The 112209-nt window shown below is 60.3% G+C and carries 109 protein-coding genes and 2 pseudogenes (2 of these 111 only partly in view); 55 read left to right on the top strand and 56 right to left on the bottom strand.

The annotated features are described in order from the left end of the window. The 4 genes from paoC to AC0J41_RS15370 form a co-directional block, all read right to left on the bottom strand. Positions 1–1721 carry the 5' portion of an aldehyde oxidoreductase molybdenum-binding subunit PaoC gene (paoC, locus tag AC0J41_RS15385; protein ID WP_473012920.1) on the bottom strand. Its footprint begins 478 nt before the window's first position, so only the first 1721 of its 2199 coding nucleotides appear in the window; it begins with the start codon at positions 1719–1721; its stop codon lies off the left edge, out of view. Beyond that, positions 1718–2674 carry an FAD binding domain-containing protein gene (locus tag AC0J41_RS15380; RefSeq protein WP_473012919.1) on the bottom strand — a complete coding sequence of 319 codons (957 nt, stop codon included), beginning with the start codon at positions 2672–2674 and terminating at the stop codon, positions 1718–1720. The genes paoC and AC0J41_RS15380 overlap by 4 nt, the downstream gene beginning before the upstream one ends. Continuing rightward, a complete protein-coding gene (gene paoA, locus AC0J41_RS15375) occupies positions 2671–3294 on the bottom strand; it encodes an aldehyde dehydrogenase iron-sulfur subunit PaoA (protein WP_473012918.1) in 624 nt (207 codons plus the stop codon). The genes AC0J41_RS15380 and paoA overlap by 4 nt, the downstream gene beginning before the upstream one ends. A gap of 435 nt (positions 3295–3729) precedes the next feature. Then, on the bottom strand, positions 3730–5484 hold the full coding sequence (locus AC0J41_RS15370; RefSeq protein ID WP_473016009.1) for an L-lactate permease: 1755 nt from the start codon (positions 5482–5484) through the stop codon (positions 3730–3732). A gap of 242 nt (positions 5485–5726) precedes the next feature. Between AC0J41_RS15370 and AC0J41_RS15365 the strand changes: the two genes are divergently transcribed. After that, a complete protein-coding gene (locus AC0J41_RS15365; protein WP_473012917.1) occupies positions 5727–5933 on the top strand; it encodes a hypothetical protein in 207 nt (68 codons plus the stop codon). Between the two features lie 45 nt (positions 5934–5978). Here the strand turns inward: AC0J41_RS15365 and AC0J41_RS15360 are convergent, their stop codons facing one another. Beyond that, a complete protein-coding gene (locus tag AC0J41_RS15360) occupies positions 5979–6251 on the bottom strand; it encodes a hypothetical protein (protein ID WP_473012916.1) in 273 nt (90 codons plus the stop codon). A 245-nt stretch (positions 6252–6496) separates the two neighbouring features. Between AC0J41_RS15360 and AC0J41_RS15355 the strand changes: the two genes are divergently transcribed. Next, positions 6497–7576, top strand: coding sequence for a hypothetical protein (locus AC0J41_RS15355; protein WP_473012915.1), 1080 nt, complete (start codon positions 6497–6499; stop codon positions 7574–7576). A gap of 2 nt (positions 7577–7578) precedes the next feature. Then, positions 7579–7932: a DUF1428 domain-containing protein gene (locus tag AC0J41_RS15350; RefSeq protein WP_473012914.1), complete on the top strand. Its 354-nt coding sequence runs from the start codon at positions 7579–7581 to the stop codon at positions 7930–7932. A gap of 116 nt (positions 7933–8048) precedes the next feature. Here AC0J41_RS15350 and AC0J41_RS15345 read toward each other — a convergent pair whose 3' ends face one another. Beyond that, on the bottom strand, positions 8049–8243 hold the full coding sequence (locus AC0J41_RS15345; protein ID WP_025111308.1) for a hypothetical protein: 195 nt from the start codon (positions 8241–8243) through the stop codon (positions 8049–8051). A gap of 105 nt (positions 8244–8348) precedes the next feature. Between AC0J41_RS15345 and thpR the strand changes: the two genes are divergently transcribed. After that, on the top strand, positions 8349–8888 hold the full coding sequence (gene thpR / locus AC0J41_RS15340) for an RNA 2',3'-cyclic phosphodiesterase (RefSeq protein WP_473012913.1): 540 nt from the start codon (positions 8349–8351) through the stop codon (positions 8886–8888). A gap of 243 nt (positions 8889–9131) precedes the next feature. On the opposite strand, the gene AC0J41_RS15335 is transcribed toward thpR, so the two are convergent. The 5 genes from AC0J41_RS15335 to AC0J41_RS15315 form a co-directional block, all read right to left on the bottom strand. After that, positions 9132–10229, bottom strand: coding sequence for a polyamine ABC transporter substrate-binding protein (locus AC0J41_RS15335; RefSeq protein ID WP_473012912.1), 1098 nt, complete (start codon positions 10227–10229; stop codon positions 9132–9134). Between the two features lie 139 nt (positions 10230–10368). After that, positions 10369–11250 carry an ABC transporter permease subunit gene (locus AC0J41_RS15330; RefSeq protein ID WP_025111311.1) on the bottom strand — a complete coding sequence of 294 codons (882 nt, stop codon included), beginning with the start codon at positions 11248–11250 and terminating at the stop codon, positions 10369–10371. Then, positions 11247–12128, bottom strand: a complete 882-nt coding sequence (locus AC0J41_RS15325; protein ID WP_177327349.1) for an ABC transporter permease subunit — start codon at positions 12126–12128, stop codon at positions 11247–11249. The genes AC0J41_RS15330 and AC0J41_RS15325 overlap by 4 nt, the downstream gene beginning before the upstream one ends. A 29-nt stretch (positions 12129–12157) precedes the next feature. Then, positions 12158–13300, bottom strand: coding sequence for an ABC transporter ATP-binding protein (locus AC0J41_RS15320; protein ID WP_025111313.1), 1143 nt, complete (start codon positions 13298–13300; stop codon positions 12158–12160). A gap of 371 nt (positions 13301–13671) precedes the next feature. Beyond that, positions 13672–14433 (bottom strand): gamma-glutamyl-gamma-aminobutyrate hydrolase family protein, encoded by a 762-nt coding sequence (locus AC0J41_RS15315; RefSeq protein ID WP_025111314.1) that lies wholly within the window; start codon positions 14431–14433, stop codon positions 13672–13674. 282 nt (positions 14434–14715) lie between these two features. Here AC0J41_RS15315 and AC0J41_RS15310 point away from each other — a divergent pair, with 282 nt between their 5' ends. The 4 genes from AC0J41_RS15310 (at position 14716) to AC0J41_RS15295 (ending at position 20068) form a co-directional block, all read left to right on the top strand. After that, positions 14716–16092, top strand: coding sequence for a glutamine synthetase family protein (locus AC0J41_RS15310; protein ID WP_025111315.1), 1377 nt, complete (start codon positions 14716–14718; stop codon positions 16090–16092). Between the two features lie 183 nt (positions 16093–16275). Further along, positions 16276–17766, top strand: a complete 1491-nt coding sequence (locus AC0J41_RS15305) for an aldehyde dehydrogenase (RefSeq protein ID WP_473012911.1) — start codon at positions 16276–16278, stop codon at positions 17764–17766. Between the two features lie 51 nt (positions 17767–17817). After that, positions 17818–19101 (top strand): NAD(P)/FAD-dependent oxidoreductase, encoded by a 1284-nt coding sequence (locus AC0J41_RS15300; protein WP_025111317.1) that lies wholly within the window; start codon positions 17818–17820, stop codon positions 19099–19101. Between the two features lie 418 nt (positions 19102–19519). Beyond that, positions 19520–20068 carry a cupin domain-containing protein gene (locus AC0J41_RS15295; RefSeq protein ID WP_007950154.1) on the top strand — a complete coding sequence of 183 codons (549 nt, stop codon included), beginning with the start codon at positions 19520–19522 and terminating at the stop codon, positions 20066–20068. A 1074-nt stretch (positions 20069–21142) separates the two neighbouring features. On the opposite strand, the gene AC0J41_RS15290 is transcribed toward AC0J41_RS15295, so the two are convergent. Continuing rightward, on the bottom strand, positions 21143–21910 hold the full coding sequence (locus AC0J41_RS15290; RefSeq protein WP_473012910.1) for a DUF4225 domain-containing protein: 768 nt from the start codon (positions 21908–21910) through the stop codon (positions 21143–21145). After that, complete coding sequence (locus AC0J41_RS15285) at positions 21903–22403, bottom strand: Hcp family type VI secretion system effector (RefSeq protein ID WP_473012909.1); 501 nt, start codon at positions 22401–22403, stop codon at positions 21903–21905. Before AC0J41_RS15285 ends, AC0J41_RS15290 begins: the two co-directional genes overlap by 8 nt. Positions 22404–22869: 466 nt before the next feature. Here AC0J41_RS15285 and AC0J41_RS15280 point away from each other — a divergent pair, with 466 nt between their 5' ends. Genes AC0J41_RS15280 through AC0J41_RS15270 form a run of 3 tightly spaced genes read left to right on the top strand, consistent with a single transcriptional unit; the run spans position 22870 to position 24761 of the window. Further along, positions 22870–23277, top strand: coding sequence for a hypothetical protein (locus AC0J41_RS15280; RefSeq protein ID WP_473012908.1), 408 nt, complete (start codon positions 22870–22872; stop codon positions 23275–23277). A 14-nt stretch (positions 23278–23291) separates the two neighbouring features. Further along, on the top strand, positions 23292–23714 hold the full coding sequence (locus AC0J41_RS15275) for an HD domain-containing protein (protein WP_473012907.1): 423 nt from the start codon (positions 23292–23294) through the stop codon (positions 23712–23714). A 27-nt stretch (positions 23715–23741) separates the two neighbouring features. Further along, positions 23742–24761: an AbrB family transcriptional regulator gene (locus AC0J41_RS15270; protein ID WP_473012906.1), complete on the top strand. Its 1020-nt coding sequence runs from the start codon at positions 23742–23744 to the stop codon at positions 24759–24761. 47 nt (positions 24762–24808) lie between these two features. Here the strand turns inward: AC0J41_RS15270 and AC0J41_RS15265 are convergent, their stop codons facing one another. Further along, positions 24809–25585 (bottom strand): NAD(P)H-dependent oxidoreductase, encoded by a 777-nt coding sequence (locus tag AC0J41_RS15265; RefSeq protein WP_473012905.1) that lies wholly within the window; start codon positions 25583–25585, stop codon positions 24809–24811. A gap of 84 nt (positions 25586–25669) precedes the next feature. On the opposite strand from AC0J41_RS15265, the gene AC0J41_RS15260 reads away from it, so the two are divergent. Both AC0J41_RS15260 and AC0J41_RS15255 read left to right on the top strand, forming a co-directional pair. Beyond that, the gene (locus AC0J41_RS15260; RefSeq protein ID WP_025111325.1) at positions 25670–26563 is read left to right on the top strand and encodes a LysR family transcriptional regulator; all 894 of its coding nucleotides are present in this window, start codon (positions 25670–25672) and stop codon (positions 26561–26563) included. A gap of 252 nt (positions 26564–26815) precedes the next feature. Next, positions 26816–27601, top strand: a complete 786-nt coding sequence (locus AC0J41_RS15255) for a DeoR/GlpR family DNA-binding transcription regulator (RefSeq protein ID WP_473012904.1) — start codon at positions 26816–26818, stop codon at positions 27599–27601. A gap of 460 nt (positions 27602–28061) precedes the next feature. On the opposite strand, the gene AC0J41_RS15250 is transcribed toward AC0J41_RS15255, so the two are convergent. From AC0J41_RS15250 to AC0J41_RS15215, 8 genes are all read right to left on the bottom strand, one after another. Further along, a complete protein-coding gene (locus AC0J41_RS15250) occupies positions 28062–29357 on the bottom strand; it encodes an NAD(P)/FAD-dependent oxidoreductase (RefSeq protein WP_473012903.1) in 1296 nt (431 codons plus the stop codon). Positions 29358–29508: 151 nt separating this feature from the next. After that, positions 29509–30873 carry a glutamine synthetase family protein gene (locus tag AC0J41_RS15245; protein ID WP_473012902.1) on the bottom strand — a complete coding sequence of 455 codons (1365 nt, stop codon included), beginning with the start codon at positions 30871–30873 and terminating at the stop codon, positions 29509–29511. A 420-nt stretch (positions 30874–31293) separates the two neighbouring features. After that, complete coding sequence (gene chrA / locus AC0J41_RS15240; RefSeq protein WP_473012901.1) at positions 31294–32637, bottom strand: chromate efflux transporter; 1344 nt, start codon at positions 32635–32637, stop codon at positions 31294–31296. Positions 32638–32875: 238 nt separating this feature from the next. After that, positions 32876–33337 carry a molybdopterin synthase catalytic subunit MoaE gene (gene moaE, locus AC0J41_RS15235; RefSeq protein ID WP_473012900.1) on the bottom strand — a complete coding sequence of 154 codons (462 nt, stop codon included), beginning with the start codon at positions 33335–33337 and terminating at the stop codon, positions 32876–32878. Positions 33338–33339: 2 nt separating this feature from the next. Continuing rightward, on the bottom strand, positions 33340–33591 hold the full coding sequence (locus AC0J41_RS15230) for a MoaD/ThiS family protein (protein WP_025111331.1): 252 nt from the start codon (positions 33589–33591) through the stop codon (positions 33340–33342). Then, positions 33588–34073: a cyclic pyranopterin monophosphate synthase MoaC gene (gene moaC, locus AC0J41_RS15225; protein WP_473012899.1), complete on the bottom strand. Its 486-nt coding sequence runs from the start codon at positions 34071–34073 to the stop codon at positions 33588–33590. Before moaC ends, AC0J41_RS15230 begins: the two co-directional genes overlap by 4 nt. Beyond that, positions 34070–34912 carry a formate dehydrogenase accessory sulfurtransferase FdhD gene (gene fdhD, locus AC0J41_RS15220; RefSeq protein WP_473012898.1) on the bottom strand — a complete coding sequence of 281 codons (843 nt, stop codon included), beginning with the start codon at positions 34910–34912 and terminating at the stop codon, positions 34070–34072. The genes moaC and fdhD overlap by 4 nt, the downstream gene beginning before the upstream one ends. A gap of 244 nt (positions 34913–35156) precedes the next feature. Continuing rightward, positions 35157–36056 (bottom strand): LysR family transcriptional regulator, encoded by a 900-nt coding sequence (locus AC0J41_RS15215; protein WP_025111334.1) that lies wholly within the window; start codon positions 36054–36056, stop codon positions 35157–35159. A gap of 285 nt (positions 36057–36341) precedes the next feature. On the opposite strand from AC0J41_RS15215, the gene moaB reads away from it, so the two are divergent. Together moaB and AC0J41_RS15205 are read left to right on the top strand one after the other, a co-directional pair. Beyond that, positions 36342–36881, top strand: coding sequence for a molybdenum cofactor biosynthesis protein B (gene moaB / locus AC0J41_RS15210; RefSeq protein WP_473012897.1), 540 nt, complete (start codon positions 36342–36344; stop codon positions 36879–36881). Further along, positions 36878–38083 carry a molybdopterin molybdotransferase MoeA gene (locus AC0J41_RS15205; RefSeq protein WP_025111336.1) on the top strand — a complete coding sequence of 402 codons (1206 nt, stop codon included), beginning with the start codon at positions 36878–36880 and terminating at the stop codon, positions 38081–38083. Before moaB ends, AC0J41_RS15205 begins: the two co-directional genes overlap by 4 nt. Before the next feature lie 882 nt (positions 38084–38965). Here the strand turns inward: AC0J41_RS15205 and AC0J41_RS15200 are convergent. Both AC0J41_RS15200 and moaA read right to left on the bottom strand, forming a co-directional pair. Continuing rightward, positions 38966–39865, bottom strand: coding sequence for a bestrophin family protein (locus AC0J41_RS15200; RefSeq protein WP_473012896.1), 900 nt, complete (start codon positions 39863–39865; stop codon positions 38966–38968). A 36-nt stretch (positions 39866–39901) separates the two neighbouring features. Further along, complete coding sequence (gene moaA, locus AC0J41_RS15195; protein ID WP_473012895.1) at positions 39902–40900, bottom strand: GTP 3',8-cyclase MoaA; 999 nt, start codon at positions 40898–40900, stop codon at positions 39902–39904. 357 nt (positions 40901–41257) lie between these two features. On the opposite strand from moaA, the gene AC0J41_RS15190 reads away from it, so the two are divergent. The 5 genes from AC0J41_RS15190 (at position 41258) to AC0J41_RS15170 (ending at position 47565) form a co-directional block, all read left to right on the top strand. Further along, positions 41258–43582: an FdhF/YdeP family oxidoreductase gene (locus AC0J41_RS15190; protein ID WP_473012894.1), complete on the top strand. Its 2325-nt coding sequence runs from the start codon at positions 41258–41260 to the stop codon at positions 43580–43582. Between the two features lie 106 nt (positions 43583–43688). Continuing rightward, positions 43689–45092: a cytochrome ubiquinol oxidase subunit I gene (locus tag AC0J41_RS15185; RefSeq protein WP_473016008.1), complete on the top strand. Its 1404-nt coding sequence runs from the start codon at positions 43689–43691 to the stop codon at positions 45090–45092. 3 nt (positions 45093–45095) lie between these two features. Then, positions 45096–46112: a cytochrome d ubiquinol oxidase subunit II gene (cydB, locus tag AC0J41_RS15180; RefSeq protein WP_473012893.1), complete on the top strand. Its 1017-nt coding sequence runs from the start codon at positions 45096–45098 to the stop codon at positions 46110–46112. Beyond that, positions 46099–46254 (top strand): DUF2474 family protein, encoded by a 156-nt coding sequence (locus AC0J41_RS15175; RefSeq protein WP_473012892.1) that lies wholly within the window; start codon positions 46099–46101, stop codon positions 46252–46254. Before cydB ends, AC0J41_RS15175 begins: the two co-directional genes overlap by 14 nt. Before the next feature lie 852 nt (positions 46255–47106). Continuing rightward, entirely contained in the window at positions 47107–47565 is a 459-nt protein-coding gene (locus tag AC0J41_RS15170) for an REP-associated tyrosine transposase (RefSeq protein ID WP_473012891.1), read from the top strand. An 890-nt stretch (positions 47566–48455) separates the two neighbouring features. Here AC0J41_RS15170 and AC0J41_RS15165 read toward each other — a convergent pair. After that, on the bottom strand, positions 48456–49307 hold the full coding sequence (locus tag AC0J41_RS15165; protein WP_025111344.1) for a CAP domain-containing protein: 852 nt from the start codon (positions 49305–49307) through the stop codon (positions 48456–48458). Between the two features lie 199 nt (positions 49308–49506). Here AC0J41_RS15165 and AC0J41_RS15160 point away from each other — a divergent pair, with 199 nt between their 5' ends. Continuing rightward, entirely contained in the window at positions 49507–50127 is a 621-nt protein-coding gene (locus tag AC0J41_RS15160) for a cell wall hydrolase (RefSeq protein ID WP_025111345.1), read from the top strand. Here the strand turns inward: AC0J41_RS15160 and AC0J41_RS15155 are convergent. Next, positions 50124–51011: a LysR family transcriptional regulator gene (locus tag AC0J41_RS15155; protein ID WP_473012890.1), complete on the bottom strand. Its 888-nt coding sequence runs from the start codon at positions 51009–51011 to the stop codon at positions 50124–50126. The genes AC0J41_RS15160 and AC0J41_RS15155 overlap by 4 nt on opposite strands. Positions 51012–51114: 103 nt before the next feature. Between AC0J41_RS15155 and AC0J41_RS15150 the strand changes: the two genes are divergently transcribed. Continuing rightward, positions 51115–52527 carry an MFS transporter gene (locus AC0J41_RS15150; protein ID WP_473012889.1) on the top strand — a complete coding sequence of 471 codons (1413 nt, stop codon included), beginning with the start codon at positions 51115–51117 and terminating at the stop codon, positions 52525–52527. A gap of 52 nt (positions 52528–52579) precedes the next feature. On the opposite strand, the gene AC0J41_RS15145 is transcribed toward AC0J41_RS15150, so the two are convergent. Then, positions 52580–53293, bottom strand: coding sequence for a murein L,D-transpeptidase catalytic domain family protein (locus AC0J41_RS15145; protein WP_025111348.1), 714 nt, complete (start codon positions 53291–53293; stop codon positions 52580–52582). A gap of 149 nt (positions 53294–53442) precedes the next feature. On the opposite strand from AC0J41_RS15145, the gene AC0J41_RS15140 reads away from it, so the two are divergent. From AC0J41_RS15140 to AC0J41_RS15125, 4 genes are all read left to right on the top strand, one after another. Beyond that, positions 53443–55059 (top strand): L,D-transpeptidase family protein, encoded by a 1617-nt coding sequence (locus tag AC0J41_RS15140; RefSeq protein WP_473012888.1) that lies wholly within the window; start codon positions 53443–53445, stop codon positions 55057–55059. Positions 55060–55329: 270 nt separating this feature from the next. Then, positions 55330–55857 carry a hypothetical protein gene (locus tag AC0J41_RS15135; RefSeq protein WP_473012887.1) on the top strand — a complete coding sequence of 176 codons (528 nt, stop codon included), beginning with the start codon at positions 55330–55332 and terminating at the stop codon, positions 55855–55857. Between the two features lie 46 nt (positions 55858–55903). Further along, positions 55904–56812: a glutaminase B gene (gene glsB, locus AC0J41_RS15130; protein ID WP_102357949.1), complete on the top strand. Its 909-nt coding sequence runs from the start codon at positions 55904–55906 to the stop codon at positions 56810–56812. A gap of 201 nt (positions 56813–57013) precedes the next feature. Next, positions 57014–58516, top strand: a complete 1503-nt coding sequence (locus AC0J41_RS15125) for an aldehyde dehydrogenase family protein (protein WP_473012886.1) — start codon at positions 57014–57016, stop codon at positions 58514–58516. A 63-nt stretch (positions 58517–58579) separates the two neighbouring features. On the opposite strand, the gene AC0J41_RS15120 is transcribed toward AC0J41_RS15125, so the two are convergent. The 3 genes from AC0J41_RS15120 to cynS all read right to left on the bottom strand — a co-directional run bounded on the left by AC0J41_RS15120 (position 58580) and on the right by cynS (position 60037). Continuing rightward, positions 58580–59239, bottom strand: coding sequence for a carbonic anhydrase (locus tag AC0J41_RS15120; RefSeq protein WP_025111352.1), 660 nt, complete (start codon positions 59237–59239; stop codon positions 58580–58582). A 12-nt stretch (positions 59240–59251) separates the two neighbouring features. Further along, positions 59252–59488, bottom strand: coding sequence for a DUF2790 domain-containing protein (locus AC0J41_RS15115; RefSeq protein WP_025111353.1), 237 nt, complete (start codon positions 59486–59488; stop codon positions 59252–59254). A gap of 81 nt (positions 59489–59569) precedes the next feature. Next, positions 59570–60037 (bottom strand): cyanase, encoded by a 468-nt coding sequence (gene cynS / locus AC0J41_RS15110; RefSeq protein ID WP_025111354.1) that lies wholly within the window; start codon positions 60035–60037, stop codon positions 59570–59572. A gap of 120 nt (positions 60038–60157) precedes the next feature. Here cynS and cynR point away from each other — a divergent pair, with 120 nt between their 5' ends. Further along, positions 60158–61048 carry a transcriptional regulator CynR gene (gene cynR / locus AC0J41_RS15105; protein WP_473012885.1) on the top strand — a complete coding sequence of 297 codons (891 nt, stop codon included), beginning with the start codon at positions 60158–60160 and terminating at the stop codon, positions 61046–61048. 284 nt (positions 61049–61332) lie between these two features. Here cynR and AC0J41_RS15100 read toward each other — a convergent pair whose 3' ends face one another. The 3 genes from AC0J41_RS15100 to AC0J41_RS15090 all read right to left on the bottom strand — a co-directional run bounded on the left by AC0J41_RS15100 (position 61333) and on the right by AC0J41_RS15090 (position 64671). Further along, positions 61333–61662 (bottom strand): hypothetical protein, encoded by a 330-nt coding sequence (locus tag AC0J41_RS15100; protein ID WP_473012884.1) that lies wholly within the window; start codon positions 61660–61662, stop codon positions 61333–61335. 511 nt (positions 61663–62173) lie between these two features. Next, positions 62174–62677, bottom strand: coding sequence for a GNAT family N-acetyltransferase (locus tag AC0J41_RS15095; RefSeq protein WP_473012883.1), 504 nt, complete (start codon positions 62675–62677; stop codon positions 62174–62176). 47 nt (positions 62678–62724) lie between these two features. After that, positions 62725–64671 carry a DNA topoisomerase III gene (locus AC0J41_RS15090; protein ID WP_473012882.1) on the bottom strand — a complete coding sequence of 649 codons (1947 nt, stop codon included), beginning with the start codon at positions 64669–64671 and terminating at the stop codon, positions 62725–62727. A 280-nt stretch (positions 64672–64951) separates the two neighbouring features. Here AC0J41_RS15090 and AC0J41_RS15085 point away from each other — a divergent pair, with 280 nt between their 5' ends. Further along, positions 64952–66358: a serralysin family metalloprotease gene (locus tag AC0J41_RS15085; RefSeq protein WP_049828018.1), complete on the top strand. Its 1407-nt coding sequence runs from the start codon at positions 64952–64954 to the stop codon at positions 66356–66358. A gap of 125 nt (positions 66359–66483) precedes the next feature. Then, positions 66484–66852 (top strand): DUF427 domain-containing protein, encoded by a 369-nt coding sequence (locus AC0J41_RS15080; RefSeq protein WP_025111360.1) that lies wholly within the window; start codon positions 66484–66486, stop codon positions 66850–66852. An 86-nt stretch (positions 66853–66938) separates the two neighbouring features. Here the strand turns inward: AC0J41_RS15080 and AC0J41_RS15075 are convergent, their stop codons facing one another. The 3 genes from AC0J41_RS15075 to AC0J41_RS15065 form a co-directional block, all read right to left on the bottom strand. Further along, positions 66939–67547, bottom strand: a complete 609-nt coding sequence (locus AC0J41_RS15075; protein ID WP_473012881.1) for a hypothetical protein — start codon at positions 67545–67547, stop codon at positions 66939–66941. A 134-nt stretch (positions 67548–67681) separates the two neighbouring features. Next, complete coding sequence (locus tag AC0J41_RS15070) at positions 67682–69304, bottom strand: MFS transporter (RefSeq protein WP_473012880.1); 1623 nt, start codon at positions 69302–69304, stop codon at positions 67682–67684. 146 nt (positions 69305–69450) lie between these two features. Further along, entirely contained in the window at positions 69451–71100 is a 1650-nt protein-coding gene (locus AC0J41_RS15065; RefSeq protein WP_473012879.1) for a GMC family oxidoreductase, read from the bottom strand. 133 nt (positions 71101–71233) lie between these two features. Here AC0J41_RS15065 and AC0J41_RS15060 point away from each other — a divergent pair, with 133 nt between their 5' ends. The 10 genes from AC0J41_RS15060 to AC0J41_RS15015 all read left to right on the top strand — a co-directional run bounded on the left by AC0J41_RS15060 (position 71234) and on the right by AC0J41_RS15015 (position 77667). After that, positions 71234–72118 (top strand): LysR family transcriptional regulator, encoded by an 885-nt coding sequence (locus tag AC0J41_RS15060; protein WP_473012878.1) that lies wholly within the window; start codon positions 71234–71236, stop codon positions 72116–72118. A gap of 196 nt (positions 72119–72314) precedes the next feature. Next, entirely contained in the window at positions 72315–72662 is a 348-nt protein-coding gene (locus AC0J41_RS15055) for a metalloregulator ArsR/SmtB family transcription factor (RefSeq protein ID WP_473012877.1), read from the top strand. A 26-nt stretch (positions 72663–72688) separates the two neighbouring features. Beyond that, positions 72689–73159 (top strand): arsenate reductase ArsC, encoded by a 471-nt coding sequence (locus tag AC0J41_RS15050; RefSeq protein ID WP_473012876.1) that lies wholly within the window; start codon positions 72689–72691, stop codon positions 73157–73159. A gap of 9 nt (positions 73160–73168) precedes the next feature. Beyond that, complete coding sequence (arsH, locus tag AC0J41_RS15045; protein ID WP_473012875.1) at positions 73169–73864, top strand: arsenical resistance protein ArsH; 696 nt, start codon at positions 73169–73171, stop codon at positions 73862–73864. Between the two features lie 102 nt (positions 73865–73966). Next, positions 73967–74806: an AraC family transcriptional regulator gene (locus AC0J41_RS15040; RefSeq protein WP_473012874.1), complete on the top strand. Its 840-nt coding sequence runs from the start codon at positions 73967–73969 to the stop codon at positions 74804–74806. 68 nt (positions 74807–74874) lie between these two features. Continuing rightward, the gene (locus AC0J41_RS15035) at positions 74875–75453 is read left to right on the top strand and encodes a LysE family translocator (protein ID WP_025111368.1); all 579 of its coding nucleotides are present in this window, start codon (positions 74875–74877) and stop codon (positions 75451–75453) included. Between the two features lie 183 nt (positions 75454–75636). Next, the gene (locus AC0J41_RS15030) at positions 75637–75939 is read left to right on the top strand and encodes a transposase (protein ID WP_473012873.1); all 303 of its coding nucleotides are present in this window, start codon (positions 75637–75639) and stop codon (positions 75937–75939) included. Beyond that, positions 75936–76772: an IS3 family transposase gene (locus AC0J41_RS15025; protein ID WP_473012872.1), complete on the top strand. Its 837-nt coding sequence runs from the start codon at positions 75936–75938 to the stop codon at positions 76770–76772. The genes AC0J41_RS15030 and AC0J41_RS15025 overlap by 4 nt, the downstream gene beginning before the upstream one ends. A gap of 171 nt (positions 76773–76943) precedes the next feature. Continuing rightward, positions 76944–77159: a DUF4287 domain-containing protein gene (locus AC0J41_RS15020; RefSeq protein ID WP_473012871.1), complete on the top strand. Its 216-nt coding sequence runs from the start codon at positions 76944–76946 to the stop codon at positions 77157–77159. Positions 77160–77172: 13 nt separating this feature from the next. Then, complete coding sequence (locus AC0J41_RS15015) at positions 77173–77667, top strand: GNAT family N-acetyltransferase (RefSeq protein WP_473012870.1); 495 nt, start codon at positions 77173–77175, stop codon at positions 77665–77667. Positions 77668–77689: 22 nt separating this feature from the next. On the opposite strand, the gene AC0J41_RS15010 is transcribed toward AC0J41_RS15015, so the two are convergent. Next, positions 77690–78085 carry a carbohydrate-binding module family 20 domain-containing protein gene (locus tag AC0J41_RS15010; RefSeq protein ID WP_473012869.1) on the bottom strand — a complete coding sequence of 132 codons (396 nt, stop codon included), beginning with the start codon at positions 78083–78085 and terminating at the stop codon, positions 77690–77692. A gap of 229 nt (positions 78086–78314) precedes the next feature. On the opposite strand from AC0J41_RS15010, the gene AC0J41_RS15005 reads away from it, so the two are divergent. From AC0J41_RS15005 to AC0J41_RS14985, 5 genes and pseudogenes are all read left to right on the top strand, one after another. Next, entirely contained in the window at positions 78315–78836 is a 522-nt protein-coding gene (locus AC0J41_RS15005; RefSeq protein WP_473012868.1) for a GNAT family N-acetyltransferase, read from the top strand. Positions 78837–79326: 490 nt separating this feature from the next. Further along, positions 79327–79689 carry a DUF6124 family protein gene (locus tag AC0J41_RS15000; RefSeq protein ID WP_473012867.1) on the top strand — a complete coding sequence of 121 codons (363 nt, stop codon included), beginning with the start codon at positions 79327–79329 and terminating at the stop codon, positions 79687–79689. Positions 79690–79829: 140 nt separating this feature from the next. Beyond that, the gene (locus AC0J41_RS14995; RefSeq protein WP_473012866.1) at positions 79830–81347 is read left to right on the top strand and encodes a DUF2235 domain-containing protein; all 1518 of its coding nucleotides are present in this window, start codon (positions 79830–79832) and stop codon (positions 81345–81347) included. Continuing rightward, positions 81347–82005, top strand: a pseudogene (locus AC0J41_RS14990) (DUF2931 family protein). Before AC0J41_RS14995 ends, AC0J41_RS14990 begins: the two are co-directional and overlap by 1 nt. 32 nt (positions 82006–82037) lie before the next feature. Next, positions 82038–82692, top strand: a pseudogene (locus tag AC0J41_RS14985) (DUF2931 family protein). A gap of 272 nt (positions 82693–82964) precedes the next feature. Here AC0J41_RS14985 and AC0J41_RS14980 read toward each other — a convergent pair. From AC0J41_RS14980 to AC0J41_RS14960, 5 genes are all read right to left on the bottom strand, one after another. After that, positions 82965–84338, bottom strand: a complete 1374-nt coding sequence (locus AC0J41_RS14980; protein WP_473012865.1) for a transposase — start codon at positions 84336–84338, stop codon at positions 82965–82967. Between the two features lie 1035 nt (positions 84339–85373). Continuing rightward, on the bottom strand, positions 85374–86687 hold the full coding sequence (locus AC0J41_RS14975; RefSeq protein ID WP_473012864.1) for a hypothetical protein: 1314 nt from the start codon (positions 86685–86687) through the stop codon (positions 85374–85376). 344 nt (positions 86688–87031) lie between these two features. Beyond that, entirely contained in the window at positions 87032–88138 is a 1107-nt protein-coding gene (locus AC0J41_RS14970; RefSeq protein ID WP_473012863.1) for a DNA alkylation repair protein, read from the bottom strand. Between the two features lie 2 nt (positions 88139–88140). Then, positions 88141–88746, bottom strand: coding sequence for a glutathione S-transferase (locus tag AC0J41_RS14965; protein WP_473012862.1), 606 nt, complete (start codon positions 88744–88746; stop codon positions 88141–88143). A gap of 61 nt (positions 88747–88807) precedes the next feature. Continuing rightward, positions 88808–89716, bottom strand: coding sequence for a MurR/RpiR family transcriptional regulator (locus tag AC0J41_RS14960; RefSeq protein ID WP_473012861.1), 909 nt, complete (start codon positions 89714–89716; stop codon positions 88808–88810). Positions 89717–90155: 439 nt separating this feature from the next. Between AC0J41_RS14960 and AC0J41_RS14955 the strand changes: the two genes are divergently transcribed. The 3 genes from AC0J41_RS14955 (at position 90156) to AC0J41_RS14945 (ending at position 92706) form a co-directional block, all read left to right on the top strand. After that, a complete protein-coding gene (locus tag AC0J41_RS14955; RefSeq protein ID WP_003225981.1) occupies positions 90156–90560 on the top strand; it encodes a TraR/DksA family transcriptional regulator in 405 nt (134 codons plus the stop codon). 225 nt (positions 90561–90785) lie between these two features. Next, positions 90786–92390, top strand: coding sequence for a methyl-accepting chemotaxis protein (locus tag AC0J41_RS14950; RefSeq protein WP_473012860.1), 1605 nt, complete (start codon positions 90786–90788; stop codon positions 92388–92390). Positions 92391–92502: 112 nt separating this feature from the next. Further along, positions 92503–92706, top strand: coding sequence for a hypothetical protein (locus tag AC0J41_RS14945; RefSeq protein ID WP_473012859.1), 204 nt, complete (start codon positions 92503–92505; stop codon positions 92704–92706). 6 nt (positions 92707–92712) lie between these two features. Here AC0J41_RS14945 and AC0J41_RS14940 read toward each other — a convergent pair whose 3' ends face one another. Continuing rightward, positions 92713–92949 (bottom strand): DUF2789 family protein, encoded by a 237-nt coding sequence (locus AC0J41_RS14940; RefSeq protein ID WP_025111383.1) that lies wholly within the window; start codon positions 92947–92949, stop codon positions 92713–92715. 46 nt (positions 92950–92995) lie between these two features. After that, positions 92996–93271, bottom strand: a complete 276-nt coding sequence (locus tag AC0J41_RS14935; protein ID WP_081794893.1) for a hypothetical protein — start codon at positions 93269–93271, stop codon at positions 92996–92998. A 403-nt stretch (positions 93272–93674) separates the two neighbouring features. On the opposite strand from AC0J41_RS14935, the gene AC0J41_RS14930 reads away from it, so the two are divergent. The 3 genes from AC0J41_RS14930 to AC0J41_RS14920 all read left to right on the top strand — a co-directional run bounded on the left by AC0J41_RS14930 (position 93675) and on the right by AC0J41_RS14920 (position 95497). Further along, positions 93675–94145 carry a hypothetical protein gene (locus AC0J41_RS14930; RefSeq protein WP_025111384.1) on the top strand — a complete coding sequence of 157 codons (471 nt, stop codon included), beginning with the start codon at positions 93675–93677 and terminating at the stop codon, positions 94143–94145. Positions 94146–94153: 8 nt separating this feature from the next. Beyond that, complete coding sequence (locus tag AC0J41_RS14925) at positions 94154–94351, top strand: hypothetical protein (RefSeq protein ID WP_025111385.1); 198 nt, start codon at positions 94154–94156, stop codon at positions 94349–94351. Positions 94352–94480: 129 nt separating this feature from the next. Then, positions 94481–95497: an ABC transporter substrate-binding protein gene (locus tag AC0J41_RS14920; protein ID WP_473012858.1), complete on the top strand. Its 1017-nt coding sequence runs from the start codon at positions 94481–94483 to the stop codon at positions 95495–95497. A gap of 94 nt (positions 95498–95591) precedes the next feature. On the opposite strand, the gene AC0J41_RS14915 is transcribed toward AC0J41_RS14920, so the two are convergent. Then, on the bottom strand, positions 95592–97724 hold the full coding sequence (locus AC0J41_RS14915; RefSeq protein WP_473012857.1) for a TonB-dependent receptor: 2133 nt from the start codon (positions 97722–97724) through the stop codon (positions 95592–95594). 92 nt (positions 97725–97816) lie between these two features. Then, positions 97817–98206 (bottom strand): DUF2946 domain-containing protein, encoded by a 390-nt coding sequence (locus AC0J41_RS14910; RefSeq protein WP_473012856.1) that lies wholly within the window; start codon positions 98204–98206, stop codon positions 97817–97819. A 93-nt stretch (positions 98207–98299) separates the two neighbouring features. Here AC0J41_RS14910 and AC0J41_RS14905 point away from each other — a divergent pair, with 93 nt between their 5' ends. After that, positions 98300–98740 (top strand): DUF3995 domain-containing protein, encoded by a 441-nt coding sequence (locus AC0J41_RS14905; RefSeq protein WP_473012855.1) that lies wholly within the window; start codon positions 98300–98302, stop codon positions 98738–98740. A 125-nt stretch (positions 98741–98865) separates the two neighbouring features. Here the strand turns inward: AC0J41_RS14905 and AC0J41_RS14900 are convergent, their stop codons facing one another. From AC0J41_RS14900 to AC0J41_RS14870, 7 genes are all read right to left on the bottom strand, one after another. Continuing rightward, a complete protein-coding gene (locus AC0J41_RS14900; protein ID WP_085711416.1) occupies positions 98866–99228 on the bottom strand; it encodes a Na+/H+ antiporter subunit G in 363 nt (120 codons plus the stop codon). Next, positions 99225–99503, bottom strand: coding sequence for a K+/H+ antiporter subunit F (locus tag AC0J41_RS14895; RefSeq protein ID WP_007910754.1), 279 nt, complete (start codon positions 99501–99503; stop codon positions 99225–99227). Before AC0J41_RS14895 ends, AC0J41_RS14900 begins: the two co-directional genes overlap by 4 nt. Then, positions 99500–99988 (bottom strand): Na+/H+ antiporter subunit E, encoded by a 489-nt coding sequence (locus AC0J41_RS14890; protein WP_025111391.1) that lies wholly within the window; start codon positions 99986–99988, stop codon positions 99500–99502. Before AC0J41_RS14890 ends, AC0J41_RS14895 begins: the two co-directional genes overlap by 4 nt. Further along, positions 99985–101664 (bottom strand): monovalent cation/H+ antiporter subunit D, encoded by a 1680-nt coding sequence (locus tag AC0J41_RS14885; protein WP_025111392.1) that lies wholly within the window; start codon positions 101662–101664, stop codon positions 99985–99987. Before AC0J41_RS14885 ends, AC0J41_RS14890 begins: the two co-directional genes overlap by 4 nt. Continuing rightward, positions 101661–102005 (bottom strand): Na+/H+ antiporter subunit C, encoded by a 345-nt coding sequence (locus tag AC0J41_RS14880; RefSeq protein WP_025111393.1) that lies wholly within the window; start codon positions 102003–102005, stop codon positions 101661–101663. The genes AC0J41_RS14885 and AC0J41_RS14880 overlap by 4 nt, the downstream gene beginning before the upstream one ends. Continuing rightward, the gene (locus tag AC0J41_RS14875) at positions 102005–104923 is read right to left on the bottom strand and encodes a monovalent cation/H+ antiporter subunit A (protein WP_473012854.1); all 2919 of its coding nucleotides are present in this window, start codon (positions 104921–104923) and stop codon (positions 102005–102007) included. The genes AC0J41_RS14880 and AC0J41_RS14875 overlap by 1 nt, the downstream gene beginning before the upstream one ends. A 247-nt stretch (positions 104924–105170) precedes the next feature. Beyond that, complete coding sequence (locus AC0J41_RS14870) at positions 105171–106106, bottom strand: DMT family transporter (protein WP_473012853.1); 936 nt, start codon at positions 106104–106106, stop codon at positions 105171–105173. Positions 106107–106191: 85 nt separating this feature from the next. Between AC0J41_RS14870 and AC0J41_RS14865 the strand changes: the two genes are divergently transcribed. Further along, the gene (locus AC0J41_RS14865) at positions 106192–106755 is read left to right on the top strand and encodes a helix-turn-helix domain-containing protein (protein ID WP_083368790.1); all 564 of its coding nucleotides are present in this window, start codon (positions 106192–106194) and stop codon (positions 106753–106755) included. After that, positions 106756–108150 (top strand): FAD/NAD(P)-binding protein, encoded by a 1395-nt coding sequence (locus AC0J41_RS14860; RefSeq protein ID WP_473012852.1) that lies wholly within the window; start codon positions 106756–106758, stop codon positions 108148–108150. A 50-nt stretch (positions 108151–108200) separates the two neighbouring features. Here the strand turns inward: AC0J41_RS14860 and AC0J41_RS14855 are convergent, their stop codons facing one another. Together AC0J41_RS14855 and ppnN are read right to left on the bottom strand one after the other, a co-directional pair. Further along, on the bottom strand, positions 108201–108935 hold the full coding sequence (locus AC0J41_RS14855; RefSeq protein ID WP_025111398.1) for a substrate-binding periplasmic protein: 735 nt from the start codon (positions 108933–108935) through the stop codon (positions 108201–108203). A gap of 263 nt (positions 108936–109198) precedes the next feature. Further along, positions 109199–110572 (bottom strand): nucleotide 5'-monophosphate nucleosidase PpnN, encoded by a 1374-nt coding sequence (gene ppnN / locus AC0J41_RS14850; RefSeq protein ID WP_025111399.1) that lies wholly within the window; start codon positions 110570–110572, stop codon positions 109199–109201. 223 nt (positions 110573–110795) lie between these two features. On the opposite strand from ppnN, the gene AC0J41_RS14845 reads away from it, so the two are divergent. Further along, positions 110796–111323, top strand: a complete 528-nt coding sequence (locus AC0J41_RS14845; RefSeq protein WP_473012851.1) for a DUF3087 domain-containing protein — start codon at positions 110796–110798, stop codon at positions 111321–111323. Here AC0J41_RS14845 and AC0J41_RS14840 read toward each other — a convergent pair. Further along, positions 111320–111706, bottom strand: a complete 387-nt coding sequence (locus tag AC0J41_RS14840) for a DUF2784 domain-containing protein (protein ID WP_473012850.1) — start codon at positions 111704–111706, stop codon at positions 111320–111322. The genes AC0J41_RS14845 and AC0J41_RS14840 overlap by 4 nt on opposite strands. Before the next feature lie 152 nt (positions 111707–111858). Between AC0J41_RS14840 and AC0J41_RS14835 the strand changes: the two genes are divergently transcribed. Beyond that, positions 111859–112209: the 5' portion of an AzlC family ABC transporter permease gene (locus AC0J41_RS14835; protein ID WP_025111402.1), read on the top strand. It continues 348 nt past the right edge of the window; only the first 351 of its 699 coding nucleotides appear in the window; its start codon is at positions 111859–111861; the stop codon falls past the right edge of the window.

Here is a 112209-nt window from a genome sequence, read left to right as displayed (position 1 = left end):
AATTCGATGCTGTCCTCGGCCTCGACGACGCCATTTTTTGCGGCATCACGCAGCGCCAGCGTCTTGCCGCCGGAGCGCACCTGACCGTCGGCGAATTCGACGTCAGCGCCGGTCATGCCCAGCCGGGTTGCCACTGCGTCGCGCAGTTTCATGCACGCGGCGTAGACCCCGGCGGTCGAGCAGTTGGCGCCGAACTGACCGCCGGAGCCGGACGACACCGGAAAGTTCGAATCCCCCAGATGCACGGTGACGTCTGCAAGGCCGACGCCCATCATCTCGGCGGCGGTCTGGGCGATGATGGTGTAGCTGCCGGTGCCGATGTCAGTCATGTCGGTTTCCACCGTGACCTTGCCGTCGCGTTCCAGCCGCACCCGCGCACCGGACTTGAGCAGCAGGTTATTGCGGATCGCCGCCGCGACGCCCATGCCGATCAGCCAGCGGCCTTCGCGACGGCTGCCGGGGGTAGCGCTGCGCTGGTTCCAGCCGAATTTTTCGGCGCCGGTTTGCAGGCATTCGATCAGCCGTCGCTGGGAGAACGGGCGCTCGGTTTTCACCGGATCCACCTGGGTGTCGTTGAGGATACGAAACTGGATGGGGTCGAGCTTGAGCTGCTCGGCCATCTCGTCCATGGCGATTTCCAGCGCCATCAGCCCCGGGGTTTCCCCGGGGGCGCGCATGGCGTTGCCTTCGGGCAGATCCAGCGGCGCGAGCCGCATGCTCACCAGGCGGTTTTCTGCGGCATAGAGCAACTGACTCGGCTGCGCCGCGACTTCGACCTTGCCGTCCTTGAGGTTGCCCGACCAGCCTTCATGGGCGATGGCTGTGAGCTTGCCGTCCGCTGTCGCACCCATGCGAATCCGCTGGATGGTCGCGGGGCGGTGAGTGGTGTTATTGGCGATCTGCGGCCGGGCGAGGGCGACTTTTACCGGGCGGTTGGTCAGACGCGCCCCGAGGGCAGCGAGGATCGCGTCGGCGCGGATGAACAGTTTGCCGCCAAAGCCGCCGCCAATGTACGGCGAGATCAGGCGCACTTTTTCCTTGGACAGGCCAAGGGTGGCGGCGACGTCGCCGACACTCCAGGCAATCATCTGGTTGGACGTCCACAGGGTCAGTTGATCGCCTTGCCATGCCGCCAATGTTGCGTGCGGCTCCATCATCGCGTGGGACTGATCGGGGGTGGTGTAGGTCTGGTCGAACTGCACCGCAGCGGCGGCGAACGCCCCGGCGAAATCGCCGTGTCTGACGTCGGGCAATTCGTCTTTCGGCTCCACGCCCTGATCGCGCACGCTGGCCAGGTCGAACTCGCCCTTGGTCGTGACATAGTCGACCTTGACCAGTTGTGCAGCGGCGCGAGCCTGCTCGAAGGTTTCGGCAACCACTAGCGCTACGGCCTGGTGATAGTGCTGCACGTCGGGCCCGGCCAGCAGCGGCGCCGAGTTGTATTTGCCCTTGCCGAGCTTGCCGGCATTGGCAGCGGTGACGATGGCCAGCACGCCGGGCGCGGCTTCGGCGGCGTCGAGATCGATGTGGTTGATGCGGCCTTTGGCGATGGCCGAGCCGACCATGAAGCCGTAGGCCTGATTCGCCACCACGTGGTGTTGCTCGTAGGCGTATGGCGCCTGGCCGCTGGTTTTCAGCGGGCCTTCGACGCGGTCGGTGGGTTTGCCGATGACTTTCAACTGATCGATCGGGTTGGTGGTGGCGGGCGTGTCGAATTTCATGCTTCGTCCCTCGCTTGCGCCAACACCGAGCCGAGCGTGCGCTCGACCAAGGTCAGTTTGAATTGGTTGTCGTGGGTCGGTGTTGCGCCGTCGAGCAGGCGTTCGCTCACGGCTTTCGCGCCGTTGGGCAGCAACGCGTCGGCGTCTTCGACGCGCCATGGTTTGGGCGCTATCCCACCGACCACCACGCGGCCGCTGCCGTCTTTTTGCAGGATCACCCCGACCGACACCAGGGCAAAGGCGTACGACGAGCGATCGCGCACCTTGTGATAAAGGTGCGTGCCGCCGACCGGAGCGGGCAGGGTCACGGAGGTGATGAACTCGCCGGGCGTGAGGCTGGTTTCGATGTTCGGCGTGTTGCCCGGGAGTTGATGGAAGTCGGCAATGGCGATGCGGCGGGTCGTGCCGTCGGGCTTGACCGTTTCAACCTGCGCGTCGAGTGCGCGCATGGCAATCGCCATGTCGCTGGGGTGGGTGGCGATGCAGGCGTCGCTGACGCCGATCAGCCCCAGTTGCCGACTGACCCCGCCAATCGCCGCACACCCACTGCCGGGCTGGCGTTTGTTGCAGGCCTGATTGACGTCATAGAAGTAGGCACAGCGGGTGCGTTGCAGCAGGTTGCCGGCGGTGCTCGCCATGTTGCGCAACTGGCCCGAGGCGCCGGCGAGCAAGGCGCGCGCGAGCAGGGCGTAGTCCTTGCGCACGCGGCTGTCGGCGGCCAGATCGGTGTTGCGCACCAGTGCGCCGATGCGTAATCCGCCTTCAGGTGTGGCTTCAATTTGATCAAGGCCCAGATGGTTGATGTCGATCAGGTGCAGCGGGGTTTCGATGTCGAGTTTCATCAGGTCCAGCAGGTTGGTACCGCCGGCGATGAACTTCGCGCCTTCGACCTGTGCCGCTTGTGCGGCCGCTGCGGCGGGGGAGTCGGCGCGGCTGTAGTTGAACGGTCTCATGCCGGCACCTCCGCAACTTCAGTGATCGCTTCGATGATGTTCGAGTAGGCACCGCAGCGGCAGATGTTGCCGCTCATGCGCTCCTGGAATTCAGTGGCAATCAGTTGCGGTGCATCGGTCAGGCTGGGGCTGGCATGGCTGGGGATGCCGTCACGGATTTCCTTGAGCACCGCCACCGCCGAGCAGATCTGCCCCGGCGTGCAATAACCGCACTGATAGCCGTCGTGCTTGATGAACGCGGCCTGCATCGGGTGCAGATTGTCGGGCATGCCGAGGCCTTCGATGGTGGTGATTTCGCTGCCTTCGTGCATCACCGCCAGGGTCAGGCAGGCATTGATCCGGCGGCCATCGGCGATCACCGTACAGGCGCCACACTGGCCGTGGTCGCAGCCTTTTTTGCTGCCGGTCAGGTGCAGGTGCTCGCGCAGGGCGTCAAGCAGGGTGGTGCGGTTGTCGACTTCAAGGGCTTGCGGCTTGCCGTTGACTTGAATCGTCACTTTGCTCATGGCCGGTTGCTCCAGGTTGGCCGCGTAGGCCTTGAGGCTGATGAACGGCGGCATCGCGAAGGCCGTGGCGGTCACGGCACCGAGGATCAGGAATCTACGTCGGGAAATCGTCATGCTTCGATCCCTCTCTGGCTGAATCAGGACGGCAGGGGTGAAAAGGCCCGCTCGGGCGCGCCGGCATGCTTGCCGGTCTCGTTCTTGGAATGACCTGCGCAAGGGGGAAAAGGTTTTTGCGGATTTGCGCTATAGAGTTATGCGCATGGCTCATCAATCTGCTAAACGACGCAGAGCCATATTGTGGGAGGGGGCTTGCTCGCGAAGGTGGTGGGGCAGGCAGTTTTTGGTTGAATGGCATACCGCTTTCGCGAGCAGGCTCGCTCCCACAGGGGTCATGCGTTTCAAATGTGGGAGGGGCTTGCTGCCGAAGGTGGTGGGGCAGGCTGTTTTTGGTTGAATGAATACCTCTTCGCGAGCAGGCTCGCTCCCACATTGGAATGCATGCCCCCTGTGGGAGCGAGCCTGCTCGCGAAGAGGTCTTCGGAATTGACCTCAATGTCCGCCAACCACCATGTGCGTAAATGGCGCCACATACGCCTGCAGCGTCACCAGCCCACCGACCAGCATCGCCAGTACGATCGAGTGGAAGAACACGTAGCGCAGAATTTCGCCCTCATGCCCATACCAGCGGGTGGCGGTGGAGGCGACCACGATTGATTGTGCATCGACCATCTTGCCCATCACCCCGCCGGAGCTGTTGGCCGCCGCCATCAGGACGGGGCTGATGCCCAACTGTTCCGAGGTCACCCGTTGCAGCCCGCCGAACAGTACGTTCGAGGCGGTATCCGAACCGGTCAACGCCACGCCGAGCCAGCCGAGCAAGGTGCCGAACATCGGGTAAAACACCCCGGTCGCCGCAAACGCCAGGCCCATGGTCGCGTCCAGTCCGGAATACCTCGTAAGGAATCCCAGCGCGAGCATCGCCGCAATGGTGATCAGCGAAAACCGCACCACCCATAGCGTGCGCAGGTACTGCTTGATCAATTGCGGGATCGAGTAACCCATCAGCAGCCCGCCGACAATCGCCGCCAGCAGAATGCCGCTGCCAGTGGCGGTGAACCAGGTGAACTTGTAGATCGCCTCTTCGGCTTTCGGCGCCGGCACCACCGGTGGGACTTTCTGCACTTGCAGGTGCAGGGTGGTGAAGGTCAGCGCCGGCGAGAAAATCGGGTTGGCCTCGCTGAGCGGTTTGCCTTGCGGATCGAGTTTGACGGAATGCGTTACCGGGTCCAGCGCCGGGCGCACGTCGAAAATATTCTTGAAACCCTGGGTGCCCCAGGCAAACACGAACACGGTGAGGATGATCCATGGCATCCACGCGCGCATCACCGCCGGGCGTGCCTGATCGCTGAAGGTGGCGCTGGCGGTAACTTTTTCTTCCTCGACCCTGGAGTTGTCGACTCGCCCGGACAGGGCGGCGGAGGTGTACACCGTCGCCGGTTTCCAGACCCGCAGAAACAGAGTCAGGCAGGCCATGGAGATCAGTGCGGCGATCACGTCCACCAGCATTGGCCCATGGTAGTTCGATACCAGGAACTGTGGCACCGCGAAACTGGCCCCAGCCACCAGAATCGCCGGCCAGATCTCCAGCATCTTGCGCCACCCGGCAAACGCCCAGATCAGCCAGAACGGCACCAGCACCGAGAAAAACGGCAGTTGCCGGCCGACCATCATCGACAGCTCCATCTCATCCAGCCCGGTGACTTTGGCCAGGGTGATGATCGGCGTGCCGAGCGCGCCGAACGCCACCGGTGCGGTGTTGGCAATCAACGCCAGTCCGGATGCGGCCAACGGCGAAAAACCGAGGCCGATCAGAATCGCTCCGGTCACAGCCACTGGCGTACCGAACCCGGCCGCGCCTTCGAAAAACGCGCCGAAGCAGAAGGCGATCAGCAGCAACTGCAAGCGGCGGTCATCAGTGATCCGCGCCAGGGAGTCCTGCAGCACTTTGAATGAGCCGTTCTCGGTAGTCAGGCGGTGCAGAAAGATGATGTTGAGCACGATCCAGCCGATCGGCAGCAAACCATTGGCTGCACCAAACAACGCCGCCGAACCGGCCATGCTTGCCGGCATGCCGAAGGCGAAGATCGAAATCAGCAGCGCCGAAGCCAAGGCGAGCAGGGCGGCCAGATGCGCCTTGACGTGAAAGAACGCCAGCGCTGCGAGCATCACCACCACCGGGGTGGCGGCCATGAGTGTAGAGATCAGCGGATTGCCGAACGGGTCGTAGATTTGCTGCCAGACCATGATCCACCTCTGCTTGTTGTTATCGAGGCGCAGATCCGTTGCGAGGGGGGCGATAACCAGCAGTATAGGTGGCATTACGCCGCTGTCCGGAGGCGGGCGGCGCGCCGATCAATGGTCGTGGTCGGGCAGTGAATCAAAGTCCGTTTGTCCGGTCGTATCAGCGGCTGCGCGCACTGCGTCCTGAAGGCGTGGGCAGTGACAGCCGTTCCGTCGTCAAGACCTTGGTTTTAGGGAAGAGTTGAATGAAGCACGCGACAACAATGCTGCTGACCGTGGCCGCCGCTGTTTTGCTGGCAGGCTGTGTGGCGGATTTTGATGATGACTACCGCCATGGGCGGCATTACGACCGAGATCACGGGCGCTATTACGACCATGACCGGCGTTGGGATGACCGTGATGACGGTCGACGCGACGGACACCGCTACTACCGTGATCGCGACGACGACTGATTGAATATCAAGAGGGCGTTCCCGCAACGGGAACGCCCTCGCCGATTAAAAATGAGCGCTCGCCCGGACGCTGGAATGCGCAGGCGCAGAGGCCTCGAGATCCAGCAAATGGGTGGCGAGTATGTCGCTCAGAAAGCGGAACTGATCGTTGATACCGACCACTTCATTAGTGAAGTGATTGCTTGCGGCGGGCATCAGCAGATCGTCGAAATCTTCGTTGAACACCAGTGCTTGCGCCTTGCGCGACACCACGTGCTGCTCGTAATAGTTGCTGCCGAATACCGGGAAACTCACGGAGAGTGCGATGGTGCGAATCATGATGTGTACTCCTCGTTGCGTCTCGGATGGGTCAATCGTGCCTTTGCCGGGCGGCGGGCGGAAGGCAATCGTGGCGATGGTGAATATCGACGGCGTTGATGGTTGATGCCTCCCCCAGGAGGACGCATTTGAAAGTGGGAGTGAGCCTGCTCGCGATGGGGCCAGTGCGACCACAACCGACAAACGGCCCAACCCCTCGCACCTATACTCAAATCTGTTTTCCTCCATTCAAGGACTCCACCACTGTGAACCTGCGTGCGCTGTTCGTCGCCGCACTGTTGCTGCTGGCTGGCTGCGCCTCCTCGGCTCGGGCCCCGGTGACGCCACCGGCCGTGGTGGTGTCGCCCGCGACTTGGAAGCAGATCGACCGCGACATCGTCAGCGCCTCGCAGCAGTCCACCGAGCAGGTCAAGGTATTTGCCCGGGGCTCGATGGAACATTGGCGTATTCGCGTCTATGAGCAAACTGAAGAAAATTTCATTCCGTGGTTCAGCAGCTATTGGACCCAGGAATGGCTATCGATGAAGGTCAGTTGGTACACGATCAGCGCCGGCGGCGAACAGGATGCGTCGGCCAAGCGTCTGGCGAGCTATCTGCTTGAGCAGTATCAGGAAAGGGTGCTGGCGCCGGTCGCGGTGGAGATCGATCCGGATGCGATCCTCGGTCAGGCCACGGCGTTCTATGCGCAACTGATGGCCCAGCAGATGCCGCTCATCGCCCAGCGTTACGGTGTGCCGGTGGCCCAGCTCAACGGGCACTTGCAGAAAGTGCCGGCCATCGCCCTTGGCCCGCCGCCGGCGCGCGATGCTTCGCTGTATCAGGTCATCAGTACCGAACCGCTGAACACCCTGCCGGCGTATGCCGCGCTGATCGACAAGGTCCACACCGAGGGCGGCAGCAAGGGGATTGCCTCGACCGACGCCGGTATGGCGCCCGTGGCCAAACGCGCCAGCCAGCGAATGGAAGCGGAAATGGCCCCGCGCGGTGCGGCCAGCGCGGTGGCGGCTGCGGCGGGCAAGTTGGTGGGCGGGGTGATTTCGATCGGCGTAGCGGGCATTCGCGCGATCATCCAGGCCAGTGATCGACCCGACAGCGAAGCGCTGATTCGCAGCAGCCTGGGCAGCACCTTTGACAAGGCCTGGTCGAAACTGCTGCAAAACCCGACCACCGGGGTCATGGCCGGTACGTTGCACATCGCCGGTCAGGTTGAGGGCAGCCTTGGCGGAGCAGAACAACCGTCGGTCGGGCTGGGTGTGAATCGTGTCGAATGGCGGCCGCCGGAATCGACTACTCAGCAGATCGAACCCAACGTGCAAGGAGAATGATCATGGCTTACATCGATATTTTTGTAGCACCTGTACCGAATGCCAATCGCGAGCAGTACAAAAAACACTGTGAGATCGCCGCGAAACTGTTCAAGGAATACGGCGCGAAGGAAGTCGTTCAGTGCTGGGGCGATGACGTGCCGGAGGGCAAAGTCACGTCATTCCCGATGGCGGTAAAACTCAAGGACGGCGAGACGGTTTCGTCCGGCTGGCTGATCTGGCCGGACAAAGACACCCGCGACGCCGGCATGGCCAAAATGATGGAGGACCCGCGCATGCAACCGGACGTCAACCCGATGGGGTTTGATGGTCAGCGCATGATTTTTGGTGGTTTCAAGAACATTCTTGAATCCTGAAATTCACCTGTTCCGTGCAGGAGTGAGCCTGCTCGCGATGGCGGCGGTTCAGTCGCTGAAGATGCTGGCTGTGCCGACCGCTTCGCGAGCAAGCCCGCTCCCACATGGGCTTGCGGTCATTCAGAGGAGGGGGTAATCCGGCAGCTTTTGCGGTTGCGGATTTCTTCGTCCGTAGGCCGTTCGCAAACGAATTCGAAACGCGGTTCACCTTCGCTGTAATGCACCAGCCAGCCCCACTCCAGCTCGGCTTCATCCTGCCCGGGGTTCGGTGGTCTGGCCCACCACGGCTCTTTGCTGAGAATCTCGCGCATGACGGCCTCTGGTTCGATGGCAATCCTTGAACTATAGCCGGGTGTCGCGAGTCGTCAGAGAAGGCTGTGTAGAATCGCCTGATCGACGAGCGAAGGAGCAGGGCCATGATCGATGAAGTGCGAATGGATCTTCCCGCCAAGCGACTGTTTTTCGCCCTCGACTGTCCGCCATTACAACGCAAGGCCATTGCTCAATGGCGCGGCGATCTTGGGCTGCGCACCGGCAAACCGGTGCCGGCGGATAACTTTCACCTGACGCTGCTGTTCCTCGGTGCCGTGCCGCTGGCGCAGATCAATGAAGTCTGCGAGGCCGCCGGCAAGGTGCGCACGCCGGGTGAAACGTTGAGGATTGCGCTGGATCGCCTGCAGGTCTGGCATCGGGCCGGGATCCTGTCGTTGGCGCCCGAGCGGGCACCACCGGCATTGTTGCGCCTGGTCTATGCGCTGGAACAGGCGATGTTGCCGTTTGGCTTCGAAGCGTCTGCGCGCGAGTTTCGCCCGCACCTGACCCTGGCCCGTGACTACCGTGCAGCGGAGCCGGAATCCGCCACGCCGGCGGAATTCTTCCTGCGCGCCGAGCGCTTTGCCCTGTTCGAATCGCACAAGGGGCGTTACCGGATCCTGCAGGAATGGCCGCTGAATTGAGCGCACAAAAAAAGGCGCCCGAGGGCGCCTGAATTCACCTGAGCCGAGGGAGCCAGGTGAGGCCGTTCAATGCAGGGTGCAGCGGTGGTAAGGCGCTGCGTGAACGGGAACTTTTTCAGCACTGCATTGCTTCACTGTGGGAGCGAGCCTGCTCGCGAAGGCGTCGGCACCTTCAGCCTCTTCATCACCTGAAATATTGCTTCGCGAGCAGGCTCGCTCCCACATTTTTGATCACTGGTCTTTTTACTTGCCGAGTTTCACCCGGGTCCAGCCCCGGGTCATGATCCGCTGTGTGGCAATCGGCTGATCCGGCACCGCATAAAGCGTCGCCATCACCGCCTGCGACGGGTACGAGCCCGGGTCGTTGCGGATCGCTTCGTCCACCAGTGGCGTGGCCGCCGCGTTGGCGTTGCTGTAGCCGTTGCTGTTGGTGATCTCGGCAATGATGTCCGGACGCATCAGGAAGTTCATGAACAGGTAGGCGTTGTCGACGTTGGCGGCATCACGCGGGATCGCGACCATGTCGTAGAAACTGCCGGCGCCTTCCTTCGGAATGCTGTAGTCGATCTTCACCTTGTTGCCGGCTTCCACGGCGCGGGCCTTGGCCTGCAGCACGTCACCGGAGTACCCGACCGCCACGCAAATATTGCCGTTGGCCAGGTCCGAGATGTACTTCGAAGAATGGAAGTACGCCACGTACGGGCGGATCTTCATGAACAGCGCCTCGGCTTCCTTGATGTGCGCGGTGTCCTTGTCGTTCACCGGATAGCCCAGATAGTGCAGGGCGGCCGGGATCATTTCGGTCGGCGAGTCGAGGAAGCTGATGCCGCAGGCTTTCAGTTTTTCAGCATTTTGCGGGTTGAACAGCAAGTCCCAGGAGTCGGTCGGGGCGTTGGCGCCGAGCACTTCCTTGACCTTGGCCGGGTTGAAACCGATGCCGATCGAGCCCCACATGTACGGGAACGCATGGGCGTTGTCCGGATCACTGGCAGCGGCGTTTTTCAACAGCACCGGGTTGAGATTCTTCCAGTTCGGCAGCTTCGATTTGTCCAGCGTCTGATAGACACCGGCCTTGATCTGCTTGGCCAGGAAACTGTTCGACGGTACGACCAGGTCATAACCGGATTTGCCCGCCAGCAAGCGCGCCTCAAGGGTCTCGTTGCTGTCGAACACGTCATAGGTCACGCGGATGCCGGTCTCGTCTTCGAACTTCTTGACGGTGTCCGGCGCGATGTAATCGGACCAGTTGTAAACACGCAGCACCTTGTCGTTGGCCTGGGCGCCCATGACCATTGCGCCCATTAAGGACAGTGTCAGCAGAGTCCTGCCAAACATTTTCATCGGTACAACTCCATTCTTCTTATTCAAAAGCTTTTAAGCAAAAGCACAAAACCCAAACAGCTGCACACCTGACCTGTGGCGAGGGCGCTTGTGTGGCGAGGGGATAAACCCCTCACCACACTGGCTCCTCATCACATTGTCAGGCTGCGGCAGTGGCGGCGCGTTGCGGCTGTTGCCACGACTCATTCGCCGTCTGATCCATCGCTTCCTGAATCGCCCGCTTGCGGTTGGCCTCTGCCTTGCGGCCGAAGTACCAGACCAGGAAGGTCACCAGCGACACTGCCAGCAGAATCAGGCTGGCCACGGCGTTGATCTCAGGCTTCACGCCCAGACGCACCGCCGAGAACACTTCCATCGGCAGCGTGGTCGACCCCGGGCCGGAGACGAAGCTCGCCAGCACCAGGTCATCCAGCGACAGGGCGAACGACATCATGCCGCCCGCAGCCAGCGACGGCGCGATCATCGGAATGGTGATCAGGAAAAACACCTTGAACGGTTTGGCCCCCAGATCCATCGCGGCTTCTTCGATCGACAGATCCAGTTCACGCAGGCGGGCGGAGACTACCACTGCCACATAAGCGGCACAAAATGTGGTGTGAGCGATCCAGATGGTGACGATGCCACGTTCCTGTGGCCAGCCGATCAACTGCGCCATGGCCACGAACAGCAACAACAGCGACAGACCGGTGATCACCTCGGGCATCACCAACGGCGCGGTCACCAGACCACCGAACAGCGTGCGACCCTTGAAGCGTGTGACGCGAGTCAGAACGAACGCGGCGAGGGTGCCCAGCGCAACGGCAGCAATCGCGGTGTAGCAGGCGATTTCCAGCGAGCGCACTACCGAGCCCATCAGTTGCGTGTTGTCGAGCAGGCCGACGTACCACTTCACCGACCAGCCGCCCCACACCGTCACCAGTTTCGAGGCGTTGAACGAGTAGATCACCAGGATCAGCATCGGCAGATAAATGAACATCAGGCCGAAGATCAACATGAACTTGGAAAAACCGAAGCGTTTCATCCCCGTGCCTCCATCTCTTTGGCCTGACTGCGGTTGAACAGCAGAATCGGCACAATCAGGATCAACAGCATCACTACCGCCAGTGCAGATGCCACCGGCCAGTCGCGGTTATTGAAGAACTCTTGCCACAGCACGCGACCGATCATCAGCGTCTCCGGGCCACCCAGCAGTTCCGGGATCACGAACTCACCCACCACCGGAATGAACACCAGCATGCAGCCGGCGATTATCCCGTTCTTGGCCAGCGGCACGGTGATTTTCCAGAAATTGTTGAAGTTGCTTGAACCCAGGTCCGACGCGGCCTCCAGCAGGCTGCCATCGTGCTTCACCAGGTTGGCGTACAGCGGCAGCACCATGAACGGCAGGTAGGCGTAGACCACACCGATGTACACAGCGGTGTTGGTGTTGAGGATCTCGATCGGGTGATCGGTCAGCCCCGTCCACATCAGAAACGCATTGAGCAGACCGTTGTTGCTGAGGATGCCCATCCATGCGTAAACGCGGATCAGGATCGCGGTCCAGGTCGGCATCATGATCAACAGCAGCAGGACGTTTTGCGCTTCCTTGCTCGCCTTGGTGATTGCGTAGGCCATCGGGAAACCGATTACCAGGCACATCAGCGTGCTCAGCGCCGCGACCTTCAGCGAACCGAGGTAGGCCGACAGGTACAGCTCGTCTTCGCCGAGCATGGTGTAGTTGCCGATGTTGAGCATCAGCTGGAATTTCTGTTCGGCGTAGGTGTAGATCTCCGTGTATGGCGGGATCGACAGCGCGGCTTCCGAGAAACTGATCTTCATCACCAGGAAGAACGGCAGCATGAAGAACAGGAACAGCCAGATGAACGGTATGCCAATGACCCATTTTCGCCCGCTGGGCACCAGGCGCAGGAATTGCTGATTGAAGGTTCTCATGAGCGCAGTACCACGCCGCTGTCGTCTTCCCACCACACGTAGACCTTGTCGTCCCAGGTCGGACGCGCGCCACGGCGTTCGGCGTTGGCCATGAACGACTGGACGATCTTGCCGCCAGGCAGCTCGACGTAGAACACCGAGTGGCCGCCGAGGTAGGCAATGTCATGCACCTTGCCTTCCGACCAGTTGTAACGGGTCTCTGGCTTGAGGGTGCTGACGAGCATTTTTTCCGGGCGGATCGCGTAGGTGATCGACTTGTCCTGCACCGAGGTGCTGACGCCGTGGCCGACGTAGATCTTCTGCTGCAAGTCCGGGCTGTGGATGATCGCGTGACCTTCAAGGTCTTCTACCACGGTGCCGTCGAAGGCGTTCACGTTGCCGATGAATTCGCAGACCATGCGGCTGACCGGTGCTTCATAGATGTCGACCGGGCTGCCGATTTGGGCGATCCAGCCCAGGTGCATGATCGCGATGCGCTCGGCCATGGTCATGGCCTCTTCCTGGTCGTGGGTCACCATCACGCAGGTCACGCCGACGCGCTCGATGATTTGCACCAGCTCAAGCTGCATCTGCGACCGCAGTTTTTTATCCAGCGCGCCCATCGGTTCGTCGAGCAGCAACAGCTTCGGACGTTTGGCCAGGGAGCGGGCGAGGGCGACGCGTTGACGCTGACCGCCGGACAACTGATGGGGTTTGCGCTTGGCGTATTGGGTCATGTGCACCAGGCGCAGCATCTCTTCGACGCGGGCGTCGATTTCGCTGGCCGGCAAACGGTCCTGCTTCAAACCGAAGGCAATGTTCTGTGCCACGGTCATGTGCGGGAACAGCGCGTACGACTGGAACATCATGTTGATCGGCCGTTCGTACGGCGGCATGTCGGTGATGTCCACGCCGTCGAGCAGAATCCGCCCTTCAGTCGGGCGCTCGAAACCGGCGAGCATGCGCAGCAGGGTCGATTTGCCCGAACCGGAGCCGCCCAGCAGCGCGAAGATCTCGCCCTGATGGATCTCCAGGGACACATCGTCCACAGCGGTGGTTTCGTCGAACTTCTTGGTGACACGGTCGACTTTCACCAGAACCTTTTTCGGTTGCTGGTGGCCTTCAAGTGCCTTCCTGTAAGTGCTGGAGGCGTTTGCCATGTGAAACTCCCAACAGGTTTCGTTCGCCGGGCCAACGTGGCCTGGCTTAAAAGTGGATTGCAGAGCGATATGCGCATTTCCTGTCGGATCACATCCCCTGTGGGAGCGGGCTTGCTCGCGAATGCGGCGTGTCAGTCGACGTCGTTGTTGTCTGACATTCCGCTTTCGCGAGCAAGCCCGCTCCCACAGGGTTTTGCGTTGTCCTGACGGGCACTGCTCATACCGATCCGGCTTGGTCGGCGCCGCCGTCCTGGCTGCCTGGGTCGTACTTGTTGTTATTACGGTTTGTTGTTTTCACGGATGACGGATGCGCACACGCACAGCCGCCGACCCCGTGGGGGCAGTAAACAGTGATGAAATCCTGGGGGGGGTCAGCGCTTGTTGCGCCGCGCCGCACGTTGCCGGCAAGCCTCGCCGAACGCCTGGAAAATCTTCAGGTAGTTCGGGTTGTCCAGCACTTGCCATTCAGGGTGCCATTGCACGCCGAGGGCGAAGGTCGGGCTGTGCTCGACCGAGATCGCCTCGATCAGGCCATCCGGCGCCACAGCTTCGGCGCGTAGGCCGGGAGCGAGGCGGTCGATGCCCTGACTGTGAATCGAGTTGACCTGAAACTCGCCCGGCAACTCCAGCGCTTCGAACACCCCACCGGCCAGCACCGTGACGGCATGCGCCGGTGCGTATTGCACGGCCACGTCCGGGCTGTCGGCTTCGCGGTGATCGAGCATGCCCGGCAGCTCGTGGACCTTCTGGTGCAGGCTGCCGCCGAAGGCCACGTTCATTTCCTGGAAGCCACGGCAGATGCCGAGCACCGGAACGCCCGCTGCGATGGCTGCACGTAATAAAGGAAGGGTGGTGGCGTCCCGCGCCGGATCGTGATCCGTACCGGGGGCGCTGGCCGGGCCTTGATAGTGGAAGGGTTCCACATTCGACGGCGAGCCGGTCAGCAACAGACCGTCGAGTTGACCGAGCAGGTCTTCGACTTCAGTCAGTTTGCCAAGGGAAGGAATGACCACCGGCAACCCCAGCGCCGCGACGCTGACAGCGCGAACGTATTTGTCGCCGCTGATGTGATAGGGGTGCAGGCCAATCTGTTTGACGCACGCAGTAACGCCGATCAATGGCTTGAATGCCATTTTTATTCACCTCGAAGTTTGACACTTGAACGAGCTTTTCCGGAGCTTAGCCTCGTTGATTTTAATTAACAACTGCCATGTAAAAAATTCTAAACGCCGTTCATCAAATCTTCATGGTTCTCGGGCATCTGGCGCCAGTGTTGGCACGTGAGTGTTAAAAAAAGCCCGAAAAATAAACCCTGAGCGGTCATCTGTTCGCTATTGACTTCACTTTGCCGTTCGGGTTGACTGGCTCCGTGAAAGAGCAGTGAACATAATAATTAACAGCTAAATAGGTGCATCATGTCGGTCCCTCTGCGTGCCGTTCAACTCAACGAAGCAAACGCATTCCTTAAGAAACATCCTGAGGTTTTGTACGTCGACCTTCTGATTGCAGACATGAACGGTGTGGTGCGCGGCAAGCGCATCGAGCGCACCAGTCTTCACAAGGTTTACGAGAAAGGCATCAACCTGCCGGCCTCGCTCTTCGCTCTCGACATCAATGGCTCCACGGTGGAAAGCACCGGCTTGGGTCTGGACATCGGCGACGCTGACCGCATCTGCTACCCGATCCCGGGCACCCTGAGCATCGAGCCGTGGCAGAAGCGTCCTACCGCGCAACTGTTGATGACCATGCACGAGATCGAAGGCGAGCCGTTCTTCGCCGACCCGCGTGAAGTGCTGGCCAACGTCGTGCGCAAGTTCGACGAACTGGGCCTGACCATCTGCGCCGCGTTCGAACTCGAGTTCTACCTGATCGACCAGGACAACGTGAACGGCCGTCCGCAGTCGCCACGTTCGCCAGTGTCCGGCAAGCGTCCGGTGTCGACTCAGGTGTACCTGATCGACGATCTCGATGAATACGTCGACTGCCTGCAAGACATCCTCGAAGGCGCGAAAGAGCAGGGCATCCCGGCTGACGCCATCGTCAAGGAAAGCGCCCCGGCGCAGTTCGAAGTCAACCTGCATCACGTCTCCGACCCGATAAAGGCCTGCGACTACGCGGTCCTGCTCAAGCGTCTGGTGAAGAACATCGCCTACGACCACGAGATGGACACCACCTTCATGGCCAAGCCGTATCCGGGCCAGGCGGGCAACGGTCTGCACGTGCACATTTCGATCCTGGACAAAGAGGGCAACAACATCTTCGCCAGCGAGGATCCCGAGCAGAACGCCGCGCTGCGACACGCGATCGGCGGTGTGCTGGAGACCCTGCCTGCGCAAATGGCCTTCCTCTGCCCGAACGTCAACTCGTACCGCCGCTTCGGCGCGCAGTTCTACGTGCCGAACTCGCCGAGCTGGGGCATCGACAACCGCACCGTGGCGGTACGTGTACCGACCGGTTCGGCCGACGCTGTGCGCATCGAGCACCGCGTGGCGGGTGCCGATGCCAACCCGTACCTGCTGATGGCCTCGGTGCTGGCCGGTATTCACCACGGCCTGACCAATCAGATCGAGCCGGGCGCGCCGGTTGAAGGCAACAGCTACGAGCAGAACGAACAGAGCCTGCCGAACAACCTGCGCGACGCATTGCGCGAGCTGGACGACAGCGAAGTCATGGCCCGCTACATCGACCCGATGTACATCGACGTGTTCGTCGCGTGCAAGGAAAGCGAGCTGGCCGAGTTCGAAAACTCGATCTCTGACCTTGAGTACAACTGGTATCTGCATACGGTCTGATTCGCAGACCAACACCGACCCCCTGTGGGAGCGGGCTTGCTCGCGAAAGCGATGTGTCTCGCAGTGAAGATGCTGGACGTACCGACGCCTTCGCGAGCAAGCCCGCTCCCACAGGGGATTCGGTTACCAAATTTGATTGACGGGTGTTCGCCCGTCATCCACTCCCCTTGTCGAGCCACAACAATGACAACGACCCGCAACGACTGGGAACAACGCTTCCAGTCCCTGACCATCGAATCCCGCGCGTTCATCAACGGTGAATATCGCCCGGCGATCAGCGGCGCCACTTTCGAATGCCTGAGCCCCGTCGATGGCCGTTTCCTCGCCTCCGTGGCCAGCACCGATGAAGCCGACGCCAACCTCGCCGTCGACGTCGCACGTCAATCGTTCAACTCCGGCGTGTGGGCGCACAAGGCCCCGGCCGAGCGTAAACGTATCCTGATTCGTTTCGCTGATCTGATCCTGCAACACCAGGAAGAGCTGGCGCTGCTGGAAACCCTCGACATGGGTAAACCGATCAGCGACTCGATGAGCATCGACATCCCGGCGACCGCCAACGCGATCCGCTGGAGCGCTGAAGCCATCGACAAGATCTACGACGAAGTCGCCGCCACTCCGCACGATCAACTCGGCCTCGTCACCCGCGAGCCATCCGGCGTCGTGGCGGCCATCGTGCCGTGGAATTTTCCGCTGATCATGGCCAGCTGGAAGTTCGCGCCAGCCCTGGCAGCGGGTAACTCGTTCATCCTCAAGCCTTCGGAAAAATCGCCTCTGACCGCCATCCGCATCGCCCAGCTGGCGTTGGACGCGGGCATTCCGAAAGGCGTGTTCAACGTTCTGCCCGGTTTCGGTCACACCGTCGGCAAGGCGTTGGCGCTGCACATGGACGTCGACGTGCTGGCCTTCACCGGCTCCACGGCAATTGCCAAGCAACTGATGATTTATGCCGGCCAAAGCAACATGAAACGCGTCTGGCTCGAAGCAGGGGGCAAGAGTCCGAACGTGGTGTTTGCCGACGCACCGGACTTGCGCGCGGCAGCACAAGCGGCGGCCGGCGCCATTGCCTTCAACCAGGGCGAAGTGTGCACCGCCGGTTCACGCTTGCTGGTCGAGCGTTCGATCCGCGAGCAATTCATTCCGCTGCTGGTCGAAGCGCTGCAAGCGTGGAAGCCGGGGCATGCACTTGACCCGGCGACCACCGTCGGTGCCGTGGTCGATCAGCGCCAACTTGACAACGTGCTGCGCTACATCAGCATCGGCCGCGAGCAGGGCGCCGAGCTGATTGCCGGCGGCCAGCGGACCCTCGAAGAAACCGGCGGCCTCTACGTGCAACCGGCGTTGTTCGACGGCGTAACCAACGCCATGACCATCGCCCGCGAAGAAATCTTCGGCCCGGTGCTGTCGCTGATCACCTTTGACACCGTTGAAGAAGCGCTGCAGATCGCCAACGACAGCATCTTCGGCCTCGCCGCCGGCGTGTGGACCAGCAACCTGAGCAAGGCGCACACCTTCGCCCGTGGCCTGCGTGCCGGCAGCGTCTGGGTCAACCAGTACGACGGCGGCGACATGACCGCGCCGTTCGGTGGCTTCAAACAATCGGGCAACGGTCGCGACAAATCGCTGCATGCGTTCGACAAGTACACCGAGCTGAAAGCGACCTGGATCAAGCTCTGATTTTCTACAGCGGTGGTCGCTTCTGATGAGCGACCCTCGGAGAACAATAAAATGAAGCAACAACACGTCAACAGCTACTACGCCGCCACTCGTAACGAAGTCATCGACTTCCCGATTCTTGAAGAGTCGGTCGAGTGCGATGTCTGCATCATCGGCGCCGGCTACACCGGCCTGTCCTCGGCGCTGTTCCTGACTGAAGCCGGGTACAAAGTGACCGTGCTCGAAGCGGCGAAAGTCGGCTACGGCGCCAGCGGTCGCAACGGCGGTCAACTGGTCAACTCCTACAGCCGCGACGTCGATGTGATCGAAGAGCGCTACGGCGACAAGACCGCAGAAATCCTCGGCAGCATGATCTTTGAAGGCGCCGACATCATCCGCTCGCGGATCAAGGAATACGACATCAAATGCGACTACCGCCCGGGCGGCATTTTCGCAGCGATGAACAAGAAACAACTCAACGGCCTGGCCGAGCAGAAGCGCAGCTGGGAACGTTACGGCAACAAAAACCTGAAGATGCTCGACGCCGCTGACATTCGTCGCGAAGTCGGCTCCGACGCCTACGTTGGCGGCATGCTGGACATGCAAGGTGGCCACGTTCACCCACTGAACCTGGCCCTCGGTGAAGCCGCAGCCATCGTGCGTCTGGGCGGCAAGATCTACGAGCAATCCGCTGCCGTTGAAATCAAATACGGCGAGCCCAACGTCGTGCGTACCGCCAAAGGCCAGGTTCGCGCCAAGTACCTGCTGATCGCCGGCAACGCGTATCTGCCGCAAGGCCTGGACAACCGCGTGACCGCGAAAAGCATGCCGTGCGGCTCGCAGATCTGTGTCACTGAACCGCTGACCGAAAAGCAGGCGCGCAGCCTGATCACCAACAACTACTGCGTCGAAGACTGCAACTATCTGCTCGATTACTACCGTCTGACGGCCGACAACCGCCTGCTGTACGGCGGCGGCGTGGTGTACGGCGCGCGTGAACCGGACGACATCGAGCAACTGATCCGGCCGAAGATCCTCAAGACCTTCCCGCAGCTCAAGGACGTGAAAATCGACTACCGCTGGACCGGCAACTTCCTGCTGACCATGTCACGCATGCCGCAATTCGGCCGGATCGAGAAAAACGCCTACTACATGCAAGGCTACAGCGGCCACGGCGTCACCTGCTCGCACCTGGCCGGCAAACTGATCTCGGAAATGATCCGTGGCGACGCCGAACGCTTCGACGCCTTCGCCTCGTTACCGCACATGCCAATGATCGGCGGCCGCACCTTCTCCGCCCCATTGACCGCCCTCGGCGCCGTCTACTACTCGCTGCGCGACCGCTTCGGCATCTAAGTTACCTCCCCGGCGGCGGCCCCAAGACCCCGCCGGTTTTTTACCTGAGACACTAACGCTGCAAATGTGCGAGCTGGCCTGCCAGCGGTGGCGGCGCGTCAACCATCATCAATGGAGCTGGCACCCAGAGATCAAACTGTGGGAGCGGGCTTGCTCGCGAAGGGGCCATATCAGCCAACATCCCCGTCGCCTGACACACCGCTTTCGCGAGCAAGCCCGCTCCCACAGTTGCTGTATTACCAAGGCAAGAAGGACTTTTATCCCACCGTCCATCGAACCTGCTGAGCAACACCACCAAACGTGATTTAATAGCCGCCTTTCACGGTTCCGGGACACGGGAGCAACGTGATCCGCGCCCTCGGCGCGTCACCCGCCACCCACCCCCATCGCCCTTAAGTCGTTCTCACATAAGGCTGTCATGGATACGGGTTCTCGACTCAAACTAGTACGCGAAAGCTACAAACTCTCCCAGCGCGAGCTGGCCCGGCGTAGCGGCGTGACCAATGCCACCATCTCCCTGATCGAACAGAATCGCGTCAGTCCTTCCGTCAGCTCCCTGAAAAAGCTGCTCGAAGGCATCCCGATGTCCCTGGCCGACTTCTTCACCTTCGACCAACCCCCGCGCGAACACCAATACGTGTTCCGCGCCAACGAACAACCCGACCTCGGCCGCCACGGCCTGCGCCTGCTGCTCATCGGCGCCTCGGTCCCCAGCCGCCAGATGCGCCTGCTGCGCGAGCAATACGCGCCGGGCGCGAGCTCCGGCGAAGAGCCGATCGTGCATGCGGAAGGCGAGGAGTGTGGGCTGGTGACGCGTGGCACGGTGGAGTTGACCGTGGATGGATCGGTGAGTGTGTTGAATGCCGGGGATGGGTATTACTTTCCTACGACGTTGCCGCATAAATTTCGGAATATCGGGGCGGATGAGGCTGAGATTATTAGTGCGAATACGCCGGCTAACTTCTGATCGCTGTTTAGATTAGGCGTACGTTGTAAATAAATCCGACATCTTTTATTGGGTGTCGGTTTTTTTGTGGATGAAATGTTTGTAGGGTGTAGGGCTTTTATTTGTAGGAAAGCTCTGAGTTGGTGCGAGATGATGCGAGGTCAAGGATGTTATGGCTCTTCTGGTATGTGTACATTGCGTGGTAGTTGGTCGGAAGTAGTTTTTGATTGTCCGTAGAGCTTGATTTTTGGTGTTATAGCTATGTGAGGGGAGGCGGGCTGTGCAATTAAATGGTCTTCAGTGTTTTTTTCGTGTTTATTGTCTAATTCTTGCTTCTTCATTTTTCTGGAGTGTAATGGTCGTAAACTGTATTGGTCAGTTTATAGAGCTTGAGGGGGACTTGGTCTGGGTAGTGATTTTGGTTGTTTTTGTTCTATTTGCTTTGTATTGTTTTGCTTTTTCTGTTCCATCGCTTCGCAATATGCACGATGGGAAAATGTTCGAAGAAAAGCACTATAATTTACGATGGGTATTAATCGAAATGGTCTTTTTGTCTATGATATTGGCCATTGCTTTTGTTCCTTTTATGATGGGGTTCGATTTTTTTAATGGTGTTTCGTACTGGGTGATAGCGTTTTTTCTGTTCGTAGTATTTTTTGGTGTTTTTTGCTATTTAAGCTTTTTTCAGCGTTCATTTCACCCTCAACGATAAAGGTGTTATAGGGTTTTCTTAAGGTTGGTGAAGTAATGGCGTTAAGATTTGTGGCTCAAATAGCGTTTTTGTTTTTCTTGACTGTTGCTTTGAGTGGTATTGGTGCGGTAGTGCAGGTGAATTTTTTCAGTGGGATTTTTTCAGGGTTGAACAATGTAAAAGAAATTGTGTTCATTCTGGTTTTTGCATTGCTTCTGTACGTTAATTTTCGTTACTGCTTTCCTGATCAGGTGGCGGAGTTGCGGGGGCGAAATGTCCGGAATTGTCGTTACCCCGTATGGGTGAAACAATATATTCTCTTTAATTGCGCCTTATTTGTGGAGGAGGTTTTTTATTATATTATTAAGGATTTGGTTAGTTTGCCAGAAATTGTTTACGGGTCGTTAGGGGGTGTGGTGTTTTTTTCTGTTTATGCTTACATGATGTCTGGTGAGGACTTCAGGGTAAAATGGTAGTTTATTTTTTGTTCGAGAGTCCATCTCTTTGTCTATATTTTTGACTGTTATACTATCGATCAGTAGTTCGAGTGCCAAAGCCAGACTCCCCATTTGGTTGTAAGAGCGCTCATAATTAATCGGGTCATGATTGAATAACTGCGTTGAGCCTGGTTTTCGCACGTGTCGCAACATGCCAAGCCCAGAAAGAAGTAAATCTGCGCTGTAGTAGGCAGTGTTTCCTATATGTGTATCATTCACCGCGAATTGATAGAATTTACGAATGGGGCCTACTGTGCTTTGGGTTTCAGGGCCGTTGTAGATATTGACTACCCCTTCATGAATGTTATTGAATCCATGCGCCGAATAGAGTGCTCCTGCAAATATACCTTGCGGATTTTTGCTTGAGAATTGAATGACGCCAATTTGCAGTTGCATCACTCCCGCCGCAACACCTACGCCGTTTTGAGGGTAGAACGCTACTTTGTCCAGTAAGTCAGAGTGTTCCTCTCTGAGCTCCTTCAATCCTTGCTTGGCACTCATGACACCTTCATCCACCGCCCGAATAATCTCATTAGCGTAAGAAGAAACGATCTCGCTAAATCGAAGCTGGCTGAAACTGTCATACAACTGAGTCGCGCCAATCTGGCATCCGAATGCGACCAGCTCGGAAGCAGCCCGTGTGACGTCGTTGATGTCACACGAATCCTCATTCATCGTCATTTCCCCAACGGCTGAAGCCGCTTGTGCCCGCGTGGATATGGGTCCAACTGATTTCGCGGTAAGTGAATGAGACCAACTCCTGTGGCTGTGCGTCATTCAAATGGATGGCGTGGGGGACCTGAAGGTTGATGTGGGCGATTTTTGCGCCGGCTATGTGGATTTTGAAATATTTCTCTTGTGTACCCGCGGCGGAGGTTCGGTAGAAGAAGAGGGTGCAGTCCAGCACTTCGCGTTCGTGAAGTGCGGCGCAGAGGAGGGGGGAGGATTTGTCGATGTTCTTGGTGATCATGATCGGCAAGTGTTGGCCGCGGTCTGCGGTAACGCCGCTGTTATTGCCGGTGGTCATGTTGTGGGAGTAGGCCAGGACCATGATTTCATCGAGGTGCCCCAGTTGGCATTTGTTGCCGATTGAGTTTGTGTCGGAGCAGCCGGCGGAGATCAGTCCTTGTCGGTTTCCGGTAATGCTCATGTAACTGTGGTTGGCCATGGAAGCTCTGCTTTATTGAATGGATAACTCTCGTTTGAAGAGTAACCGTCCAACAAAGCCGGGGTGCTGAAGCGCCGAATCACCGATGATGACGTTCAGACGTTTCTTACAGGGTCAGCGGAAGTCAGGAGGTGAATGTTCTGAGGTGCCAACCACGTTATCGTCGGTTGGATGACCGAGCGCCTACAACGTTGGCACGTTGGCAATGTGTTGGTTATGAGGCGAGCGCGTCGAAACCTCGCTGCTCCTATCGCTAATTTAGTTAGCGACAGCCCCTCACCCCAAGTGGTGTTTTCCTACGAGCTTTTCAGACTCAAAAATCTGGGCGCTGAAAATACCTGTCCGACCACGCGGTCGGCTTTTTCATTTGTCAGCCCGCAGTACATCACTGAAGGTTTCGCCGAACGACACCACGACGTAGACTGCGAAACAAGTTGTAACGCCTGACCCATGGATGGAACCGCGCATGATCGAAATCGGCAGCCGCAACAACGCCCCCACGCCGCAGCACCCCACTCAAGACATCTACATTTTCAGCATCGACCCGTCCCGATCGGCGACGCCGTTTTGCTTCGAGCAATCGATTGGCGGCGGGCACGCCAATCAGGGCGGTGCGCGGTGGTTGGCGCTGGATGAATTGGACGCCTGGCCCGGCGAGTGGCGTGAGCATCTGCAAAAAGCCGATTGTGCGTGGGTCGCAGAGCTGATTGATGCGAATAACAGTGCAGATCAGGCGACACTGGTGGCGTTGATTCTGCAAAAACATTCCGAATCCCCCATATCGCCCACACCCGCCAAACCGCTCAGCCGATGGCAGGCGATTGGCGCCTGGCTCAAGCGCAACATCCACGTTGGCGGCCGTTACGGCGTCTAACCCGAGGAAACCCCATGACCCAGACACTCGAACGCGCCATCGCCCTCGCTGCCACCGCGCATGCCGGGCAGGTGGACAAGGGCGGCGCGCCGTACATTCTGCATCCGCTGAAAGTCATGTTGCGCATGAGTTCGCTGGAAGAACGCATCGTCGCCGTGCTGCACGATGTGGTCGAGGATTGCAGTATCAGCCTCGATGACTTGCGCAAGGAAGGTTTCAGCGAAGAGGTGCTGACGGCGATTGAGTCAGTGACCAAGGTGCCGGGCGAGTCCTACGAGGATTTCGTCGAGCGCGCGGCGCAGAACCCGATTGGCCGGGTGGTGAAACTGGCGGATCTGGAAGAGAACAGCGACCTGTCGCGGATTGCCTCGCCCAGTTGGGAGGATCTGGAGCGGGTCGAGAAGTATCGGCGGGCGATCGGACGGTTGCGCACTTAATTCAGTTGAATAGCCAGGAAGGCGAATATGAAATCGATTCTGTGTTTGTTGATCGCTGCCTCCGTTGGCGCTGCGTTGCAGGTCAGCGGTGTTCCTCATGGCCTGTTGCTGGGGGCGATTCTCGTCACCGCGCTGGTCACCACGCGAACCGGTTTCGCCCCCGCAACCCCTTATGGATTGGGCTACATCCAGGTCACGCTAGGCATCGCCACCGGGTTGATGTTCGAGGCGTGGGACAGTGCGACGGCTTCGGCCATGTTGCCCAGCCTCGGCGTTTTGCTGATATGCCTGGCTGTACAGATCGCGCTCGCTGGATGGTGGCTGACCCGCGGCGCGGGGTGGAATCGCACCGACGCGCTGCTGGCGGTGTACCCCGGCGCACTGGCGGCAGTGTTCGATTTGCTGGAGTCGGAAAAGGCCTCGAGCAAGGTCATCATCGTGCACCTGATGCGGCTGCTGTTGATCACGGTGTTGGTGAGTTTTTTGATTCCCGGGCAGGCTTCGGTGGCGGTGGTTGAAAGCGATCCGTTGAGCACGGGCATGGCGTTGACGGTGCTGGCGCTGATTGGCTTGAGCATCGTCATCGGGCGATTGCTGCTGGTGATCGGCGTGCCGGCGCCGTTCATGCTGACGGCGATTCTGCTCACTGCGGTGTTTGTGAAGTCGGGATGGTTGCACGGCTTCCACATGCCGGACTGGAGCCTGAACCTGGCGGCGCTGATTCTCGGCGCGCGGATCGGTTCACGCTTTCAGGGGCTGGGCGTCGCGGAGTTGGGGCGGCATGGGCGCACCGCGCTGGTGTCGGTCGGTTTGATGATCGTGGTCGCGGCGGCATTCGCCGAAGTCGCGGCGCGCTGGCTGGGCAGTGATCCGCTGTCGTTGTGGCTGGCGTACATGCCGGGGGCGATCGAGACGATTGCGATTGTCGCGTTTGCCGGTGGCTTGAATGTGGTGTTCATCCTCACTCACCACCTGGCGCGGATGGTGCTGCTGCACTTCGCGCCGGCGTTGCTGGTGCAGGTGCGACGGGCGCGGGAAGAAAGCTGAAAGTACCTTTGTGCTGAGGGGGTTCATCCCCTCAGCACAGGGTTGGATCAGCGGATATGCGCGTCGAACCCTTCCATCCCCGGTGCGATCCCATCCTTCAGCGTCAACGCCGGAATCTCGTAATCCCCGCCATTCTGCTGCCGATAAGCAATCGGCCGCGTACTCCACAATTCATCCAGTCGCGTGCCCAGTTCCTTGCAAGTCGCGGCAAATGTCGCCTCGTCCATTCGACCGACGCGATAGGCCACGAACGGCGGCACCACCTCGAAACCGGGGTAGTAGAGGACGCCGTGATTGATCGGAAACAGCACGTCATCAATCGGGCCGTTGATCCCGCGCGGGCTGTAGTGCGAGTCCCAGCCGCCGGTGGTGACCATCAGCATCGCCCGTTTGCCCTTCATCTTGCCTTCGCCATAGCGCTCGCCCCAACGCGAATCGGAGTGTTCGCCAACGCCGTAGGCAAAACCGCAGGCGTACACGCGCTCGACCCAGCCCTTGAGGATTGCCGGCATGGAAAACCACCACAGCGGAAATTGCAGGATCAGTGCGTCGGCCCAGAGCAGTTTTGCTTGCTCGGCGGCGATATCGGCGGCCTGAGTGCCTTGGGCGTAGGCGAGTTTCGAGTCCCGTGAGGTGTTGAAGGGGCGGCTGGTGTCGCGTTCCGGGGCGTCGTCGGCGTCGAGGTTGGTCTTCCAGTTCATCGCATAGAGGTCGGAGACCTGCACGGTGTGACCGGCGGCTTGCAGGCGCTGGACGGTGAAGTCCTTGAGCGAGCCGTTGAGTGAGGTGGGTTCAGGGTGGGCGTAGACCAGTAGCACATTCATGTTGCAGCTCCTTGGTTGAATGCAGGCAGGATCAATCCTTGATCGGTATATTGGAAATGAATGTCTGATATGTCAGGTATAGCCATGAATAATTTACGACGTCTGGACATAAACTTGCTGTTGACCCTAGACGTGTTATTGGCAGAACACAACGTAACCCGCGCCGCAGAGCGGTTGAACCTGTCGCAGCCGTCGGTGAGCGTGCACCTGGCCAAGCTGCGCGACATCTTTGCCGATCCGCTGTTGCTGCCCGGACCACGGGGCATGCGCCCCACCGCGCGGGCCGATGAATTGCGCGAGCCGTTGCGCGAGGCGCTGCAAGCACTGGAACGGGCAGTGGCGCCGGCCAGCGCCTTTGATCCGGCGCAGGCCAGCCAGACCTGGAAAGTCGCGGCGACCGATTACGGTGAATCGACGGTGGTGCTGCCGGCCCTCAGCGGTTTGCGCACTCAGGCGCCGGGTACGCGTCTGGCGGTGCTCGATCTGATGCCGGCGCAGTTGGTGAAGCAGGCGGAGCAGGGGGTGTTCGACCTGGCGTTGCACATCACCGAAGACGCGCCGCTGGATCTGCATCAGCGGGTGCTGTTCACCGAGCACTACGTATTGGCCGGTCGCGTCGGCCATCCGCGCCTGAAGCGCAAGCCGAACCGCGAACAGTTCTGCGCACTGGAACACGTGATGGTGTCACGGGAGGGCGGGGGCTTTTTCGGGGTGACCGACAAGGCGCTGGCCGAGGTCGGTCTGGCGCGCAACGTGGTGCTGTCGGTGCCGCACTTTCTGATGGTGATGTCGGTGCTGACCAGCACCGATCTGGTGGCGATGCTGCCGTCACGGCTGGTGCGCGGTAACCCGGCGTTGCAGGTGGTCGACGCGCCGCTGCAGGTGCCGGGCTACGAAATGGCGATGTTCTGGGGCGAACGCTCGCACCGCGACCCGGCGCACAAATGGTTGCGTGAACATCTGGCGGCGTCGGTATAGCGCGTCAGGCGTGGCCCAGGGCTATCGCAAAAGACACGACGATCATGCACGCAAACGCAAAATTGAGATTCATCAGCTATTCATCCTGAGCCTTTTTAAAGTGAGGCCATTCTGAACAGGCGTCAGGCAAAGAAAAAATTCGGCTTGTTGATTCCAATGATCGAAACAATTGATACCGGCCGGTTTGTGTTTGCCCGAGGCTTTCGCTAGTCTCGGAAAAACCTGCAACTACAAGCATAAACAGGCACAACCATGCGCGATCATTCGATCACCGAACTGCCGTCCCTGCGCCGGCAGAAAATTCTCCTGATCCTCGAACGTGACGGCAAGGTCATGGCTTCGGAGTTGAGCCAGCACTTCGCCGTGTCCGAAGACACCATCCGCCGCGACCTTGCCGAACTGGATCACGCCGGCTTGGTGCAACGCGTACACGGCGGGGCGCTGCCGCGACCCAAGGACACCGGTAAGGATTACTTCACCCGGCTGGAGGAAAGCGACGAGGTGAAGGTGCGCCTGGCGCAGCGAGCGGCGCAAGAGGTCGAGGACGGGCAGATTGTGTTGTTTGATTCCGGCTCGACCACGTTGCAGGTGGCGCGCTCGTTGCGTGCGGATATCCAGATCACGGCCGTGACGGCGGCGCCGATGACGGCGGTTGCCTTGTCCGAATACAGGGGCGTGAAGGTGATTCTGGCCGGCGGGCAACTGAACCCGCGCACAATGTCGGCCGGCGGGCATGAGGCGGTGCGGATGCTGGCCGCGATCAAGGCGGATCTGGCGTTTACCGGGGGCTGCGCGATTCACCCGGAGGTGGGCATTACCTCGCTGCACTTCGATGAAGTGCCGGTCAAACAGGCGCTGCTCGACAGTGCCGCACGGGTGATTGCGGTGACCACGGCGGACAAGCTTGGGGCGGTGGAGCCGTTTGTGGTGGCATCGTGTACGCGGCTGCATACGCTGATTACCGAGCGGCATGTAGCGTCGGGCAGTGTCGAGGATTATCGGCGGTTGGGGATTGTGGTGGAGCAGTTGCCGGACTGAGCTTTTGTGCTGAGGCTTATGGCGTCTTCGCGAGCAGGCTCGCTCCCACGTTTGGAATGCATTCGAATGTGGGAGCAGTTGTCTGGTTGAGATGTGTATTGCGGCTGCTGGCGTCTTCGCGAGCAAGCCCGCTCCCACATTTGGAATGCATTCGAATGTGGGAGCAGTTGTCGGGTTGAGATTTGTATTGGGGCTGCTGGCGTCTTCGCGAGCAGGCTCGCTCCCACGTTTGGAATGCATTCGAATGTGGGAGCAGTTGTCGGGTTGAGATTTGTATTGGGGCTGCTGGCGTCTTCGCGAGCAGGCTCGCTCCCACGTTTGGAATGGATTCGAATGTGGGAGCAGTTGTCGGGTTGAGATTTGTATTGGGGCTGCTGGTGTCTTCGCGAGCAGGCTCGCTCCCACGTTTGGAATGGATTCGAATGTGGGAGCGGGCTTGCTCGCGAAGGGGGCAGTCCAGTCAGCGCAGTTTTTCGAGCATCTGGTAATACCACATCCCCGCCGCCAGCAACGGGTTGCCCAGCAAATCCCCCATCGGCACGCGAATGTGTTGGCATGCAGCAAACGTGTCGAACTGCTCCATCTGCCCGGTGATCGCCCGGCTCATGATTTCGCCCATGATGTGGGTGGTGGCGATGCCGTGTCCCGAGTAGCCCTGGCAATACCAGACATTGTCCGAGAGCTTGCCCAGTTGCGGGATACGGTTGATCACGATGCCCATCGCGCAGCTCCACTGGTAGTCGATCTGCACCCCTTTGAGCGCCGGGAAGGTCTGCTCGATGCACGGGCGCAGCTCGGCGGCGATGTCCCGCGAATCCTTGCCGCTGTAGTTGGCACCGCCGCCGAACAGCAGACGGCCATCGGCGGTAAGGCGGTAGTAATCGAGGACGAAGCGGCAGTCGTACACCGCCAGGTCTTCAGGGTTGATCTGCCGCGCCAGATCACCCAGCGGCGCGGTGGTGACGATGCCGCCCATGGCCGGGAATATCTTGCCCTTGAGCTGGCCCGGTTCAAGCTTGTGATAGACGTCACCGGCGAGCATCACTTGATTGGCATCGATCTGGCCGTGAGCGGTGCGCACGCCCGGGCTTTTGTGAGGAGCCGTGCCGTGAATGATCTCCAGCACTTCACTGTTTTCAAAGATCAGTGCCCCCAGACTTTCCGCCGCCCGCGCCTCGCCAATGCACAGGTTGAGCGGGTGCAGGTGCATGTTGCGGGTGTTCTTGATTGCGCCGTGATAGAGGTCGCTTTGCAGCAGATCACGCACCTGACTGCGGTCGAGCAGGCTGACCTCGTCGGCCATTCCGCGGCGTACGGCTTCGTCGTAATCCTGGCGCAAACCGTCCATGTGGCTGGGCTTGTAGGCGGCGTGCAGATGGCCGTGCTTGAGGTCGCACTGAATGCCATATTTTTCGACCCGCTGCTGGATGATCTGGTGTCCACGCCAGCGCAGGTGCCAGATGAAATCGTCGACCTCATCGCCGAGTTTCGGGCGCATCTGTTTGCGCATCGCACCGTCGCCGGAAAGGCTGCCAGTGACTTGTCCGCCATTGCGCCCGGTGGCGCCCCAGCCGATCTTGTGGCTCTCGACGATAGCGACTTTCAGGCCCTTTTCGGCGAGTTCCACAGCGGTGGCAACGCCGGTGAAACCACCGCCGATGATCACCACATCAACCTGATGCCGGCCTTGCAGGGTCGGGTAGTCGGTGTCCTGGTTGAGGGTGGCGGTGTAGTAGGAATTGCAGCGTTCGGTCATGTCAGTGTCCACACAGAATTCGGAAATCGGAGTGCAATCCCCTGTGGGAGCGGGCTTGCTCGCGAAGGCGTCGTCACATTCAATATTTCAGTGACTGACCCACCGCATTCGCGAGCAAGCCCGCTCCCACAGGGGCGGATGGTGTGAGGCTTCAGGCTTCGGTCAGGTACCAGCGCCAGTCCTGCTCACCCACCTCGGCCATGAACTGCCGGTACTCCGCCCGTTTCACCGCCAGATACACCCCGAGAAATTCCTGCCCCAAGGCATCCCGCGCCCATGCGGAATTCTCCAGCGCCTGCAGCGAAGTCAGCCAGTCGGTTGGCAGCAATTCCTTGGCTTGCGCGTAGCCATTGCCCTCGACCGGCGCGCCCGGATCAAGGTTTTCGCGAATGCCGCGATGGATGCCGGCGAGGATCGCTGCCGCCGCCAGATACGGGTTGGCGTCGGCGCCGCAGATGCGGTGTTCGATGTGCCGGGTGTTGGCCGGGCCGCCGGGGACTCGCAGGCTGACGGTGCGGTTGTCGACGCCCCAGGTCGGTGCCAACGGCGCGTAGCTGTTGGCCTGGAAACGGCGGTACGAGTTGGCATTGGGGCAGAACAGCAGCAGCGAATCGAGCAGCGAGGCGAGCATGCCGCCAATCGCGGTACGCAGCAGCGGAGTGCCGGCCGGATCTTGTGAGGCGAACAGGTTGTGCCCCGCGCCATCGGCGAGGCTGACGTGCATGTGCATGCCGGTGCCGGCCAGATCATCGAACGGCTTGGCCATGAACGTCGCCTGCATGCCGTGCTTGTGCGCCACGGCTTTGACCAGACGTTTGTAGCGCACTGCCTGATCCATCGCCTGCAGCGCATCGCCGTGCTCAAGGGTGATTTCCACTTGGCCCGGGGCGTATTCCGAGATCGCCGTGCGCGCCGGAATACCGTGCAGTTTGCAGGCGCTGTAGAGGTCGGCGAGGAACGGTTCGATCTGTTCCAGTTCGCGCAAACCGTAGACCTGGGTGTGTCGCGGTCGGCCACCGTCGGCATCCAGCGCCGGTTGCGGACGCCCGTTGTTATCGCGTTTGGCATCGAGCAGGTAGAACTCCAGCTCGCAGGCCATGACCGGGTGATAACCCTCGGCCTTGAGGGCGTCGATCACCTTGATCAGCAAGTGACGCGGGTCGGCGATGCTCGCTGGCATGCCTTCGGTCGGGTGCATGCTGACCTGCACCGCAGCGGTCGGAATCTGCCGCCATGGCAGGCGCACCAGACTGCCTTCGAGCGGGTAGGCGCGGCAGTCGATGTCGCCGACGTCCCACACCAGACCTGAGTTTTCCACGTCCTCGCCCTGCACGGTCAGCCCGAGGATGGTGCTGGGTAACGGGCGACCACTTTCATACACCGCCAGCAGTTCTTCGCGGTGCAACAGCTTGCCGCGTGGCACGCCGTTGGCGTCGAGGATGAACAGCTCGATCATGTCGATGTCGGGGTTCTGTTCAAGGAACAGGCGTGCGTCTTCGATGGCTGCGAATTTCATGGTCAATCACTCACGATGGCGCCGCACAGGCGCGCAGATTCGGGCCGGACGCAGTTCGGCAATAGGCGCGGGCGTCCTGGCAGGGATATCAGGTAATAGAGGGCTGTCGCGGTTTATAACGGGCGCGATCAGACAGGCAGGGCGATATCCGGCGGGCGTGCGGAGTGACGCAGCTTGGAACGGCGCAGGGCCATGGGGAGATTGACGATGCGATTCATGCGCGGCCCCTGTGACAGAGGGCGCACACAGCGGAGACGTTCAACCTTTCCGGTTGTTGTGGTGACGTACTCATAACGCGTGTTTCCGTTGGCGGAAAACGTCGGTGGCGGGGCAGACCCGCCGACCGGTGTGCCCGGATAGTAAGGGGCAATCTGCGGGCGTGTAAACCGGTGATTGCGCCCTTGTACCGTTGGCCAACGTTCAGCGCAGCAAGTGCAAGCCCAGCCCGGCAAGGGCGCAAACGATCAACACTGCAATCACGCCGCGCTTGAAAATGAACAGCGCCAACGCGGCCAGCAACGCCAGCACAATCGAAAACACGTCCGCTTGCCCGGCAAAACCGGTCGGCCAGAACACGTGATAAGCGAAGAAGCACGCCAGGTTGAGAATCACCCCGACCACCGCAGCGGTGATGGCGGTCAACGGTGCAGTGAACTTGAGTGCGTTGTGGGTCGACTCCACCAGCGGCCCGCCGGCGAGGATGAACAGAAACGAGGGCAGGAAGGTGAACCAGGTCACCAGCGTCGCCGCCAGTGCACCCGCGGCGAACGCGTGTTCCGCGCCAAACGCCGGTTGCACGTAAGCGCCGATGAAACCGACAAACGCCACCACCATGATCAGCGGCCCGGGCGTGGTTTCGCCAAGCGCGAGGCCATCGATCATCTGTGTCGGCGTCAGCCAGCCATAATGCCCGACGGCGCCCTGATAGACATACGGCAACACCGCGTAAGCGCCGCCAAACGTCAGCAACGCGGCCTTGGTGAAAAACCAGCCCATTTGCGTGAACGTGCCGTCCCAGCCGAACAGCGCGGTCAGCAGCCCCATCGGCAAGCACCACAGCGCCGCGCCGACCAACAGCAAGCGCCACAGCTTCGGCAGGCTGAATCGCGCATGTTCGGGTGTCGGCGTGTCGTCATCGATCAACGCCGGGCCGAAGGATTTTCCACTGCTGCGTTGGCCGCCATTGTCGAAGCGTTGCGGCGCCAGTCGCCCGCCGACGTAACCGATCAGCGCCGCACCGAGCACGATCAGCGGGAACGGCAGATTGAAGGCAAAAATCGCCACGAACGACGCCCCGGCGATGGCCCACAGCCAACTGTTTTTGAGTGCTCGCGAGCCGATACGATGCGCCGCGTGCAACACAATGGCGGTCACCGCCGGTTTGATCCCGTAGAAGATCCCGGCCACCACCGGCACGTCGCCGAACGCGATGTATACCCACGACAGTGCAATCAGGATGAACAACGACGGCAATACGAACAGCGCCCCGGCGATCACCCCGCCCCAGGTGCGATGCAACAACCAGCCAATGTACGTCGCCAGTTGCTGGGCCTCGGGGCCGGGCAGCAACATGCAGTAGTTGAGCGCATGCAGGAACCGCCGCTCGGAGATCCAGCGCCGGCGTTCGACCAGTTCCTGATGCATGATCGCGATCTGCCCGGCCGGGCCGCCGAAACCGATGCAGCCGAGCTTGAGCCAGAAGCGCCAGGCCTGGCGCAGCGTGACGGGATCTGGGCGGGGCAGGTTGTTGGGCGCTGTGCTCAAACGAGACTCCGGAGTTTGATCCTGGCGGAGTTGCTATCTAATCAGACTTTCAACCCTCACCCCAGCCCTCTCCCTGAGGGAGAGGGGGCCGACCGAGGTGTCTGGCGTTATCCATCGACCTGAAGATTGAGTCGATTATGGATTCAGAGCCGATCTTTCGATTCGGTGAATTTCTTCAATATCCCCCAATCAGTCCCTCTCCCTCCGGGAGAGGGTTAGGGTGAGGGGCTCTTGATCTTCAGGCATGCGCCAGGCTCCAGCGCAGCGCCGCATTCTGGTCGCTCTCCCGCGCCTCGACCCAATGCGAACCCTGTGCCGTGCTCTCGCGCTTCCAGAACGGCGCACGAGTCTTGAGCACATCCATGATGAACGCGCAGGCCTCGAACGCCATGTGCCGGTGTTTGCTGCTGACGCCGACGAACACGATCGGCTCGCTGATCGCCAGTGCGCCGACCCGATGCACAATCTCCACGCCCTGTAGCGGCCAGCGCTCGCGTGCTTCCTCGGCGATCTGTTCGAGGGCCTTTTCGGTCATGCCCGGATAGTGTTCGAGGAACAACTCGCTCACGCTCTGGCCGATGTGCAGATCACGCACATACCCGATGAAATTCACCACCGCGCCCACCCGTGGATTGCGCGCATGCAGGTCGGCGGTCAACTGGCCGACATCGAAACTTTTGTACTGTACCCGTACCGTCATGTTCAGCCCCCGGTGACCGGTGGAAAAAACGCGATCTCGTCGAAGTCTTCGATGGCTGCGCTCGGTTGGCACAGCTCCTGATTCAACGCACACATCAGGTTGCCGGCACCGAGCACTTCGCGCCATTCCTCACCACGGGCCATGAGCATCTGCCGCACGTCCTCGATGCTGCGCAGATTGTCGGTCAGCGGGATTTTCTCGCCGCCCAGATTGAGGCGATCACGGTAGCTGGCGAAGTAGTTGATCAGGATCATTGCGCGTTCTCCCATTGAAAGTGCCCGGAGCGACCGCCCTGTTTGCTGAGCAGGCGGATGTCGCCGATGACCATCGCCCGGTCCACGGCCTTGCACATGTCGTAAATGGTCAGCGCCGCGACGCTGGCGGCGGTCAGGGCTTCGAGTTCGACCCCGGTCTGGCCGGTGAGGCGACAAGTGCTGGTGATCTGCACGCGGTCGGGTTCGCAGGCCTTGAGCTCGACGTGAATCGAACTGAGCAGCAGTGCGTGGCACAGCGGAATCAGCTCGTGGGTACGTTTGGCAGCTTGAATTGCGGCGATCCGCGCCACGGCGAAGACGTCGCCCTTGGGGTGGCCGTTGGCCTGGATCATCTGCAGCGTTTCCGGGCGCATCTGCACCCAGGCTTGTGCGGTGGCTTCGCGGCGGGTCGGCGCCTTGTCGCTGACGTTGACCATGTTGGCGCGACCCTGATCGTCGAGGTGGGTGAGGGTGTTGCTCATGGCGAAAGCTCCTGGATCGGGCTGTAGATTCGGGGGGCGTTGCGGTGCGGGACGTGGATCAGATTGAGCCGGTGCTTGAGCGCCCAGCGCACGGTCAACGCCGTGGGGGCGGACAGGCTGACGAGGGTGCCGAGGCGGGCGCGCACTGCTTTGTGGATCAGTTCCAGGCTGCACCGGCTGGTGACCACCACGAAGCCGTGGCGCGCATCGACTTCGGTGAGGTGCATCGCGCCGATCAGTTTGTCGAGGGCGTTGTGCCGGCCGATGTCTTCACGGCACAGCAGCGCTTCACCGCTGGCATCGAAGTACAGCGCCGCGTGCAGGGCGCCACTGCTGCGAGCCAGTTGTTGGGCTTGCTCGATGCGTTGGCGGATGCCGTCGAAATGCGCGGCCGGTGGCAGTGCGCAGGGTTGCAGGATGTCCAGTCGGGGCAGTGCCTGCTCCAGCGCTTCGACGCCACACAGGCCGCAACCGCTGGTGCCGGCCATCTGCCGACGATGATCTTTCAGTGCCCAGAAGGCACGGCTGCTGATCTGCACATCAGCCTGACAGGCCTGATCGAAATGGCTCAGGCGGATGTCGTAGATCTCGTTGACGCTGTCGATGATCGCGTTGCTCAGGCTGAAGCCGCGGATGAAATCTTCGAGGTTGCCGGGCGAGACCATCATCACCGCCTGGCTCAGGCCATTGAAGGTGATCGACAGGGCGATTTCCGAGGCCAGGGCGGCGTGCGAGAGCGAGGCGTCCGTGAGGTATTCGCGAAACGCGACCTGTGACGGTTGCGGCGCGGGGGCGTTGGCATCGCCCGGTTCGGCAGTTGGATCAACTTGGCACAGCATCTTGAAAGTCCCGAAGCGCTGAAGTGGGATCAGGCTACGGGGGTGTTAAAAATGCGTCCAATCGCTTGTTCCGATCTGGTGATTGGGTTGGTCGATCACCACGGTCCTATCCGGAATTTGTAGTGGCTGTGCTGGCCTCTTCGCGAGCAAGCCCGCTCCCACAGTTGAAATGCATTCCAGCTGTGGGAGCGGGCTTGCTCGCGAAGACGGCCTGACATCCAACATCAATGTCTGGACAGGTCACTCAAACAACCGGTGCTTCAACCCCGAACAGCTTGCGTGCCTCGGCAAAACACTTCTCGGCAATCGCCGACCGCGGTTCGGTCTTGCGCATCACCAGCCCCAGCGGCGCCAGCACACTGGCGTCCGGCAACTGCATGAACGACAAATGTTCGATCGGCTCTTCCAGCCCGCTGTCCAGCGGCATGATCGAGCAGCAGAAGCCCTGGTGAATCGCCTGCAACAGCTGATAGGTCGAATCGCTTTCCAGAATCGGCTGCGGATTGAGCCCGCGGCTGCGGAAACTCAGGTCGATGGATTTGCGGTAATGCATGCCGGTAGTGATCATCCCCAGCGGCAGTTCGGCGGCGTCTTCCCAGCTCATTTCCGAGCCTTCGAAATGGTAGTGACGATTGTCGTAAAGCAGCCCGACACGGGTTTCGCCGATCTCGAAAAACTCGAAGTAGTTCGGGTTGACGTGGTCCAGATAGCACACGCCCAGATCGAGCTGGTTGTTGCCCAGCCCCTCGATGATCTCGTTGGAACTGAGCGATGACAGACTGAATTTCAGCTCGGGGTAGGTCGCGGACAAACCCTGAATGTAATTGACCGGATTGAAGCTGCTCAGCGGCACCAGCCCCAGACGCAGGCTACCGACCAGTTGCCCGCGGCACGCCGCCGCTTCGGCGAACAGGCCGTCGTGGGCTGCCAGCAGCGTGCGCGCCCAGGCCAGCACCCGTTCGCCGGCCTGAGTGAAACCTTCAAAGCGCTGACCGCGATTGACCAGCACCAGATCCAGCTCATCTTCCAGATTACGCAGGCGCATCGACAGGGTCGGCTGGGTGATGTGGCAGCGGGCGGCGGCCTGGCCGAAGTGGCGGGTTTCGTCCAGTGCGATCAGGAACTTGAGTTGTTTAATGTCCACGATGGCACCTGCTCGTTGAGAAATTGGAATGAGTATTGACGCAGATGCGCGCAGCGCACGGAAAACGCGAGGCGAGACGATCTCACCTGACTGTGTTGGCGTCCAATCGGAAGAATTGAAAAGCCTATCGATCAGCTCTATCGCGCATGATTTCAAAGGCGTTGGTCGAGGTCAACGGGACCGATAGAGCGGGTCGATAATGTGGTTGGTTAGAGTGATTAGACAGTACTCATAAGTGGCACTTAGGCTGCTGGGCAATGTGATCAACTACTGCCGGAGAGTCCCATGAGCGCGAAAGCGGATGCCCTGTTTGTCCCCCTGAACATTGCCGTGCTGACGGTCAGCGATACCCGCGATTACGCCAGCGATACCTCCGGCCAGTTGCTGGTCAGTCGTCTGTTGGAGGCCGGCCATACCCTGAGTGAGCGCAATCTGCTCAAGGATGATCTGTACAAGATTCGCGCCCAGGTTGCTCAGTGGATTGCCGACGACAATATTCAGGTGGTGCTGATCACCGGCGGCACCGGGTTCACCGGTCGCGACAGCACACCGGAAGCAGTGGCCTGCTTGCTCGACAAACAGATTGATGGTTTCGGTGAGTTGTTCCGCGCGATTTCGATTCTCGACATCGGCACGTCTACCGTGCAAAGCCGAGCGCTGGCCGGACTGTCCAACGGCACGCTGGTGTGCTGCCTGCCGGGCTCGACCGGCGCCTGTCGTACCGCATGGGAGGGTATTCTCGCCGAGCAACTGGATAACCGTCATCGCCCGTGCAACTTCGTGCCACACCTCAAGGCAGTGCAAGCCTGCGGGCCGCGCGGATGAGCAAGGCACCCTTGATGCCGGTCGAGGACGCCCTCGACCAGTTGCTGGGCATGGCCGATGAGCAACGTCTGGCCGACAGCGAGTTGTTGTCGCTCGATGCTGCTCGCGCACGGGTACTGGCCAGTGATCTGGTAGCGACACTCGATCTGCCACCGTGGCCGAACAGTGCCATGGACGGTTACGCGCTCAATCTCGCCGACCTGCATCGCCAGCCGCTGAAAGTGTCGCAAAAGGTTTACGCGGGGCTGGCGCCGGACGCCCTGTTGCCTGGCACCTGCGCGCGGATTTTTACCGGTGCACCGCTGCCGCCCGGCGCCACCTGCGTCGAGATGCAGGAGAACGTCGAGGTGCTGGAGGACGGCCGCGTGCGTTTCTTGCAGCCGCTGAAGGCGGGGCAGAACATCCGCGCGCAAGGTCAGGAAAATCGCGTGGGTGACATCCTGCTGCGTGCCGGCAAACGCCTTGGGCCATTCGAACTGGCGGTCGCCGCCGGGCAAGGGCTGGCGCAACTGCACGTGGTGCGTCGCCCGCGCGTGGCACTGTTGTCGACCGGTGACGAACTGGTCGAACCGGGCCAGCCACTGCGCCCCGGCAGCATCTACAACAGCAATCGTGTGTTGCTCGGTCACTGGTTGCGTGAGCTGGGCTGCGAAGTGATCGACGCCGGAATACTCCCGGATCGCCCGGCCCAGACGCGGCTCAAGCTTGAGCAACTGCAAGTGGCGGCCGACCTGATCCTGACCACGGGCGGCGTGTCTGCCGGCGATGCCGATTGCCTCGGGCAGGTGCTGCGCGAGGATGGCAAACCGCTGCTGTGGAAACTGGCGATCAAGCCAGGCAAACCGTTGACCGTGGGGCATTTCGGCACGGTGCCGGTGATCGGCCTGCCGGGCAATCCGACCTCGGCACTGGTGACCTTCGGGCTGCTGGCGCGGCCGTATCTGCTGCGTATCCAGGGCGTGGAAGACGTCATGCCGCTGAGCTTTTCGGTGAATGCCGGATTCGACTGGCACAAGCCAGGCAGTCGTCGTGAATACCTGCGTGTACGGCTGGAGGCGGGGAATGCGGTGCTGTATCCGAATCAAAGCTCTGGCGTCCTGCTCGGTGCAACCTGGGCCGATGGCCTGGTGGAAGTGCCGGAAAACAGCACTCACAGCATTGGCGACCCGCTGCGCTTCATTCCCTTCAGCGAACTGTTCTGACCCCGACACCAATCAAACCTGTGGGAGCGAGCCTGCTCGCGAAAGCGGTGTGTTAGTCAGCATGTGCGGTGGCTGAGATGGCCTCTTCGCGAGCAAGCCCGCTCCCACCGTTTTAATCGGGTGGTGCCAGAATCACTGGCACAGCGCCGTCCCATGTGGGAGCGAGCCTGCTCGCGAAAGCGGTGTGTCAGTCAGCATATGCGGTGGCTGACATGGCCTCTTCGCGAGCAAGCCCGCTCCCACCGTTTTAATCGGGTGGTGTCTGGGCCACTGGTGCAGCGCCGGCCCATGTGGGAGCGGGCTTGCTCGCGAAGGCGGAGCGTCAGTCAGCATATGCGGTGGCTGAGATGGCCTCTTCGCGAGCAAGCCCGCTCCCACCGTTTTAATCGGGTGGTGTCTGGGCCACTGGTGCAGCGCCGGCCCATGTGGGAGCGGGCTTGCTCGCGAAGGCGGAGTGTCAGTCAGCGTGTGCGGTGGCTGACATGGCCTCTTCGCGAGCAGGCTCGCTCCCACAATTTAGTTGGGCGGTGTCTGGGCCACTGGTGTAGCGCCGGTTCATGTGGGAGCGAGCCTGCTCGCGAAAGCGGTGTGTTAGTCAGCATGTGCGGTGGCTGAGATGGCCTCTTCGCGAGCAAGCCCGCTCCCACCGTTTTAATCGGGTGGTGTCTGGGCCACTGGTGCAGCGCCGGCCCATGTGGGAGCGGGCTTGCTCGCGAAGGCGGAGCGTCAGTCAGCATATGCGGTGGCTGACATGGCCTCTTCGCGAGCAAGCCCGCTCCCACATTTTGATTTAGGGGGTTCGACCATTTTGCGGGTGTACCTCAGACCTGTAGGAGTGAGCCTGCTCGCGATCGCCGTTGTCCTGTCAACGCAGATGCAGGCTCAGCTCAGGACGTAGTCGACCGGCATCAGCATCGGTGGCAGATCTGCCACACCCAGCTCAGAGAGGATATCGCGCTCGATAGTGCGCACCAGCGAGTCTGTTGCCAGGTCGTTTTCGTCGCGGCCGAATGGGTCTTCCAGTTCATCGGCAATCGCATCCAGACCAAAGAAGGTGTAGCTGACAATCGCCGTGAACAACGGCGTCAGCCAGCCCAGCGGCTCGGCCATGGCGAACGGCAGCAGGATGCAGAACAGGTAGATCGTGCGGTGCAGCAGCAAGGTGTAGGGGAAGGGCAGCGGAGTGTTCTTGATCCGTTCACACACCGCTTGCGCCTGGGTCAGGCTGGTCAGGTGATTGGCCAGGAGCATGTAGCGCCACTCGGTCAACTCACCGCTCTGATGCAGGTCGGAACACTGCTGGCCGACCTGCTGCAGAATCCGCCCGCTGTAATCCGGCACCTGCGTATCGTGTTGCGGCGTGATCCACGCACGGCTGGCCGCCGCTTCGCTTTCCCGGCGCAACCGCGCATTCAGCGCATGGGCAAACCCGCAGAGATTGAGCAGCAACGGCTTGCGCTGCACCGATTCGCGGATGACATGGGTTTCGCGGATCACCGAGCGAATGTGCACCAGCACATCCCCCCAGGCCTTGCGCGCTTCGTACCAGCGGTCGTAGCAGGCGTTGTTGCGAAAATTCATGAAGATCGACAGCGACAGCCCGAGCAAGGTGAACGGCGTGGCATTGACCTTGGTGAAGTTGCTCGGGTGGAGGATTTCAATCAGCACGATGGCCGAGGCCAGCAAGGTGACCATCAGGGTGCGCAGGGCGATGCGTTTGGCAATCGAACCCTTGAGGGTGAAGAGGATGGCGAATTGGTTGACCTTGGGTCTGATGATCATGCTGGGCGATCCCGGTTACGCAGGGTGAGGGCGGTTTCAACCGCCGGTCATGTTCATGAAGCGCACGACCTGGACGTCGTCGTTCACTTCGAAATTGTGGCGGTACGGCTTGAGTTTCATCGCCTCGATAATGGCCTTTTCCAGCCGTTGCGGTTGCCCCGGATGAGCGCGCAGCACAGCTTTGAGGTCCACCGAATGCTCGTTACCCAGACACAGTAGCAGGCGCCCCTCCACCGTCAGCCGCACCCGGTTGCAGGTGCCGCAGAAATTGTGGCTGTGCGGCGAGATAAAGCCCAGGCGAATGTCCGGCGCCTCGGCCACGCGCCAGTAGCGCGACGGGCCTTGGGTCGACTCGGCGGAGTCGATCAGGGTGTAGCGTTCGGCGATTTTCTCGCGCACCTGGGCACTGGAGTAAAACGATTCCGCCCGGCTGTGTTCGCTGATGATCCCCAGCGGCATTTCCTCGATGAAGGAGATGTCGAGCTGGCGGTCGATGGCGAAGCTCACCAGATCGTTGATCTCCTGATCGTTGCGCCCCTGCATCACCACGACGTTGAGTTTAGTTCGGGTGAAACCGGCCTTGCGCGCGGCATCGATGCCGCTGATCACCTGCGCCAGATCACCGTTGCGGGTCATTTGCCTGAAGCGCTCGGGGTCTAGGCTGTCGAGGCTGATATTCAGGCGCTTGACCCCGGCGTCGAACAGCGGCGCCGCGAGTTTGCCCAGTTGCGAGCCATTGGTGGTCATGCACAGTTCGCGCAGGCCGGGCAGGGCGGCGATCTGCTCGCACAGCTTGACCACGCCCGGGCGAATCAACGGCTCGCCGCCAGTCAGGCGAATTTTGCGGGTGCCCAGTGCCACGAAGCTCTGCGCCAGCTGATAGATCTCTTCCAGCGTCAGTACCTGCTGGCGCGGCAGAAACTGCATGTCTTCGGCCATGCAATAGACGCAGCGGAAGTCGCAGCGGTCGGTGACCGACATGCGCAGATAGTCGACGCGGCGGTTGTAACCATCGATCAAGACACGCTCTGACATGACAGCCTCGCAGAAGTGAGAAGTCCGCATTAACGGAACAAGTTGGCGCAGGTTATGGGCAACTTCAGAGGGCGTCCAATCACTGTTAATGAACGGCTGATTGATTGCATCGATGATGAATTATTTCTCATTTAAAGTTGTCGCTTTAGTTTCGCAAGTTCCCGTGAATAAAGGGTTTTTCGCCGTGATAGACGGTTTCGATAATGTGGTCATAAATAGCGATTAGACAATATTTTGTATCGGTTCATATCCTTGATCCGGCAACTGAAACGACCGCTTTATTGCTGTGCAAAGTCGGCCGTCGCTGTTTAACCAAGATCAGGTTCATGCCTGTGTGCATCGTCATGGAGATGTCCCATGTCACAAGTCGACCGTTACAAACCTTACAAGGGTGCCGCTGCCGGTTGGGGGGCTGTGATCAGCCTGACCAAAAGCTGGCTGGGCAGTGAAAACGCCCTGAAAAACATCCGCGCCATGCTCAAGACCAACCAGAACGGCGGCTTCGACTGCCCGGGCTGTGCGTGGGGGGAAGCCCCCGGCGCGAGCATGCTCAAGTTCTGCGAGAACGGCGCCAAAGCGGTGAACTGGGAAGCCACGGGCCGCCTGGTCGACCCGGCGTTCTTCCACAAGTACACGGTGTCGAGCCTGGCTGAACAGAGCGATTATTGGCTGGAGTATCAGGGCCGCCTGACTCATCCGATGCGCTACGACGCGCGGGTTGACCGCTATGTGGAAACCACCTGGGAAGACGCGTTCGCGCTGATTGCCGAACACCTCAAGGGCCTGAAATCGCCGCACGAGGCTGAGTTCTACACCTCGGGCCGGGCCAGCAATGAAGCGGCGTTTCTCTACCAGTTGTTCGTCCGCGCCTTTGGCACCAACAACTTCCCCGACTGTTCGAACATGTGCCACGAAGCCAGTGCGGTGAGCATGGGCGAGACCCTCGGCGTCGGTAAAGGCACCGTGGTCTACGAGGATTTGCACCACGCCGACGCGATTTTCGTCATCGGCCAGAACCCCGGCACCAACCACCCGCGCATGCTCGAACCGCTGCGTGAAGCGGTGAAGCGCGGCGCGCAGGTGGTGTGCATCAACCCGTTGAAGGAGCGTGGCCTGGAGCGTTTCCAGAACCCGCAGAACCCGATCGAGATGCTCAGCAACGGCTGGGAAGCGACCAACACCGCGTACTTCCGCCCGGCGCTGGGTGGCGACATGGCGATGATTCGCGGCATGGCCAAATTCCTCCTGCAGTGGGAGCGCGAGGCTCAGGCCAGCGGCGGCGAACCGGTGTTCGACCACGCGTTCATTGCTGAGCACACCTCAGGTCTGGACAGCTATCTGGCCGAAGTCGACGCCACGAGCTGGGAGCACATCGTCGAGCAGTCCGGTGTGCCGTTGCACGACATCGAACTGGCGGCGCGCATGTATGGCCGCGCCAAGAGCGTGATCATGTGCTGGGCCATGGGCCTGACCCAACACGTGCACTCGGTGCCGACCCTGCAGGAAGTCATCAACCTGCAACTGTTGCGCGGCAACGTTGGTCGCCCGGGTGCCGGTCTGTCGCCGGTGCGCGGTCACAGCAACGTGCAGGGCGACCGCACCATGGGCATCAACGAACTGGCACCCAAGGAGTTGATGGACGCGCTGGAAAACCGCTTCAACTTCAAAGTGCCGCGCATGCACGGCCACAACACAGTGATGGCGATCGGTGCCATGGAGCGTGGCGAAGCCAAGGTGTTCATCGGTCTGGGCGGCAACTTTGCCCAAGCTACACCGGACACCCCGCGCACCCACGAAGCGATGCGCAAACTCGACCTGACCGTGCACATCTCGACCAAGCTCAACCGCAGCCATCTGGTCACCGGGCGTGACGCGCTGATCCTGCCATGCCTGGGCCGTACCGACATCGATATCCAGGCCGAAGGCCCGCAAGGCGTGACGGTGGAAGACACCTTCAGCATGGTGCATCTGTCGTTCGGTCAACTGAAACCGAAGTCGGCGCACTTGAAGTCCGAGCCGGCGATCATTGCCGGGATTGCCGCCGCCACGTTGGGCAAACATCCAATCGACTGGGAGTGGGTCGTGGGCGACTACGGGCGCATCCGCAACCTGATCGCCGACGTGATACCGGGCTTCGAGAACTTCAACGAGAAACTGTTGATCCCGGGTGGCTTCCACCTTGGCAACGACGCCTCGGACCGGGTCTGGAACACCGAGTCCGGCAAAGCCCAGTTCACCCCGTGCGTGCTGCCGGAACACCTGATCAGCGAAGGTGTGCGCAACCTGCCGGTCAAGCCGCATCTGATCCTGCAGACCATGCGTTCGCACGATCAGTACAACACCACGCTGTACGGCCTCGACGACCGTTATCGCGGGGTCTACGGCATGCGCGACGTGATCTTTGCCAACGAGCAGGACATCCAGCGGCTCGGTTTCGAACCGGGGCAGAAGGTCGATCTGGTGGCGCTGTGGGATGACGAGCGCGAGCGTCGGGTCAGCGGTTTTACCCTGATCGCCTACGACATTCCGCCCGGCCAGGCGGCGGCGTACTACCCGGAAACCAATCCGCTGGTACCGCTGGAAAGCTACGGCGACCGGACCTACACGCCGACCTCGAAATTCGTCGCGATTCGTCTCGAAGCGGCCAAGGTCAGCAACCTGATCCCGTCGTCGGTGGCCTGACCCGCTACTGATAAAAACACTGGCAATTTGACTGGCTGCAGGCGTTCACGCCTGGCGGTGGCCCGGCGACGTGCTGCCGCTTTTCAGCCTGGATGAGGACATCATCATGCTCAACATGGAGGCACTGGACCTGGCGCGAATTCAATTCGCGTTCACGGTTTCGTTCCACATTATCTTCCCGGCGATCACCATCGGCCTGGCGAGTTTCCTTGCGGTACTCGAGGGCTTGTGGCTGAAAACCCGTAACGACACTTACCGCGATCTCTACCACTTCTGGTCGAAGATCTTTGCCGTCAACTTCGGCATGGGCGTGGTCTCGGGGCTGGTCATGGCGTATCAGTTTGGTACCAACTGGAGCGGGTTTTCCGACTTCGCCGGGAGCATCACCGGGCCGTTGCTGACCTATGAAGTGCTGACGGCGTTCTTCCTTGAGGCCGGCTTCCTCGGGGTCATGCTGTTCGGCTGGAACCGCGTCGGCCGTGGCCTGCACTTCTTCGCCACGGTGATGGTCGCCATCGGCACGTTGATTTCGACCTTCTGGATTCTCGCCTCCAACAGCTGGATGCAGACCCCGCAGGGCTTCGAAATCGTCGACGGTCGGGTGATGCCGCTGGACTGGCTGGCGATCGTGTTCAACCCCTCGTTCCCGTTCCGTCTGGCCCACATGGCGATTGCCGCGTTCGTCGCGACGTCGTTCTTCGTCGGCGCGTCGGCGGCCTGGCATTTGCTGCGCGGCAACAACACGGCGCCGGTGCGCAAGATGTTTTCCATGGCGTTGTGGATGGCGCTGATTGTTGCGCCGATTCAGGCGGTGGTCGGTGACGCCCATGGCTTGAACACCCTGGAGCATCAACCGGCAAAAATCGCTGCCATCGAAGGCCACTGGGAAAACGCCGACAACGGTCCGACGCCGCTGGTGCTGTTCGGCATCCCGGACATGGCGGCTGAGAAGACCAAGTACGCGCTGGAAATCCCGTACCTGGGCAGCCTGATCCTGACCCACAGCCTCGACAAGCAGATCCCGGCGCTCAAGAGCTTCCCGAAAGAGGATCGGCCGAATTCGACCATCATCTTCTGGAGCTTCCGCGTGATGGCCGGGCTGGGCATGTTGATGATCCTTGTCGGTGTGCTGGGGCTGGCGCTGCGCCGTGGCGGCAAGCTCTATCAGCATCGCGGCTTTCAGCGCCTGGTATTGCTGATGGGGCCGAGCGGGTTGATTGCGCTGCTGGCCGGCTGGATCACTACCGAAGTCGGGCGTCAGCCGTGGGTGGTTTACGGTTTGATGCGCACTCATGACGCCGCCTCTCACCACTCGGTGGCGCAGATGAGCACCTCGCTGCTGCTGTTCGTGGTGATCTACTGCACGGTATTCACCGTGGGCATAGGCTACATGATGAAACTGGTGCGCAAGGGGCCGCAGCCGCATCACGAACATCCACCGCAGGGCGATGAGTTGCAGACCCCGCGCCGGCCACTGTCGGCGGCCACCGTCCCGATGAAGGAGCATTGAGTCATGGGTATTCAAGGTATCGATCTCTCGTTGATCTGGGGTGTGATCATTGCCTTCGGGGTGATGATGTACGTGATCATGGACGGCTTCGATCTGGGCCTGGGGATCCTGTTTCCGCTGATCCAGGATGAGCAGGAGCGCGACGTGATGATGAACACCGTCGCCCCGGTGTGGGACGGCAACGAAACCTGGCTGATCCTCGGCGGCGCGGCGTTGTATGGCGCGTTTCCGCTGGCCTACGGGGTGATTCTGGAGGCGCTGTACCTGCCGCTGATCCTGATGCTCTGCGGGCTGATTTTCCGTGGCGTGGCGTTCGAGTTTCGCTTCAAGTCTTCGCCGCAGAAGCGCCATTGGTGGGACAAGGCGTTCATCGGCGGTTCGCTGCTGGCGACGTTCGCCCAAGGCGTGGTGATTGGCGCGTACGTGTCGGGCATTCCCGTGGTGGATCGGCAGTTTGCCGGTGGTGGCCTCGACTGGCTGGCGCCGTTCCCGCTGGTGTGCGGTGTCGGTCTGGTGGTGGCCTATGCGCTGTTGGGCAGCACCTGGTTGCTGGTCAAGACCGAAGGCATGCTTGAATCGCGGATGCGTCTGTTTACCCGTCCACTGGCGTGGTTGCTGCTGGCGATGGTGGTGGTGATCGGCGTGTGGACCCTGCAACTGCACCCGGAACTGGCCATGCGCTGGTCGAGCCATGGGCATTTGATGGTGTTCGCCGGGCTGGTGGTGCTGGCGCTGCTGGCGTTGTTCGGGCTGCTGCGCACCTTGCGTCAGCGTCACACGCACTGGCCGTTCGTGTTCACCTTGGTGTTGATGCTGCTGGGTTACATAGGCCTGGCGCTGAGCATCTGGCCGAACATCATCCCGCCGTCGGTGAGCCTGTGGGCCGCGGCGTCACCGCCATCGAGCCAGTTGTTCGCCCTGATCGGCGCACTGTTCATCCTGCCGGTTATCCTGATGTACACCTTCTGGAGCTACTACGTATTCCGCGGAAAAGTGAGGATTGGCGATGGCTACCATTGATTCGCGTGAGGCCGGGTCCAGCCGCTGGTACAAGCGCCTTGGCTGGTTGTTGTTGATCTGGCTGGGCAGCGTGGTATCGCTGGCGGTGGTCGCGAGCCTGCTGAAACTGGCGATGTATGCAGCGGGAATGAGAACCCACTGACAATAAAAAACCGGAGCCATTGGCTCCGGTTTTTTGTGGCCGCAATACTGAACATCACCGATGCCCACTCCCACCCTTGATCACGGTCAGCCCCCGAATCCTTCATCCACCACCAATCCCCAGTGGGAGCGGGCTTGCTCGCGAAGGCGTCAGGTCAGTCGACATTGATGCTGGATGTGCCGGCGCTTTCGTGAGCAAGCCCACTCCCACCTTGGATCTCGGCCAGCCCCGCATCCTCCATCCACCACCAATCCCCAGTGGGAGCGGGCTTGCTCGCGAAGGCGTCAGGTCAGTCGACATCGATGCTGGCTGTGCCGGCGCTTTCGTGAGCAAGCCCACTCCCACCTTGGATCTCGGCCAGCCCCGCATCCTCCATCCACCACCAATCCCCAGTGGGAGCGGGCTTGCTCGCGAAGGCGTCAGGTCAGTCGATATTGATGCTGGCTGTGCCGGCGCATTCGTGAGCAAGCCCACTCCCACTTTTGATCTCGGTCAGCCGCAAATCCTTCATCCACCACCAATCCCCTGTGGGAGCGGGCTTGCTCGCGAAGGCGTCAGGCCAGTCGATATTGATACTGGCTGTACCGGCGCTTTCGTGAGCAAGCCCACTCCCACCCTTGATCACGGTCAGCCCCCGAATCCTTCATCCACCACCAATCCCCTGTGGGAGCGGGCTTGCTCGCGAAGGCGTCAGGTCAGTCGATATTGATACTGGCTGTGCCGGCGCATTCGTGAGCAAGCCCACTCCCACCCTTGATCTCGGTCGCAGACACATCCCGTCAATAAGCATGCGCGGCGCATGGTGCTGGCTGATCTAGCCTTTCTGAATTCAACCATCAACAAGGCAAAGGAATGCCCGAACATTACTCATCACATCGCCTGCGAACTGGTCGTCATTGCGAAGAAAATCGAATCTACCTTCTAACCGCCAATACTCTGGGACGCGAGCCTGTGTTCACGGATTACAGACTAGGCCGGTTGGTCGTGAACCAGTTCAGACTGGCGCAGGAGGAAGGGTTTGCCGACACATTGGCATGGGTGGTCATGCCGGATCATTTTCATTGGCTGATTCAGTTGCAAAAAGGAACACTCGGTCAATTGATGTGCCAGGTCAAATCCTTGAGTGCTCATTCAATCAACGAGGCGGCCGGTAGAACGGGAAGCCTCTGGCAGCAAAGTTTTCATGACCATGCTTTACGTCGAGAGGAGGACCTGGTGAAACTGGCGCGCTATGTAGTCGCTAATCCACTGCGGGCCGGACTGGTGAAAAAACTCGGTGACTATCCATTATGGGACGCAATCTGGGTTTGAACTCTGGATGCACATCCAGCGGATTACCACAGAATAAATGCAATCCCCAGTGGGAGCGGGCTTGCTCGCGAAGGCGTCAGGCCAGTCGATATTGATGCTGGCTGTGCCGGCGCTTTCGTGAGCAAGCCCACTCCCACCTTTGATCTCGGCCAACCGCAAATCCGTCATCCACCACCAATCTCCAGTGGGAGCGGGCTTGCTCGCGAAGGCGTCAGGTCAGTCGATATTGATGCTGGCTGTGCCGGCGCATTCGTGAGCAAGCCCACTCCCACTTTTGATCTCGACCAGCCGCAAATTCTTCGTCCACCACCAATCCCCGGTGGGAGCGGGCTTGCTCGCGAAGGCGTCAGGCCAGTCGATATTGATGCTGGCTGTGCCGGCGCATTCGTGAGCAAGCCCACTCCCACCTTGGATCTCGGCCAGCCGCAAATCTTTCAGCCATCACCAATCCCCTGTGGGAGCGGGCTTGCTCGCGAAGGCGTCAGGTCAGTCGAGATTGATGCTGGCTGTGCCGGCGCATTCGTGAGCAAGCCCACTCCCACCTTTGATCTCGGTCAGCCGCAAATCTTTCATCCACCCACAATCCCCAGTGGGAGCGGGCTTGCTCGCGAAGGCGTCAGATCAGTCAACATCGATGCCGGCTGTGCCGGCGCTTTCGTGAGCAAGCCCACTCCCACTTTTGATCTCGGTCAGCCCCCGAATCCTTCATACACCACCAATCCCCAGTGGGAGCGGGCTTGCTCGCGAAGGCGTCAGGTCAGTCGACATTGATGCTGGCTGTGCCGGTGCTTTCGTGAGCAAGCCCACTCCCACCTTTGATCTCGGCCAGCCCCGCATACTTCATCCGCCACCAATCCCACATTGGGTTTTCAGTGTTTTATGAGGGGGAGTTATTGCGCACCAAACATCGCGGTCCAGTAGATCCCGGCACTGCTTTTCGGATCGGTTGCGTAGGCGGCGCCGAGTTCCTTGTATTGCGGGTTCATCAGGTTGGCGCAATGGCCGGGGCTGGCGAGCCAGCCGTCGACGACTTTGCGCACGGTGTCTTGCCCGGCGGCGATGTTTTCGCCGACCAGTTGGCCGCTGTAGCCGGCCAGTTCCGCGCGGTCGCCCGGGGTGCGGCCGTCGCGGTCCTTGTGGTCGAAGTAATTGTTGTTGGCCATGTCCCGGCTGTGATCCTGAGAGATGCTGCCCAGGCTTGTGTTCCAGGCCAACGGTGCGGCGGCGGCAAAGGCCTGGCCACCGCATTGACGCGGCTGGGCGCGCGCAACATTGAGCTGTTCGAGCAACTTCTGGCCTTCGCTCTGCGCATCGCCCAGTTTCGCCGACAGCAACGGTCGCGCCAGCACAATGCGCCAGTCGCGATCGGCGCGGCTGACCCCGACATCGACGAACTGCGGATCCAGCACCACCTGACAGAAACTCTCCTGAATCGCCTTCATCGCCGACGTCGCATCACGCGGACCGTTGAGGGTGATCGCCTGTACGTTGACCATCGGGTAACTGGCGCTGGCCATCGCTTGTTGCAGATCGACCGCACCGGTGGCCGGCAGTCTCAGTCGTGGGTCGGCCGACAGCGGTGGCAGTTCGTTGGACGCCTGACTGCCGCAACGCTGCGGTTGGCTGCGGTAGGCATTGATTGACTCGATCAGTTGCGACTCGTCGGCGGCCATGGCTGAGGCGGCGACGGCCAGGCCCACGGACAGTGCGGCAAAACGCAAGACGGATGGCATGAAACGCATGGAAATCTCCCTTGAGCGCAATGCGCTCATGATGCGCGAAAGGCCCCCGGTCAGTGCAATGTCTTTTTCTTCATCGAGCGGTTTTTCTGCGGAACATCGTGCAGGCATTTGCCGTCTACACTCAGCCGAGGCCCCCGGAAACCGGGCGTCTCACCGACGAAACACCTTGCCCGCATCGGGCGCTACCGGAAGAACTGCCATGCGATTGAAAGGGTTGGCTGGTTGTTTTGCATTCATCCTGCTGACCGGCGTTGTGGGCGCCACCGAGCAGGCCCCCATCAAGGCGAAGGCCGAAGAGAAGGCTCAGGTGCTGGAAGAGAAGGCCGCCGACAAGGTCAGCGCGGCGCCGGCACCCAAATCCGAAGCGATCACCCCGACTGAAGTGCAAGCCGTAGACCCGGCAGGCACCGCGCCGCTGGACGATCCGATCACCTGCCTGGCGCGCAGTATCTACTGGGAAGCCAAGGGCCGCGACACGCCGGAAATGGAAGCAGTGGCCAATGTGGTGATGAACCGTCTGGGCCACGACGGCTTCCCCGGTACGGTGTGCGAAGTGGTCAAACAGGGTTCGGAAACCAAGAGTTGTCAGTTTTCCTGGTGGTGCGATGGCAAGGCGGATCAGGTCAAGGAAGACACCGAATACACGTTGGCCAAGGATATCGCCGGCAAGGCACTCAACCGCCAGTTGCCGGATCGCACCCATGGCGCGCTGTACTTTCATGATCGCAACGTGCATCCGAGCTGGGCCAAGGAATACAAAAAGACCGCCGAGGTCGGCAAATTCCTGTTCTACAAACCGGTCGGCGGTGATGCGCGCTAGACGCAGACTTCACGTACACAGTTGCGCAACCAGCGATGCGCCGGGTCGGCGTCCATGCGCGGGTGCCAGAGCATCGACACGCAGATCGGCGGCATTTTGAAGGGCAGGGAAAAACTGTGCAGGCCGGTGCGCAGTTTGCTGGTGTGACGCTCGGGAACGGTGGCGATCAGGTCCGATTCGCGGACCAACGTCAGCGCTGCAGAGAAGCCGCCGAATGAGGTGACGATGTCCCGCGTCAGTCCCGAGGCGAGCAACGCTTCGTCTACCGGGCCACTGCTGCGTCCGCGGCGTGAAATGAGAATGTGCTGGCCGCCGGCAAAGCGTTTGCTGCTGATCTTGCCCGCACTCAACGGATGACCTTCACGGACCACGCCGATCCAGTGATCCTGAAACAGGATGCGACTGTGTAGCGCCGGGTCGGTGCTGTCGTTGACCACACCGGTCTCCAGGTCCACCCGGCCTTCACGCAGCAGCGTGCTGTCCTTGTCGGCTTTCTGCACGAACCGCAGGCGCACGCCGGGCGCTTCGTCTGCGATGCGGGCGAGCAGGGCGGCGGCGAACGTTTCAACAAAGCCGTCGGTGTTGCGCAGGGTGAAGGTGCGCTGCAACTGGCCGGGATCGAGTATCTCGGCGGGGCGCAAAGCCGCCTCGGCTTCCTGCACCAGGCCACTGACCCGCTCGCGCAACTCCAACGCACGCGGGGTCGGCACCAGGCCACGACCAGCCCTGACCAGCAACGGATCACCGGTAGTTTCGCGCAGGCGGGCGAGGGCGCGGCTCATGGCCGATGGGCTCAGCCGCAGAATTTGCGCGGCGCGTGCGACGCTGCCTTCGCGCAACAACACGTCGAGGGTGATCAACAGGTTCAGATCCGGTGTGCTCATGACGTGGCGTTCCATGCAGGTATCAAGTGCAAAGCATGCGTCTTGCGCCTTGCGTTGTCGAGACTCAGGCTATGCCGTCTGACCTTTGCATCAGGAGCGCCCGATGTCCGAATCTGCCTTGCCCCCTCAAGCCCGCTGGGCGCTGACCAGTCTGGCGTTGTCGATGTTGATGCCGTCGCTGGACACCAGCATCGCCAATGCCGGCTTGCCGACGCTGGCCGCAGCGTTCGATGCGACGTTTCAACAGGTGCAGTGGATCGTACTGGCGTACCTGCTGGCGGTCACCACGTTGATTGTCAGCGTCGGGCGGCTCGGGGACGGGATCGGTCGACGGCGACTGCTGTTGATCGGGATCGGTATTTTTACCAGCGCTTCGTTGTGCTGCGCGCTGGCCCCGGGACTGGGCTGGTTGATCGGCGCCCGGGCGGTGCAGGGCCTTGGCGCGGCGATCATGTTTGCGTTGACGATCGCGCTGGTGGCGGACGCGGTACCCAAGGCGCGGGCGGGCAGTGCGATGGGCCTGTTGGCGACCATGTCGGCCACCGGCACCAGCCTAGGGCCATCGCTGGGTGGGCTGCTGATTGCTAATGTCGGCTGGCCGTCGATCTTTGTCCTCAACGTGCCCTTGGGCCTGCTCAATGCGTGGCTGGTTTATCGCTATCTGCCGGCTGATCGGTCGGCGAAATCGGCTGTCGCGTTTGACTGCCTCGGCACCGTGGTGCTGGTGTTGACGTTGGCGGCCTATGCGCTGGCGATGACGCTCGACGGCTACACGCTGATGTTGCTGCTGATCAGCCTGTGTGGCGTCGGGGTGTTTGTCGGGGTCGAGATGAAAGCCAAGGCACCGCTGATTCGATTGTCACTGTTCGCCGATCCGCGACTGAGCAGCAGCCTGGCGCTGACGTTCCTGGTGACGACGGTGATGATGACCACGCTGGTGGTCGGGCCGTTTTACCTGAGCCGGGGCTTGGGACTGGGCAGCACCGTGGTTGGCCTGGCGTTGTCGGTCGGGCCGCTGCTGGCAGCGTGCGGCGGTGTGCCGGCCGGGCGTCTGGTGGATCGCTTTGGTGCGCGGCGGGTGGTGCCCGGCGCGTTGCTCGGGTTGGCTGGCGGTTGCAGTTTGTTGGCGGCGTTGCCGACGCGTTTCGGCCTGGCGGCTTATCTATTGCCGATGGCAGTAATTGCCAGCAGTTACGCAATGTTCCAGGCGGCGAACAATACCGGGTTGATGAGTACGGTCAGTCAGGCTCAGCGCGGCGTGGTCTCGGCCCTGCTCGGGCTGGCGCGCAATCTGGGCTTGATCACCGGCGCGGCGGTCATGGGGGCGGTGTTCGCATTCGCTACCGGAGACCCGACGCAAGCCCCGGCCGAAGTCATCGGCAGCGGCTTGCACAGTACGTTCGGGGTAGCGGCGGCGCTGATGGTCATGGCCCTGATCGTCAGCCGAACCCGGATCATCTGTGGGAGCGAGCTTGCTCGCGAAAGTGCCGTGTCAGTCAACACAAAGGTCGACTGACAGGACCTCTTCGCGAGCAGGCTCGCTCCAACAATTGAATGAGGCGTGTTTGTCAGCTGGCGTGGGTGCTCAAGATGCTCGCCACCTGTTGCGGCTGGCAGTTGAGGTACGGCGAGGATTTCAGCCAGCGCTGGTCCGGGTACCAGGAAAACATGAACTGGCCGTCCTTGAGTTTATCGATCACCTGCCGTGCCACTTGCGGACGCACCGCCGGGCAACCCTGGCTGCGACCGATCCGGCCCTGACGCTTGCTCCATAACGGATTCACATAATCGGCGGCGTGGATCACGATGGCCCGGTCGCGGGCCATGTCATTGAAACCCGGCTCCAGACCGTCCATGCGCAGCGAATAACCGTGGGTTCCCTTGTAGCTTTCCTGCGTGCGGAACAGGCCAAGGCTGGACTGGTAACTGCCTTCGCGGTTGGAGAACTGGGTGGCGAAGTTTTCCCCGGAGTTGGAGCCGTGGGCGACCAGGTCGCGCAGCACCAGTTTCTGTCTGCTCAAATCGAAAATCCACAGCCGGCGCGCGGTGGAAGGCTGCGAATAATCGATGATCGCCAGGTGACGGGACGGTTTCGCACCGTTGTTGACCGCGCATTGCATGGCGTTCAAGGCACCTTTCAGCGCCTGGGGATTGAGTTCCGGCGCGGCGTGCGCGAGGCTGGTAAAGAGAACCGGCGATGGCTTGCCGGCGGCGAAAGCTGGGCTGCTCACCACGACGAGGGTCGCGGTGGTCAGCAGAAGTCGGCGCAAAAACGTCAACATTTATAAAGTGTCCTCACTTGCTACTTATTTGGCACTTTGGCTCCTGACTCCCAGTCATACCCAACAGACCCCGGTTTCGGGCCTGACTGTTCAGCGCACCTGATGTAAGGTTGCCGTCATTGAGACGGCCACGGATTGGAGTAAAGCAGTTGTTCAAAAAGTACGCATGCTACTTGAGCATTTGTTTGCTCGCTGCGCCGTTTGTCGCTTGTGCCGACGAGGCGCTGCCGCCGTTGCAGACGCTGCCGACGCCACCGGCGCAAATGCCGGTCGAACCGCAAAGTCCGCTGCAAGCGGTATTGATCGGTTTACCGCAGGCGTGCCCGGCGATTGCCGCGCACCTGAGCGGCCCGGCGCTGGCGCAACTGCAGGCGTTCTACCAGCAACAGGACTGGCTGCCGGTATGGGCCAGCGAGTCAGGGCGTTTGCCGGCCTTGCGCGGACAATTGCAGTTGTTGGCCGATGATGGACTCAATCCGAAACGCTACCCGGTGGCGGTCAATCCGCCGCAGGACGGCGAGCTGTGCGCCGATATCGACATCAGCCGCTATTACCTCCAAGCCTTGCAGGACCTGCATTACGGTCGTCTGCTGCAGTCGCATTTCGAGCCGTTGTGGCATGCCGATGATACCCCGCGCGATCGTCAGGCCGAGCTGCTCGCCATCGCCGTGCCTGGTCTGCAGGACATTAAGGCCGCGTTCGATCAGGCGCGTCCGCGTCTGGCGCAATACCAAAGCCTGCGTCATCTCTACGCCAGTCAACGGCAACAAGCCTTGCCGCACTGGCAGTCGGTAGGCAACGGCCCGTTGCTGCGCCCGGCGATGGAAGACAAGCGCGTGCCGGAACTGGCCCAGCGGCTGTTCAACGAAGGCTACCTCACCCACGCCATCGGCACCCCCGGCAATGCCTATGACGGTGTGCTGGTGGAGGCGGTGAAAAGCTTCCAGGCCAACCATTCGTTGCAGGCCGACGGGGTGGTCGGGCCGGGGACGATCGCCGAGCTCAACATCAGTCCGCTGACGCGCCGCGAACAGTTGCGGGTCAACCTCGAACGCTTCCGCTGGCTGGCCCAGGACATGGAGCCCAATGGCTTGCTGGTCAACGTCGCCGCTGCCGAGCTGACCCTGTATCAGGGTGGTCGGCCGGTCTGGCAGACCCGCACTCAGGTCGGTCGCGCCGAACGGCAGACCCCATTGCTCAAATCCCGGGTCACGCGCCTGACCCTGAACCCGACCTGGACCGTGCCGCCGACCATCTGGAAAGAAGACAAGCTGCCGGCAATCCGCAAGGACCAGACCTTCCTCAGTCGCCAGAACCTGCAAGTGCTCGACGCCCACGGCCAGCCGTTGGCTGCGGCGGACATCGACTGGGACAACCCCGGCAACATCATGCTGCGCCAGGACGCCGGACCGCGTAACCCGCTAGGGCAGATGGTCATTCGCTTCCCCAACCCGTTTGCGGTGTACCTGCATGACACGCCGAGCAAGGCACTGTTCGACAAAGGCCCGCGCGCGTTCAGCTCCGGGTGTGTGCGGGTCGAACACCCGATGCAACTGCGTGACCTGTTGCTGACCCCGGCGGAACGGACTCGTACCGACACCTTGCTCGCGACCGGCAGCACCCACGAATTCCGCCTGTCGGCCCCCGTCCCGATCCTGATGACCTACTGGACGGCGCAGGTCGGCAGTGACGGGCAGGTGCGCTATGCGCCGGACATCTACAGTCGTGACAGCGCGCTGCTGGCGGGGCTGGACGGCGCACACTGAGTTCAGCTAACGCGCGAAACCCCGTGGGAGCGGCCAGCCGCAAACCTTCATCCACCCACAATCCCCTGTGGGAGAGGGCTTGCTCGCGAAGGCGTCAGGTCAGTCGACATCAATGCCGAATATGCCGGCCCCTTCGTGAGCAAGCCCACTCCCACCCTTGATCTCGGCCAGCCGCAAAACCTTCATCCACCCACAATCCCCTGTGGGAGAGGGCTTGCTCGCGAAGGCGTCAGGTCAGTCGACATCGATGCTGGCTGTGCCGGCGCTTTCGTGAGCAAGCCCACTCCCACCTTCGATCTCGGCCAGCCGCAAAACCTTCATCCACCCACAATCCCCTGTGGGAGCGGGCTTGCTCGCGAAGGCGCCAGGTCAGTCGAAATCAATGCCGAATATGCCGGCGCCTTCGTGAGCAAGCCCACTCCCACCTTTGATCTCGGCCAGCCGCAAATCCTTCATCCACCCACAATCCCCTGTGGGAGCGGGCTTGCTCGCGAAGGCGTCAGATCAGGCGACATCGATGCTGGCTGTGCCGGCGCTTTCGTGAGCAAGCCCACTCCCACCTTCGATCTCGGCCAGCCGCAAAACCTTCATCCACCCACAATCCCCTGTGGGAGCGGGCTTGCTCGCGAAGGCGTCAGGTCAGGCGACATCGATGCTGGCTGTGCCGGCGCTTTCGTGAGCAAGCCCACTCCCACTCTTGATCTCGGCCAGCCGCAAAACCTTCATTCACCATCACTCGCGCATTTGGATTTTCAGTGTGTCAGCCAGTGTGATTCGTTGCAGTTGCGCAGCGTCTAGCCCCAGTGTCCCCGCAATCCCATGGGGCGAGACTTCGGAACCCGGCATGCAAGCGCTGTTGAACGAGATTCTTGACGCAGTCCGGCCCCTGATCGGGCAGGGCAAAGTGGCTGATTACATTCCTGCCCTCGGCACTGTGCCGGCCAATCAACTGGGCATTGCGGTGTATGGCAACGACGGCGAAATGTATTGCGCCGGCGACGCCGAGACGCCGTTCTCGGTGCAGAGTATTTCCAAAGTGTTCAGCTTGGTGCAGGCCATCGAGCATTCCGGCGAGGCCATCTGGGACCGTCTGGGTCACGAGCCGTCCGGCCAGCCGTTCAACTCGCTGGTGCAACTGGAGTTCGAGCGCGGACGCCCGCGCAACCCGTTCATCAACGCCGGGGCACTGGTGATCTGCGACATCAACCAATCGCGCTTCGCCGCGCCGGCCTTGTCGATGCGTGACTTCGTGCGGCGCCTGTCGGGCAATCCGCAGGTGATCGTCGACGGCAAGGTTGCCGAGTCCGAGTATCAGCATCGCGCCCGCAACGCAGCGATGGCGTACCTGATGCAATCGTTCGGCAACTTTCACAACGACGTCGAAGCGGTGCTGCGCAGTTACTTCAGCCACTGCGCATTGCGCATGAACTGCATCGACCTGGCGCGGGCGTTCTGCTTCCTCGCCAACGACGGTTTCTGCAAACACAGCGGCGAACAGATCCTCACCCGGCGCCAGACCCAGCAAGTCAACTCGATCATGGCCACCAGTGGTTTGTACGACGAGGCGGGCAACTTTGCTTACCGCGTCGGTCTGCCGGGCAAGAGCGGGGTCGGCGGCGGGATTGTCGCGGTGGTGCCGGGGCAGTTCACGGTGTGCGTGTGGTCGCCGGAGCTTAACGCCGCCGGCAATTCGCTGGCGGGGATGGCGGCGCTGGAGATGCTCAGTTCGCGGATTGGCTGGTCGGTGTTCTGACCGATTCGCCAAATACCACAAACCCCTGTGGGAGCGGGCTTGCTCGCGAAGGCGTCGGTACAATCAACATGAATATTGAATGTACCGGCCTCTTCGCGAGCAAGCCCGCTCCCATTAGGTCTTGTGGTGTTTCCGGTAGGTGTGTTTCAGCGAAGAATCCGCTACATTTTCCGGCCGCCCCTCCTATGGTGAATCCGCTTCATGTCTCTTGCGCTCGAACGTCTAGTCGCTGGCACGCCGATCCCTTTCGCTGGTAACCGCGTGACCGTGGTCAGCCCCGAACTGGCCGCGCGGTTTCAGCCTGGTGACCACCTGCTGGTCGAGCAGGTCAGTGGCGAACTGTTGCTGATTCCGGTCATCGATCAACAGGCCGCTGCGGTGGCAATCGAACGTGCAGAAGCGGCCTTCACTGCATTGTCGTCGGTGTCCGACGAGGCCATCAGCCGCTTTTTCGATCTGTTTGCGCAACGCCTGCAAACCCCGGCGTGCTGGGCCTTGATCGAAGCGGCTAACCTGGCCGACATCGAGCGCGCCAAGGCCCGTGGCCGCTCCACCACCCGACTGCTCGCCGACGAGCGCATGCGCCGCGACATGATCGCCGGCCTGCGTGCCTGGCGGGATGCGCCGGCCACGCGCGGCAAGGTCATCAGCAGCGTCGAACACGACGGCTGGAAGGTCGAGCAAGTGGTGTCGCCGCTGGGCATCGTCGCCTTCGTGTTTGAAGGGCGGCCGAACGTCTTCGCCGACGCCGCCGGGGTCTTGCGCACTGGCAATACCGCGGTGTTGCGCATCGGCAGCGATGCGTTGGGCACGGCGCAAGCGATCGTCACTCACGCTTTGGACCCTGCGCTGGCAGAGGCTGGCTTGCCCGCCGGTGCGGTGTCGTTGGTGGAAAGCGTCAATCACGCCGCCGGTTGGGCGATGTTCGCTGACCGGCGTTTGTCGCTGGCGGTGGCCCGGGGGTCAGGCCGTGCAGTCAGTCAGTTGGGCAGCATCGCCCAGCAGGCGGGCACGGCGGTCAGTCTGCACGGCACCGGTGGCGCGTGGCTGATTGCTGATCGTGACGCCGACGCCAGCCGCTTCGCCGCCGTGGTGCGCAACTCGCTGGATCGCAAAGTCTGCAATACGCTGAATGTCTGCCTGATCCAACGTGATCGTGCCGCCGAACTGCTGCCGCTGTTCCTCGACGCCCTGCAACAGGCCGGTGCCGCGCGCGGGCAGGGCTGCAAATTGCACATCGTCGACGGCAGTGAAAGTTATCTGCCGGCTGACTGGCAGAACGCGACGGTGGAGGTCTATCGCGCCGAGGGTTATCAGACCGAAGCCCTGGCCGAAGCGCTGGCGGAGTCCGAGCTGGGCCGCGAGTGGGAGTGGGAAGAAACCCCGGAAGTCAGCCTGATGATTGTCGATGATCTGGAGCAGGCAACTGCTCTGTTCAACCGCTACAGCCCGCAATTCACGGTGTCGCTGATCAGCGAGGAGGCTGCTGTTCAGGAGCGTTTTTACAACGCGGTGAATGCGCCGTTTGTGGGTAACGGGATTACCCGTTGGGTGGACGGTCAATACGCGCTAAACAAGCCGGAACTGGGGCTTTCGAACTGGGAAAGCGGGCGCTTGTTTGCGCGCAGTGCGATTCTGTCGGGGGATGGGGTGTTCACGGTTCGCAGCCGCATGACTCAAGTTGATCTGAGCGTAAAACGCTGATGTGAACACCATGGCTGTGGCGATGGAGCTTGCTCCCTCGCCACAGAGTTGCAGTGTTCTCCTTCACGCCGCTGCGGTGGTGTTTGCCTGCACCGCGCAAGTCGCTGGCTGCTCAGCCAGCGGTACGAATGTGCGGCGGTCTGCCGACAGTGCATCGATCGAGCCTGTCTCGATGTCATACACCCAGCCATGCAGGTTCAACAGGCCTTTCTCCTGTGCCAGGCGCACACTCGGGTGGGTCTGGATGTTCGCCAGTTGCGCGATCACATTCTCGCGCACCATCGAACTCAATTTGGCCGCGTCATTGGCATGCGGGCGCGCCTCGTTCACCACTTTCGCCGACTCGGCGTGTTGCAACCAGCCGCTGACCGCTGGCAGGTGATCCATGCATTTGCACTTGGCAATCGCGGTCATCGCGCCGCAGTCGGAGTGGCCGCAGATCACGATGTCAGTCACACCCAGCACCGCCACTGCGTATTCCACCGTTGCCGAAACCCCGCCCGGATGCGGGCTGTAGGACGGCACGATATTGCCTGCGTTGCGGATCACGAACAGCTCGCCGGGTTCTTGCTGAGTCAGCAGTTCCGGTACCACACGGCTGTCGGAGCAGGTGATGAACAAGGTTCCGGGTTGTTGGGTGGTCGCCAAGTGTTTGAACAGTTCAGTGCGTTGCGGGAAGGCTTCGTTCTGGAACTTCAGGAAACCGTCGATCAGGCTTTTCATGGTGCAGTCCTCTTAGTTGGAGCAACCGTTGCCGAATTCGCTGTATTGAAGAATGTGCTTGCCGCCGTTGCTGTCCAGATACGTCATCTCCACCGGCACCACGCCACAGACGTCGGCAACCGGGGTGATGCTCAGTACTTGGGCGATGTCCAGTTGCATGCCGTAGCGGTAGGCGACGGCGTCTTCATCGGCGTGGGCCTGAGCGGACAGGCCGGCAAGCAGAGCAAGGGCCAGCAGAATTTTTTGCATGGGGCAGCCTCCAGACGAATTGGGGAAGGGTTGCAATGAAAGTGTGGGGTGGCCCGCACCGAGGGTGCGGGCCGGGATGGATCAGAAGGGACGCAGCGGCAGGAACTTGCCGTCGAGGGTGACAACGGCGCGGGAGCCGCCTTCCGGGTCTTCGACTTTCTTGATGTCGAGCTTGAAGTTGATGGCGCTGATGATGCCGTCGCCGAACTGCTCGTGCACCAAGGCTTTGAGGGTAGTGCCGTAGATCTGGATCATCTCGTGGAAGCGGTAGATGGTCGGGTCGGTCGGCACGCCGGCGAGGCTGCCGCGCAGCGGGATGATCTGCAGGGCGGCGATGGCGTCGGCGTCCAGTTCAAGTTTGTCGCCGACCACTTGCGCGGCGTCTTGCGGCAACGGGTGCTGGCCGAGCAGGGCAGCGGTGACGTAGGCCAGGCTCAGACCGGTGTCGTCGGCCAGATCCTGCCACGACAGGCCTTTGCGTGCCTTGATGTCAAGAATGCGGGTGGTCAGGGCCAGGCTGGCATCGTTGTAGGCGTGGGACTGTTGCATGGTGTCACTCCTTTCAAGGTTGGCTTGCTGTGTGGGAGTAATCTTCTGCCGATTTATCCATAGCGTCCAAGACCGATATACAATGCTTCGCATAAGTCCTGCCTATAGATGGTGAGCTCCATGTTGCTGCGACATTTGCGTTATCTGCTGGCCGTGGCCGATCACGGCGGTTTCACCCGGGCGGCGGAGGCCTTGCATGTGTCGCAGCCGACCCTGTCGCAACAGATCCGCCAACTGGAGGAAACCCTGGGGGTGAACCTGTTCGACCGCACTTCGCGCACGGTCAAGCCCACCGATGCTGGCGAGGCCTACATCGAATGTGCGCGGCGGGTGCTGGTGGAGCTGGAGGCGGGCAAGCGGGCGTTGCATGACGTGCGGGACTTGTCGCGCGGCAACGTGCGTCTGGCCATGACCCCGACGTTCATGGCCTATCTGGTCGGGCCTTTGGTGCGTGATTACGCGGCACGGTTTCCCGGGATTCATCTGCAGATTTTCGAGCTGTCGATGGACGACATCGAAGCGGGGCTGGCGGACGACTCGCTGGACATCGCCATTGCCTTTACGCCGGTGCGCAACCCGGACATCGAGTGCATCCCGGCGTTTACCGAAACCCTGGGGATCATGGTCGGGCGCGAACATCCGCTGTACGACAGTACCTCGGTGCTGACTGCGAGTGATCTTGCGCAACTGGATTTCGCTTTGCTCGCGCCGGACTTCATCACGCGGTTATCGATCGATGAGTATTTCCATCAGCAGGGGATTACCCCGCAGGTGCGGATCGAGGTGAACTCGGTGAGTACGTTATTGGAGGTGGTGCGCCATTCGCCAATGGCGACGATGTTGCCGGAGGCGATTGCCACCGAGGACCGGGCGCTGCGTCGGTTGCGAATCGAGAACGAAGCACCGCAGCGCGGGGCGGCGTTGTTGCGGCGCAGGAACAATTATCACAGTGCAGCGGCGCTGGCCTTTGTGGAGTTGGTGCTGCAAACGAACACTGCACCAACGACATAGTCCCCCTGTGGGAGCGGGCTTGCTCGCGAAAGCGGAGTGTCAGTTGATGTGATGGTGACTGACACGGCCCATTCGCGAGCAAGCCCGCTCCCACACGGTTGTGGGTTGACTGCAAATCTTGTTCGCACCACTGGACCCTGTAGGAGTGAGCCTGCTCGCGACCGCGTTGGTTCAGACACATCAGTATTGAATGACCTACCGCAATGCTGAATATAAAAAAGGGCCTGCTCTTGCTACTTGTTAAGCAGCAGAGAGCAGGCCCTTTTTATTATTGAAGTTGTAAATCAGTAGAAGCGGTCAATCACCCGAACTTCATTGTTGTTCTGCATCGAGTCCCACGCCTGTTTCAGCGTCTGCAGTACATTGCCGATGAAGTCTTTGTCGGCCGCGGCTTTTTTGCCGACATAACCGTGGCCGCGGCGGTACATCTTCAGGCGGGCCAGCAGGTTCTGGTTGCTGCGGTCGAATTCTTCTTCACCAGCATGGGGCGACAGGCAGTCGATATGCACCTGACCCGACTTGCTGATCCAGAGAATGTGGCTGTCGTGGCTGTCTTTTTGCGCAGCGAACATACGAGCCAGTTCTTCGATAGTAGGTTGATTGTTCAGATTCATGATGTTTGCCCCTTGACCAGTCTGGTGATCTTTCAAAGTTGATTCGCTAATACAGGTAGCCCATCGGTTAGTTGATCCCTGGCACCGAAACCAGGACGTCAGCGGTCGCCCGTGAGAAGTACGGGGTCATGCGTCTGTTGCATGTAGTCGTGTTGAATAACTGCTACGCAATAGCGTCACAACGAGGAGAAGCAGCGAAAACCGGGAGGCTCCTTGACGACGTTCTCAGGGTCGACCACAAGCGTCTTGAGAATTTTCGCCAGCGCTTCTCGTCCTTGTACTGGACGTTCAGGCCAGGTCAGCTTCTTCAATCTGCCTTGTGGGCAGCGTGTATCCGGAAAAAACAACTCGGCGGTCAGACGAGTTTGCTCAAGCGTGTTACCGATGTTCCCGATCGGGGAACGTCTTCATCATGCAAAAGCAAAACGACGCCGTCAACGGTTTTGTAGTGATTATTTTTGCTCACTACATATTGTCGGACAAAGCTGTTTTGGAATGAGAAAAGTTCCGTTCAGGCAACGGGCACGGGCGCGCGCAGGACGTAGAAGGTGCAGGGATAACCGTCCACGTGGCGCTGTTGGCGGGTGAATCGGCCCGCAGTCAATTCGGGGATCAACCTGGCCCAGAAGCGCTGCGCAGGCAGGTTGGCGTCGATGTGGAAAATCTGCCATTGACCAGGCAACCGACTCAAGAGGGCAGAGACGACAAACTGCGCGACGCCTTGGCCACGGAAGCGTCGGGCGAGGAAGAAGTAGCTGATGTTGTATTCGGCACCGTCGATGAGGGTGTCGTTGTCGACGATCACGAACCCGGCCAGTTCACCGTCGACACGAATCAGGAACGGCTGGGTGGCAGGGTTACGCCAGTAGTCTTCTTTGAGGTGGATGCTGTAGAAGCCATGCTCGGCGAATTTCAGCGGCAGCCATTCACTGAAGTCATGCATGTAGAACTGCATCAGGTTTTCGATGGTCTGCAGTTCGTCACGGTGGGCAGCAAGCAGTTCGAGGGTGGGCATGCACAGGGTTCCTGAAAGGGGGCACCTTTCAGGAACCTTAGCGGGTTTTATTTTTTGGCCGCAGGTTTCGCCGTGCGTTTGGCTGGGCCGGCGGTTTTACTACGCGTCGATTTACGTTTCTTCTTCCACGGTGCCGCTGCTTTGCCCGCAGGTGGCGGGCCGCTGATGGTCAGGCTCAGCGCAGAACAGCGTGTGACCTGCTTGTTCATCCACGCCGCTTGTTTGGTGACGAACTCTTCCAGGCTCATTTCACCGCTTTGCACCATGTCCAGCGCCTGTTCCCAGATGGCGGTGGTGCCGGGGTCGGCAATCGCCCGGGGCACAGCGTCGATCAGGCTGAAGGCGGCCGGTGTCGCGGCCAGTGCCTTGCCGTTCTTTACCAGATAACCACGGTCCAGCAGGCCTTGAATGATCGAGGCGCGAGTCGCTTCGGTGCCGATGCCGGTGGTGTCCTTGAGTTTCTGTTTGAGCAGCGGATCTTCCACCAGTCTGGCGACGTTCTTCATCGCCTTGATCAGATCGCCCTCGGTGTAGGGCTTGGGCGGTTGGGTCCAGAGGTCCTTGAGGGGCACGCCCGCCACGGCGCAATCGACACCCTGGCTTAGCGTCGGCAGGGTTTGCGGTGCCGGTGCTTCACGGCCCTTGGCCGGCGCCAGGGCTTCGGGCAAGGCGCGTTTCCAGCCTGGTTCGATGATCTGCTTGCCAACCGCGCGCAGTGCTTCACCGGCGCAATCGAAATCGGCCTGGGTGCGATCGTATTCATGGTTGGGCAGAAACTGCGCCAGGTAGCGGGCGCGAATCAGGGTGTACACCGCCCGGTGTTTGCCGCTCAGGCGCTCAAGGTTTTTCGCTGCAGCGGTGGGAATGATGCCGTGGTGAGCGCTGACCTTGGCGTCGTTCCATGCCCGAGAGCGGCGCTGAGGGTCAAGGTGGCCGTTCAATGCTTCAAGGCCTGGATCGGCCTGACGCAGTGCCGCGAGTATCCCCGGCGCCTCGCTGTGCTGGCTCAGCGGCAGGAAGCCGCAGTCGCTGCGCGGGTAGGTGACGACCTTGTAGGTTTCGTAGAGCGCCTGGGCGATGTCGAGGGTTTCCTGGGCGCCGAGGCCGAGTTTCTTCGAGCAGACTTCCTGCAGGGTGCCGAGGTCGAAGGGCAGCGGCGCCACTTCGCGCATGCGTTCGGTGCGCAGCTTGACCACCCGCGCACTGGCGGCGCCGTTGATGGCGGCGGCGGCCTGTTGGGCCAGCGCCTGGTTCAGGCAGCGATCCTGATCGTCGCAAACGTCGCTGGGCGCACGCCATTGCGCGGTGAATGGCGTGCCGTTGTGCAGCAGTTGCACATCAATTGCCCAATACGGCACCGGCACGAAATCGGCGATGCTACGGTCGCGGTCGACCACCAGCCGCAACGTCGGCGTCTGCACCCGACCGACCGGCAGCACGCCCTGATAGCCGGACTGGCGGCCAAGTAAGGTGAACAGGCGGCTCATGTTCATGCCGATCAGCCAGTCGGCCCGCGAGCGCCCCAGCGCCGAGTGATACAGGCTGAAGGTTTCCGCCCCCGGCTTCAGTGCGGCGAGGGCCTTGCGGATCGAGGCCTCGTCCAGCGCCGACAGCCACAAGCGGCGGATCGGCCCGCGATAGCGGCAGTGCTCGACCAGTTCCCGGGCAATCATCTCGCCCTCGCGGTCGGCGTCGGTGGCGATGATCAGTTCGCTGGCCTCGCCGAGCAGGCGCTTGACCGCTTTGTACTGGCTGGCCGTGCGCGGCTTGACGGTCATCTTCCACGTGGCCGGGATGATCGGCAGATCCGCCAGCACCCAGCGCTTGTAGCGGGCGTCGTACGCATCCGGCGGCGCTGTCTCCAGCAAGTGGCCGATGCACCAGGTCACCGTGACGTCTGTTCCCAGCCAGCAGCCGTCGCCCCGACGCTTTGCGCCGAGCACGGCCGCAATGTCTTTGGCCTGGGAAGGTTTTTCACAGAGGTACAGCCGCATAACCACCGTCGTCGATCAGTTCACTGAAGGTGCACAGAATGGCCGCAGTTGGCGTTCGGGGCAACTTTTATCTGTATGGATATACAGATAAAAACGTTGCCGGGGATGACCGGTATTACCGGGACGCCGCGCACCACTATCGAGAAATCGAATGGTGCGGCGCTTGCCAGGCATGGCAGGTTCATCGGGCCTTTCAAGAAACGCGAGTGACAGGACGATCTCGCCAGAAGATCGCCAGGGTCCGAACGCACTGACCACTCTGAAACAAGGAAGTCCCACCATGGCTCAAGCCAAAGCAAAAACCAGCAGCGCCTATGACGAAGTGAATGCCTTCAGCCACTTGTATGATCGCGGTGTCGGTCTGGTCAATGGCAAACCGTCGTTCACCGCCGACCAGGCAGCGGACGAAATCCTGCGCAAAAACCTGTCGTGGCACGACAAGAACGGCGACGGCAAAATCTCCCTCAGCTACACCTTCCTGACCGAAAAACCGGCCAACTACAACCCCAACCTTGGCAACTTCAGCCAGTTCAGCGCGCAGCAGAAGGCTCAGGCCGTGCTCTCCATGCAATCCTGGGCCGACGTGGCGAAGGTGACTTTCACCGAAGGCAAGGGCGGCGACGGCCACATGACCTTCGGCAACTACGACGTCAGCACGGGCGGTGCGGCGTTCGCCTACCTGCCGAGCGGCGGCAGTTATGACGGCCAGTCGTGGTACCTGATCAACAACCAGTATCAGGTCAACAAGACCCCGGACACCAACAACTACGGGCGCCAGACGCTGACTCACGAGATCGGCCATACCCTCGGCCTGTCGCACCCGGGCGCCTACAACGCCGGTAACGGCAACCCGACCTACAACGACGCCAAGTACGCCGAAGACACCCGCGGCTATAGCCTGATGAGCTACTGGAGCGAAGCCAACACCGACCAGAACTTCAGCAAGGACGGCAGCGGCGCCTACGCCTCGGCGCCACTGCTGGACGATATCGTTGCGGTGCAGAAACTCTACGGCGCCAACTACGAGACCCGTGCCGATAACACCACCTACGGTTTCGGCTCCAACGCCGGCCGTGATTACTACAGCGCGACGTCAGCGTCGTCCAAACTGGTGTTCTCGGTGTGGGACGGTGGCGGCGATGACACCCTGAACTTCTCCGGCTTCACCCAGAACCAGAAGATCAACCTCAATGAAGGTTCGTTCTCTGACGTGGGCGGGCTGGTTGGCAACGTGTCGATCGCTTACGGCGTGACCGTGGAAAACGCCGTTGGCGGTTCGGGCAATGATTTGCTGATCGGTAATTCGGCGATCAACCACCTGTTCGGTGGTGCCGGCAACGACATCCTTTACGGCGGCGGTGGCGCGGATGTGCTGTGGGGCGGCGAGGGTGCAGATACCTTCGTGTTCGGCGCGGCCAGCGACTCGACCGACAACCAGACGGACTGGATCATGGATTTCAAGAGCGGCCTGGACAAGATTGACCTCTCGGGCATCGCCGCTTTTGCCACGGGCGCAGCTTCACTGAACTTCGTCAGCAATTTCACCGGCCATGCGGGCGATGCGATCCTGACGTACTACGCGCAAAACGGTCAGACCGGGCTGCTGATCGATCTGACAGGGCAGGGGCAGGTTGATTTTGCCGTGGGTGTGGTAGGGCAGGCTGTGGCGACTGATATTGTTGCCTGATGCCTGAAGAGCGGCCCTCTCCCCGTGGGAGAGGGCTGTTGGCCGTTCGGCTGCAAAACCACCCTGGCCTGAACCTATGGGCTATACCTGAACCGGTCTCTTCGCCGTATTCAGGAGAACCCCCAATGAAAAGCTCCGGCCTCAACCCTGTCATCAATCTCGAAGAACTCCCCGGTTGCCTGCTGGTGAAATTCCACGGCATTCAGGTCGCTGCGTCCTCCCACGTGCTGATCCTCAACGAGGCCAATTACCCGCCGGTGTACTACGTCCCCCGCGAAGACATCGACGAGAAATACTTCGCCCGCACCGACCACACCAGTTACTGCCCGTACAAGGGCGATGCCAATTACTTCAGCCTGCAAGTGCCGGGGCATGAGGGGGCGAATGCGGTGTGGACGTACGAGAAGCCGAAAATCTCGGTCCAGCAGATCAAGGACTATGTGGCGTTTTATCCGGATCAGGTGAAGTTTGAGGTGATCAAACCGGAGATCTGAGGTCATCGGCGCAGGCTCGTCCTGAGCGACAAGCCCGTGCCCTTTTGCTCTTGTCGTTTTTACCGGCCAGGCCATGTCTTGCCTGCTCAGGCCCTCAGCAACAGCAGAGCCACCAGCGGGTAAAACTTGTTGTCATGGCTGCGGGTTTTCTGCGCATTGTCCGGGGTAACCCAGGCTAGCGCGTCACTGGGCAAGGCGTGCAGCATTTCCTTGAAGGCCTGGATCTGCTCACTGCTTGCCTGAACGCCCAACGAATGCGGGGCAATAAACACTGCTCCCAAACGGGGTTCGTGATAGTCGAGCCTGCGGGCATCGTCGCTGGCCAACGCGCATTTTTCCAGAATGCGCTTTTGCGCATTCAGCACGTCATCGATGGCGACATAGCTGACCTTGGCCTCAATGCAGTAACCCCATTCATCGTTGGCGATGTACAAGTCGTTGCGGCCGATCGAGGTGGTTTTTTCACTGGCCTCGGTCGCGATCTTGCTGATCTGGTATTCCTCGATGGCGGTCCAGTCGGCTTTCCACGCGGCGCCGGCCAAAATGCTGACGTTGGCCTGTTCGTTGTACCAGTAGGGCAGGTCATCGGCGTCCCAGACGCGGATGTAGCGTTCGGTGCAGGCTATCCAGCTCTGCATGACCGGTTGCAGGGGCAGCAGAGTAGGGCAGGAAATGCGCACGTATTGATCGTTCATTGAGACTGATCCTTGTCATCTGACGGCGTTGAACGGGCACGAATGATATTTAAAAGCCATCACTCTGTCGACGCCGGCTGACGACACAATAAATCCGCTTCAGAGATTGCCCTGAAGCGGATTGGATGCAGCACTCAGTTCTTGTCCAGATCGATATTTTTGGTCTCGCGCAGACAGATCATCCCCACCACCAGGCTCAACCCGGTAATCAGCACCGGGTACCACAGCCCATAGAAAATATCCCCGGTGTACACCACCAGCGCGAACGACACTGTCGGCAGAAATCCACCAAACCAGCCGTTGCCGATGTGGTACGGCAGGGACATCGAGGTGTAGCGGATACGGGTCGGGAACAACTCGACCATCAGCGCGGCCAGCGGGCCGTAGCACATGGCCGAGATGATGATCAGCGCGACGATCAGGGCCACGATCATCGGTTTGTTGATCTGCTGCAGATCCGCCTGTTGCGGGTAGCCGGCGAGGGTGACTGCGCCGCGCAGGGCGGCTTCGTCGTAGCCGTCGATCTTCATGTCGCCGATGCTCACCTGCACCCCGCTGCCGGTCGGGGCGGCGGCGCTGGAGTAGGGCAGGCCCTGTTTGACCAGGAAGGTTTTGACCTTGTCGCACGGGCTGTCGAATTTGGCTTTGCCCACCGGGTCGAACTGGAAGGTGCAGGTTGCCGGGTCCGCCAGCACGGTGATCGGTGCCTGACGGCTGGCCTGGTCGATTGCCGGGTTGGCGTAGTGGGCCAGGGATTTGAAGATCGGGAAGTACAGCGCCGTGGCCAGCAGCAGGCCGAGCATCAGCACCGGTTTACGCCCGACCTTGTCCGACAGCCAGCCGAAAATGATGAAGAACGGTGCGCCGATCACCACGCTGATGATCAGCAGACTGTTGGCGACTGCCGGGTCCATTTTCAGGAACTGGGTGAGGAAGAACAGCACGTAGAATTGCGCCGCGTAAAAGGTCACCGCTTGCCCGGCATTGATGCTGAACAGGGCGATCAGCACGACCTTGAGGTTTTCCCATTTACCGAAGGATTCACGGATCGGTGCCTTGGACGCTTTGCCTTCCTCTTTCATCTTTAGGTAGGCCGGCGATTCGTGCAGGCTCAGGCGGATCCAGGTGGAAATGCCCAGCAGCACAATCGACAGCAGGAACGGTATGCGCCAGCCCCAGACTTCAAACTGATCGCCGGTGAAGTAGCGGCAGCCGAGCACCACCAGCAGCGACAGCAGCAGGCCGAGCGTCGCAGTGGACTGAATCCAGCTGGTGTGGAAACCACGTTTGCCGATGGGCGCATGCTCCGCCACGTAAGTCGCGGCGCCGCCGTATTCACCGCCCAAAGCCAGGCCCTGCAGCATGCGCAGCACCACCAGAATGATCGGAGCGGCGATGCCGATGCTGGCGTAGGTCGGCAGCAGGCCGACGCAGAAGGTCGCGATGCCCATCAGGATGATGGTCGCGAGGAAGGTGTATTTGCGTCCGATCATGTCCCCCAACCGACCGAACACCAACGCCCCGAACGGCCGCACGATAAACCCGGCGGCGAACGCCATCAGCGCGAAGATGAACGCTGTGGTGTCGTTGACCCCGGCGAAAAACTGCTTGCTGATCACCGCCGCGAGGGCGCCGTAAAGGAAGAAGTCATACCACTCGAACACCGTCCCCAGGGACGAGGCGAAGATGACTTTCTGCGTGGCATTACTGGTGCTGGCACCGCTCGTGGTGTCCAGCGGCTGAGCGTGTTCTGACATATCGGTATCCCTCACAGTGATTGTTTTTGTTGTTCCACTGGTGTTGCGTGTCCGGATGAAGCGCGATGCCTTGAATGAACGCGGTCCCCTTGTGGTGGCGAGCCTGCTCGCGATAGCGGTGTATCCGCCAATGCAGATGTTGAATGTTATTCAGTCATCGCGAGCAGGCTCGCTCCCACAGGGGCGGTGTTTACAGGTGGAGCAAGGATCAGCTGTGCGGCCTTCTCGGCAATCATCAGCGTAGGCGAACAGGTGTTGCCCGAGGTGATGCGCGGCATGATCGATGCGTCGGCAATGCGCAGGCCGGGTACGCCATGCACGCGCAGTTGTGCATCGACCACCGCTTCAGCGTCATTGCCCATGCGGCAGGTGCCCACCGGATGGAAAATCGTCGTGCCGATTCGCGCCGCGGCTTCGTGCAGTTGTTCCTCGGTCTGCAGGCTATCGCCGGGCAGGTACTCCACCGGTTTGAACGCTTGCAGGGCCGGGGCGCTGACGATGCACCGGGTCAGGCGGATCGCGTCGGCAGCCACGCGCAAATCTTCGGGATGGCTGAGGTAATTGGGCTGGATCAGCGGTGCGGCTTGCGGATCTGTCGAGCGGATTTCGATCCGCCCACGGCTCTGCGGGCGCAGATCGCACACCGACGCGGTGAACGCCGGGAAACTGTGCAACGGCTCACCAAAGCGCTCCAGCGACAGCGGCTGCACGTGGTATTCGAGGTTGGCCGAGGTCTGCTCCGGCCCGGATCGGGCGAACGCGCCGAGTTGACTCGGCGCCATCGACAGCGGCCCGCTGCGGTCATACAGATAACGCAGGCCCATGCCCATCTTGCCCCACACGCTGCCAGCGATCTGGTTCAGCGTGCGGGCGTTTTGCAGTTTGTAGATCAGGCGCAGTTGCAGGTGATCCTGCAGGTTGCCGCCGACGCCCGGCAACTCATGAATCACGCCGATGCCGAGGCGCTCCAGCAATGGACGCGGGCCGATTCCGGAGCGCTGCAGAATGCTCGGCGACCCCACGGCGCCGGCGCAGAGGATGATTTCCTTGCGCGCCTTGAAGCTTTGCACCTGGCCGTCATGACGCGCACTGACCTTCGACGCACGGCCGTTTTCCAGCAGCACCCGATCCACCTCCACCCCGGTCAGCACTGTCAGATTGGCCCGGTCACGAATCGGTTTGAGAAAGGCCTTGGCTGCGTTCCAGCGCACCCCGGCCTTCTGGTTGACCTGGAAGTAGCCGCAACCCTCGTTGTCGCCCTGATTGAAGTCGTCGATGCTGGCGATGCCGCTCTGCTCGGCGGCGCTGCGGAAGGCATCAAGAATCGGCCACGACAGACGCTGCTGTTCGACGCGCCATTCGCCTTGGGCACCGTGAAATTCGGCAGCGCCGGCAAAGTGGTTTTCGCTTTGTTTGAACAAGGGCAGCACGTCGTTCCAGGCCCAGCCCGGATTGCCTTCGGCCGCCCAGCCGTCATAGTCGCCGGCCTGGCCGCGCATGTAGATCATGCCGTTGATGGAGGAGCAGCCACCCAGCACTTTGCCGCGCGGGTAGCTCAGGCTGCGGCCCTGCAGGCCGGGTTGCGCTTCGGTCTTGAAGCACCAGTCGGTGCGCGGGTTGCCGATGCAGAACAGGTAACCGACGGGGATGTGAATCCACGCATAGTTGTCGCGTCCACCGGCTTCGAGCAGCAGCACCCGCTGTTGCTTATCCGCCGACAGTCGATTGGCCAGCAAGCACCCGGCGGGACCGGCCCCGACCACGATGTAGTCGTATTCCTCAAGGGAAGTCTGCATTCCCTGACCTCGCTTTTTGTTTTTATTGTCGGACACTCTAGTTGTTAGCTTTCGTCAAAAGAATGTTAGTTTTTACGCAGCCGCTGTGCGTTTTCAAACAGCCTCAACTGACCATAGCTGACAAGGACTCGCCATGTTCGACTGGAACGACCTGCGGTTTTTTCTCGAACTGCAACGCAGCGGCCGCCTGCTCACCGCCGCCCGGCGCCTGAACACTACCCACGCCACCGTCGCCCGGCACATCGAGGCCATCGAAAAAAGCCTCGGCACGGCGCTGTTCGTCCAGCACGCCCAAGGCTACGAAATGACCCCGGCGGGGGAGGCACTGCTCAAGCACGCCGAGGCCATGGAAAACGTCGCGCTGCTGGCGCAGGAAGAAATCACCCAGTCCACCGCGCCGCTGGGCAAGATCCGTGTCGGCGTCACCGAAGGTCTGGGCATAAAATTTCTCGCCAGCCGCATGATCGGCCTGTTCGAGCGCTACCCGGGGCTGGAAGTGGAACTGGTCGCCGTGCCGCGCTTCGTCAGCATCCTTAATCGCGAGGCGGAAATCAGCATCCACCTCGAACGCCCGGCCGCCGACATGCTGGTCACCCGCAAACTCACCGACTACCGCCTCGCGCTCTATGCCAGCCAACGCTACCTCGACACCGCGCCACCCTTGCGCAGCCGCGAAGACCTCGGGCGGCACGCGTGGATTGGCTATGTCGATGATCTGCTGTTCAGCCAGGAGCTGATGTTCCTCAACAGCTTCTGCCGCAGCCCGCGCGTTGTGTTCCACAGCACCAGCGTGATTGCGCAGCAGGAGGCGGCGCGTTCGGGATTGGGCATCGCAGTGTTGCCTTGTTACATGGCTGCGTCCGACCCGGATCTTGTGCCATTGCTGCCGGATGAAAGCATCGAGCGCAGTTACTGGATCAGCACCCGGCGCGAGTTGCACAAGTCGGTGCGGCTGCGGGTGGTCTGGGATTATGTGGTCGGGTTGTGCGAGGCGGAGCAGGGGTTGTTGCGCGGATAGTCCGGCCCCGCACAGATGCCCCTGTGGGAGGGGGCTTGCTCGCGAAGGCGGTATGTCTGTGACATCGGTATCGACTGACACTACGCCTTCGCGAGCAAGCCCGCTCCCACAGGGTTCTGCGGTGTCGGTCAAATTCGGGATTGACTTATATATGGATATCCATATATTCGGTCTTCCATATGTTCGAGTCCGCCCCATGCTCACGCCCACCGAACTGTTCAAAAGCCTGGCCGATGAAACGCGTGTCCGCGCCACTCTGTTGATTGCTGAACAGGGTGAGCTGTGTGTGTGCGAGCTGATGTGCGCGCTCGACGACAGCCAGCCGAAAATCAGCCGCCATCTGGCGCAACTGCGCAGCAACGGTTTGTTGCTTGATCGCCGTCAGGGTCAGTGGGTGTATTACCGGCTCAATCCGCAGCTGCCGGGTTGGGTGCATCAAATCCTGCAAGTCACCGCAAAGGCCAACGCCGACTGGCTCAAGGACAACGCCTGCCGCCTGCACAACATGGATGGCCGGCCTGCCCGCGAAACCGCCTGCTGCTGAACCCCTGACATTTTCCGGAGCCATCCATGCGAGTCCTGTTCATGTGCACGGCCAACAGTTGCCGCAGCATTCTTTCCGAAGCCCTGTTCAATCACCTCGCACCACCCGGTTTCGAGGCGCTGAGCTCCGGCAGTTTCCCCAGGGGCCAGGTGTTGCCACGCAGCCTGAGCACCTTGCAGCAGGCCGGGATTTCGATTGACGGCTTGTACAGCAAAGGCAACGACGCCTTCGAAAGTTGCCCGCCGGACATCGTCATCACCGTGTGCGACAAGGCCGCCGGTGAGAGCTGTCCGGTGTACTTCGGCCCGGCGCTGAAAACCCATTGGGGGTTGGCGGACCCATCCGATGTGCAGGGTGACGAAGCGGCGATAGACGCGGCGTTCCGCGCCACGCTGGCGCACATCGAGCGACGCTGCAAAGCCTTCCTCGACCTGCCATTCAATCGCCTCAGCCGCGACCAATTGAAAGCCGCGCTTGATGGCATCGGCGCGCTGTAAGGAGGATTTATGTCAGAGCATCTGCCCAACCTCGACCTGAGCCTGTTCGAAGGTCGAACAGCCGCGCCGGATCAGCACAAACCGCGCATCCTGTTGCTCTACGGCTCGACCCGCGAACGATCCTTCAGTCGTCTGCTGGTGGAAGAGGCCGCGCGCTTGCTGGAGCACTTCGGCGCTGAAATCCGGGTGTTCAATCCGTCCGGTTTGCCGTTGCCGGACGATGCACCGGTCGATCATCCCAAGGTTCAGGAACTGCGTGATCTGGTGTTGTGGTCGGAAGGCCAGGTCTGGTGCTCGCCGGAACGCCATGGCGCGATGTCGGCGGTGTTCAAGGCGCAGATCGACTGGGTTCCGCTGGAGCTCGGCGCGGTCCGCCCGACCCAGGGCAAAACCCTCGCGGTGATGCAGGTCTGCGGCGGTTCGCAATCATTCAACGTGGTCAACCAATTGCGCGTGTTGGGGCGCTGGATGCGCATGTTCACCATCCCCAATCAGTCTTCGGTGCCCAAGGCTTACATGGAATTCGACGAGGCGGGACGGATGAAACCGTCGCCGTTCTATGATCGCGTGGTCGATGTGATGGAAGAACTGGTCAAGTTCACCGTGCTGCTGCGCGACCGCCAGGACTTTCTGGTGGACCGCTATTCCGAACGCAAGGAGAGCGCCGAGCAACTGATGGCCCGGGTCAATCAGCGCTCGATCTGAAGCGCCGCGACACGCATTCGTCGGTCGGGCCGTGCACAAACGTTCTAGCCGTTCACCGGCATTTATGGATTACTGGCGCCAGCCCATTACCGTATTCAAGCCATGAGCAACTGGATCGACCTTGCCCACGACCGGGAAACCGGCATCGAAACCCTGCACGCGCATTTCGCCGGGCACGCGCACGCCTACGATCCACACTGGCATGAGACCTACCTGATCGGCTTCACCGAACAAGGCGTGCAGCGCTTCAACAGCCGCCGGGCACGGCATGACAGTACCCCGGGCAAAGTCTTCATGCTCGAACCCGGGGACATTCATGACGGCGATGCGCCGAGTCCGGACGGCTTCACCTATCGCATGTTGTACCTGCAACCGGCGTGGCTGGAACAGGCGCTGGACGGCCTGCAACTGGACGGCTGTGCGGGCGGCTTGCCGGGCATTGGCACGGTGCTCAACGATGATCCCGAGTTGGCCCGAGCCACCTTGTTTGCCTTCAACGCCCTGCATAAACAGGACGTGCGCATGGTCCGCGAAGTGGCGCTGGATGCGCTGCTCGAACGTCTGGCGCTGCACCTCTATCGACGCCCGCAGCCAGCCGCCACGCTGCGGGCGCCGCTGATTGCCCGGCAGGCGCGGGACTACCTGATGGCCTATCACGAGCAGGACATCAGCCTGCACACCCTGGCCGAAGTCTGCAGCACCGATCGCTTTCGCCTGACTCGCGCCTTCAAGGCGGCTTATGGTCTGGCGCCGCATGCGTGGCTGATCCAGTTGCGGCTGATCCGTGGCCGGCAGTTGCTCGCCGCAGGGGTGCAACCGGTGGAAGTGGCGAGCAGGCTCGGTTTCGCCGATCAGAGTCACTTGGGTCGTTGGTTCGTGCGCGCCTACGGCATCACGCCGGGTGCCTATCAACAGCGTGCCATCGGCACCTGTCGACGCTGAACAAACGTTCAAGACCGCCACCCTGCACTACCGCCACAGTAGGCCCTGACTTTCTACAGGGCCGTGCCATGCTTGCATTCATCCTCTTTGCTTTCGTTGCCTCGATCACCCCGGGGCCGACCAACCTGATCGTACTCAGCACCAGTGCCCGACGTGGATGGCGGCCATGCCTGCCGATCATTCTCGGCGCGGGGGCGGGTGCGGCGTCATTGGTGTGGGTTGCCGGTGCGGGTGCCAGTACGCTGATGCTGCCCGGCGTGCGCCCGGTGATCAGTGCGCTTGGAATGTGCTGGATGCTGTGGCTGGCGTGGCAGATCTTCACCGCGCCGGCCACGGCCATCGATCCCGCCGCCGACGTGCAAAAGCCAGAACTGGGGCTGGTCGGTGCTGCGCTGTTGCAGTGGGTCAATCCCAAGTCGTGGATGATGGCAATTGCGGTGATCAGTGTGTTTACCGCGCAAGGGCAGGGGTTGAATGCGTTGTGCCTGGCGTTTTTTCTGGTGTCGTTGCCGTGTCTGGCGCTCTGGGCGCTGCTCGGCCGAGGCGCGGCGCGCTGGCTGAGTAACCCGGCGCAGTTGCAGTGGTTGAACCGGATTCTGGCGGTGCTGCTGGTGATTTCATCGGCGGCTGCGTTGCTGCACCGCTGAGCGGGCGCAAACTTCCAGTCCAGACACGCCCCCTTGTGGGAGCGGGCTTGCTCGCGAAGGCGGTGTGTCATTCACACAGATGTTGACTGACACACCGCATTCGCGAGCAAGCTGAACTGGCCTAATGATTTTGGACACTTCAATCGGGCGCTATGATGGCGCCCAAATCTGAGGTGTTTGGATATGCGTAAATCTTATTCGAGTGAGTTCAAACTCAAGGCCGCCAGCATGGTGCTGGATGAGGGGCAGTCGGTTCCCGACGTCTGTGCCAGTCTGGATATTGGCCCGACTGCGTTGCGCCGCTGGGTCGATCAGGTTCGCAAAGAGCGTTTGGGCTCGACGCCGATTGGCGCCAAGGCTATTACCGCCGATCAACGAGAGATTCAGCAGCTCAAAGCGTTACTCAGGCAAAAAGACCTGGACATCGAAATCTTAAAAAAGGCCAGTGCTCTCCTGCTGTTGGACGCCAAAGAACATTTACGTTGATCTTTGAGCTGGACGAGCAGTACGGCGTTAACAATTGCTGTCGGGCGTTCGGTATCAACCGCAGCAGCTTTTACGCCTGGCGTCAGCGCCAAGGCAAGGTGAAACCTGAGCGGGGAAAACTCAAAGCCATCCTGGTCGAGCAGCATAAGGAGTCCAGAGCATCTGCTGGGTCGCGCACTTTAGCCAAGGAACTGCAAGCCAGGGGGCATCGCGTCGGGCGGCATATGACGCGTAGCCTGATGCGTGAAGCGGGAGTCATCAGCCGTCAACGCCGGCGGCACAAGTACAAATCATCCGGCGTGGAAGCGCTGGTAGCGCCGCACATGCTCAAGCGTCAGTTTGATGTCACGGCGATCAACCAAGTGTGGTGTGGCGATGTGACGTACATCAAAGTCGGTAAGCGCTGGATGTATTTCGCGGCAGTTCTGGATCTGTTCGCTCGCCGGGTTGTGGGGTGGTCGTTTTCGATGATTTCCGATGCCACGCTGACCTGCGAAGCGTTGCGAATGGCGGTCGAGTTGCGAGGCCGTCCAAAAGAGGTGCTGTTTCACTCCGACCAAGGCTGTCAGTACACCAGCCACAAATTCAGGAATGAGATGCGCAAGCATGGACTCCTGCAGAGCATGAGTCGCAAAGGTGAATGCTGGGACAACGCCCCGATGGAGCGTTTCTTTGGGAGCCTGAAATCAGAGTGGGTACCAGAAGATGGCTACAGCTCAGAGCATGAAGCCCGAGTGGATATGCAGCGTTATTTGATGCGCTACAACAACGTCCGGCTCCACAGCTACAACGGCTATCGGTCGCCGGTAGCTATGGAGAAACTGGCGGCGTGAAACCTTAACTGGTGTCCAAAATTAGTTGACCAGTTCAAGCCCGCTCCCACAGGGTTTTGTGTTTTCTGGCAGAACGGTGCAGTTGCCGGAACCGCACTTCGCGTCCACTCTATGGCATGCCGACAAGGAGCGTCCGCCGACCCTCCGTCGTGACCCAAGGGAGCTTGCAGCATGAGCGAAGACAACAAGGTAAAAGGCCCGGCGTCGTACTTCCCGTCCATTGAAAAGAAGTACGGCCAGCCCATCGATCACTGGCTGAACCTGCTCGCCGGCCTCAGCGAAAAGAAACACATGGCACTGGTGGCGTGGCTCAAGGAAGAACACGGCATGGGCCATGGCCATGCCAACGCGCTGGTCGCGCATCACCTGGCCAATGGCAAACAGTGAGGGCGGAGCAGCGATGAATTTCTCCCACCGGCCGGTGACGGTCGACGATGTCAAAACCTTGTGCGGCTTTCCGCAGGGCGTTCAAGAGCTGTACTTCATGTTCCCGAAAGCCCAGTACCCGCTGACGGAAGAACAGATGCACAGCGCGATCAGCCAGCGCTTCGACTCCACGGCGTTTCTGGCCAACGGCGAGTTCGTTGGTTTCGCCAACTTCTACCGTGCTGAAAACAACGGCGTCTGCTGCATCGGCAACGTCATCGTTGCGCCTTACGCCCGTGGCCAGGGTGTCGCTCGATACATTGTCGAAACCATGACCGCCGTCGGCTTCGAAAAGTATCAGGCCAGGGAAGTGCAGCTTTCCTGCTTCAACGAAAACACTGCCGGGTTGCTGCTCTACCCGAAACTGGGCTTCGTGCCGTTCTCCATTGAAGAGCGCCCGGCGCCGGGTGGCAGGCGTGTGGCACTGATCAACATGACGCGCCATCGAAGCAAGAGTTCGCGCTTGTAACCGCGGTGCTCATGCAGTCGCATCAGAAGCTTCCAGTCGTCAGAGGCGTTGGGCTGAAAGCCAGCGTAACTCGATTGTTGGGGGCTGTTTGCCAGGTCGCGTCGCTGGGGTTGCTGTCATTGCGGACGATGCATTTCCACTCCACGACATCACCGGGTTTCGCGTTGCTGAACTTTATCAAGCCGGACCAAGAGGGGGAGGAAGCAGTGAGGCGAACCGCTTTTGCCGCGTCCCAGTTCCCTAATTCCGGTCGATCGCCCACTGCATAAACGCTATAGCCCTGCGTCGTCACGCCGTTATCACAACGAAAATTCGCCTCGAGCGAAATGTACGTCCAGGTGGCGCCGGCATAACCGTATATAGGCGGCAAGGCCAGCAGCAGGGCACTCAGTGGCAACAAGTAACGAATGCGGCTCATGATCAATTCCTTGGTTCAGCTTCAGCCAAGCCAGCTTAGCCGTGCGCAAACCCAAAGAGACCTGTAAGAACTGACAGTCCATCAGATTCCTTTGCGATACCGTCAGTTGCGCCTTATTCCCACAGGCGCCCAAGCCATGCACAATTTCTGTGGGAGCAGGCTTGCTCGAAGACGTCAGTCCCGCCAGCCCATTACTGGCTGAGTCACCCAAAAATCCAAGGTATTGAACATGTCGGACACACCCTCACGCCTGACCTACAGACGTCCACAGCCTGCAGACCTGCCCACCGTTTTCGCAATCTTCGGCGACCCGCAAACCAACCTGTTCAACCCCGCCGGCCCCATGACCGACATCGCCCAGGCCGAAGCATTGCTGGACCGCTGGCTGCAACACTGGGCGACCCACGGCTACGGATGGTGGGCGATCAGCAGCGCACAAGATCCTGAACACATCCTCGGATTCGCCGGCATCGCCGCCCATGACTACCTGGGAAAACCGGTGACCAACCTCGGCTATCGCTTCGCCGTTGAAGCATGGGGCCAGGGCTACGCCACAGAGGCCGCGCAAGCCGCGCTGACCCATGCCTTCGACCACCTGGGATTGCTTGAGGTATACGGCCTGGTCAGACCCGATCATGTCGCATCCATCCGCGTCCTGGAGAAAATCGGCATGCGTCGTTTCGACCTGCTGGACGACGTCCCGAACAAAGCCCCCAGCCTGGTATTCAAAATCCAACAAGAGGCCCGCTAATCCGACCACATTCCCCCTTGCAGGAGTGAGCCTGCTCGCGATAACGCCAGCCAAGCCCGTCACAATCCCCTGTGGGAGCGGGCTTGCTCGCGAAAACGCCCACCCAGTCACCCCATCAACCCCAGAACGAAATAAACAGTAAAACCACCACTGTTTAAACGAAACCTCCAGTAACCACCTACGCCCTGCAACGCCTTGCGCCATCGGCTACGACTAAGCCAGAGTCCGCCGGCTTGTGCGTCTGGTACGCCATCCGTAACTGGATTCCTGTCACTGCTCATCAGTGATCGGGTCTGCAAGCCCGCCGAAACCAGTCGCATAGCCAAGCCAAATGGACGCTCGTTCGCGCCCACTCAATGGCAGCTTTGTGCGGGAGACTTTCGGGTCTGCCGGGTTCCTGGTTTCCCGGTCTTGCAGACCCGCGCACAGCTGCCACCCATCATCTGCAAGTGATGCTGGTAGCTCCTAATGAACAATCAGGAGTTTCACCATGATCAAACCAACACCCAACCCCCCAGAAACCGACCTCGCATCCCCCTACGAATCCCTCGATTCCAAAAAACTCCACGAAGCCGCAGAACGCGCCCTCGACCACTACCTCACCCCAGCCAGCCAAATCATGGCCAGCACCCACAAACCCGAACCCATGTACCTCGCCAACCCCAAGTGCGATACCGAATCCCTGCTCGCCAACGCCAGCGAAACCCTCGGCTCCGCCAGCGAAATGCTCAACAACTTTGCCGCCATGCTCGACACCTCCCACCGCAAAACCGCACTGGGCATCGCCCAAGTCGTGATGCTAGGCGAACTCGCGGTAAACCAGGCACTCGACAACGTCGAAATCTCCCACTGACCACCCCGTGCGACGAGACCAAACCCTCGTCGCACCCAGCGACATCTACCCCGCTGGCACACGGCCACGCCTTGCGCCCCCAAGCCTCGGTTGTCACCCTTCGGCCCGTTCTTCAAGGATCAGAACAAGGAAGTCAAGGATTGAGCGGCTACGTTCCCACCCCCCCGAAAAACCACCGCTACGAAGAAGCCAAACCCGTCGACATTCACGCCCAGCGTTGGGCCGAGTATGAGAAACACGGGAAAAAACCTGCACTCGAGCCTGAGAAAATCGGGATTGCGTTGAGGATTGGCGTGTTCTTTGATGGTACAGGTAACAACGCGAATAACACGGCGGCTGGCCTGCTGTGCGGTGCGCAGCATCCGATTGCGCCGCAGGATATTCCTGCTAGCTGTCAGCCCTATATGAAGGATCCGGACAGCAGTTACGCCAACGACACCACCAATGTTCAGAAACTGAGTGAACTGTACTTCGCACCTCAAAGGGCCGAAGGGGATAGTTCGCAGAAGCAAGCGTTCCGGATGATTTACATCGAGGGAATAGGAACTGAGTCAGGCAAGAAGGACAGTACGTTAGGTGATGGTACTGGCCGAGGCGTAACAGGCGTGGCAGGCCGTGTTCAGTTGTCGTTTGCAGAGATCAAAACGCGCACCAATAGTGAAATTACGTCCCTGACCTTTGATGCATTTGGCTTCAGCCGGGGTGCTGCTGCCGCGAGACACTTTGCCAACGAGGTCGTACGTGGAAAGCAGGGTCCACTTGGGGAGGTTTTGCGCAGCAACGCCAACGCCCTCAGCCGGACCTTCATCGACGAGTATAAAAGCAGCATCAACATGGGTTTTATCGGCCTTTTTGATACGGTGCCTTCAATCGCTGGCTGGTCGAATCTGGGGGATATCAAAAGTCCCATCGCAACAGGAATCAAGCTGTACCTCGACCGTCGTTTCTTCACAGATGTCGTGCAGCTATCGGCGCGTGACGAATATCGGGCCAACTTCGCTCTGAGTCGTGTTAAAGCGGATCACTTGGAAATAACTCTGCCCGGGGTTCATTCCGACATCGGCGGTGGCTACCGCGATGAGGTCCAAGAGTGCGTGCTCATCAGTCCGATGCAAACGCTTGAGGTGTCGCAATTTACCGACGTCTCCACTACTTCGATCTATCGTGATGCCGTGACGGTGAAGGCGCAGTGGCTTGCCAAAGAATGGCCAGAAGAGATGTTGGAGATCGTCACGCCTGATACCCTTCTTCTGCCTATTGATCGGCAGGATCGGCTCAGCCCACGCATGAAGCGCGTGTATGCCGCAGTGCAACTCAAACGTCCTGTGAGTGGCATGCTCTCCAGAGTATATCTACGAGTGATGCACCGATTGGCAAAAGAGAAGGGCGTTCGGTTTAAAGACATTCCCGATACGCCTGAGTTGGCAGTGCCCGCAGAGCTTCAAACGCTGTGTGATCGATTTCTGGCAGGAAGTTATGACACCTCAATACAAGAAGACCAACTGCTGAAGCTGAAGTACATTCATATGTCTGCAAATTGGAACCATCCTCTCGGGCGCAGAGATGGCAGTAGCGTCCGTGCCGTTTACATCAATGCCCCGACGGCGGACTCGATACGCGTACAACACCCTCATGTAGCTGACTGGAAACTTTGGTGATGAAAGTAGTTTTTACCCTGCTATGCGCGCTGTTCATTACAGGGTGCCAGTCTGCGGATCCACTTTCAGCAAAAAATGACTCGAAATCTGAATGGTGGGAATTGGCGTTCACTGAACCTGACTACATGAAAACTTGGGTAGAGGACAGTTCTGTTCAAGACATTAACGGCAGGATTTTCTACAAAACCGGCGGTGGCACCGCTGCGGGGGGGAGCCTGGAGATGGAACGGAGTCCGCCCGAGGGTGGACAGGTGGGGTAGGTGGCAGCGGAAAGAGAGTGGTGGGTGCAGATTTACCTGTTCGCATCTGGGTCCGTTGGCAATCAATCGCCGAGCAGAAAACTTGGCAAGCATGGGTAGATATTCCAGAAGAGGCCAGGCAGTTGATGGTGTCGTCCGTTAATCAGCGCTGCCCGCAAACACCGGACCAGGAGGCAAGATTCATGGCATCGGTCTATCTCGGCCTGGCTCCCGGCGGTGTCGTGCAGGTTTGGGTAAGAGACTCATGTCATCACCCGGTCAAAGTCGCGCGTGCACAGGCCGAAATTGAGCCACTGGGGCCGAGCCAAGGTAAGAACGAAGGGCGGTACGCTTATCCCGTCAGTGAAAAGGCCAAGCGGTATATCGAAAAATTCGGCATTCCATATGGAAGTTGGTAGTCGCGACACTTACCTGAATGGATCTTTCTGTGATGAAAGCAACGATTGCACTGCTGGGCGTTTTATTGTTCTGGCTGCCAAATCGGAGGCTCAGAAACTGGCGAAAATGACCCTAAATATCCATGGTGGGAATTAGTGTTCGTTGAGCCTAATTACATGAAGGTCTGGGTAGAGGACAGCTCCGTCCAAGACATCAACAACAGAGTCTTCTTTAGAGCTGGCAGGAGCACTGCTGCCAGCGGAGAGCCCGATATCCGCACAGAGTCTGCCCGTGGTTGGGGGAAAGTATCGGGGAGCGGGATGCCTGTGACGGGCGCCGATCTTCCAAAACAGATCTTTGCCCGCTGGCAATCAATAACAGAGCAAAAAACCTACAAAGGTTTCATCGAAATCCCGGAAGAGGGCAGGCAACTGATGATGAAGTCAACACACCAGCGTTGCCCGGAAACACCGGAGAAAACCGCTCGGTTTATGGCGTCACTCTACGTAGGACTCGCTCCGGGCGGCGTACTCCAAGCATGGGTTAGAGATTCATGTCGAAATCCGGTTGAGGTCGCCGGTGGTCAGGGAGATATAGAGGTTCTGGGGCCGGAACAAGGGAAGTACGGTGGTCGTTATGCATATCCGGTAAGTGAGAAGGCTAAGCGCTACGTCGAAAAGTACGGCATTCCGTATGGAAGTTGGTAGGAAAGAGGTAGGAGTCACTTCTCTTGCCTGCTTTCAGTGGCGTTGTCTTGAGTGAATCACCTTTTGACAGCTACCGCGTCAATGCTGAGCTCAACGAAGGTCCGCTTTCGGCCGATTCTGTTGAAAAAGTCGGATTTTCAGCTCGCCAGAGCTCAGGCATGGCTACCACCGGAGAACCCACTCACCACATTGAGTGGTTTCTCGGCCCTTCGTTGATCTTTGCTGCTCTGTTAGTGGGTTGGTTTGAGGTTTTTTGCTTCGTGCAGGCGCACCTATCCCGTAGAAGGTGGCCCTTGAGATGCAAGTTTGGCCAGACGTCGCAGGTTCTGTACCGCGGCCGCCAGCGTGAACTCATCGGACGCGCCACTCATGCCACGTAGTCGCAAGCGATCCAGTTTCAGGATGCGTTTGAGGTGGGCAAACAACATTTCGACCTTCTTACGTTCGTGGCGAGAGCGCACGTACTCCGGCGTCGCTGCGATGCGTCGAGCCACATCACGAGTGGCTTCATGGACGCTGCGGACGATCTTGCGAATCGAAGTGTTCGGGCAGCACTTGGCTTTCATCGGACATGTCGCGCAGTCGGTCTGTCTGGATCGGAAGATGATGGTGTTGGCTTTTGTGACGTGCGAACGCTCGCTCTTGAAGGCTCGCCATTCACTGCGTAATACGTTGCCGGCTGGGCAGCGGTATTCCTCAGCCTCTTCATTCCAGTGGAAATCGTTACTCGAAAAGCTGTCGTTCTTGCGCTCGGTTTTGTCCCACACCGGCACATGCGGTTCGATGTCTTTTTCCTCCACCATCCAGGCCAGCATCGGCGCAGTACCGTAAGCGGTGTCGCCAATGAGGCGCTCTGGCTTGATGTCGAACTGCGCTTCGACCCGATCGATCATCGTCTTGGTGCTCTCGACTTCGGCGGTTCGATGAGCCGGTGTGGGTTCCACATCCATGATGACGCCGTGCTCGGTATCGATCAGATAATTCGTGGAGTAAGCGTAGAACGCTGGTCCGCCTGGAGCAGCTGTCCAGCGGGCTTGAGGATCCGTCAGCGACAGGCGCTTCGGTAGCGTTTCGGCCAAAGCCTCTTCATCGAGGCCTTCAAGGTACTCACGCACGGCGCGGGTGCTCAGGGCCGGATCGCTCCAGTTGACCTGTTCATCACCCGGTACGCCGCGCTGCCGACTCGCATCCGCTTTGATGATGCTGGCGTCCACGGCAAATCCTTCGCCTTTAACCAGGCCTGCGTCCATGCAGCGACGCAGCACTTCATTGAACAACCAGCGAAACAGATCACTGTCCCGAAAACGGCCGTGTCGATTTTTGGAAAAGGTCGAGTGGTTGGGGACTTCATCTTCAAGGCTCAACCGGCAGAACCAGCGATACGCCAGGTTCAAATGGGCCTCTTCGCACAACCGCCGTTCGGAGCGGATGCCATAGCAGTAGCCGACGATCAGCATGCGGATCATCAGTTCAGGATCAATCGACGGACGCCCAATCGGGCTATAGAAATCGGCGAGGTAATGGCGCAGGTCGCTCAGATCAAGACACCGATCAATGCTGCGCAGAAGGTGATTGGCTGGAATGTGATCTTCAAGGTTGAACGAGTAAAACAGCCGCTCCTGCCCACTCGATAACTGTCCCATCATGCTGCGTGCTTCCCTGCTGGCCAATGCAGAGATTTTGCCGCAGGCCAGACAGGGGAGCTACTTTTTCAACAGAATCGGCCAGAAGCGGTCAGTCATGTCCTGACACTTCCCGCCGAAGTGCTCGGTCGAATGTATCTTTAGAACCAGAACCTATTCTTTACCCTCCGCGCTGCGATTCCGGCCTGGCCAATGCATCCCGCCGGCTTCGTGTATGCCCACACGCTTGAGCCAAGATTTGTACTACGCTCCACAAGCGCCTCCTTAATAGTCAGGCAATGAACACAACGAATTTTTTGTGTGATATGAAATAATCGCCATATTATTTATGGTGATTTCCTTTGATGGGAAGCTTCGATCAGGAGCGAATGAAACTATGATAACTGTCATTACAGCACCCATTATCTCTCATATAAATGACCGGCATGGCCCAAATGGCGAAAGCGGCTCGAATTTCACTTCTGCCTTTCTAGACAATAGTAGCGGCTTAGGTGGAGTAGCGAAATATGTCGTAGATCATGGTGCTTGCGCATTCAGCTGGAGCCACGACGGTGCTCCCGTCCATACCTATTACTACAACTTCAGAACTGCGATAGGTACAGGAATAGATGAACACGGAAGAACTATAAATTTCCAAGCGGTTGAAGTTATCGGAACTCCCAGTGGAGAGATATTATGGGTAAGCACCATGTTTCCGAAGTACAAGATGACATAGCTAATTTTATTGAATTATTGCTATTTTATTTCTGAAATACCGACAGGTGAAAGGCCGCTTCTGGCTGGTTTCTGCCTTCCTCGACCGGCCGAAACCGACCCCAAGCGGACACCGATTCAAGGTTCTGTGGCTCGTACCGGCCTCGTCGCCGGCAAGCCGGCTCCCAAAGAAATACCATTTGACTCCAAGACTACGCTGCATCTTTGGGGGACGAGCTTGTTGGCGATGGCCGCGGAACGGCCCCGGCATCCTATTGTCCGCTTGGGGTCGATGCGCAGCGAGAAAGGCTTTGTATTCAAAATATTTAGATATCCCCCAATATCTCAGAAAAGATCAATGATGCTGTCAGCGCACCGACGTGCGTCATAGCTGATTTGACGATTGCCGCTGATATCCCCGATCTCATCTACAGTGGCCACCACGAACTCCTGGATAATTTTCTCTAGCGCTTCTTGCAGCGGTAATTCCTTGTTGAACGAAGCAAGCGTGCGCAGTTGTCTCATTTCGAGCTCATCGTCTGCTAGTTCGCCCTTCATGTTGCTCATCAAAACTCTAATGTAGAAGGCAAAGGTAAGTTGATCGATGTTGTTTCCCATCGCTTCAGCGAGATGCAGCAGTTTGGCCAGTAGACTCCGGGAGCTAGTTGAGTTGTCCAGTGAGAGGAGCGCCTGGACACCTTCGCTCAGCGCGTAGGTTATCAGCCTCGGATCTACACGTCGGTTGGCTAGCTCAAGCCGGAGGTAGGCGATGCTGTAGATCAGAAACTCCATTGTGGCCACGTCGTTCATTAGGCCAATAACATGGTTTCGATCGATGTAATCTTTCCTCAACCGCAGTACTGTCTTGGCCAAGAAGCCTTGGACCTCTCTTCGTAGCGCAGCAGATTTGCTGGACTTGTTATCGCTCAATACATCGCCGATGAAGTTGAACACGGCGCTCACGTGTTTATCCGTCTGGATCGAGGTGATCAAATTGTCCTTTGGCCAGCGGCGAAATCGGGATGAGCTTTTCTCCTCGTCTACCGGAGCAGTGGCTGTCGGTTGTTCAGTCACGACTTCCACGCTTTCAAGCTCCACGATGGCTTCAGTCTGCTCGGGCGGGCGGGCGTGGAGCTGGGGGCTGGGTTCGATCAGTTCAGCGACGGCAGGTGTTCTTCGGGAGGCGGGATTAGGGGAAGGCGAGATTTCAGCAGTCTGATCGGCAGGCAGCGCAGCAGGCGTGATGATAGGCTCCGGTTTAGCGGCATGTTTTGCTTGCTGCAAGTATTGTTCGACACTATCAAACAGGTGGACCAGCGTACCTCCCGAAGGCTGTGTCAGTTTAATCACCTGCCGCTCGTTAATGTAGAGCGTTGACGTCATTAAGCTTTTCTTGACGAAGAGTGAGGATACCTTCGAAAGGGCATAGCGGAAGGGATCACAGAAATTTTCCTTCCCGCAAATCTCGTTCGCAGTGATGATGACGCCTACTTTTGCGTTACCAAAAACCGTCTCATCGATAAGCAATTGGATGTCGTCATATTTGACATCTGGGCAGTACGAAGCGATAGCGTTGTAAGCTTTGTCGCGAGGTATGTGCGGCTTTTTGTGAATTTTTTCCGCGCGACCCAGTTCGCCAATAAACTCTAACATCGACATGTGCATGACTCCCTTCATATCCTGATTGCGCATAGGCACTAGGCGCCGAGCATGAGTGGCCACATGCTACTATGCGCACTCACTGGATCCAAGCTAGAAGCAGCCTTACTGAGAGCTTCATTCGTGAACGCCCGCCCAACTCAACAAGCGTGAATGAGGTCGGCATCCACTGATGCGGCAGCGACCGATCTCGCTCATCCGCTGTGTCGGGCAGCCGCGTCAGAACATTGAATCGCCCCTGATTTCGTCAACAATGAATGACCGCTTTTGGCCGAAAGCAGCCGTATCCCGAAATTCCACATCCGTTCAAGAACGGCCAGACCATCAAAAATCCATCCTTAGCCTCATCCAACAACAATATCGAACGCAGCACTACCCAAAACCTCCCCATTCACCAAAACCCTCACCCCATGCCGCCCCACAAAATGCTTGCGCGTCGTAAAATCCTTAATCACCTGCCGCCGCCCCACAACCACTTCCCCAAAACCCGCCAACACCACCGTCTTCAACTTGAAAACCTTCCCCGCAATCCCGCCATTCGCTTTCACATAGTCAATCGCATAATCAATCACCAACCGCTGTTCATGCGCCACCGTCGACTTCACCACAAACGACAACGTAATAGACTCACCCAACCTCACTACCGCCGGCTCAACCCGCACATCCAGCAACTCAACCTCAGCCTTCGCCCCCGCGCCAATCACCGTCAGTGCGCGCAGATCTCCCTGTTTGATCAAGCTGCGCAACGCATGCTTGGCAATCCACGCTGTGTGTTTGTTCTCCAGCGACCACCCTTCAATTGTGTCCAGCACCCACTCTGGATGTTCCTTGGTCACATCATTCAAATGGTTTGCCACGGACTTGCGCACGTACAAACTCTCGTCGGCCTTCAACCGATCAAGAATCCCGGCGGCCAGTTGCGGATTGGCCTGCACCGCTTCCAAACGAAAAGACCACGGCAGGCGAGGGCGGGTGCCTTCGCTGGCCAAGCGGCGGACGTGGTGGTTTTCGTCTTGGGTCCAGTCGTGCATGAGTTCCAGTGAGCGTTCCAGCTCGCTGCGCAGGAAGTGGCGGATGGCGAATTCGGAGGAGCCGAAGGTGGTGAAGTATTTCAGGGCTGCCATTGAGGTATCGAACGCGTGGCCGCCGTAGCTGGCGACGTAGTGCGGCAGGCACATGCTGACGAATCCGCTGTTGAGGCGGGGGGCGAGTTCGCGCAGGGCTTCGAGGGAATCTTCGTAGTCCAGTGGCAGCACGGCGTGCAGGCTTTCGCTGACGCGGGCCATGCGTTGCATCACCGACAGGTCGGCAAGCCCGTTGCTGGCATGTTTGAGAAACGCCTTGGCCTTGAACGCCGGGTACACGGCGCTCATTTCGGTGGCGATGTGTTGCAGGCGTTCGGCGTTGAAGATTTCCTTTAGCGCCGGGGCGGCGGTGTCGGTGGTGCTCATGGTCAGGTCATCGGGGTGCTGACGAACGCTTCGAGGGTTTCGGCGTAGGCGGTGTATTGGGCGATGTGCGGATAGCGGCGGGTGTCGATCTGGTCGGGGACGACGAGGTCGGTGAAGCTCCAGGCGACGGCGAGGCTGATGCCGGCCTGCGTGAGGGGGCCGTCGGTGGGCAGGCCGGTTTTTTCCAGTTCCTGTTCGAGGGCATTGAAGGCGGCGGCGAGTTGGCCTTCGACGCGCTCGACCCACGGTTGGTATTGAATGTCGGCCGGGCGCAGGTTGCGTTCGTAGTAGAGCTGCACGGCTTTTTCGCAGGCGGCGAGGCTGAGGCCGATCAGGCGCAGGGCGTGGGCGCGTTGTTTGAGGTCGGCAGGCAACAGGCTTTGGCCGGCGCTGGTTTCGAGGTAGTCGAGGATGAGGGTGGAGTCCATCAGGACTACGCCGTCGTCGAGGATCAGCGTGGGCGCCTTGACCACCGGGTTGATCTGCTGGAATTGCTCGAAGTGGCGGAATACCGAAACCGACTCGTGTTCGAGGTCAATCCCCAAGCGTTTGGCGGAGATCGCCACGCGGCGCACGTAAGGGGAGTCCAGCATGCCGATCAGTTTCATGACGCGTTCCTTCAAGTCGAACCGGTGGGAAGGCATAACCTAGCCGAGCCAGCGGCAAATGTCAGTCCTCAAACCCCGCTTGCTCGTGAATCTCATCCACATTCAATTCCAGCCGATACGCCACCGCCACAAATAACGCCTGACACAAACACAACGTTGCACTCAACGAACGAAATGCCAGCGCGCTCCCCTCATTCACCAGCAACAGGCTGTTGGCATTCCTCGCCAGTGGCGAGAGGTGGCTGTCGGTGAGGATCAGGGTGTTGGCCTGTTGCTGGCGGGCGTAGCGCAGGCAGTGTTGGGTTTCCTTGGCGTAGGGAGTGAAGCTGATGGCGACCACCAAATCACCGCTACGCACGCTGCGCATCTGCTCTCGATAACTGCCGCCAAGGCCGGACACCAGGTGAATGCGCTTGTGAGTGTGTTGCAAGTTGTAAACGAGGTAATCGGCGACGGCGAAGGAGCGGCGCACGCCGACCACATAGATGTTGTCGGCGTTGACGATCAGGTCGACGGCTTTTTCGAACGCGACGTCGTCGAGTTCGCGGCCCAGGCGTTCGATGCTGGAGCGGGTGGCGTCGATGCATTCGCGGGCGAGGTCGCCGTCGCTGGCGTGTTGCGACTGGTTGGCGATCATGCTGCGGATGCGTTGCTGGTAGTTCTGCACCGGTGAGGCTTTGTGGGTGTAGGCGGCGCGGAACAGCGCCTGCATTTCGCTGAAGCCGCTGAAACCGAAGCGCTGCGAGAAGCGCACGATGGCGGAGGGGTGCACCTCGCATTCCCGGGCGATGTCGCTGATGCGATCGACCATGATCCGGTCGCTTTGCTGGCTCATGTAACTGGCGATGCGCTTGAGTTGGCGCGGCAGGGTGTCGTATTCGTCGGTGATCAGTTGCAACAGACGCTCGGCATTGATCGGGGGGCTGGCGAGGGGGCGCTCGTCGTTGGCCGGCAGATCGGGGCGGGGCATGGGGAGTCCTTTTGGCTGAACGATCACTCAGTGGGTGGGCTGATAATAGGTGGGCCTGCGAGGGTTTGCGGGCGAGATTTACGGCGTCTGCGCAGCTGAAACGATGCACTGCGCGGGCCACTGGGCTGAAAAAAATGCGACCAACTGCCGCTGGGTTAGCCGTTTGTCTTCTATATACAGCCGTTCGACTGAATTTCTTGCTATAAACGCACTCCGATGACCGCCATGACGCCTGTGTCAGAGCTGTTTACGGGTGTTGTCGGACAAATTCCCAGTATTTACAGTTGCTGAGGCCTCAAACGGGCCTTAGACTGCCGCCCCTTCGTAAATTGAGTGCCGGGTGGCGTTTGCAATAAACGATGCCTTTTCGTTGACCGGACACGGTTCGCCGGAACGCTCCCTAATTCGCCTTAATGCACGTTTTTTTATAGAGATATCAATGACAAAGGACAAGTTGCTGGCCATGCCGGCAGATGACTACATGAATGCCGAGCAGCACGCTTTCTTCACTGAGCTGCTGCAGAACATGAAAGTCGAAACCCACGAGCGCATTGAGCAAAACCGTATCGCCATCGAAAGCCTGGACACCCCGGCCGACCCGGCGGACGCGGCTTCGGTTGAAGAAGAGCGCACCTGGCTGGTCAACGCGATCGATCGCGACCAGCGCATGCTGCCGCAACTGGAACAAGCCCTTGAGCGCATCAAGGAAGACAGCTTTGGCTGGTGCGACGACAGCGGCGAGGCCATCGGCCTGAAGCGTCTGCTGATCAGCCCGACCACCAAGTACTGCATCGAAGCTCAAGAGCGTCACGAGCAGATCGACAAGCACCAGCGTCAGGCCTGATTCTGTGCGGTAACCCATGAATGTGGGTTGCCCCGAAAAGATCGCAGCCTTCGCCAGCTCCCACACGAGCTGACGGGGCTGCGATCTTTGCATTTGTTCGTCTGCGATATTGCGCGCGCCGTTCCATTGACCTGCTGCAAGCCCACGACTAATGGACCATGGATAATGGCTATGTAGTGGCGTTTAATGCGGATACAACAATGAGAACAAGCGTGGGGTGTTGATATGACGAGAGATGGATCTCTGGTTGGGGCGTTGCCCGCACCAGTGCTGTTGCCGAAAAACCGCTGGATCGCTCCGACCCTGCAAAGCATCGCCCTGATGCTGTTGCTCGTCGGCATGACGCTGGGTGAGTGGTCGTTGTACATCGGCCTGCCGCTGGCGGTGCTGATTGTCTGGCTGCCACGTCTGCGCTCGCGTGCCGTCGCCGATGCCGCGCCTGTCGATACCGACAGCGCCATGTCCGAACTCACGCGCGACCTTTCCTACACCACCAGTCATAACGCGCTGTCAGCCGCGGGCGTGGCGTTTTCCGTCAAGCAACTGGCGAGCAAACTTGAATCGCAGCTCGACGCGGCGGCGCAGATTGTCAGCAACGCCGAAGTGATGATCGCCACCGAACACGCCACCTCGCAGCTCAGCCGCGAAGCGCTGGACGCCGCCAGCAAAGCGCATCACAGCAGCGCGGTAGGGCGCACCGAGCTGGTGGACTCGATTGCGCGCATGCACCAACTCAGTCAGCGCGCGAATGCGAGCCGTGAGCTGATCGAAGCCCTGAGCCTGCGCAGCGATGACATTCAGCGCGTTACGCTGGTGATTCAGTCCATTGCCAGCCAGACCAATCTGCTGGCTCTGAACGCGGCGATTGAGGCGGCGCGGGCTGGCGAGCATGGTCGTGGTTTTGCGGTGGTGGCGGATGAGGTGCGCGGTCTGGCGGCGCGCACGGCGTCGGCGACTGGCGAGGTCGGGGAGATGGTCGCCGACATTCAACAGCGCACGGCGCAAGTGGTGGAGCAGATCCGCGAGCTGTCCAGCGATCTGCAGACCGGTGTCGAACAGGTGGAAAACACCGGGCAGCACCTGGAAAACATCGCCCGGTTGGCCGCCGGGGTCGAAACTCAGGTCGGCGAAATTGCCCGTGGTGCGGACACCAATCGTGAGCAACTCGACAGCCTGTTCAAGGCCATCGAGCAAATGCGCAGCGATCTGGCGATCAGCGATCAACAGACTCGACGCCTGGCCGAGGCTGCGGTGCAGATGGAAGGTCAGGCGGAAACCATCAGCGAGCGGCTGGCCGAAGTCGGTCTGGATGACTATCACCAGCGGGTCTATGACCTGGCGCGAGAGGGCGCGGGCCAGATTGCGGCGCGGTTCGAAGCCGATGTCGAGCAGGGGCGGATCAGCCTTGAGGATTTGTTCGATCGCCAATATCAGCCGATTCCCGGGACGCAACCGGCGAAGTTTCAAACCCGTTTCGACCGCTATACCGATCAGGTACTGCCGGCGATTCAGGAGCCGTTGCTGCCGCGCCACGAAGGGTTGGTGTTCGCCATCGCCTGCACGCAGCAGGGCTATGTGCCGACGCACAATCTGGCGTTCAGCCAGCCGTTGACCGGTGACGAGCGGGTCGACGCCGTGGGCAACCGCACCAAACGCAAGTTCGCTGACCGCACCGGCATTCGCTGTGGCAGTCATCAACAGGCGGTGTTGTTGCAGACCTACACCCGCGACACTGGGGAGCTGATGCATGACTTGTCGGTGCCGATCATGGTCAAGGGCCGGCACTGGGGCGGGTTGCGGCTGGGCTATAAACCCGAGGCTGCGCGCTGATCGATTATTACCGCTGGTGCAATGAATCTGTGCACCGGCGTTGCTGTTTCCTCTACGAATAAATCATTAACATTCCTACTAGTTAGGTAGCTAATGAGTTCTGGAGGTCAACATGCAGAGCAGAGTCGATGTCGCGGTGATGATTGGCAGTGGTATGCCCGCCGGATTGCGCGCGATGGGCCAGAGCGTGTGCTGGGTGGTGTTGCTCAATGGTGAGCGCCGCGGCACCGCGTTTGCCAGTCGCGATGAGGCGGAGGAGTGCAAGGCTGCCTGGCTCGCACAGCTGCAAGCGGAGCCGGGCGACAGCCTGCACTGACATTTATTAACGGCCGTCGTGCAGACGTACGTTCAATTCGTCGACCATTACTGCTTCTTCACCGTCGGCGCGCAGCCATTCCTTCAAGAGTTGCGCCTGTTGCGGCGTCCAGAAGTCGGCATCGATCAGTTTGGTATTGGCATCCAGCGGATGCGCTTCGATGAAGTCGTCGATTGCACTGCCCTCCGATGGCAGTCCAAGTTGATCGAACAGGGTTTTCAGATCATAGGCAGGCAGTTCCATCGTGTACTCCTTTTGCGTGTGCCGGAATGGCGCTGTCGCTCGCTCTTTATCTGAGGCAGCCGTTGGGCAAGAGTTCGATTCTTGATTCAAGCGAGCGGGCAAGGGCGCACGCTGCGTTGTGATCTTCGCGGAAACCTCTTACACGACCGGTAGATGATTCCTTGATATGAAAAAACGCATTGCCCGCCGGAACTACCTGGAAACGCGGGGCGCTGGTGCTTTGTGCGTATTGCGCAAGTTCTGCTATAGCGCTGCCGTGCAACACGAAAGGGGCGTCGATGCTGGCGTTGGAGGGGCGGGCAAAGTGAGTCAGAGTGCACATATGAAGTCCTTTTCATGAGTTGGCCGACGTTTACTGGTCGGTTCGGGTAGTCGTAAGGAGCATCGCTGCTCTAGAATCGCCAGTGCCTGTTGGCGACAGGTGCCTATCTAAAGCAATTTTTTACGGGCGATATGTCGGAAAAGGGCTTTTTTTCGTCAGCTTTTTCCCTAAAGTTTGTAGTCCGTCTTCGTTGCGCTTCAATGAAGACTTTTCCTTCAAGGCCTGGCGAACGTCGAAGCAAGTTTCCCGCGTGACTTTCCAGTAGTCTTGCGAACTCGTGATGAATGAGCGTTCTGTTTGATTCAGGTTGACTGGAGTCATCTGGTAACAGCATCGGCCTGGCCGTTTTTTTTGCCGTGCGCGTTTTGGCGCAGGGTATTTTTTCAGATGTGGGGATGTTTCTTTGGCAGTCAGTAATCTCGATATGCATGCTTTGTTCGTGCTGGGTGATTTGCGTGCAAAGCTGGTCAAGCAGTTTCAATCGCGTTTTGTTTACATCACCGAACAGAACGCCGAAGGCATTTACGTGGCCGAGATCGACACCGAAAGCGCGTTGGTGGTCGATGACAAACCGGGGCTCAAGCTCAAGGTCGGCGATCATTTCAGCGCCTCGGTCCTGCCCAGTCGTGAAGGCGGCAAGATGGACATCCGCTTTCGCGAGATCAAACTGACGGTGTATGGCCTGGGTGATTACGCCTTTGTCGAGACCGCCGATGGTCACGCGATCCTGTTCAAGGAAGGCCACAGCGTGGTGACGGTGTTTGCCGCGCATCAGCAATTGCAGGAAGGTCTGACCAAGACCCTGAAAGCCGTCACCGGCAAAGCGGCGAAGTGGCGCAAGGGCGAACTGGTCACATTCAAGGCCAGCGAGTGATTGGTGGCTTGAGTCGCGCCGACTTCCATTCGCAGAACTCCGACCGCGCGCGTGAAGAGGCCTTGCGGCTGTTCAACGCCAAGGCCGGGTTGCAAGGCGCCTGGTTGAACTGGGTAGCTGCGCAGATCTATGCCTTGCGGCCTGCCGAATACGCCAGCATGGTCAGACGCGAGCTGCAAAGCTTGCAGGAAAAGTCTGAAACATAACCTCGTCGGGGATGGACTCCCTGAAAAAGCAGGAACCTCGGCTACAGTCAGTTGACTGAGTATTCAGAGGCTTGCGGTCTTCTGCCAGGCCATCCTGCTATTGCTGTGAACAGCACGAGGTGCAAAAGCATGAAAGGATTTCGACGGTTACTGGCCGCCAGCGTGGTCACGCTCGGTGTGCTGACGTCCGCGCAACCGGCAGCGGCGGCACAGGCGCCGATCCATTTTGCCGACCTGAACTGGGAAAGCGGCAGCCTGATCACTGATGTCCTGCGGATCATCGTCGAGAAGGGCTACGGGTTGCCGACCGATACGTTGCCAGGCACCACCATTACGCTTGAGACCGCGCTGGCCAACAATGACATTCAGGTCATTGGCGAGGAGTGGGCCGGGCGCAGTCCGGTGTGGGTCAAGGCTGAAGCGGAGGGCAAGGTCGCCAGTCTCGGCGATACGGTCAAGGGCGCCACTGAAGGCTGGTGGGTGCCGGAATACGTGATCAAGGGCGATCCGGCCAAGGGCATCAAGCCGCTGGCGCCGGATCTGCGCAGCGTCAGTGACCTGAAGCAATACAAGGATGTGTTCAAGGACCCGGAAAACCCGAGCAAAGGCCGGTTCCTCAACAGCCCGATCGGCTGGACCTCGGAGGTGGTGAACAAACAGAAGCTGACTGCCTACGGCCTGCAGGACGACTACACCAACTTCCGCAGTGGTTCCGGCGCAGCGCTGGATGCCGAGATCAGCTCTTCGATCCGCCGGGGCAAACCGGTGCTGTTCTATTACTGGTCGCCGACACCGCTGCTGGGCAAATTCAAACTGGTGCAGCTGGAAGAACCGCCATTTGACGCCGAGGCGTGGAAGACGCTGACCGATGCTGACAATCCTGATCCGAAACCGACCCGCTCACTGGCCTCGAAGCTGTCGATTGGAGTGTCTGCGCCGTTCCAGAAGCAGTACCCGCAGATTGCCGAGTTCTTCAGCAAAGTGGATTTTCCGATTGCACCGCTGAACAAGGCTCTGGCCGAGATGAGTGAGAAGCACACCGCGCCACGGGAGGCGGCGGAAGCGTTCATGAAGGCGCACCCGGAGGTGTGGCAGGCGTGGGTGCCGAAGGATGTGGCGGATAAGGTGGCGGCTGATCTGAAGTAGGCAGTGAGTCGGCTGGCCTCTTCGCGAGCAGGCTCGCTCCCACAGGGGAATGCATCCTATGTGGGAGCGAGCCTGCTCGCGAAGCTTTCAGGTTTTAGAATCTGGTTTGTACCGCCAATTCAAAAGTGCGCGGCGTACCCAGATAGTAAGCCGGCGAAACATGAGCAAACTCGGCATACACCTCATTGGTCAGGTTACGCACCCGGCCGGTGACGGTGGTGTGCGAGTCGACCTTGTAGCTGAGGAAGCTGCCGAACAGCGTGTACGACGGTACGGTCATGGTGTTCGCCGTATCCGCATACACCGATGCCACGTACCGCGCATCGACCCCGCCTTGCCATTGCGGTGAAAAGTCATAAGTCAGCCACAGGTTGCCCACCCGATCCGGGACGTTGGTTGGCGTATTGCCCTTGCGTGACACCACCACGCCGGCGGCATTCTTCTCGGTGAAATCGTCGTATTGCGCATCGACCCAGGCGAAGTTGCCTTCGGCCAACAGCTTGTCAGTGATGCGCAAGGAGCTGGCGATCTCGATGCCTTTGGAGGTTTGCTGGCCCACCGGAATGCTGCTGGTCGGGTCCAGCGGATCAGTTACGGCAAAATCCTTGCGTTCGATGGTGTAGGCGGCAACTGTCGCCGAGCCACGGCCGTTCAGGTAGTCGAACTTGCTGCCGATTTCCCATTGCTTGCCAGTCGAAACGTCGAAGTCCTGAGTGCCGTTCGGTTGCTCGGCGGCGGTGCTGTATTGCACGTAGACGTTGGCCGACGGGATGAACTGGTAAGTCAGGCCGACACGCCCGGTGACGGGCTCCCAACTGCGCTTGAGGTGCTTGGGATTGGCGGCCGTTACCGTGCGATGGTTAGTCACGTCGAGGTCGATGTCGTCGTAACGCAGTCCGGTCAGCAGCGCCAGTTTGTCGGTCAGTGCCAGCCGGTTTTCCATGAACAGTGCCTTGGTCGTGACCTCGTTGGTCTTGTCGCTGATCAGCGCCGGGTTGGTGCCGGGAATGTCGTAGAAATGCCCCGGCCGGTAGTTGTTCGGATCGACCGTACTCGCGCCTTTGACATTGAGCGGCGAGTTGGTGGTCTGGTTGACCTTGTATTCGAAGCCGCCGGACCAGGTGGTGTCGAGGCCGAACAGGGTGTTGTCGTGGCGCAATTCGAACTGGTTGCCGTTCTGCTCCCCTTGATGCCGCACCTGATAGGCCGTGGAGCGGTTCACCGCGCTGTTGTCGGCGTTGTACTGATAGGTCTCGAGGTTGCGGTAATCACGCTGACTGTCGAGGTGATACAGCGTGTTGCGCAAGGTGGTGCTGTCGTTGATCCGGTAGTCGATGATCGAGCGCAGCCAGATCGTGCGCTGTTCGTAGCGTCCATCCTCGACGTTGTAGTTGTTGAAGCGGTTGTGTTTGTCGATCTTCAACTCGCCAGCCTTGGGATTGAACACCGGGGTGCCCCAGTACGGGCTGTCTTCGTGTTCGTCCTGATATTCCACGGCCAGGGTGTGTGACAGATCCGGCGTGAGGTCGCTGAGCAGCGAGAACGCCACGCTCCAGGCATCGCGCTCCTGGCGGTCGATGTAGCCATTGCTGGTGTTGTGGCTGACGTCCAGGCGCGCGTAGTGCTGCACGTCGGCGCTCGGGTCGGTGAGGGCGTGGTTGAGGCCGAACGCGGTTTCGGTTGTGTCGTAGGTGCCGTAGCTGACGCGACCTTCGACGGCTTGCTCTTCGCGGGTCGCCAGTTTGGTCACGTAGTTCAGCGAGCCGCCCACCGAGCCTGCGCCGTTGATCAGCGACGACGGGCCGCCAACCAGTTCGACGCGATCATAGATCCACGCGTCCACCGGCCGGGCGAGTCCGCCGGAGACATTGATGCCGTTGAACATCTGGGTGATCTGGCTGCTGGTGAAACCGCGATAGGAGACGAATCCGCCAAAGCCTGGCGGTGCGCTGGCGTTCACCCCGGGCAGGGTGTTGGCGGCGTCCTGGAAGTTCTGCGCGCCGTGGCGCTCTATGTCATTGCGGTCGGCGATGGCCACCGAGGCGGGCGTATCACGCACGCTGAGGCCGAGGCGCGAGGCCATGCCGCTGGATCGGTCGAGGCTCAGCCCCGGCTCGGTTGTGGATTCGCCGTCGATGGTGATCGGCGCCAGATCCACGGTGGATTGCGCCCAGGCGTTAAGGGACAGGCAGCCGCACAGGCTCGCCAGCAGAGGAATATGTTTCATCGTTGAATCCTGAATGCTTGTCTAGGAATCAGCGCACAGGCGAACGCCGCGCGTTGGCGCAGTGGGCTGAAAAATCAAAAAGGCAAAGACACTCAGGCGAGCGGCGGGGCGCGAGGATTGGCCGAAGGCCAGGGGAAGCGGGCAGGGAGATCGGCGCTGACGATGGGCGCCAGCGGCGGGCTGTGTTGTTCCGGCAGAACCGCGAGGGTCAGGCTGGAGTTGAACGCCGGCCCCATGCCGCTGCCGACCGAACACAGCGGACAGCCGAACGCCTTGGACAGGGTCGGCAGTTTTTCTTCGACGGGATTGCTGGTCAGTGGCGCTTGAGTGGCCGGGTTGACCGTACAGAACTGGCCGCCGATGCCGTTGAGTTGCATCCCGACCATTTGCCCGTGACCGATGCTGCAGGCGAACACGTTGAACAGGACGCAGCAATAAAGCATCCAGGCCAGCAGTGAACGATCGGAACGGGAGAATTTCATGGGGCGGCACTTTACCGTACCGCTGATCGGTCGTGCACTTCAAAAAATGCCAACTAGGATGATTTGTTCAAATCCCTTGAAAGGATTTCAACCATGACCTTTGTGATGGCTCAATGGCTGGTGACGATTTTTGCAATGATCGCCCTGGTGCATGTGTATTGGGCGTTGGGTGGACAATGGGCGGCGGTCGCGGCAGTGCCACAAGTGCCGGTGCAAGGCTTGGTGGCGACGGTGCGCCCGGCGTTCAAACCGTCAGGCTGGATCACTTTGCTGGTGGCGGCAGCGTTGTTGCTGATTGCAGCTCTGGTGTGCATGCGGGTCGGCTGGGGAATGCCGGCTGTGCATCATCCGGCGTTGCAATGGGTGATCAGTGCGATTGCGTTGTTGATGTTTGCCCGGGCGATCGGCGATTCGAATCTGGTGGGGTTTTTCAAGGAAGTGAAGGGCTCGCGGTTTGCGCGGCTGGATACCTGGGTGTATTCGCCGTTGTGTCTGGTGTTGGGGGCGGGGTTGTTGGCGGTGGCTTGGGTTTGAGCTTTGAGGTGAATTTGAGGTCGCTTTCGCGAGCAGGCTCGCTCCCACATTTGGAATGCATTTCCCCTGTGTGAGCGAGCCTGCTCGCGGAAGGGCCAGTCCAGACACCATAGCTGTGGAACTAGCTAGCTACCGCTTTCGGTCCGTCGGCTACTCACTTCAGCCGGCACATCATCCCCCGCCATGCGCTTGCGGAACAACGCCGCCCGTGCCAGCAGCAGGGTAGTCACCGGCACGGTAATCGCCAGCAGGATCGGGATCAGCCAGGCATGCAGCACCGGCCCCGATTTCAATGCCGAAAAACAAATGATCGACGCCAGCGCCACGCACCACGCGCCCAGTGTCGAGGCGAGTGCCGGTGGGTGCATGCGCTGAAAGTAGTCCTTCATGCGCAGCAATCCGGTCGCGCCGATCAGGGCGAATACGCCGCTGAGCACCAGCAGGATCGCCACCGGAATCTCGACCCACAGCGACAATTCAGCATTCATTCGATCACCTCGCCACGCAGCAGGAATTTCGCCAGGGCAAACGAGCCGACGAAGCCGAACAGCGCGATCAGCAGCGCCGCCTCGAAATAAGTGTCACTGGAATAACGAATGCCCAGGGTCAGCATCATCAGCATGGCGACGATGTACAGATAATCCAGGGCGAGTACCCGATCCTGCGCCGATGGTCCCTTGAACAGGCGAACCAGGGTCAGAACCATCGCCAGCGAGAACAGGAACAGCGTCAGCAGAATCGCGTTCGAGAGCAACGGGCTCATTCGAAAATCTCCATCAACGGCCGCTCGTAGGCAGTCTTGAAGTGGTGGATGAATTGCGCTTCGTCATCCAGATCCCAAACGTGCAGCAGCAGGATGCTGCGATCCAGCGCCAGCTCCGACCATACCGTGCCCGGCACCACCGTGCAGATCATTGCCAGTGTCGCCAGACCATGCGCATCGCGCAGATCGAGCGGTACTTTGACGAAGCGCGAGCGCGGAGGCCGGCGGCCGGCGTTGAGCACGCCCCAGGCAACGATCAGATTGGACATCACTACGTCACGCCCGACGAGCAAGAACAATTTGATAATCGTCCCCGGCCGGCGAATGCGTGCATGTTTCGGGCGCAACTTGCGCATCATCAAGGGGGCAGCGAAACCCAGTATCGCGCCGAGCAGCAGATTGCCCGGGCTGATCGACAGGTTCAGCGTCAGCCACAAAGCCCACAGTGCCAGCGACAACCATGGCGCAGGAAAGACACGCTTCATGGCTGCACCTCCAGCATCGCTGCCTTGGCTTCAGGGCTTGGCACGGCACGGGTGCCGAGCACCGCCATGACATATTGCTGCGGGTTGTTCAGGGCCTCAGCGGTCGCCTGGGTATAGCGCAGCAGCGGCTCGGCCTTGAAGGTCAGGGCGATGCTCAACCCCAGCAGCAGGAAAATCGGCGCGCATTCGAGTTTGCGCAACAGTGGCGAAGGCCGCTCTTCTGGCGTCCAGAAGCGTTGGATGCCCAGTCGCGAAAACGCCATCAGCGAGGCCAGCCCCGACAGGATCAGCAGCGCCAGCAAGGCCCAGGCCGCGTAGGAGATCGGCGCGTCGGTGCCCAGTCCCAAAGGATTGAGCAAGGCGCCGATCAGGCTGAGCTTGCCGATGAAACCGGACAGCGGCGGCATGCCGATGATCAGCAACGCACAGGCGATGAAGCTGAGGCCGAGAAACGCCATGGTCCACGGAATGACCTGACCGACCACGGCTTTCTGTTCGTCGTCGAGGTTGATGCCCTTGGGCGGTTGCAGGGATTCTTGTGGGCGCGGCAGCAACTCGCTTTCGTCTTCCAGCGGAATTTCGTTGGCCGAGCGCGAACGCTCGATCAACTCGGCCAGCAAGAACAGCGCGCTCAACGCCAGGGTCGAGCTGACCAGATAGAATAGTGCGGCGCCGATCAGGTTCGGCTGGGCGAAACCGACCGCCGACAGCAGGATCCCCGCCGACACCAGAATGCTCAGGCTGGCCATGCGTTCCAGACGCTGTGCGGCAAGAATCGCCAGCGCCGCACAGGCCATGGTCGCCATACCGCCGTAGATCAGCCAGTCGCCACCGAAGAAGGCCGAAGCCCCGGCCTGCCCGGAGAACAACAGCGTCCACAGGCGCAGCAGGGTGTAGACGCCGACCTTGGTCATGATCGCGAACATTGCCGCGACCGGCGCGCTGGCCGAGGAATAGGCCGGCACCAGCCAGAAGTTCAGCGGCCACATGCCGGCCTTGGCCAGAAATGCCACCGCGAGAATCCCTGCGCCGGCGTGCAGCAAGCCACGGTCGGCTTCCGGTACCAGCGGAATCTTCAGCGCCAGATCGGCCATGTTCAGTGTGCCGGTGACGCCGTAGATCAGTGCCGCGCCAATCAGGAACAGCGACGAGGCCAGCAGGTTGATCGAAATATAATGCAGCCCCGACGAGACCCGCGCCCGACCCGAGCCGTGCAGCAAAAGACCGTAAGAGGCGGCGAGCAGTACTTCGAAGAACACGAACAGGTTGAACAGGTCGGCGGTGAGGAACGCACCGTAGAGGCCCATCAGTTGAATCTGGAACAGCGCGTGGAAGCTCGAACCTGCGCCATCCCAGCGTGCCATGGCGAAGAGCAGGGCGCTGACGCCAATGATGCCGGTCAGCACCAGCATCAGTGCCGACAGGCGATCGACCACCAGCACGATGCCGAACGGCGCTTGCCAGTTGCCCGGCAGGTACACGCCGATGGAACCGGGAACACCAGTGGTTTGCGTCCACTGTAGCAGCATCACCGAAATGAACAGCCCGACGAGGCTGGAGAACAGGTTGATTTTCGCCTTCAGCGGTCGGTGCTTCTCGCCGAGCATCAACATGATGGCGGCGGTCAGCAGCGGCAGCAGGATCGGTGCGGCGATCAGGTGAGTCATCGCCATCATTCCTTAGGCTCCCGGCCGTCGACGTGGTCGGTACCGGTCAGGCCCCGCGATGCGAGCAGCACCACCAGGAACAGCGCGGTCATGGCGAAGCTGATGACGATAGCGGTCAGCACCAGGGCCTGCGGCAGCGGGTCGGTGTAATGCAGCAGATCCTGGACCACGCCGTCCTTGATCACCGGCTCCTTGCCGATGAACAGACTGCCCATGCTGAAGATGAACAGGTTGACCGCGTAGGACAGCAGGCACAGGCCCATGACCACCTGGAACGTCCGTGGTCGCAGTACCAGCCAGACGCCGGACGCAGCGAGTACGCCGATGGCGATTGCGATGACTTCTTCCATCAGACGGCTCCTTTGCTGGCGACGGACTTGGGTAGGGACGCGGTCTTGTGACCACGCACCGATTGGTGGGCGAGGGCGGTGAGGATCAGCAGCGTCGAGCCGACCACCACGGCGTACACGCCGATATCAAAGAACAGCGCACTGGCAATGTGGATGTCGCCCAGCAGCGGCAATTCGAAATGCCAGGTGTGAGTGGTCAGGAACGGATAACCGGCCGCCATCGCACCGAGGCCGGTAGCGGTGGCGAACAGCAGACCGGTGCCCATCCAGCGCAGTGGTCGCAGGCTCATTTGCGCCTCGACCCACTGCGTCCCGGCGACCATGTATTGCAGGATGAACGCCACCGACATCACCAGCCCGGCGACAAAACCGCCGCCTGGCTGATTGTGCCCACGCATGAACAGGTAGAACGACACCACCAGCGCAATCGGCAGCAGCAGGCGCACCAGCACCGCCGGCACCATCATGAAGCCGAGCGCGGTGTCGCTGGCGGTACGCGGATTAACCAGATCGGTGACCACGTCCGGCGCGAGCAGGCGTTGCTGGGCCGGCAGTTGCAGGCTTTCTTTCGGCGGGCGGAAGCGCCGCAGCAGGGCGAACACGGTCAGGGCCACGGCCACCAGCACGGTGATTTCACCGAGGGTGTCGAAACCGCGGAAGTCCACCAGCATCACGTTGACCACGTTGCTGCCACCGCCCTCGGGCATGGCGCGACTGAGGTAGAACGACGAGATGTCGTTGGGCGTCTGCCGCGTCAGCATCGCGTAAGACAGCAGCGCCATGCCGGCGCCGACGGCAATCGACAGCAGCAAGTCGCGCAGACGGCGGATGCGCGCCTTGCGCAGGCTGCTCGGCAATGGCGAGACTTCTTCGATCCGCCGTGGCAACCAGCGCAGGCCCAGCAGGATCAGTACCGTGGTGACGACTTCGACCGCCAACTGCGTCAGCGCCAGGTCCGGCGCCGAGAACCAGACGAAGGTCACACAGGTCATCAGGCCGCAGACGCTGACCATGGTCAGGGCGGCGAGACGGTGATACTTGGCCTGCCACGCCGCACCGAGAGCGCAGGCAATTGCCAGCAGCCACAGGGTGACGAACACGATGGAACCCGGAATTTTCGGCCGGTCGCCCCAGCTCAGGCTGCTGTGCAGCATCGGGATCAGGCCGGCGAGCACTGCCGCCAAGACCATCAGGAACAGTTGCATCTGCAGGCGACGGGTGCCGAGTCGGCGTTCTACCCGGCGAGCCATGCGCATCATCACCACCAGACTGCGTTCGAACAGCCGCTTGCCATTGAAGCGGCCCACCAGCGGCGGGTATTTGAAGCGTCCACGCTTGAGCTGGTTGCGCAGCAGCAGATAGACCACGATGCCGCCGGACATGGCGATCAGGCTCATGATCATCGGGGCGTTGAGGCCGTGCCAGATCGCCAGGCTGTACTCCGGCAGGGTGCCGCCCACCACTGGCAACGCGGCGGCTGCGAGCAGCGGGCCGACCACTTGCGCCGGAAAGATCCCGACGACCAGGCAGGTGAACACCAGCAGCTCAACCGGCGCGCGCATCCAGCGCGGCGGCTCGTGCGGGGTGTGCGGCAGGTCGGTGGCCGGCGGGCCAAAGAACACATCGACGGTGAAGCGCAGCGAGTAAGCGACGCTGAACGTACCTGCGATGGTCGCGACAATCGGCAGCGCCGCTTCGACCCACGCGGTGGCGTTGATGAACACGGTTTCGGCGAAGAACATTTCTTTTGAGAGGAAACCGTTGAGCAGCGGCACCCCGGCCATCGAAGCACTGGCCACCATCGCCAGTGTCGCGGTGAACGGAATCAGCTTGATCAGGCCGCTGAGCTTGCGGATATCGCGGGTTCCGCTTTCGTGGTCGATGATGCCGGCGGCCATGAACAGCGACGCCTTGAAGGTGGCGTGGTTGAGGATGTGGAACACCGCTGCGACTGCCGCCAGTGGGCTGTTCAGGCCCAGCAGCAGAGTGATCAGGCCCAGATGGCTGATGGTCGAGTAGGCCAGCAGGCCCTTGAGGTCATTCTGGAACATCGCGCAATACGCGCCGAGCAGCAGCGTACACGCGCCGGCGCCGCTGACGATGTAGAACCATTCTTCACTGCCGGACAGCGATGGCCACAGGCGTGCGAGCAGGAACACCCCAGCCTTGACCATGGTCGCCGAGTGCAGGTAAGCCGAAACCGGGGTGGGCGCCGCCATGGCGTGCGGGAGCCAGAAATGAAAGGGGAACTGGGCACTTTTGCTGAGGGCGCCGATGAGGATGAGAGGAAGCAGGATAGGGTAGAGGGCATGTGCGCGAATCAGATCTCCGGCGGCCAGGACCTTGTCCAGGTCATAGCTGCCGACGACATGGCCGAGCAGCATGACCCCCGCCAGCAGGCATAGTCCCCCGGCGCCGGTGACCATCAGCGCCATGTAGGCGCCACGGCGGGCGTCGGCGCGGTGGTGCCAGTAGCCGATCAACAGGAACGAGAAGAGGCTGGTCAGCTCCCAGAAGAACACGATCTGGATCAGGTTGCCGGAGATCACCAGGCCAAGCATGGCGCCCATGAACGCCAGGAAGAAGGCAAAGAAGCGCGGCACCGGGTCGTCCGGCGACATGTAGTAACGGGCATATAAAGAGACCAGGGTGCCGATGCCGAGAACCAGCATCGAGAACAGCCAGGCGAAGCCGTCCATGCGCAGGACGAAGTTCAAGCCGAGGCTGGGCAGCCACATGAATTCTTCGCGGATCACGCCGCCGTGGGCGATTTGCGGGTACAACAGCGCGACCTGCACGGTACCGATCAGAGCGACCAGACCTGCCAGCAGGGATTCGGTATTACGCGCGTTGTGTGGCAGCACCGCTGCCAGACAGCTGCCAATGAATGGCAGAAGCAGTAGAACTATCAGGGACATAGGCTTCTAATCTGCGGAAGTTTGTGAAGCATCATACGTGCCAGCTCCCTGATTACCAAACGCCAGGATGTCTCAGAATCCTACAAAGTAGTCTGGAATTTTCTGTTTGGCATTGTTTCAGGTGGATGGATGTTGCTTGGGATGGCTTCATCGCGAGCAGGCGCATTCCTACAGGGGGAACGCATTTCAATTACAGGCGTGCGCCTGCTCGCGATCGCTATGGTTCAGGCACTCAAGATATGGCGGATTAACCTTGGGTTTCCCGCTCCAGTTCAGCGTCTACTTCGACAGCCTTACCCTTGGTCTTCAACTCGCTGACAATCACCGCCGCCACGATCAATCCGGCGCCGACCAGGGCAATCGCCGGCAAGCGCTCCCCGGCGATCCGCCCGACGATCCCGGCCCACACCGGTTCACCGGCATAGATCAAGGTCGCCCGGGTCGGCGAAACGCTTTTCTGCGCCCAGTTCATTGCCACCTGAATCGCCGCACTCGCCGCGCCCAGGCCCAGTGCGGTCATCAGCAGCGTCGAGGAAAAGTCTGGAATCGTCTCGCCCGTCGGCACTACCAGCAGGAACGACAACACCGACGTCGTGGCCAGTTGCACCACGGTCACCCGCCGCACATCGACCTGGCCGGCATAGGTGCTGATCAGAATGATCTCGGCGGCAATCGCGATCGCACTGATCAGCGTGGCAATTTCACCGGGGCTGAAATTCAGCGACGCGCCAGACGGCCCGGACAGCAGCATCAAGCCGGTAAAGGCCAGCATGATGCCGATGCTCGGCATCAACCCGGGTCGACGGCCCAGCACCAGCCATTGCAGCAACGGCACGAAAGGCACGTATAGCGCGGTGATGAACGCCGACTGGCTGCTCGGGATCGTTTGCAGGCCCACCGTCTGCAAGCCGTAACCGAGCATGATCGCCACGCCGATAAAGGCGCCGGCCTTGAGTTCGAACAGGGTGAGTTCGCGCAGATGGCGCCAGGAGAACAGCGCGACGATGCTCGCCGCAGCGGCGAAGCGCAGGCCGACGAAGAACATCGGGCCGCTGACGGTCATGGCGTGTTGCACCAGCAGGAACGTGCCGCCCCAGACCATGGTGATCAGCACCAGCACGCACTCGGCCTTGCTGAAGCGGGAGAAGCGGAGAGGCGTGGAGGAACCGTTTGCTGACGTCATGACCTTGCGCACTATAAAAGGCAGGACGCACAATGCGCCCAACGTTGCGCAGTATACTGCCCAACTCCACCAAGTGAGCAATATAGTGCACAAAGATTCCAGCCAGCGGGCGTCCGTCCTGCAACACGTCAGCCTGAACGTTCGGCGCCTGCGCCACGCCGCCGACATGAGCCAGACCGCGCTGGCCGAAAAGTCCGGCGTCAGTCGGCGCATGCTGGTGGCGATCGAGGCCGGGGAAAAGAACGTCAGCCTGACCACCCTTGACCGTGTCGCCGAAGCCCTCGACGTAGCCTTCAGCGACCTGATCCAGGCCCCGGATGCCCGCGACCCGAGCCGCATCAACGAAGTGGCTTGGGCCGGCGCCATCCCCGGGAGCAAAGCGGTGCTGCTGTCCAAGGCCACCGCCACCCGTGAGGTCGAGCAGTGGGAATGGTGTCTGCAACCGGGGGAGGTCTACCCGTCACAACCGGACGCCGATGGCTGGAGCGAGCAGATCTACGTGTTCGAAGGCTGCCTGACGCTGATGCTCGGTGAGCAGCGGCAGCAGATCGCGACCGGTGAATTTTTCATGTTTGCCAGCAACCAGCCGCACAGTTATCGCAACGACGGCGATGTGGCCACACGGTTTGTGCGTAATGTGGTGATTTGAATGAGTGAGAGCGCAGACATTCTGATTATCGGCGGTGGCCTCAGCGGCACGATGCTGGCGGTGCAATTGTTGCGGCTGCCCGGCCAGCGCAGGATTATCGTCATCGAACCACGCGCCGAACTCGGCCGTGGCGAAGCCTACAGCGCCGTCGAACTGGGCCACACGCTCAACGGCAATGCGGCGCGGATGAGTGTCGATCCGGACAACCCCGATGACCTGACCCAATGGTTGACCACGCACATTGCCGGCGGTGGCTGGCCTGAGTCGGCCGAGCAGTCTGTGCCGATCAGCGAGCTGTTCCCACCGCGCGGGCTGTTTGGCGTATATGTGCAGCAGCGTCTGGCCGAGGCGCGGGTGGCCGGCGCGCAGCAGGGTTCGACGGTTGAGCACATCTGCGCCGAAGTCGTCGATCTGCAAAGCGATGCCGATTCGGTGCAAGTGAGCTTGAACGATGGGCGACGGTTACGCAGCACCTACGCCGTGCTCGCTACGGGCATGTTTCCCGCCGCCCGCACGCCGCAGAAAGAGTCCAGTGGCCTCAATGCCGCTGCGCTCGATCCGTGGGATGTCGCGGCCATGCGTCAGCTTGATCCGCAGTCAACCGTGCTGATCATCGGTTCCGGTCTGACCATGGTCGATGCGGTGGTTTCACTGGAACAGGCCGGGCATCGCGGGCCGATTGAAGTGTTCTCCCGTCACGGACTGTTGCCCCATGTACGGCGGCAACCACCGGCGTGGCCGGATTTTCTCGCTGAAGATCACAGTATCCGCACGCCGCGCCAATTGCTGCGTGAATTACGCAGGCAGTGTCGTGACGCCATCGCCCAGGGCATTGACTGGCAGGCGCCGCTGGACACGGTTCGAGCACATATCGCACGGTTGTGGAGCCAGGCCACTGACGTGCAGCGTCGACAGTTCGTCCGGCATGTGCGGCCGTGGTGGGAGAGTCATCATCACCGCTCTCCGCCCTTGAGCGCGGCGTTGGTTGAACGCTTGCGCAGCGAGGGTCGTTTGCGGATTCAGGCGGCGTCGTTCAAGGGGCTCGAGCCTCACTCGGGCGCTGGCGTGAGCATTCGAATTCGTCGCCGTGGTGAAGCCGCTACCGGTGTGGTGCATGGCGCAGCGCTGATCAATTCCAGCGGCATCGAGTACGACTGGCGCCGCGTGGCGCGAGCGTTGCCCCAGCAGTTGCTCGCGCGTGGACTGGTGCGGCCGGGGCCGTTGGCGCTGGGAATTGCGGCGGCGGTGGACGGTGCCGTGCTGGACGCTGAAGGGCAGGCCGGCAGCCGACTGTTCGCGATGGGGCCACCGCTGCGCGGGATGTGGTGGGAGAGCACCGCGGTGACGGATGTGGCGTTGCAGGCGAAGGCGTTGGCGGCGCGGCTGGTGGGTTGAAGGCAGACCGCCTTGCAAAGATCCTTGCAGGAGTGAGCGGGGCAGCTCAGTCAGCGCGGCAGTGAATTCATCAGCCAGCGCTTGCGGATCTGTTCAAGGCGACCATCGGCGCGCAAGGTTTCGAGTGCCTTTTGCCAGCGTGCAACCTGCTGCGGATCGGTCTGCAGCGAGAAGGCAATGTAGGTGTCCTGATGTGTCAGCGGGATCTGATACTGCAATCGCTGCGGTTCCATGCCCTGGGTGCGGGCCAGCGCAGCGGTGGACAGGGTGTCGGACACCACGAAATCCGTCCGGCCCAGGCTGAACAGTCGCATCATCTGCTCCGGGGTTTCGACGCCGTCGAGGTTCTTCAGGTTTTGCTGTTGCAGGTAGCTATAGATCAGCCATTTGCGCGGCACGCTGATGCGTCCTGCCTGATCCGCCTCCTGCAGTGAGCGTACCGGTGGCTGGTTGTAGGCGTGGCCGTAGAGGGCGGTTTCGACTTCAATCAGCGGCCCGACCCATTGGTAGCGTTCATCACGCTCGTCGGTGCGCAGGACGGTAAACACGCCGGTGTTCGGGGTTTCGCTGGCAGTGCGCAGCGCACGCAGTAATGGCACTTGTTGCAGGCTGATCCGGTCGCCGGCCTGTTCGGCCAGCGCGCGCACCACATCCACGCCGTAACCCACCAGTTGATCGCCTTGCTGAAAATGCAGGGGCGGATGGTTGTCAGTGAGCAGTTGCAGATCCGCCGCATTGGCCGCCAGGGCGAGAAGTGACAGCAGACACGCGGCAATCCGTTTCATGAATCGTCCCTGAAAAATAGATCGCGAAGCTTAGTACGGGCCGAGGGTGGCTGTCGTGAGGAATGTACGGGGCTTTTGTGTCAGAAACAAAGGCTGATTGGCAGCGCCGGGTTCACCCAAAACAATTGTGGGAGGGGGCTTGCTCCGGGCGGCGACTCGACGAAGGTGGTGTGTCAGGCAACAGATCGGCTGACTGACACACCGCCTTCGTCGGATCGCCGCCCGGAGCAAGCCCGCTCCCACAGGGGGCATGTGGTGGCTGGTTACGCCACCACGCGGTAGCACGGCACGTATGCTGCGCCGCCCGGCAGTTTCATCCGGTGCTGGGCAACGAAGGCTTTGAGCAGCGCATCGAGCGGTTGCATGATCGCCGCGTCACCGCGGATCTGGTACGGCCCGTGCTCTTCGATCAGGCGGATGCCCTTGTCCTTGACGTTGCCGGCCACGATCCCGGAGAACGCGCGGCGCAGGTTGGCCGCCAGTTCGTGGGCCGGCTGGTCGCGGTGCAACTTGAGGTTGGCCATGTTTTCGTGGGTCGGATCGAACGGACGCTGGAAGCTTTCGTCAATTTTCAGCAGCCAGTTGAAGTGGAACGCATCGTTGCGCTCGCGGCGGAACTGCTTCACCGCTTTGAGGCCGGCGGTCATCTGCCGGGCGACTTCGGCCGGGTTGTCGATGATGATCTGATAGTGCTGCTTCGCCGCATCGCCGAGGGTCGCGGTAACGAATGCATCGAGTTGTTCCAGATACGGCGCGGCATGTTTCGGCCCGGTCAGGATCACCGGGAACGGCAGTCCTTCGTTGTCCGGGTGCATCAGGATGCCCAGCAGGTACAGGAATTCTTCGGCGGTGCCGGCGCCGCCCGGGAAGATGATGATGCCGTGGCCGACACGGACGAACGCTTCCAGACGTTTCTCGATGTCCGGCAGGATCACCAGTTCATTGACGATCGGGTTCGGCGCTTCGGCGGCAATGATGCCCGGCTCGGTCAGGCCGAGGTAGCGTCCACCGTGAATACGCTGCTTGGCGTGGGCGATGGTCGCGCCCTTCATCGGGCCTTTCATTACGCCGGGACCGCAGCCGGTGCAGATGTCGAGGCTGCGCAGGCCCAGTTCGTGGCCGACTTTCTTGGTGTATTTGTACTCTTCGGTGTTGATCGAGTGACCGCCCCAGCACACGACGATTTTCGGCTCGACGCCCGGACGCAGGGTGCGGGCGTTGCGCAGCAGGTGGAAGACGTAGTCGCTGATGCCTTGCGAGGTGCTCAGGTCGATGCGCTGGCTGTCGAGTTCGTTTTCGGTGTAGACGATGTCGCGCAGGGCGCTGAACAGCATCTCGCGGGTGCTGGCGATCATTTCGCCGTCGACGAAGGCGTCGGCCGGAGCGTTCAGCAGTTCGAGGCGCACACCGCGATCCTGCTGGTGAATGCGGATTTCGAAGTCCTTGTAGGCTTCCAGAATGGTCTTGGCGTTATCGACATGGGCGCCGGTATTGAGGATGGCCAGGGCGCACTGGCGGAAGAGGGTGTAGGTGCTGCCGGATCCGGCTTCGCTCAGTTGCTGGACTTCACGTTGAGAAAGGGTTTCCAGGCTGCCTTTCGGGCTGACCGAGGCGTTGATTACGTGTCGTTGGGTCATGCAATGATCCTTAAAACGATGTCATCCCAAAACCAGGCGGATGGCATCCGAATAGTGTGTATCCATGAATGAAGATGGCACGATCTGCGCTGTACCGCCATGTCCCCGTTGGACGCTGAAAAGATGAAAAGGGCCCCCAGCATAGCTAAATCGCAGAGAGAGGCGATAATGCGCAGCGAGTTTTTTCCGTTGCCCTTTTTATCGCTCAAGGAAGTCATCACCGATGTTCGAGATTCAGCCGATGGACGCAGCAACGTTTCGCCAGCAGACCCGTCGCAGCACGCTGATCATTGCCGTGCTGTTCCTGGTGCTGGCGATGGGGTTTTCCACGGCGGCAGTGGCGCTGTTCGGCGAGCCTGGCGGGGATAATCTGCGCTTCAATGTCGGCGGGGTGTTCGTCGCGTTTCTGCTGACGGCAGCACTGATGCGCGGGCAGTTCTGGCAGCAGGCGTGGATGGCGCCGGCGGTCTACAGTTGGCGGCTCAAGCGCAGCCTGATGAGCGTGACCAACGTCATGCATCAGGTGACGGCGGCTGTTGAACAGAACGACCCGACCGCGATGAAGGTGCTGCGTTTCTACCATCTGGGGCTGACCCAGATGCACGAACTGGATGGCAACTCCAGCGATCACGCGCAATTGCACCGGGAAGTCGAAGCTCACCGGGAGCGGATGCGGGCGCTGGGTCTGGATCTTGACCAGAAGCGCCTGGATCCGGCTTGGCTGGCGGCCTTGAAACCGGCTGCGCGTTAGAACGGAATGCGGCTGGCGCGGCGTAGCTTCCACGAGCGGATCAAACGCCCATAGACCAGCAGATTGATCACCAGCACCACGCTGCCCAGTACCAGCTGGATCTGCGGCGTCAGCCCGGCGGGGTAGATGATCGGCCAGATGTAGTGCTCGATGAAGCCGCCGGCGTATTCGGTTTGCCCGGCGGCGTGGCGCATCAGGTTTTCCCAATAGGTCAGCGGACAGGTCAGGTGCAACACCTCGACCGCCACACCCCACGCAGCTGCCGGCAGATGCAGCCACATCAAGCGTGGCCACTTGAGCACCAGCAGTCCGCCGAACAGCACGAACAGAATGAATGACAGATGAAACAGCACCAGCCCGTCGGCTGCGATTCGGTACAGCATGTCGTCTCCCTGACGCGATTGTGAAGGCCTCCATGGTACGCCGACAGTGGCGCTCGGGCGCTGCGATTTAGTGCAAGTGCGCAAGATTGTTCAAGCCGTGAAGGGGCATTTGCTGGCAGAGTCTGCGACCGTTTCCTCGGTTGAAGAGCGTTATGTCTGACTCACTTATGCCGCGCAGTGCGTTTCTTCGCGGTGCGGCGGCAATCATGCCGTTATCCCTGGCGACAGCGCCGTGGGGGTTGCTGGCCGGCTCCATGGCGATCGAAGCCAATCTCACACCATTGCAGGGGCAGGGCTTGTCGAGCATCGTGTTCGCGGGCGCTGCGCAACTGGTAGCGATCGGCATGCTCAAGGGCGGTGCCGGGATTTTCTCGATTCTGCTGACCACGTTGCTGCTGACCTCGCAGCACTTGTTGTATGGCATGAGCATGCGCTCGGTGATTTCGCCGTTGCCCGGACGCTGGCGCATCGGCCTGGGTTTTTTGCTCACCGATGAACTCTTC

The organism is Pseudomonas sp. Arb-4-2C (genome assembly GCF_055755015.1).
Note: the sequence above shows the minus strand (reverse complement) of the source record. Positions and strands in the feature narration are given on the sequence as shown.

What these genes read in the sequence shown, in the direction of transcription:
- AC0J41_RS14965 (WP_473012862.1), bottom strand. Translation starts at nt 88,746, where the DNA reads ATGAAACTGATCGGCATGCTGGACTCCCCTTACGTGCGCCGCGTGGCG.
- AC0J41_RS15380 (WP_473012919.1), bottom strand. Translation starts at nt 2,674, where the DNA reads ATGAGACCGTTCAACTACAGCCGCGCCGACTCCCCCGCCGCAGCGGCC.
- AC0J41_RS15190 (WP_473012894.1), top strand. Translation starts at nt 41,258, where the DNA reads ATGTCACAAGTCGACCGTTACAAACCTTACAAGGGTGCCGCTGCCGGT.
- AC0J41_RS15330 (WP_025111311.1), bottom strand. Translation starts at nt 11,250, where the DNA reads ATGAAACGCTTCGGTTTTTCCAAGTTCATGTTGATCTTCGGCCTGATG.
- AC0J41_RS15290 (WP_473012910.1), bottom strand. Translation starts at nt 21,910, where the DNA reads ATGAATGAGGATTCGTGTGACATCAACGACGTCACACGGGCTGCTTCC.
- AC0J41_RS14855 (WP_025111398.1), bottom strand. Translation starts at nt 108,935, where the DNA reads ATGAAACGGATTGCCGCGTGTCTGCTGTCACTTCTCGCCCTGGCGGCC.
- AC0J41_RS14910 (WP_473012856.1), bottom strand. Translation starts at nt 98,206, where the DNA reads ATGAAATTCTCCCGTTCCGATCGTTCACTGCTGGCCTGGATGCTTTAT.
- AC0J41_RS14875 (WP_473012854.1), bottom strand. Translation starts at nt 104,923, where the DNA reads ATGTCCCTGATAGTTCTACTGCTTCTGCCATTCATTGGCAGCTGTCTG.
- AC0J41_RS15350 (WP_473012914.1), top strand. Translation starts at nt 7,579, where the DNA reads ATGGCTTACATCGATATTTTTGTAGCACCTGTACCGAATGCCAATCGC.
- AC0J41_RS14960 (WP_473012861.1), bottom strand. Translation starts at nt 89,716, where the DNA reads ATGCCCCGCCCCGATCTGCCGGCCAACGACGAGCGCCCCCTCGCCAGC.
- AC0J41_RS15270 (WP_473012906.1), top strand. Translation starts at nt 23,742, where the DNA reads ATGAAATCGATTCTGTGTTTGTTGATCGCTGCCTCCGTTGGCGCTGCG.
- AC0J41_RS15300 (WP_025111317.1), top strand. Translation starts at nt 17,818, where the DNA reads ATGAAGCAACAACACGTCAACAGCTACTACGCCGCCACTCGTAACGAA.
- thpR (WP_473012913.1), top strand. Translation starts at nt 8,349, where the DNA reads ATGATCGATGAAGTGCGAATGGATCTTCCCGCCAAGCGACTGTTTTTC.
- AC0J41_RS15230 (WP_025111331.1), bottom strand. Translation starts at nt 33,591, where the DNA reads ATGATCCTGATCAACTACTTCGCCAGCTACCGTGATCGCCTCAATCTG.
- AC0J41_RS14975 (WP_473012864.1), bottom strand. Translation starts at nt 86,687, where the DNA reads ATGTCGATGTTAGAGTTTATTGGCGAACTGGGTCGCGCGGAAAAAATT.
- AC0J41_RS14920 (WP_473012858.1), top strand. Translation starts at nt 94,481, where the DNA reads ATGAAAGGATTTCGACGGTTACTGGCCGCCAGCGTGGTCACGCTCGGT.
- AC0J41_RS14950 (WP_473012860.1), top strand. Translation starts at nt 90,786, where the DNA reads ATGACGAGAGATGGATCTCTGGTTGGGGCGTTGCCCGCACCAGTGCTG.
- AC0J41_RS14890 (WP_025111391.1), bottom strand. Translation starts at nt 99,988, where the DNA reads ATGAAGCGTGTCTTTCCTGCGCCATGGTTGTCGCTGGCACTGTGGGCT.
- AC0J41_RS15065 (WP_473012879.1), bottom strand. Translation starts at nt 71,100, where the DNA reads ATGCAGACTTCCCTTGAGGAATACGACTACATCGTGGTCGGGGCCGGT.
- AC0J41_RS15030 (WP_473012873.1), top strand. Translation starts at nt 75,637, where the DNA reads ATGCGTAAATCTTATTCGAGTGAGTTCAAACTCAAGGCCGCCAGCATG.
- AC0J41_RS15055 (WP_473012877.1), top strand. Translation starts at nt 72,315, where the DNA reads ATGCTCACGCCCACCGAACTGTTCAAAAGCCTGGCCGATGAAACGCGT.
- AC0J41_RS15255 (WP_473012904.1), top strand. Translation starts at nt 26,816, where the DNA reads ATGCGCGATCATTCGATCACCGAACTGCCGTCCCTGCGCCGGCAGAAA.
- glsB (WP_102357949.1), top strand. Translation starts at nt 55,904, where the DNA reads ATGCAAGCGCTGTTGAACGAGATTCTTGACGCAGTCCGGCCCCTGATC.
- AC0J41_RS14905 (WP_473012855.1), top strand. Translation starts at nt 98,300, where the DNA reads ATGACCTTTGTGATGGCTCAATGGCTGGTGACGATTTTTGCAATGATC.
- AC0J41_RS15155 (WP_473012890.1), bottom strand. Translation starts at nt 51,011, where the DNA reads ATGAGCACACCGGATCTGAACCTGTTGATCACCCTCGACGTGTTGTTG.
- AC0J41_RS15335 (WP_473012912.1), bottom strand. Translation starts at nt 10,229, where the DNA reads ATGAAAATGTTTGGCAGGACTCTGCTGACACTGTCCTTAATGGGCGCA.
- AC0J41_RS15005 (WP_473012868.1), top strand. Translation starts at nt 78,315, where the DNA reads ATGTCGGACACACCCTCACGCCTGACCTACAGACGTCCACAGCCTGCA.
- AC0J41_RS15250 (WP_473012903.1), bottom strand. Translation starts at nt 29,357, where the DNA reads ATGACCGAACGCTGCAATTCCTACTACACCGCCACCCTCAACCAGGAC.
- AC0J41_RS15165 (WP_025111344.1), bottom strand. Translation starts at nt 49,307, where the DNA reads ATGCGTTTCATGCCATCCGTCTTGCGTTTTGCCGCACTGTCCGTGGGC.
- paoA (WP_473012918.1), bottom strand. Translation starts at nt 3,294, where the DNA reads ATGACGATTTCCCGACGTAGATTCCTGATCCTCGGTGCCGTGACCGCC.
- moaB (WP_473012897.1), top strand. Translation starts at nt 36,342, where the DNA reads ATGAGCGCGAAAGCGGATGCCCTGTTTGTCCCCCTGAACATTGCCGTG.
- AC0J41_RS15275 (WP_473012907.1), top strand. Translation starts at nt 23,292, where the DNA reads ATGACCCAGACACTCGAACGCGCCATCGCCCTCGCTGCCACCGCGCAT.
- AC0J41_RS14945 (WP_473012859.1), top strand. Translation starts at nt 92,503, where the DNA reads ATGCAGAGCAGAGTCGATGTCGCGGTGATGATTGGCAGTGGTATGCCC.
- AC0J41_RS15100 (WP_473012884.1), bottom strand. Translation starts at nt 61,662, where the DNA reads ATGAATCTGAACAATCAACCTACTATCGAAGAACTGGCTCGTATGTTC.
- AC0J41_RS15035 (WP_025111368.1), top strand. Translation starts at nt 74,875, where the DNA reads ATGCTTGCATTCATCCTCTTTGCTTTCGTTGCCTCGATCACCCCGGGG.
- AC0J41_RS15010 (WP_473012869.1), bottom strand. Translation starts at nt 78,085, where the DNA reads ATGAGCCGCATTCGTTACTTGTTGCCACTGAGTGCCCTGCTGCTGGCC.
- AC0J41_RS15120 (WP_025111352.1), bottom strand. Translation starts at nt 59,239, where the DNA reads ATGAAAAGCCTGATCGACGGTTTCCTGAAGTTCCAGAACGAAGCCTTC.
- AC0J41_RS15095 (WP_473012883.1), bottom strand. Translation starts at nt 62,677, where the DNA reads ATGCCCACCCTCGAACTGCTTGCTGCCCACCGTGACGAACTGCAGACC.
- moaE (WP_473012900.1), bottom strand. Translation starts at nt 33,337, where the DNA reads ATGACGGTACGGGTACAGTACAAAAGTTTCGATGTCGGCCAGTTGACC.
- AC0J41_RS14955 (WP_003225981.1), top strand. Translation starts at nt 90,156, where the DNA reads ATGACAAAGGACAAGTTGCTGGCCATGCCGGCAGATGACTACATGAAT.
- AC0J41_RS15115 (WP_025111353.1), bottom strand. Translation starts at nt 59,488, where the DNA reads ATGCAAAAAATTCTGCTGGCCCTTGCTCTGCTTGCCGGCCTGTCCGCT.
- moaC (WP_473012899.1), bottom strand. Translation starts at nt 34,073, where the DNA reads ATGAGCAACACCCTCACCCACCTCGACGATCAGGGTCGCGCCAACATG.
- AC0J41_RS15020 (WP_473012871.1), top strand. Translation starts at nt 76,944, where the DNA reads ATGAGCGAAGACAACAAGGTAAAAGGCCCGGCGTCGTACTTCCCGTCC.
- AC0J41_RS15245 (WP_473012902.1), bottom strand. Translation starts at nt 30,873, where the DNA reads ATGAAATTCGCAGCCATCGAAGACGCACGCCTGTTCCTTGAACAGAAC.
- AC0J41_RS15345 (WP_025111308.1), bottom strand. Translation starts at nt 8,243, where the DNA reads ATGCGCGAGATTCTCAGCAAAGAGCCGTGGTGGGCCAGACCACCGAAC.
- AC0J41_RS15015 (WP_473012870.1), top strand. Translation starts at nt 77,173, where the DNA reads ATGAATTTCTCCCACCGGCCGGTGACGGTCGACGATGTCAAAACCTTG.
- AC0J41_RS15295 (WP_007950154.1), top strand. Translation starts at nt 19,520, where the DNA reads ATGGATACGGGTTCTCGACTCAAACTAGTACGCGAAAGCTACAAACTC.
- AC0J41_RS15090 (WP_473012882.1), bottom strand. Translation starts at nt 64,671, where the DNA reads ATGCGGCTGTACCTCTGTGAAAAACCTTCCCAGGCCAAAGACATTGCG.
- AC0J41_RS15145 (WP_025111348.1), bottom strand. Translation starts at nt 53,293, where the DNA reads ATGTTGACGTTTTTGCGCCGACTTCTGCTGACCACCGCGACCCTCGTC.
- AC0J41_RS15280 (WP_473012908.1), top strand. Translation starts at nt 22,870, where the DNA reads ATGATCGAAATCGGCAGCCGCAACAACGCCCCCACGCCGCAGCACCCC.
- AC0J41_RS15170 (WP_473012891.1), top strand. Translation starts at nt 47,107, where the DNA reads ATGCCCGAACATTACTCATCACATCGCCTGCGAACTGGTCGTCATTGC.
- AC0J41_RS15310 (WP_025111315.1), top strand. Translation starts at nt 14,716, where the DNA reads ATGTCGGTCCCTCTGCGTGCCGTTCAACTCAACGAAGCAAACGCATTC.
- cynS (WP_025111354.1), bottom strand. Translation starts at nt 60,037, where the DNA reads ATGCAACAGTCCCACGCCTACAACGATGCCAGCCTGGCCCTGACCACC.
- AC0J41_RS15260 (WP_025111325.1), top strand. Translation starts at nt 25,670, where the DNA reads ATGAATAATTTACGACGTCTGGACATAAACTTGCTGTTGACCCTAGAC.
- AC0J41_RS14840 (WP_473012850.1), bottom strand. Translation starts at nt 111,706, where the DNA reads ATGCTGTACCGAATCGCAGCCGACGGGCTGGTGCTGTTTCATCTGTCA.
- AC0J41_RS15360 (WP_473012916.1), bottom strand. Translation starts at nt 6,251, where the DNA reads ATGATTCGCACCATCGCACTCTCCGTGAGTTTCCCGGTATTCGGCAGC.
- AC0J41_RS15305 (WP_473012911.1), top strand. Translation starts at nt 16,276, where the DNA reads ATGACAACGACCCGCAACGACTGGGAACAACGCTTCCAGTCCCTGACC.
- AC0J41_RS15040 (WP_473012874.1), top strand. Translation starts at nt 73,967, where the DNA reads ATGAGCAACTGGATCGACCTTGCCCACGACCGGGAAACCGGCATCGAA.
- arsH (WP_473012875.1), top strand. Translation starts at nt 73,169, where the DNA reads ATGTCAGAGCATCTGCCCAACCTCGACCTGAGCCTGTTCGAAGGTCGA.
- AC0J41_RS15160 (WP_025111345.1), top strand. Translation starts at nt 49,507, where the DNA reads ATGCGATTGAAAGGGTTGGCTGGTTGTTTTGCATTCATCCTGCTGACC.
- AC0J41_RS15320 (WP_025111313.1), bottom strand. Translation starts at nt 13,300, where the DNA reads ATGGCAAACGCCTCCAGCACTTACAGGAAGGCACTTGAAGGCCACCAG.
- AC0J41_RS15185 (WP_473016008.1), top strand. Translation starts at nt 43,689, where the DNA reads ATGCTCAACATGGAGGCACTGGACCTGGCGCGAATTCAATTCGCGTTC.
- AC0J41_RS14980 (WP_473012865.1), bottom strand. Translation starts at nt 84,338, where the DNA reads ATGATGGGACAGTTATCGAGTGGGCAGGAGCGGCTGTTTTACTCGTTC.
- AC0J41_RS14970 (WP_473012863.1), bottom strand. Translation starts at nt 88,138, where the DNA reads ATGAGCACCACCGACACCGCCGCCCCGGCGCTAAAGGAAATCTTCAAC.
- AC0J41_RS14870 (WP_473012853.1), bottom strand. Translation starts at nt 106,106, where the DNA reads ATGACGTCAGCAAACGGTTCCTCCACGCCTCTCCGCTTCTCCCGCTTC.
- AC0J41_RS15285 (WP_473012909.1), bottom strand. Translation starts at nt 22,403, where the DNA reads ATGGCCAACCACAGTTACATGAGCATTACCGGAAACCGACAAGGACTG.
- AC0J41_RS14915 (WP_473012857.1), bottom strand. Translation starts at nt 97,724, where the DNA reads ATGAAACATATTCCTCTGCTGGCGAGCCTGTGCGGCTGCCTGTCCCTT.
- AC0J41_RS15175 (WP_473012892.1), top strand. Translation starts at nt 46,099, where the DNA reads ATGGCTACCATTGATTCGCGTGAGGCCGGGTCCAGCCGCTGGTACAAG.
- AC0J41_RS15315 (WP_025111314.1), bottom strand. Translation starts at nt 14,433, where the DNA reads ATGGCATTCAAGCCATTGATCGGCGTTACTGCGTGCGTCAAACAGATT.
- AC0J41_RS15150 (WP_473012889.1), top strand. Translation starts at nt 51,115, where the DNA reads ATGTCCGAATCTGCCTTGCCCCCTCAAGCCCGCTGGGCGCTGACCAGT.
- AC0J41_RS14900 (WP_085711416.1), bottom strand. Translation starts at nt 99,228, where the DNA reads ATGAATGCTGAATTGTCGCTGTGGGTCGAGATTCCGGTGGCGATCCTG.
- moaA (WP_473012895.1), bottom strand. Translation starts at nt 40,900, where the DNA reads ATGTCAGAGCGTGTCTTGATCGATGGTTACAACCGCCGCGTCGACTAT.
- AC0J41_RS15000 (WP_473012867.1), top strand. Translation starts at nt 79,327, where the DNA reads ATGATCAAACCAACACCCAACCCCCCAGAAACCGACCTCGCATCCCCC.
- AC0J41_RS14845 (WP_473012851.1), top strand. Translation starts at nt 110,796, where the DNA reads ATGTTCGAGATTCAGCCGATGGACGCAGCAACGTTTCGCCAGCAGACC.
- AC0J41_RS14895 (WP_007910754.1), bottom strand. Translation starts at nt 99,503, where the DNA reads ATGAGCCCGTTGCTCTCGAACGCGATTCTGCTGACGCTGTTCCTGTTC.
- AC0J41_RS15125 (WP_473012886.1), top strand. Translation starts at nt 57,014, where the DNA reads ATGTCTCTTGCGCTCGAACGTCTAGTCGCTGGCACGCCGATCCCTTTC.
- cynR (WP_473012885.1), top strand. Translation starts at nt 60,158, where the DNA reads ATGTTGCTGCGACATTTGCGTTATCTGCTGGCCGTGGCCGATCACGGC.
- fdhD (WP_473012898.1), bottom strand. Translation starts at nt 34,912, where the DNA reads ATGCTGTGCCAAGTTGATCCAACTGCCGAACCGGGCGATGCCAACGCC.
- AC0J41_RS14940 (WP_025111383.1), bottom strand. Translation starts at nt 92,949, where the DNA reads ATGGAACTGCCTGCCTATGATCTGAAAACCCTGTTCGATCAACTTGGA.
- AC0J41_RS14885 (WP_025111392.1), bottom strand. Translation starts at nt 101,664, where the DNA reads ATGATGGCGATGACTCACCTGATCGCCGCACCGATCCTGCTGCCGCTG.
- AC0J41_RS15370 (WP_473016009.1), bottom strand. Translation starts at nt 5,484, where the DNA reads ATGGTCTGGCAGCAAATCTACGACCCGTTCGGCAATCCGCTGATCTCT.
- AC0J41_RS14935 (WP_081794893.1), bottom strand. Translation starts at nt 93,271, where the DNA reads ATGTGCACTCTGACTCACTTTGCCCGCCCCTCCAACGCCAGCATCGAC.
- AC0J41_RS15080 (WP_025111360.1), top strand. Translation starts at nt 66,484, where the DNA reads ATGAAAAGCTCCGGCCTCAACCCTGTCATCAATCTCGAAGAACTCCCC.
- cydB (WP_473012893.1), top strand. Translation starts at nt 45,096, where the DNA reads ATGGGTATTCAAGGTATCGATCTCTCGTTGATCTGGGGTGTGATCATT.
- ppnN (WP_025111399.1), bottom strand. Translation starts at nt 110,572, where the DNA reads ATGACCCAACGACACGTAATCAACGCCTCGGTCAGCCCGAAAGGCAGC.
- AC0J41_RS15365 (WP_473012917.1), top strand. Translation starts at nt 5,727, where the DNA reads ATGAAGCACGCGACAACAATGCTGCTGACCGTGGCCGCCGCTGTTTTG.
- AC0J41_RS14880 (WP_025111393.1), bottom strand. Translation starts at nt 102,005, where the DNA reads ATGGAAGAAGTCATCGCAATCGCCATCGGCGTACTCGCTGCGTCCGGC.
- AC0J41_RS15075 (WP_473012881.1), bottom strand. Translation starts at nt 67,547, where the DNA reads ATGAACGATCAATACGTGCGCATTTCCTGCCCTACTCTGCTGCCCCTG.
- AC0J41_RS15060 (WP_473012878.1), top strand. Translation starts at nt 71,234, where the DNA reads ATGTTCGACTGGAACGACCTGCGGTTTTTTCTCGAACTGCAACGCAGC.
- AC0J41_RS15265 (WP_473012905.1), bottom strand. Translation starts at nt 25,585, where the DNA reads ATGAATGTGCTACTGGTCTACGCCCACCCTGAACCCACCTCACTCAAC.
- AC0J41_RS15085 (WP_049828018.1), top strand. Translation starts at nt 64,952, where the DNA reads ATGGCTCAAGCCAAAGCAAAAACCAGCAGCGCCTATGACGAAGTGAAT.
- AC0J41_RS15070 (WP_473012880.1), bottom strand. Translation starts at nt 69,304, where the DNA reads ATGTCAGAACACGCTCAGCCGCTGGACACCACGAGCGGTGCCAGCACC.
- AC0J41_RS15050 (WP_473012876.1), top strand. Translation starts at nt 72,689, where the DNA reads ATGCGAGTCCTGTTCATGTGCACGGCCAACAGTTGCCGCAGCATTCTT.
- AC0J41_RS15200 (WP_473012896.1), bottom strand. Translation starts at nt 39,865, where the DNA reads ATGATCATCAGACCCAAGGTCAACCAATTCGCCATCCTCTTCACCCTC.
- AC0J41_RS15205 (WP_025111336.1), top strand. Translation starts at nt 36,878, where the DNA reads ATGAGCAAGGCACCCTTGATGCCGGTCGAGGACGCCCTCGACCAGTTG.
- AC0J41_RS14860 (WP_473012852.1), top strand. Translation starts at nt 106,756, where the DNA reads ATGAGTGAGAGCGCAGACATTCTGATTATCGGCGGTGGCCTCAGCGGC.